Consider the following 115,343-nt stretch of genomic DNA (forward strand, 5'->3'; position numbering starts at 1 on the left):
ACTTTTGGGGGTCAGTTCAATGCGGGAGAGGGGAGAACACCAAGGACGCCTCCAATAAGAAATCCTTATGCCCATAGTCACCGATTGAATTTCTCCTCGGCAATTGGCTCCGCTAGAGTGGGCGGCACTATCAGCGGGCCCCTCACTTTGGCCCGCCAGAAGCCACCGAGGAGACAACATGCTTCGCACCTTCCGCGCCATGGCCGGCATCGCCATGGCCCTGGCCGTAGTCGGCCATGCGCACGCCGACGCCTATCCTTCCAAGCCGATCCAGATGATCGTGCCGCAGGCGCCGGGAGGCACCAACGATATCGTCGCGCGCCTGGTGGCGGCGGACCTGTCGCAGCGGCTTGGCCAGCAGGTGGTGGTGGAAAACCGCCCCGGCGCGGGCGGCAATATCGGCACGCAGACGGCGGCGCGCTCCGCGCCGGACGGCTATACGCTGCTGATGACCATCAGCAGCACGCAGGCCATCAACCCGTCGCTCTACCGTTCGATTCCGTTCGATCCGGTCAAGGACTTCGAACCGATCGCCACCGTCGCCACCGTGCCCAACGTGCTGGTGGTCAACCCGGCCTTTCCTGCAAAATCGATGGCCGAGCTGATCTCGATGGCCAAGGCCAAGCCTGACTACTACCGTTTTGCCTCAGCGGGCAACGGCACGCTGAACCACCTGTTGGGCGAAATGCTGAACAGCATGGCCGGCATCAAGCTTGAACACGTGCCCTATAAGGGCGTGGCCCCGGCGCTCAACGACGTGCTGGGCAACCAGGTGCCGATGGCGTTTGCGAGCCTGCCGTCCGTGCTGGCCCATATCAAGGCCGGCAAGGTGCGCGCGCTGGGTGTCAGCTCGGCCAAACGTTCACCGTTCGCCCCGGACATCCCGGCCATCGGCGAGACGGTGCCGGGCTATAGCGGCGACCTGTGGGTGGGCCTGTTCGCGGTGCGCGGCACGCCAAAGGACGTCACGCAGAAGCTGGCCACCACGCTGCAGGCGGCGCTGGCCGACAAGCCGCTGCGCGACAAGCTTGCCGCGCAGGGCGCCGAGGTGCTGACCACCACGCCGCAGCAATTTTCCACCATGCTGCGCGGCGACATCGACAAGTGGGCGAAGATCGTCAAGCAGTCGGGCGCGCAGGTCGACTGATCTCTGGTCTGCGCCGGCCGGGGGGGCCGGAACGCTCCGTCCCCGCGCCTCAATGTATTACCCATGTCCGCGTATGATCGCGGACTAGCCTTTTCGACCTTGTCGCTTTTCCCGAACGCCGCCCCCGATTCACCATGCCTGACCACACCCTGCTGTCCGCCCTGCTGATCTTTGGACTCGGGGGATTGCTCGGCGCGGTGGGCGGGCTGTTCGGCATCGGCGGCGGCCTGATCGCCATCCCGGCGCTAGGCCTGCTCTACGGGATGGACCAGCAGCTTGCCCAGGGCACCTCGCTGGTGATGATCGCGCCGAACGTGCTGATTGGATTCTGGCAATACCGCAAGCGCGCCGATATCGATCTGCGGACGGCCATCGTGCTCGGGCTATCGGCCGTGCTGGCCACGTACTTCTCGGCAAGACTCGCCACGTCGATCGATGCGGTGCTGCTGCGCCGGATCTTCGCGGTGTTCATGATCGGCCTGGCGCTGTACTTCCTGTGGCGTCTGCTGCCAGGCCGCTCCGCCACCCAGCAGCATGCGCGCGTGTCTGCATCGTGGATTCCTGCCGTCGGCGTGGTCGGCGGCGCATTCTCCGGATTCTTCAGCGTCGGCGGCGGCGTGGTGGCGGCCCCCGCGCTGGTCGGCCTGTTCGGCATGCGGCAGGCCGCCGCGCAGGGCCTGGCACTCGCGCTCGTCACGCCTGGCGCCGTGGTCGCGCTGTTCACATATGCCAACGCCGGACATGTCGACTGGTACAGCGGCATTCCGCTTTCCCTTGGCGGAATGCTGACGATCTCATGGGGCGTGGCCCTGGCCCACCGCATGCCGGAACGCAAGCTGCGCGCGGCGTTTGCGCTGTGCCTGATTGCGACGGCGGCAGTGATGCTGGTGCGGGGGTGAGCCTAAGGGGCTTGTTTCAATCGACACGGGTCATTGAAAAGCTCCCTATAGACCGGCAGGTCGCCAAATCGCGCCGTTTCAATGGTGACCGATTTCTTCCACCACGCGAGATGACTCGAGTGAATCGCGATTGCCGAATGGTTGCGAAGGCGTCTTGAGGGGTATCGAATACCAATTGCTCCCGTCTCGTCGAAGAGTGCCGACATGACATGGTGCATTTCCAGGCCAAAGTACTTGCACCACCTATGGTCTGGATCCGACAGTTGATCATAGATTCCAAGTCTGGCGGCCGTCTGCCCACCAATCTCAAAGAGTTTCAGATCTGCTTCCAGTCGCAGGTTCACCAGCAGTCCGTCCTCGGCCCCGTTGTTGAACTTGAAGAATCCTGGGTATCTCTGAACCTTCTCGCAGAATCGCCCCTCCCAGATCGCGGTATGAATATCCTCTGCGACGTAGAGCCAGTAGAACGGAAAGCGCCCAATAGCGTGTCTGCTACTTGCTGGCGGACCCCAGCGGTAGGTTTGCGTTACGAATTCCGGAATTGCGCTGGCGGCACTCCATGCTGCCCTGCTCAGCAGCGTCCCGCGCCTGAGTGTGCATACGCTCGACGCCATCACATCCATGACCAATGAACGCGGTGGCATCTGCTCGGCGACATTTGCCGGCATCTCGGAAGATATCGATGACATCATCGAAGCTCCCCTCAACAACCCGCACGCATCATCCGCGACGGAAGCAGATCAAGCGCTTCCATGACCACCGCCTGACGCTCGGCGTCAGGCAGGCGCAAGTATTCCATTTGCCAGATGGAAACCGACCAACGTGTGCGGAGCAGCCTGCCGCACAACACTTCTGCCGGCGTGAGGTCACTCAACTCCTCATAGGCGATCATCCAGAAGTATGGATCTTCTCCCAACGGTTCCTCGCGGAGCGCCTTGATGACGGGCGCGATGAGCGCTGGCGCTGGCTGCACGAACTGCCAGGTCGGAATAATGGTCGGCCTTCCGGCAGCATCGTAGCGTTCGGCGTAGAAGCGCCCCTCCTCGACGGCAAGGAGCAACTCCGAAGACGTCAGCGCCACCAGCCGCTGCGCGGCAACCTCTTCCGGGGTCAGATGGTCGATCGGCAGCCGGTCGGGCCCGAGTGCATCGAACATTGACTCCTGGGACTCCGGGTGACGGACATCACGCCGGCCGCTGCGTGCATTGGATTCCTGCAATGGTTGCGCACCCGCCAACGGGTCGAGATACATGCTGAACCTCCGGTGTTGTCATGAGAGGAGGCCAGCTTAGGTGCTGGCATCCAGCCGCTCAATCACTGCAACACCGAAAGTGCAATCCGACAAAGATCCACAGCATTGTGTGGCTTGCAGCCATCACCCCTGCTTTCGAAACACCAGACTGAAATTATTCGCTGGCATCGGAATCGGCTCATCACACGTCAGGCCCTGCGCGGCGCCGAGTGCGATCACGGCCTCCATGTCGCGCACGCCCCACTCCGAATCGGCCGAGCGTAACTGCCTGTCGAACGCTTCGTTGCTCGGGGCCGTGTGTGCACCGTCACGCCGGTACGGCCCGTAGAGGTAGAGCACGCCGCCCGGCGCCAGGCGCTTTCCCGCGCCGGAGAACAGTGCCTCGGCGGCGGCCCATGGGGCGATGTGGATCATGTTGATGCAGACGATGGCATCGACCGCGCCGATGTCCCATGGCTCGTGGCAGACGTCGATGGCCAGTGGGGCCAGGACGTTGGCAACCTTCGCATGGTCGGTCCAGGCGACGATCGATTCGCGGTGGGTCGCGTCCGGGTCGCTCGGCTGCCACTTCACGCCCGGGAGCGCCGCCGCAAAATGCACTGCATGCTGGCCGGTGCCGCTGGCGATCTCCAGTACCGTGCCCGATCTCGGCAGAACGTTGCGCAGGACAGCCAGGATCGGCTCGCGGTTGCGTTCGGTGGCGGGCGCCATGCGGCGCGCGGTCGGTTCAGCGGTCATGGGGTCTCCAGTGGGTCTGCCGCCCGGTCTCGCGCCGGGCGCACAGCCCACAGGTTAGCAGGCGCGGCCCGCTGCGTGGTCAGACGCGTTTGCCGAGATGAATCGCGGTCGGCGTGGCGGTCAGGTAGCCCACCGCCGCGCCGAACCGGTCCTTGTAGTTGGCGCGTACCAGCGGGTCGAGCTGTGCCTTGACCTTGTCGTGCAGGCCCGCCTCCCAGTCGCCCGGATGCTGGAAGTTGCTCATGACGTAGGTCCAGCCGTTGATCTCGTCCACCGCGTGCAGCCCGGTGGACTCCGCGCCGGCCGGGCACGACAGCACGCGCGAAAGCTGCTTCGTGTCGACGTTGTAGGCCCACAGGAAGTTGTTGACGTGCGTATTGCTGTCTTCGCCGATAAACAGCGTGCGCAGCTTTTCGGAGAACTTGAGGTTGTCCGGCGTGGCCACCTTGTCGGGGTTGGCGAAGTTGCCGAGCGCATCCTGCGCCTTCTTCGCGCCGCCGCCGAGATCCTCGGAAATCAGCGCGGGCACCGGCGCCATGTCGACGGGCACCCATTCGCTGTCGATGTGCGCACCGGCGTGGTCCGCCTGGCCGCCGCGCAGGTTCAGTTCGTACACGGCGCCCGAGTACGGGCCTTCCACGCGGATATCGCCGGCATTTGCAGCGTTGCCAGCCAGCATGCTCGATTCAATGCGCGAGATGGCCGAGTAGGCCTTGCGGTCGGCGATGTTGACCGTGGTGCCTTCCATCTTGGTGAAGCCCAGGCTGCCGCCCACGTACGCGGCGTAGCGATGCGTCTCCAGGAACGCGGCCGCCTTTTCCTGCCCCGGCAGCACCTTTACCCAGTTCGGCTTGCCGTCGATCAGGATACGCGTATAGCCTGCGTCGCCCGGGTCCTTGGTCTTGACGTCCATGATGTCTGTGACCTTGATCCCGCCATCGACGAGCTTGCGGATCTCGTCGCTCGTCGCGCTGCCCAGCGCAATCCACGACAGCGTGGCGGCGCCCGGGCCCGTGCCGGACGTCTGGTGCCACTTGGCCACGTAGAGCTTGCCCGCCGACAGGTCGCGCGGACGGTCGGCGATGAACATGAACAGCCCGCCGTTGGTGGCGTCGTCGCCCATCAGCACGGTGCGCTCGTCCGGCATCACCTGAACGAGTTCGTGCGAGATGCGGCCCACGCAATAGTGCTTGCGGATCGAGCCGGTGCCGTCGGCATGCACGGTGATCTCGGGCAGATGGCCGTAGTGGTACGGATTGGCGCGATCGGCATCGCCATAGAGGTTCTGGCTGAAGCCGCGCAGGCGCTTGTCCGTGGCCGCCTTGGTCGCGTCGGGCTCATATTCCTCGCTCGACAGGTGGGTGTTCCATGGCGACAGGCTCGCGCCGCACGTGATCCACAGCCCGTTCACAGCCGATGTATCCACGTTGTGATAGCGCACCGGCGTGAGCTTGCCGGTCTTCGGGTCCTGATCGAGCGTGATGACGGCGATCGGCGACGGCAGCATGCCGTACATGTCGCCGTTGGCCTGGTTACGCGTGGTGTACTCGAACTGGACCACGGCGAACACCGTGTTGCCCTTCACGCCCGGCACGCGGGCACCGTGCAGCGTCAGCAGCGAGCTGCCATCCGGGCAGTCCGAGAAAAACTGGCGCGTCTTGCCTGGTACCGACGTGTCCATGATCGGACGGTTCCGGATGTCGTAGTAGCCGCCCGCCAGTACCTTGTTGCCCTTGCCATCGGGCAGCATGTCGCCCGTCACGAAGAACGGCTGGTAGGCCAGCGCATATTCCTGGGCAGTGTCATCGCTGTACGACACCTTGATCGACGATCCAACCGTCGTGGTGGCCATGGCCGCCGCGTTGTCGAGCGTCGGGGCCGGCATGCCCGTGAACGCCGCCGAGGCAAACGTGGCGCCCGCCTTGCGCCGTGGCGCGGCCGCGAATGCGGCTTCCATCGCGGTCATCCCACCGGCCAGGCTTGCGGCGGCGGCGCCGAGCGGCAGCATCGGGGCTCCACCAAGGATTTTCAGGGCACGGCGACGGGCTACGACGGGCTGGTCGGACATGATTGTTGTGTGTGTGGGAATTGGGATGGGTTCGACAAGTTCGAGTGGGCGATCGGACCGCAAGCAACGCGTGGCGCGCAAAAAAGCGGACAGAACGCCCCGCGGCCGATCATAAGCCGGCGGCGTGACAGATTTTTGACGGTCAGCAGACTGTCATGTGACTGGAGATGGCTGGCGCTTCAGGGCCGCGCCGCCGGCTGCGCTACACTCGCCATCCTGCACTGATATCGAACGCCTTTCTCCGTCTTGCCTACCTTTACGCTTGCCTCCCCCGTCCACGCCGAGATCGAGATCCGCAAAAGCCGCTTTATCGCGCTGGCTGTGCCGGTGGCCGACCGTGACGCGGCCATGGGAGTGATTCAGGAACTACGCACGCAGCACCCGGCCGCCACTCATGTGTGCTGGGCGCTGCTGGCCGGCGGCCAGTCGGGGATGTCCGACGATGGAGAGCCGTCTGGGACGGCGGGCCGGCCGATTCTGGAAGTCCTGAGGCACCATGACCTCGACGGTGTGCTGGCCGCGGTGGTGCGGTACTTCGGCGGTGTCAAGCTTGGCGCGGGCGGGCTGGTCCGGGCTTATACCGACGCCATCGCGGCCGCGCTCAAGGATGCCGAGCGCATCGAGCGCATTGCCTACACCACGCTGGCCATCGAAATCGACTACGCCGACGAATCGCGCGTGCGGCGCTGGCTGGAGTTGTCGGCGGCGGAAGGCTGCACTCTGGCCGATACGCAATATGGCGCCCTGGCCACGCTGGTGATCCGCCTGCCCGCCACATTGCGCGATGGCGCGATTGCTACGCTGCGCGATGCCACCCATGGCCGTGCGCGCTTTCCCGAGCAGGAGAACGGCGCATGACGAGCGATTCCGAAGACGCCGAGTACACGGCACGCGTGCTGCCCGGCAACGCGCAGTTCTCCGCACCAGCCTCGCTGACCCTGCTGGAAGCCGCGCTGCTCGACGGCGTGGTCCTGCCCAGTTCCTGCCGCAACGGCACCTGCCGCGCCTGCATGAGCCTCCTGCACTCGGGCAGCGTGCGTTACCGGATCGAATGGCCGGGCCTGAGCCTTGATGAGAAGGACGATGGCTATATCCTGCCGTGCGTGGCCTGCCCGACCAGCGATGTCGTATTCGAACCAATCGGACCGAATCGCGCAGGCTGACTGACGGCAATCGACATCCCACGCAACCCGCGCAGAGTAGGGAAACAATAATCCCGCAAAGTTCCAACAACAAAGGCGAAAAAGCGAACTCCCGACTATTACCCACGCATCCGCAAGAAATCAGCGTAAGACACCAGCTTGCGTTTTTCCTTGGCAAGCGCCTTTCGTTTTGACGCCGGGCGGGTTGGTTGGCTGCGTTCAAACTTGGCGGCTGCGCGTGCGTCCTCCCGCACGTAGGTCCGCGCGGTCTTGGCTTCCGCCTTCAGGCGTTCAGCCTCTAGTCGCGTAGCAATGCGTTCCTCTCGGGCAACCTCTTTTGCAGCCGACAGGATCTCGGCTTTTAGTAGGTCACGCCTTTTCTTGGCCGCGGCACGGGCAGCCTGCAGTTGCTCTTTCCTCTGCCGCAGCAAGTCTTTCATGCTGACTGGAGCAGGCCTCGCCTCTGGCGGCACGCTCAGGCGCAAAGCCCTGCTCGCTGAAACTTTGTCAGTTAGCAGCGTGCGCCGCTTGTCCTGTTTCGCATCACTCACGATGAGTCACCTCACGCCGACAAGCACACAAGTGCCAGCCCATGCGCGCCACCAGTTGAAATCAACAAATTCATCGCATGAACCTTACCATAGGGCTCCATTTTGTGAGCGGCGTTGGCGGCCTGATGGATTTCCGAGTTCGGCCAGTTTGAGACGTTCGACACGACCGCCTGGATCGTTGACGATCGGCGGGTTGGCATTGACGGCAATTTCCTCGGCAGGCAATATGTTCTTATGAACTACGACGCGCTCAGTTCCAAGATGTGCACCATGACCGCCAATGGCGAGTCGTGGGAATCGTGACGTTCATACACCGTACACAGACTTCCTCAACGGCCCCGCCAGTCATGACGGGGCCGTGTCTATTCAGCCGCTCCGAATTGCGTTGGCGCGAATTGGAGTGAACGCATGCATTACAGAGTACGTGTTTCCGTTCTTGATGACGTTGCTGACGTGTCGAATTGGCCGCTCGATCCGAGGAGCACAGCATGCTGACGATACGAAAAGCGAACTGCGATGACGTGTTCGATGCATGGGATATTCGTAAAACGTCGGTGCATGCTGCATGCGCTGAGCACTATCCCAAAGCAGCCCTTTCGGCGTGGGTTGACGGCACGCCGACCGACAAATGGGCCGGCGTTGTCGAATCTGACTTCTATGTTGCCGTCGATCATGGATCGATCGTCGGAACAGGGATGCTTACATTCGCAAGCGGGCAAGTCGACGCGATCTTCGTCCGACCGTCTCATATGGGGCGCGGCATTGGACGCAAAATGCTGGATTTTCTTGAAGTGTTGGCCGCTGATCACGGCCTTGCCGCAATGCGCCTCGATGCAACGCTCAACGCGGCACCGTTCTATCGTCGTTGTGGTTGGTCGGGCGATTCGGTTTCGACGTACCGTACCTCGTGTGGACTGGAGTTGCCTTGCGTGCCGATGACGAAGCGTGTCGCCGTCGGCGGGTAGGTTGCCCCTCGGCCGACGACTGCCGCCCGCATGGGAGTCAGTGAGGTTCGATTTTGAACGACCGCTGTCGGGCGAATCGAAGGTCCCTTATGGGTCCGATAAGCGACCTTGGGTACCTTCTGGCCTCCGGGCTCAAAGCCAAAAGCGCCGATGAGGGCGGGCCCGCGAAGTGGCCGCCAAAGGAGGACGGCGCCTGGTTGCGCAGGAAACCTAGCGTCCCAGCTTGAAGCGCTTGAGGGCGATGCTGCAGCAAAGGCACGGATTGTGCGATTCCTTCATACGCACTCGCATATGGAGCAAGTCGAGCCGGACCACGACCTATCGGTACTATCCGAGACTCCGGCCGTCCTCACCGATTTGCTCGGTCTCATCCAGGCCAACGACAAGAATCACTATGAGGCGATGATGAAGATCATCTAGCGTTGAGTGGGACCACCGGTTACGCCGTCGTCGGTGGCGCACCCCCACCGAAGCCTTCAGGTCCGACTCGACGCCACCTCATCACCCGGCGCCAACACAAACTTCAGGTCATGCCGGCCCGCGAAGGGCATCCTCCCTGCAGCCAACGGACGCACGGTGATGAGCTTGCGATTAAGGCCGCGCAGATTTCTTCATCCAGTGGACTGGCATTAGCCTGAGCTTGAGGCCTTTGACAACATCGGGACGGAGCATCGGATGCAGCGAAGCGTACGGCCATCAGACAAACGTCGTCGCGATATCCGCCAGTGATGGTAGCGCGCCGAGAGCTATACATAACAACCATCCGCTTACGCCCGAGCCCGCGAATCGCGCTGCGCGATGGAAAAATAGAACGCGGCCAGCCACCCGCCGTTTCTTTTACCGAATAACGTAACGCTATTTGTACATTTTTATGCTAATTCGTTGCGTTTTGTAGCTGAAAACGGTACAATTTTCCTAGTTCTAGGGGTAAAATCGATGCCAAAAGTAAGCCGTGACGATCGCCTTGCGGCGCAAGTCCGGGCATTCATCGAAAAATGTGGTGCAGTATCGGCTGCCGCTACTGCACTGGGGGTCAGCAAGACACTGCTGTGGCGTTTTGACCGCAGCGGCTGCGCCATAGGCCGTACTCGTGCTTTGTTGGCAGACGCCTTGGCAAAACATGAAAAAGAAACGGCTTCTGTTGAAAGTGAAACACGAGCAACGCCGCCTGTCGGGCTGCCACCAAACGTGCCGGTTGAGGAGCTCCTTGCTATGCGCGCTTTGTTCCAGAACGTGCTCAACGTGATTGACGCCTATGTCGCGAACCCATCGGGCAACCCTGCGATGGGTGGATTGGCGCGCTCGTTTGTAGGCGGCAATGTTACGCAGTCCGACACTTTGCCGATGATGGGTGGACAGCATGGCCAATCCTAATATTCGCGGCGACCGCCAGGCGCTCAAAAGAACAATGGACGCAATCATCGAAGCAAGCCGCGCTAGTAAGCAAGAATCAAGGCCTTCGCCGCAGTCCTCCCTCTTCGCGCCGGTGCCAAGTGAGCTGCCCAACGGCATCTCGGAATTGGTCTTCGACGTCCCCGCTCACAAGAGACTGAGCGACCTAGTGCTATCTGCGAACCTCAAGGAGAGCATTGAGGAGTTTATCTATGAGTTCTCCCACGCGTCCTTGTTGCGCGAGCATTCGGTCGAGCCTCGTCATACGCTTCTGTTGATAGGTCCACCCGGAAACGGGAAAACGAGCCTGGCAGAGGTGATCGCTTCCGAGCTTTCGCTGCCGCTTCTGTCCGTCAGGTATGACGCGATCGTCGACAGCTTCCTAGGAGAAACAGCAAATCGTTTCCGTCGGCTCATCGACTATGTGGCCGCGAACCCAAGCGTACTTTTCTTCGATGAGTTTGACGCAGTCGGCAAGGACCGAGGCGATTCACAGGAAACCGGGGAGATCAAGCGTGTAGTAAGTTCTCTTCTCGTCCAACTGGACCGTTTACCAAGCCATTCCGTTGTAATATGCGCAACGAATCACCCTGAATTGTTGGACAAAGCTGTTTGGCGACGCTTTGAAGTTCGGGTGGAGGTACCTTTGCCAGGACCTAGCGAGCTTAAAGAGTGGTTTCAGAAATTTGAACGCTCACTAGGCGCTAGCGCTGGAATCGATGCCCAAGAGTTTGCAGACTGCATGGCGGGCGAAAGTATGTCTGAAGTTGAGGCATTCACGCTCGACGTTCGCCGTCGGCTTATTCTTTCACGCGGCAAGTTGACTCCGGCTAGCGCAGCCCGGGAAATCCTGGGGCGCTGGCAAAGGCGTTTACGGAAGGACTTGCAGAGCGGGAATTATGGTTCAGAGATATCCGGTGGTAAGGCTCCAGAGGGAGCAGAAACCGGGAAAACGAATGCCAGGCCGCGTGCCAGGAGGAATCTTCGCGCGGAAAAAGACGCCGGCGGAGCAAAATAAGCGTCACGGGGAAGCGTTCGAGTTCATCGAGCAGACGACCGAACGCATCAAGAGTGGCATCGATGTTTCCAGCGATCCTCGGGCTGTAACACCGGACCGAGCACTGGTGATCGAGCTCCGCGGTCGCGTCGAAGAATTCGAGGCCGCCGCTAAAACGCTTGGCTTCGAATGGCTGAGTAGCGAGTACGACGATTCGCCTCCGGATGATGACGTCGAAGATGACGACGACTCCGATGAGCCAGTAGGCGCGACGTATCTATACCTCACCATGCCTACGGTGAAGGGACTCGATAACCTTCTGTCGCGTTGGAAAGCTTTCAAGGCTGACACTCCACCGGGGCCTGATGATAAAGCGTGGTGGTCGCTTTTTGGCCATCTCCACGATATCCGCACTTGGTCCGCCAAGGACCGAATCGACCCCTCTATTGCAAGGTACGTGGAGCTTATGTTGTCGGGCGCCCCCGACACGCCGGTTGTTATGGAAGTCGACCTTTGGTATCGCGACGAAGCCGAAAAGCGTGACGAGGCGCTCGCGACGCTTCTGGAACTGCTAGAGGAAGTCGACGGCGAGCTTCTTGATTTCTGCTCCGTTCACGAAATCAACTACCAAGCGGCACTCGTACGCGTACCAGCAAGCGTGGCGCGTCGCCTGGTGGACAGAGACGGCGCACTCGCGGACGCGAACGCGATCATGACCATCCGTCCGCAGTCGCTATATCAGGCGGGAGCGACAGACGGGTCGACACCCCAGATGCCCGCGATGCAACCCTGGCAGCCAGGGAATGAGCCCCACATTGCGGCCATCCTTGACGGCTACCCAGTTCAAGGCCACGCCGCCCTCGGCACGCGCGTCGCCGTGCACGAGGTGGACATCACGGGACAAGACGTACCAGTGTCCGCGCGGCGGCACGGTACTGCGATGGCTTCGCTTGTTGTCCATGGCGACTTGCATGACCCGCAACCACCGCTAGCCAACGCCGTTGTCGTCGTTCCCGTGCTGACCGCCGCGACCGCCGGAGCTGTCGAGACGACGCCACCAGGCAAGCTTCCCATCGGGATGATTTATCGTGCGGTGAAGTCGTTGGTTGCTGGTCTGCAAGGCAACCCTGCTGGCCACCCTGATGTCGTGCTCATCAACCACTCCATCTGCGACAAGTACGCGCCGTTCGTTAGAAGGCCGACACCCTGGGCGGTTCTGCTCGACTATTTGAGCCACGAACACAAGCTTCTCTTTGTGATCAGCGCCGGAAACATCGAAAGCTCCTTCCCGCTTCCGCACTTTGCCACAAAGAATGACTTCGACAATGCGCCTCAAGCAGTCCGTGAAGCTGCCATTCTCGAGGCAATCGAACAAGCCAAGGGCTTACGATCCGTTCTGAGCCCTGCCGAGTCGATCAATGCCATAACCGTCGGGGCGCTTCACGGCGATGGCGCTGCTGCACCGCCAGTGGGCACGATTGATCCCTACCCGAATGCCCCGATGACGAACATCTGTTCAGCACTCGGGTTCGGTGTACGTCGGGGCATCAAGCCCGACCTCGTCGAATTCGGGGGGCGTCAGGCAGTTATTGTCTCGCAGGAACCGAATAGCGTTGCGATTCGGGGGATCCAGTCGGTGCATATGGGGCAAATGGTAGCGGCACCCGATCCCGCCGGTGGAAATCTGCAAAAAGTGGCTCTGACCACTGGAACGAGCAACGCCGCAGCACTCGTCACCCGTGCGGGGATTGTCATTGCGCAGGCTGTGAAGGAGGTTTATGCGGCCGACCGCCTTAACTGGCTCAAGCTTCCCACTCGGGCAGTCATTCTGAAGGCTCTGCTTGCGCACGGTGCGCGCTGGGGTGCAATTGGCCAGCTGCTGGAGGACGTCTATCCTCCAAGCGACTCGAAAAAGCACCACCGTCGTCGTGAAACGATCACCAAGTTCCTCGGGTACGGTCGCCCCCAGCCCAAGTTAGTGATTTCGGGAGACAAGAGTCGAATCACCCTATTGGGGGCCGACACCATTGTCCACGACGCTCTCCACGAGTATCGGGTCCCTATGCCCACGGCAATGATTGGCACAAACGATGTCCGTCGGATTGTCATCACGCTCGCCTGGTCCACCCCAATCAGCGTCACCTCGGACACCTATCGGGGCGTCGGTCTCCGGATCGTCAGCAAAAAGGGAAATCATAAATTTTGGGACGGTGTTGACCGGACACTTCAACCGAATGGAAAAAGCGCAGAACGCGGTACGCTGACCCATCTGGTATTAGAAGGCAAAAAAAAGGTCAAGACTTTCGTAGACGACGACGGTTTCTTCGTCGGCGTGCAGGCATACGCAAATAGAAATCAGCACAAGACTGCACAGGTACCCTACGCTCTGGCAATTACTCTCGAAATGGGCCAGTCACAGCGGTCCGCAACCCTCTACGCAGAAGTACGGGCAAAGATACAACAGCGCGTGCGCCCCCGTGGTCGTACTCGCACATGAACGTAATCATGACGCACACAGTGTTCGATTCAGCGCTGTCACTCGGAAGTCGGGACGACAACGCCATTGCGGAATACCTAATGTCCATCGAGGACACCGAAGGTGCGAAGCGCATTCTCGCGCAGTCGCCAGGCGGCCAGGGCCTCGGATTTGGAGGCGGGGCCTATAGACATTCGGGCCTTACGCTCGGCTTCATCGGGCGTCCGACCTCGGAAGATGTAAAGCTTGAGATCCGCCCCGCGAGCATGGTGAAGGCCGACCATGAGCTTGCGAGTCAGCGCATCAAAATCTCGCTCGACAAGTTCTACGTGCATGAGTACCCCGGCATGGGCGAGCACACTATCCTGTGCGAGTTCGCCGGCAAGAACCAGGTCGAAGGCGACGTCGAAGAGTTGCGCTTCGCGCTGCGAACGAAGGTTCGCGACAAGGCGAGTGCGAGCATCTCGGGGCATCCGATTTTCTTGGGTGTCACAGTCGGTCAGAACGGCGTTGCATTCGAAGGTCGCACGGTCAATGTCGCAAGCAGTTTGGACGATACTGTGCTGGCCGCCTTGGATAGCGCCGCGTTCAAAAGCGGCCTTTCGCTGATGGCGACCGCACAGCCTGCCCTCAAGCCGTTTGCCGGCCTGGCGGCATCTGTAGTGAAGTCCACCATGGACCGCAAGAAGAATGCGCAAGTCCACACCTTCCACCTGGGGCTGGATTTTGGCGGGAACGCGAGTTCCGTCCAATTGCGGGAAGGATCGTACGTGGTCGTTCAGTCGGACAATCATAGTTGGGACTGGAGCCACTACGAGTGGGACCGCAACACGCTGAGCCTGCAGACGAAGAACGGTAAGCAGCCTAACGCGAACTATATGGTGTTTGGCGTCTCGAAATTCGAGACACCAGCGCCGGCCAAGAAATCGCGTTAAGGCGCTCGGGTAGGCTGCATAAATACGGACGGCGGGAAGGCTAACCGCCGTCCGAGAATTGCGAGCGTCGAACTCTTGCAGCAAGCCCAGGACAGGACCAGCCATCGCGACGGTTGAGAGCTTCCGGGTGACAACCTCCGTAAGCAAGGTCCGACTTCATGGTCAGCCGTTATGCCTACCGCGTCCACGTCTGTTTGACGCGAACGAAGTGGAAAGCTCGGCCCCAGGTGAACGGGTGCCAGCAATGTGTAGGGCTGCCGTTTGGCTCTGCGAACAACGGTGGCCGGACTGACCTTGAGGATGGTGGCAAGGTCTTAGGCGTCGAGGTAGATGGTCGTAACCGTCCGACGGTCAGCGTTCTTGACGAGGGGGATATTTTCAGGCGGCGTTCGAGCGGATCTGCTCAGCCATGGCCCATGGCAGCAGTTCGCTAACGCGATTGACGGGGTGGTCGGCGATGCGAGCAATGACGTGTCGCAGGTAGGCCTCGGGATCGAGACTGTTCAGTTTTGCTGTGGCGACCAGCGAATAGATAGCGGCGCCGCGTTCGCCGCCACTGTCGGAGCCGAAGTGCAAGAAGTTCTTGCGACCGAGAGCAACGGCCCGCAACGCTCGCTCCGCGGCGTTGTTGTCGATCTCGACGCGACCATCACCGGCATACAGTGTTAGGGCCGCCCACTGATTCAATGCGTAACTAATGGCCTTCGCGGTATCGCTTTTGTGCGATACCTTGCTGAGGGTCGATCGTAGCCAAATCTCGAAGGCTTCCAGCAATGGAAGTGCCCGTTCCTGTCGGACGCGCATTCGCGCGTCGGGAGGCTTCCCGCGGATCTCGGCCTCAATCGCGTAAAGCTCACCGATCCGGTGCAGCGCTTCCGTGTTGACGTCGCTCCTGCGTGCCAGGTACGTAAGCGCCCGGTGAACCCTTCTTGAAGGGAAGCAGGAGAGCAAGGAGCATCGTGTCCATCTAAATTCTTGGTGGACACGTGAACACTATCGAAGAGAGCGCACCAGCGCGACGCCGACGTCGGCACAGCCCCGAGTTCAAGGCCAAAGCGGTCCGGGATTGCATGCATCCGGGTGTTTCGATTGCGGCAGTAGCACTTCACCATCGCGTGAACGCGAATCTGCTGCGGCGCTGGGTCGCTGAACATCAAGTGTTGGATAGCGCGGGCGAAGCCCGCGCATTGATGACAGTACCCCAAGCCGAGTTCATCCCGCTGCAGATCAGCGAGCCCACGCCGACGCCGGCGATACCGGATATACAGATTGAAGTGCGACGCGGTGCAGCGACGATCAGTATTCGTTGGCCGGGATCGGCCGCAGCTTGGTCATGCAAGCATTGCGACAACCGGACGCTACATCGAGACAAACCTTCAGATGAAGCGCGATGCCCTCGAAACGTTCTGGCGGCATGCTGGGATCGAGCCTGCTCGTGCGAGATCATGGAAACCGAAACCCGACCTTCTCGCGTTTCTGAGTTCGCTGTGAGCGATAAGATTTATGTGGTGACGCGGAGCGTCCGAAGTCCACGTACGAAGCGTCGACCGATCGATGCTCAGCATAAAACCGTACTCGGGATACTGGGCAAGACATCCAGCCTCTCGTACGTCGCCGTCTTTGTAGATGGAGTTGTAGCCTGCGAACGCGTCAGCTTGCAGGATTCCCTTGAAGCCCTTCAAGTGAGCTTGCGGTTATTCGCCTGACCGACTCGGGCTGTACGCAAACCAGACGGCCGGCGCGTCCGTCGAGCCAGCGGGCCTGTCATCACGTACATAGGTCCAGAGTCGGCCAGTCTTGGTCTTGCCATTGCCGGGTTCAAGTACTGGTACCGGTGTGTCGTCGGCGTGACTGAGGTAAAAGCTTTCCATGAGTCAAGAGCGTTTAACGACACATGGGGGAGCACCAAGACCTCGGACAATAAAGACCGAAAAGCCGCGCCAGCAAAGGAAATCCAGTAGGATTCCCGGCGTTTTTCTGAGCTTTATTGCTGGGACGTAGCGACCTTTGTTGTTTCCCGACAAGCGCACAGTTTCAGTCGTGGCGGCCGTTCACCGAGAAGAATCGCAGCGCAATCTTGAGCGCGTCCGGCCCGGCCGGATCGGCAAACGCCTGCCCCGGCGCACCGCCGCTCCACGCATGCCGCAGCCCCTCCACCCTGACCAGCCGCAGGAACGGCCGCACGCCGCATTGCCAGTCGAACACGTCCACTGCACGCCGCGCGCCGCGCCGCACGCGCTTCGGCGGCAATGCAGCGGGCGCGGGCATGCCCGGCGGCACAAGGTCTAGCCACAGCGCGGCAGCCGCCGTGGCGTTGTCATAGGAGACGACCGCGTCTTCGTCGCCATGCAGCAGCAGCAGGGGCGGAGGCCGGCGGCCGGCCAGCAGTTGCCTGGCGCCACTGGCATCGGGCGCGCGTTCGCCACGCATTGCGCGTGGCGCCTGTGACGCGTTGGTGGCACTGTACGGCGCCGCACCCGAATGCGACCCCACGGCGGCGAAACGATCGGGATAGCGCAGCGCCAGCATCATCGCCATGGCGCCGCCCGCGGACAATCCGAACGCGCAGACCCGGTCGGCGGCAATTGCATAGCGCCGGCATACATGGTCGATCATCGACATCAGCAGTGCCGCCTCCGATGCGCCGCGTGCGCCGGGGCGGAACCAGTTCCAGCAGCGTTGGGGATTGGCCTGCACGGACTGCTCGGGCATCAGCACTACCCAGCGCGCATCACGCGCCACGGTGGCCACGCGTGCGCACGCGGCAAAGCTGGCGGCGTCCTGCCCGCAGCCGTGCAGCAGCACCAGCAGCGGCGCAGGACGTGCCGCGCTGACGCCAGGCGGCACGAACACCCGGTAACGGCGCCGCGCCATGTCGCCGATGCCAAGGCTCAAGCCCCACAGGCCTTCCTCCCAGATACCGCCGCCCTTGCTGACAGGCGTGGGCACAGGGGTGACGACCCCCGTGAGAGCCTGACGCGCGGCCTTGCCAACCGCTCGCCCCATGGCCTTGCTGACGGCCTGGCCTTGCTGCCTTGCCGCGCGCAGCACCGGGCTGGTCATCGTTTGCGTGAGCGTGCGCTGCAACCGGCGCGCGCTCCGCGCCGCCTGCTTGCCCAGCGTTGCCAACAGCCTGGTACCGCCCGCGCGCCGCTTCATCCCGCATCGCCCTTTCATCTCCGGTGCCGCGAGGCCAAGCCATCGCCGCGAAACGCGCACCAGTATGGGGGGCGAATATGTCAGGATTTCACGTCGAAACCCATTACAACGCGCCGCGCAGCGCCAGGTCGACACCGAGCAGCAGCAAGCCGCAGAAGAACAGGCGGCGGAAGCGTTCGGCGCTGATGCGGTGGCGCAGCCACTGGCCGAAGAACATGCCGCCCAGCGCGGGGGCCAACGCCAGCGCCGAAGCGCCCAGTACCGGCGTGTGCAGCAGCGCCCCGTTCAGCGCCAGGCTGATTGCCAGCGCGATGGTCGACACGGTGAACGACAGCCCCAGTGCCTGGACCATGCTTTCCTTGTCGAGCCCAAGTCCCTGCAGGTAAGGCACCGCGGGGATCACGAACACGCCCGTCACGGCCGTGATGGCGCCCGTCACCAACCCGGCCAGTGGCGCCAGCCATGCTTCCGCACGCGGCGGCACATGCAGCCTGACGGCGGTCAGGCCGAGGATGGCGTAGAGCACCAGCGCCACGCCGAGCGCGTTGGTGGCGTGGCCCATGACGCGGGCCGGCACCAACGCCGCGCATAGCCACGTGCCTACGCAAATCGACACGAGCATCGGCCAGAGCCTGTCCAGCAACTGCCCGAAGCGTGGGCCGCTGAACAACTGCACGACGTTGGTGACCATCGACGGCGCCACCAGCAGTGCCGCCGCCTGCGCTGGCGGCATGACCAGGCCAAGCAGCCCCACTGCCACCGTCGGCAGCCCCAAACCGACCACCCCTTTCACGAAACCGGCCAGCAGGAACGTCAGGCCGATAAATGCGATCTCGTGCCCGGCATTGAAAGACGACATTTGCGAATGCTCCCGAAGTTCACGGCTGCGCCGCGTCGTGCACGGCACGGCTATCGGCAGGCGCTTCGTCGCGCTCGTGCAAGCCATAGTCGCGCAGCACCTGTGCCACGCGCAGCCGATAGTTGGCGAAAACGCCGCCACGGCCAGCCGCCTGCGCCTTGCGGTGATCGAGCGTATTTCGCCACGCAATGACAGCAGCTTCATCGCGGAAGAACGACAGCGACAGCAGCTTGCCCGGCGTGGTCAGGCTCTGGAAACGCTCGACCGAGATGAACCCGTCGATGGTCTCCAGTGTGGATTTGAGATGCGCGGCGATATCGAGATAGGTTTCCTGCCGCCCGGGTGCGGGCTCGACTTCGAAGATCACGGCAATCATTGTGGGGGCTCCGTTCTGTGTTCAGGAATCAGTGGATGGGTTGGAAGTTCGGGATGCGGGCGTTGACCGATGGCCGGTAGCTGAGGCTACCGAGCAGCCGGTCCGGGCGAACGTCGCGCGCCAGCAGCGCTTGCACCGTGCCCGCGGCCAGCACCCGTGCCAGCGCATCGCCGGGGCAGCCGTGCCGGCCGGCGCCAAAGGTCCAGGGGCGCGCCTGCACGGCTGCGGTGGAATCATGCGCCGCGGCCGCCAGCAATACCAGCACGGCATCGCCAGCGCTGACTGCCTGGCCGCACAGCGTGGCATCGGCCGCCATGAACCGGCGCGTGTTCTGCACGGGCGGGTCGATCCTCGCAACCAGGTCGACGCTGGCGTCGATATCAGCATCGCGCGAGCCAGACCGCCCCAGATACACGAGCGTATTGCCGATCAGTCCGGCGGTGGCTTCGCATGCCTGAATCATCAGGCCGATGGCATTGGCGGTCAGCGCGGCCGGATCGATGTCAGCCTCACCGGCAGCCTGCGCGAGGCGCTGCAGCAGGCCGTCGCCATCCGTCGCATGGTCGCCAGCCCATTGCGTGAGCCACCGGGCCGCCGCCACGCCGGCCTCGACGTCCGCAGGCGATGCCAGCGGCGACATCGCCGCGGCAAACGTGGCGACGAAACCTGCTACGCGCGTGGACACGTGCCCATCGGCATCGCGCTCGAGCGGCAGGCCCAACAGATCGGCCAGCGTCAGCACCGGCAGCGTGAACATCCAGCGGTTGGCCTCGTGACTGTCGTCGCGCTCCACGCGCGGCAACGCCGCCGCCAGCGTTTGCGCTCGGACGCGGACGTCGGCCAGGTCCAGCGCCGCCATCTGCCGCAACACAATCGCCTTCAGCGGCGCGTGAGCCGCGCCATCGTTCATGCGGATCAGCCGCCCGAACAGGTCGCCCGCAGCGGACCCTGCCAGCGCCGGCGGCACGGGCTGCGCTGCCGGACGCACGCGGCCATCGGGATGATCAAGAACTTCGCCCACGGCTGCCGCGCTGGCGGCCACCCACAGCTTCAGTGAGGCGTCGAAGTGGAACGGGCGCGAGCGCGCAAGCGCGCGGTAGTACGGATAGGGGTCGGAATGCGTAACGGCGGAAATCGGGTCGGCGGGGGCGATGGCTTCCATGGCGTGGCAGTTGCGTATCGATGCAACCCAGTATGGAACACGCATCGCACCGGATGTTTCACGGCGACACGAAATGTCGAATGCGCTACTTGGCGGCTAACTTGGTACCAGCCCTTTCTGCGCCAGCCACTCCGCATTGAACAGCCGCGCAAAGTACAGCCCACCACGGTCGCACAGCAGCGTCACGATGGTATGGCCGGGCCCGAGGTCGCGCGCCACCTCGACGGCGGCCGCCACGTTGATGCCCGTGGACCCGCCTACATACAGGCCTTCCTCACGCAGCAGCCGGTAGACCATCGTCACGCAGCGCTGATCGTCGACCCGGACCGCGTCGTCGATAGGCGTGTCCGCGAGATTGGCGGTAATGCGGCTGGAACCGATGCCTTCGGTAATCGAGTTGCCCTCGGACTTCAGTTGCCCGGTCTTGACGAAGTTGTACAGGCTGCTGCCATGCGGATCGGCCAGCACGGTCCTGACCGCCGGGTTCTGTTCCTTGAGGAACCGTGCAACGCCGGCAAGCGTGCCGCCCGTGCCGGTGGCGCAGACAAACGCATCCACCTTGCCTTCGGTATCGCGCCAGATCTCTGGGCCGGTGGTCTCGTAGTGCGCCTGCCGGTTGACGATGTTGTCGAACTGGTTGGCCCAGATCGCATTGTCCAGTTCCTGCGCCAGGCGGCCGGCTACCTTCTGGTAGTTGTTCGGGTCCGCGTACGGCACGGCCGGCACGGGACGCACGTCCGCGCCCAGCACGCGCAGCAGGTCCATCTTCTCCTTCGACTGCGTTTCCGGAATCACGATCACGCAGCGGTAACCGCGTGCGGCGCAGATATGGGCCAGGCCGATCCCGGTGTTGCCGGCCGTGCCTTCCACCACGGTGCCGCCGGGCTTCAGCGTGCCGCGCCGCTCGGCATCGGCAATGATGTACAGCGCGGCACGGTCCTTGACGGAGCCGCCGGGGTTCAGGAATTCGGCCTTGCCAAGAATCTCGCAACCGGTTTCCGCACTGAGTTTTTCAAGCCGGATCAACGGCGTGTTGCCAACCGTTCCGATGAAGCCGTTTCGCGTTGCCATCGCTCCTCCTGCACAGCCCAGCGATCCATGCCTACAGCTTAGGCCGTCACCAGATTCAGTGCTTCTGCGCCGTCATGGTGCACGGTGACGGCGTGCATCGAAGCCCGGAAGCATCCGCTGCAGCACATCTTTGGCTGCCGGGGCTCGCGCTGATACGCATGCGTCACCGCGCAGCCACAGGCACGGGAAATGCAGCAGTCACTCTCCAGTCAACGCGCGCACCAAAACCCAGCGCGCCGGGAGGGAGGCCATGATGAAGAGACTGCTTACCAGAATCGTCATGATCGGCGCGCTCGCCGTCGTGGCACTGAACCTGGGCGCGCATGACGGTGTGGCGTGGGCCGACGAGCCCGCAGCCGCTACCGCCGCCGCCCCAGCCACAACCCCTGCTGCGCCACCTGCCGCTGCGGCGCCTGCACCGGCTCCCACGGCCCCGTTCGACACCGACGCCAAGAACCTGAACAGTGGCGACACCGCATGGATGCTGACATCCACGGCGTTGGTGCTGTTCATGACGATTCCCGGGCTGGCGCTGTTCTATGGCGGCATGGTGCGCAAAAAGAACGTGCTGGCCACGCTGATGCAGTGTTTCGCCATCACGTGCCTGGTCACCATCCTGTGGGTAGTGGCCGGCTACAGCCTGGCCTTCACCGGCGGCAGCGCGTTTATCGGCGGCACGTCACGCATCCTGCTGCACGGCATGCGCTACGTGAAGGGCGACACCGCCACCACGCTCACGGTCAGTCATCTGGCGCCGACCATTCCGGAATCGGTCTACATGATGTACCAGCTGACGTTTGCGATCATCACGCCCGCGCTGATCTGCGGCGCGTTCGCCGAACGCATGAAGTTCTCGGCGATGCTCGTGTTCATGGCGCTGTGGTCGCTGCTGGTCTATGCGCCGATCGCGCATATGGTGTGGGAGCCGAGCGGCTGGCTGGCGGCGGCCGGCATCCTGGACTTCGCGGGCGGCACCGTGGTGCATATCAATGCCGGCATTGCCGGACTGGTTTGCGCGCTGGTGCTGGGCAAGCGCGTCGGCTTCGGCAAGGAGCCGATGGTGCCGCACAACCTCACGCTCACGCTGATCGGCGCTTCGATGCTGTGGGTGGGCTGGTTTGGCTTTAACGCCGGTTCCGCCGTGGCGGCCGATGGCCGCGCGGGATTCGCGATGGCGGTCACCCAGATCGCTACCGCTGCCGCCGCGCTGGGATGGATGTTTGCCGAGTGGATCACCAAGGGCAAGCCTTCGGTGCTGGGCATTGCTTCCGGCGCGGTGGCGGGCCTGGTGGCCATTACGCCGGCCTCCGGGTTCGTCGGTGTTGGCGGATCGCTGGTGATTGGCGTGGCCGCCGGCGTGCTCTGCTTCTGGGCGGCCACGGGCCTCAAGCATATGCTCGGCTATGACGACTCCCTCGACGCGTTCGGCGTGCATTGCATCGGCGGCATCATCGGCGCCGTGCTGACCGGCGTATTCGCGGTCAAGGAGATCGGCGGGGCAGACGGCAACGTGGTGCTGCAACTCAAGGGCGTGGCCACCACGCTGGTCTACAGCGGCGTGGCCAGCTTCATCCTGCTCAAGCTGATCGACGTCACGATGGGCCTGCGTGTCAGCAGCGACGAAGAGCGCGAAGGGCTGGACCTGGTACTGCACGGCGAGCGCGTGGACGACACTTTCAGCGGCACGCTGATCACCCCGCAGGAAGTCGTGCGCGAGGCGACCATGACCGCAACCACGCTGTCCCACAGGAAGGCCGACTAGCCCACTGCTGCGCAACGACGCTAGACAAGGTCCGCGCGCAGCACGTGCTTCATCCTGTCATTCGGCCCGGGGCATATCCGGGCCGTGCAACCTGCCTGCGTGCCTTATGTGCCTTGCGTTCCTTACACCGGCCAGGCGCGGTCAAGGATGGCTGCGTGGGTAACGCCATCGGGCAGCATCCCGAACACGCGGCCCCATTGCGCGTCGAAACGGCTGGCGATAAAGGCATCGGCAACCTCGGCGGGCGCATGCTCGCCCAGCAGGCGTGCCTGCACCAGCAGGACCAGTTGCTGGGCATGGCGCCGCGCCAGCCATTCGGTGGCATCGCCTTGGGCGTGCAGGCCGTTCACGAGCGACGTCATCGCTTCACGCAGGCGCGAATCCTGCTGGCAGAACGGCTTCATGTCTTCCAGCAGCGCCTGCATGGCCTGCGGCTCGCGGCTGATCGCACGCATCATGTCCAGCGCCATCACGTTGCCCGATCCTTCCCAGATGGAGATCACCGGCGTCTCGCGATACAGGCGGCCCATCGGGCCCTCATCCATGTAGCCGTTGCCGCCAAAGACTTCCATGGCCTCGCCGGACAACTCGACGCTGCGCTTGGCCAGCCAGAACTTGGCCGCGGGCGTGACGATGCGCTTGTAGGCGCGCTGCAGCGGGTCTTCGTCGGCGAGGGAAAATGCCTCGGTCAGCCGCATCATCAGCAGCGTGGCGGCCTCGGATTCCAGCGCCATGTCGGCCAGCACATTGCGCATCAGCGGCTGCTCCACCAGCGTCTTGCCGAACGCGCGGCGGTGCCGCGTGTGGTGCATCGCCTGCACCAGGCACTGGCGGATCAGCCCGGTGCTGCCCATCACGCAGTTCAGGCGCGTGAACGTGGCCATTTCGATAATGGTGGGGATGCCGCGTCCTTCCTCGCCGATCATGCGGCCCCAGGCGCCGTGGAATTCCACCTCGCTGCTGGAGTTGGAACGGTTGCCCACCTTTTCCTTGAGCCGCTGGATGTGTACCGCGTTCTTGCTGCCATCGGGGCGATAGCGAGGCACGAAGAAGCATGCCGGGCCGCTTTCGGTGCGGGCCACCACCAGATGCGCGTCGCACATCGGCGCGGAGAAAAACCATTTGTGGCCGGTGATCAGGTATTCGCCGCCACGCCCCTCGCCGCGCAGCGGTTCGGCGCGCGTGGTATTGGCGCGTACGTCGGAGCCGCCCTGCTTCTCGGTCATGCCCATGCCGACCAGGATGGAATCCTTCTGTTCGAGCGGGATATCCCGTGCGTCGTAGGTCTGGGAATAGAGCTTCGGCTGGAGCGCCGCGAACAGTTCCGGTTCGCGCTGCAGCACCGGAATGCACGCGAACGTCATCGAGTTCGGACACTGGGAGCCGGCCTCGATTTGTCCGTGCATCGAGAATCCCGCGGCGTACGCGGCCCATGCACCGGGGCGCGGATCAGAGAACGGCTGCGACACCAAACCCTGCTCGCGCGCCATGCGCATGATGTTGTGCCAGCTCGGATGAAACTCGACGCGATCGATGCGGCGGCCCTGGCGGTCGAACGTATGCAGCTCGGGCTTGAAGTGATTGGCTTCCTCGGCCATGCGGATCGTGTCGGCGCTGCCGAGGCGCGCGCCGTAGCTGGCCAGCCCCGCCTCGTGCTCCGCTGCACCGGCGCGTCGCACCGCCTCCTGCAGCGGGAGGTCGGTGGTGTAGACGTTATACTCCTGCAGTTCCGTCACCACGTTGGTGACGTCGTGCGTGCTCCATTCCATGGGCATGTCTCCGTTGCGCCGGCTCGGCAGTCAAGCCGGTCTTGTCGACAACCAGTATAAGAATCCGTCCGTCGCAAGGTGTTCGGGTTTTCAGACATGAAGGCAGCGCGCCCTACCGCCCCCAACCCCTCGGACCAGCCGCCCGCGCGGCGCCGCAAGCCAGCGCAGTCGCGGGCACGCGCAACGGCCGATGCCATCCGCGATGCGTTCTTCCAGCTACTGGCGGAAAAGCCCTATGACAGGATCTCCATCCGGCAGGTGATCGGATTGGCCGGCGTGGGCATCGGCAGCTTCTACGAGTACTTTTCCTGCAAGGATGCGATGGCGGCCGTCTGCATCCATCTGCGCGTCAAGGCAATCGCCGCAGCGATGCGTGCCAGCATCGATGCCCACCGTTCCGAACCGCTGACCGACCGTGTCGATGCGCTGATCGACGCGCAACTGGCCGCGCCACTGGCGGAACCCGAACACTGGGCCGCGCTGTTCGTGGTCGAGCGCAAGGTATCGGGCATCGAGGCATTCCGGAACATGTACGCGGAGTTCGTGCAGCTCTGGATGGAGGCGCTGTCCGGCGGGGGCGACTGGCCCGTGCAGGCCGCGCTGGAATCCACGGCCTTTGCCGCCCATGCGATGACATACAGCCTGGTTTCGCAGACGCTGATGACCGCGTCTCGCCCGGTCGACCCTGCGGCACTGCGACGCATGGTTGGCAATGCGGTGCACGGCTACCTGTCGATCCACGCGCCGCTGGCCGCGCCGCCTGTACCGCCTCGACGCGAACCGTCCTGAGGGCGTGATTTAGCGCAACTTGCAAGCGGATAGCCGCAGATTCGGACCGGACAGGAATACCCCTTCTGGTAAGCTCGGCCGCTGCACTTTCTTGCCGTGGAGCGTCATGACCAGGCTTCGCCTCTGGCTGTTCATGTTCGGTGTGGTGGCGCTGGGCGTTTGCGGCCCGGTCGCACTCACGGCATGGGTATCCCACGAGTTCGCCGAGCAGCAGTACCGCCAGCGCGTGGAGCAATTCACGACGCTTGCGCTGGCGCGCGCCGAACTGGTGGCCCGCGATGCCATCGATGCCGCCCGGCAGGCTGCACAGTTCCAGGGGCAACCGTGCAGCGACGCCCATCTGGCCGCAATGCGCGAGGCCGATCTCCAGCACCGATACACGCGGCAGATCGTCTATCTGGATGGCCGGCACGCATGCTCGTCGTCCGCTGTGCCGGATGCGCTGCGCAGGGTAGCGGACAACGCCGGCACATGGATCGATCTGCCCTTGCTGGAAGTGGCATACCGCGCCGACGCACCCGAAGTGCCGTTTGCTTCGTTGCAGTTCCGCGTGGGCCATCACATCACCGTTGTCGACCCGCAATTCCTTGCCGACATCATCCCGCTCGATGACTCCACCCGGCTCGGCATGATCGACACGCGCACCGGCAGCGTCCTGGCGGCATGGGCCGACACCAACCCCTCCATTCTGACCCGGGCCTGGCGGCTGCAGGGCGAGCAAGGCAACCTCGACAGGCAGTTCGACGTCAAGACGTCGCCCGTGATGCCAATTGCGGTGGTGGCCTACGAGCCGTTCGGCGAGATCTCCGAGGCGTGGCGCCAGCTGCTTTACACCACGATGCCAGTTGCGGTCGGCATCAGCGCACTGGCCACGTGGCTGCTGCTGCGCTGGGGCCGGCGATTCCATGGCCCCGAATACGTGCTGCGGGACGCAATCCGGCGCAAGGAATTCTTCGCGGTCTACCAGCCCGTCATGTCGCTGGCGGACGGGCGGTGCATCGGCGCGGAAGCGCTGATCCGCTGGCGCCTTCCCGATGGCAAGGTGGTCATGCCGGACCGCTTCGTGCCAATGGCGGAAACTGTCGGCGTCATGCATGCCATTACGCAATGCATGCTCGAGAACATCATCGAAGACCTTGGCGGCCAGCTGGCATCCGACCGCGCGCTTCATGTCTCGGTCAATCTGGCCCCAGACGATTTCCGCTCACGCGAGACCTTGCAGTCAATCAACGCGTTGCTGGCGCGCACGGGCATCGACGCCCGCCAGATCTGGATCGAAGTCACCGAACGCGGCTTTGTCGACGATGCCGAGTGCCGCGAGACCATTGCCGCGTTCCGCGAGGCTGGCCACCCGATCTACATCGACGACTTCGGCACCGGCTATTCCAGCCTGGCCTATCTGCACGACCTGGACATTGACGGGCTCAAGATCGACAAGGCATTCGTCGAATCGATGACGACCGAGGCGCCGACGAAGAACGTAGGCCCGCATATCATCGAGATGGCCAAGGCGCTTGGCGTGCGCATGGTGGCCGAAGGCATAGAAACCGAGCCCCAGCGCCTGGCGCTGCGGCAGCAAGGTGTGCAGTACGGCCAGGGCTGGCTGTTCGGGAAGCCGATGGCGATCAAGGATTTTCTTACGTTCTGGCGCGATAATCGGACCGCTACGCAGGCCGCGCCATACACCGCCCCGCCGTCCTCGGCTACGATGACTTCATGAGCCGCCCCCGCCTTCCAACGCATTGCAATCCAATGACTGCCGCTTCAGGATTTATCACCACTCCCGCGCCGCCGAGCCGGCGCCCGCATCTTTCGTGGATACGCAGCGCGCTGTGCGCATGGATGATCGGCAGCGCGGCCGCCGCCTGGGCGCAGCCGCTCTGGTTTGCCGACGGGCACCCCACGCAGGCGGCGCAGCAGGCCGTAGCGGCGCTGGCCAACGCCGGTGCGGACGGCCTGGATGCGCAGGACTACGACGCCGAAGCACTAAAGCAGGCAATCGGGCAGGCAACCGGGCAGGCAACCTCGCAGACAAACGGCAGTGCGGCGCTGCCGCCGGAATCCGTGGACCGGCTCGACAATGCGCTGACCACCGCGATGCGCCAGTACCTGTCCGATCTGCACAAGGGTCGCGTCGATCCACGCAAGGTCCATGCAAACTTCACCTTGCCAGACGAAAAATCGTTCGATTCCGACAGCTATCTGCGCGCAGCCGTTGCGGCAAACCGTCTGCCTGCGGCAATTCACGACGCCGCGCCGGACTTCCCGCTCTACGCCACGCTGCGCGATGCGCTGGCGCGTTATCACGCGCTGGCTGCGCAGCCGTTCTGGAATAAACCGCTTCCGGCGCCGCCCGGCGGCAAGCTCAACAGCGGCCAGCCATACGACGCGCTGCCGCAGCTCGCGCAGCGGCTGGAAGCGCTGGGCGACCTGCCATCGGGCACGCCAGTCCCGAAGCATTACGGCGGCGCGCTGCTGACGGCGGTCCAGTCGTTCCAGAAACGGCACGGACTGGAACCGGATGGCGTTATCGGCATGGGAACGCTCACGCAACTGAACACCACGCCTGCGGCGCGCGTGCAGCAGATCGCCCTGACGATGGAACGCCTGCGCTGGACGCCGCTGACGGAAGGGCCGCGCGTCATCGTCGTCAACATTCCGGAGTTCATGCTGCACGCCTACGAGTATGTGGACGGCAAGCTGGACATCAAGCTGGAGATGAAGGTCATTGTCGGCAAGGCGCTTGACACGCGTACGCCGCTGTTCCGCGAGGACATGCGCTATATCGAGTTCAGCCCCTACTGGAACGTGCCGCCGTCGATCGCGCGCGGCGAAGTGGTGCCGCGGCTGCGGCGCGACCCTGGCTATTTCACGCAGCAAGGGTTCGAGTTCGTCTCCGGCAACCAGGCGATCACCGCGCTGACCCCTGCCAATCTCGACGCGGTCATGAACGGCCAGATGCGCATCCGGCAGCGGCCGGGCCCGCAAAATGCGCTCGGAGACATCAAGTTCGTGTTTCCGAACAACCAGAACATCTACCTGCACCACACGCCTACCCCGCAATTGTTCCAGCGTGACCGCCGCGACTTCAGCCATGGGTGCATCCGCGTGGAGGAGCCGGTGGCGCTGGCGAAGTTCGTGCTGCAGGACATGCCTGACTGGACCGAGGACCGCATCCGGCAGGCAATGAGCAAGGGCAAGTCCAATACCGTCGCGCTGAAGCAGCCGCTGCCGGTGGTGCTGGCCTACGGCACCGCCATCGCCCGCGCAGACGGGCGTGTATATTTCCTGCCAGATATCTACGGACAGGACAAACTGCTGGAGCAGGCGCTGCGGCAGCGCACCACGCCCGCTTCCGCACACACTAGCCAGTTCTTGCAGGCAAAGCCATGACCCAGTCGCGCACACCCGCCGCCCGCCGCCGCTTCCTGCATCATGCGGGTGGCCTGATACTCGGCACCGGATTCACGGCGCTCGCGCCCGGTGTTGCGCTTGCCGATATGCCGGAGGCACGCTCGCTGTCCTTTTCCCACACCCATACGGGTGAAAAGCTTGCGCTGGTCTATGCAATGGGTGATCAGGTGCTGCCCCAGGCACAACAGGCTCTCAACCATTTCCTGCGGGACCATTACTCCGGCGACGTCGGCGCGATCGACCCGAAGTTGTTTGACCTGCTGTTCGCGCTGCGCCAGTCACTTGGCGCGGAGGGCCCGTTCCACGTCATCTCGGGTTACCGCAGTCCGGCCACCAACGCGCGCCTGCGCAAGACACGCGGCGGCGGCGTGGCCAGCCACAGCCTGCACATGGACGGCATGGCAATCGACATCCGCCTGCCCGGCGTGCAGCTGGGTGATCTTCGCGACGCAGCGGTGTCACTGCAAGATGGAGGCGTCGGGTTCTACCAGCATGAAGATTTCGTACACGTCGATACCGGGCGTGTGCGGCAGTGGGGGTAGCGCTGGCCGGACCCTCGGCGGGCAGGTTCAATCTCATCATCCGGCGATGATGGCCGTTATCGGCCGTGGTCGTATGGCGCTGGCCACAGCGGGATTGATACACTGCGGGAAAACCCTATCAGGGAATCCACCAAGGATTGCCAACAGGCTCATCCACCGCTGACCGCGCTTTACCAGCGCTCCGAACATGTCCACACAACTCGACACCAGCTACCTGCCCTACGGCGCAACGCTCACCAAGACCCCGCCGCGCGACGGCAACCAGTCGTCCTGGTGGGGCAGCTACTGGGCCGGCGGCTGGGACCTGTACCTCGACAACGCCCGCGCCATTGCGCAGGCGTACATGCCCCCGCAGCAGGACCGCTGACTACAGAATGCCCCTGGCATGCAGGTCCGCGATGTCGTCGGGCCCGAGATCGAGATAGTCACGCAGCACCTCGTCCGTATGCTGGCCCAGCGCTGGCGGCGCATACCGTACGGTGGGGGGTGTTTCCGACAGCCGCAAGGGACTGGCCGTGGTGCTGATCCGGTTAACGGCATCGGACTGCGGACGCCCGGCTGAACCGTAGCGATCTTGTTCGACGCGCAGCGCGCGATGCTGGACATGCGCATCGGCAAACGCCTGCCCGATATCGTTGATCGGGCCGCATGGCACTGACGCAGCCTCCAGCAGACGAATCCACTCGCTCGTCGGCTTCTTGCGTGTGACCTCGTTCATCATCGGGATCAGCGTCCGCCGATGGGTGACGCGGGCCGTGTTGGTGGCATACCGATCGTCGCGAGCCCAATCGACATCGGCAACCTCACAGAAGCGCGCGAACTGGCCGTCATTGCCGATAGCCAGCAGCATGTCGCCGTCATGCGTCGGGAAATCCTGATACGGCACGACGCTTGGGTGCGTGTTCCCCTGGCGCGTCGGGACGACGCCAGCGTTCAGGTACCCCGCCCCCTGGTTTGCCAGCACCGCCATGGCAACGTCGAGCAGGGCGATATCGATATGCTGCCCGCGCCCTGTATAGTGCCGCGCCTCGATCGCGCCAAGGATGGCGGTGGTGGCGTACATCCCCGTGAACACGTCGATCACCGCAACACCCACGCGCACCGGGCCGGCACCCGGTTCGCCATCCGCCTGGCCGGTGATGCTCATCAGGCCGCTCATGGCCTGGATCAGCAGGTCATAGCCAGGCCGCGCCGCATACGGGCCGGTCTGGCCGAATCCCGTCACGGAGCAGTAGATCAGGCGTGGATTCAGCGCACTGAGCGAATCGTAGTCGAGTCCATAGCGCTTGAGCCCGCCGGTCTTGTAGTTCTCGATGACCACGTCGCTTTTCATTGCCAGCTCGCGGATCAGCTTCTGCCCTTCCGGCGTGGCGATGTCGATCGTCACCGAGCGCTTGTTGCGATTGCAGGCGGCGAAGTAGCTGGCCTGGCTCGTCGGGCCGTCTTCGCCGCCAAGGTACGGAGGCCCCCAGCGCCGGGTATCGTCACCCTCGCCCGGCTTCTCTACCTTGATCACATCGGCACCCATATCGGCAAGGTTCTGCGTGCACCAGGGCCCCGCCAGCACGCGCGAAAGGTCCAGCACGCGGATATGGCTCAATGCACCGGTCTGCCGGGACGGCGGTGGCAGGCCGGTTGTCGAATCAGTCGAATCGATTGGTGTCGTCATGGTGACTCGGGAGGTGGTCAGGCAATCTCCGCCCAGCCATGGCTGAGCACGACCTTGTCGCGCTCCTGCACGCTGGCCCGCAATTGGTATTGATTGGATTGGACCGGATCGCGCCAGATCTCGGTAACGAGCGTTTCGCCCGGAAAGACCGGCGCGGCAAAGCGGATATCGAACGCCCGCAGCCGTGACGAATCACCTCCGGCGCATTGCCGCAGCAGCGCGTGGGCGACGAGTCCGTAGCTGGCAAGGCCATGCAGGATCGGACGCTCGAAGCCCGCCGCCTGCGCGACGGCCGGGTCTGCGTGCAGCGGATTGAAGTCACCCATCAACCGATACAGCAATGCGGCTTCAGGCCGCGTGGGCTGTGTATCGACGAAATCGGGTGGTCTGTCCTCCGGTGTGGGCCGCAGTGCGGGCAGCGGCTCATCGCTCGGCTGTCCGCCGTCCGCCTGGCTGAAGCCGCCATCGCCGCGCAGGAACGACACCTGTTGCACGGTTGCCAGCAGATCGCCCTGTGTGGTTTCCAGCGTTCGCTCGGTGACCATGATGGCGCCCTTGCCGGCGCCCTTGTCGGTCAGGTGCGTGATGCGGTTATGGCCGACCACTTCCGCCTCGGCAGGCAACGGGCGATGCAGCCGCAGCCGCTGCTCGCCGTGCAGCAGCCTGACCCAGTCGATGCCGGTATCCGCTTCGCGCGCCCAGAAGCCGGGATAGCCAAGCACCACTGCCTGCGACGGCAGCGCACGCAACCCGCCAGGCGCGCCTTCGAAAACGAAAGGCAAGGCCGATGCATTCATCGGATCGTTGCCAAGGCCCAGGCTCAGCGCGTACAGCATGGTGTCGCGTGCGGTGTAGCGCTGGCGGACCGGCGCGAATGCGCGGTTACGCAGATGCTGGTAGCTGATCGGCATGATTCACTCGCACTCAGGCCGGCGCAAAGACCGGAACGGGCGACCCGCCATCGGTCTCGGCAAACCTTACCTTCACCCGTTGGCCAATCCGCACGCTATCCAGATCGGTGTCGACGATATGGGTCATCATCGTCACGCCTTCGTCCAGCTTCACATAAGCGATGCAGTACGGATTGGGGCCCGCGCGGCGCGTGATGCTGTACGAATAGATCTCGCCTTGCCCGCTGGCGGTCTTCCATTCCGTGTCACCCATGCAGAACGGGCAAAGCGTGCGCGGATACCAGTGCGGCTTGCCGCAGGACTTGCAGTGCCGCACGAGCAGTTGCCCCTCGCGCGCGGCCTGCCAGAAGGCGGTGTTGTCGGGCAGCTCGTCGGGAGCCTTGTAGAGCGTGGGGACGTAAGGGGTCGTCATCGATTTCTCCCTGTTATTCGCGTTCGAGGATCAGGGTGGCAGAACCGTGGCGCGAGCCCATGTAGCCGCCGGTGCCCTGGGCCAGTGCCAGGTCGCAGTTCCTGACCTGCACCGCGGGGTGGGCTTCGCCACGCAACTGGCGCACCGCTTCGATCACCTTGGTGATGCCGCCACGGTTGGCCGGATGGTTGTTGCAGAGGCCGCCGCCATCGGTGTTGAACGGCAGCCTGCCAACGCCGGAGATCAGGTTGCCGTCCATCACGAACTTGCCGCCTTCGCCCTTCTTGCAGAAGCCCAGGTCTTCCAGCTGCATGAGCACGGTGATCGTGAAGCTGTCGTAGATCGACGCGTACTTGATATCCGCCGGCGTGACGCCGGCCTCGGCAAAGGCCGCGGCGCCGGAGAACCGCGCGGCCGACCATGACAGGTCCACCTGTCCGCCGAGCAGGCCCTTCACGTGCTCGCCCGCGCCAAGGACCTTGATCCTGGGGCGATTGAGCTTCGCCGCGATTTCCGGGCGTGCCACGACGAGCGCGCCGCCGCCGTCCGATACCACGCAGCAATCGAGCCTGTGCAGCGGGTCCGAGATCATTGGCGAGTTCACCACGTCTTCCACGGTCACCACATCGCGCAGCATCGCGTTCGGGTTGTGCTGGGCATGATGGGATGCGGCCACCTTGACCCATGCGAGCTGTTCCGGCGTGGTGCCGAACTCATACATGTGCCGCTGGGCAACCATCGCGTACAGGTTCACCGTCACCGGGCTGAACGGCGCCTCGAACGGCTGGTCCGGCAGGTTCGCGCCCCAGTTGCGTGCCTGCGTGCCGCTGGACCCTTCCGAGCGCGGCCGTCCGGCCAGCGTGATCAGCGCCACGTTGCACTTGCCGGCCGCGATGGCCTGCGCGGCATGCGAGACGTGCGCGATATAGGACGATCCGCCCATCTCGCTCGAATCCACATGGCGCACGTTCAGGCCCAGGTAGTCCACCATGTTCACCATGCCGAGGCCAGGCGCGTCGCCAGCGCAGAAGTAGCCGTCGACATCGGCCAGCGACAGACCCGCATCCTCGAGCGCACCGCGGGCGCTTTCCGCATGAAGCTGGGCGACGGTCTTGTCCGGCGCCTTGCGGGTGGGGTGCTCGTACGCCCCGACGATATATGCCTTGCTATTGATGGTCATCGACATTCATCCGTTATCGTGTCTTGTCAGGCCGCCATGGCTTCGCCGTAGCGTTCCAGGTGAAGGTCGGTGTCGCCAAGCAGCACATCGACCATGGTCAGCGCCTTGAAGTAGTCGCCAACCTCGAGTTCATCGGTCATGCCCATGCCGCCATGCAACTGCACGGCCTGCTGGCCGACGAAGCGGGCGGCCTTGGCCGTGACGACCTTCGCGGCGGACACCTTGCGGCGGCGCTCGGCCACGTCGGTGGCATCGAGCCCCTGCGCGGCCACGTAGGCCATCGACAGCGCCAGCTCCTTCTGCAGCAGCATGTCCGCCACGCGATGCTGGAGCGCCTGGAATGACGCGAGCGGCTTGCCGAATTGCTTGCGCGTGGCAAGGTATTCGGCGGTGATCTCGATCAGCCGTTCGATGGCTCCTGCAGTTGCGGCGCATTGCGCGGCAATACCGTGATCAAGGCCGAGTTCGATCGCGTCGGGGCCGTTCGTCGTCACCAGCGTTGCGGGCACGTTGACCAGCGCAAGGTCGGCACCCGCCAGCCGATCCATGGTCGGATAGCCCGACACCGTCAATCCGGGCGCATCGCGATGCACCAGGAACAACGCCAGCGCGCCATCGAGCTTCGCCGAGACGAGATACATGTCGGCCGCCGCGCCGTGCCAGACGACCGACTTCGCGCCGTTCAGCACGTAGCCATTGGGCCCCGCATGCCGTGCCAGCGCCTGCGCCGCTTCCGGGCGATAGCGCGTGCCCGGTTCCAGGTAGGCCAGCGCGAATATCCTTTCGCCGCTTGCAAGCGCAGGCAGCCATTCGGCCTGCAGCGCAACCGGTGCATGCTGCGCGAGGATCGCCGCCGAAATGACCCCGCTGGGGATCACTGGCTCCTGCACGAGCGCACGCCCGAGTTCCCGCTGCACGACGACCTGGCTGGCCGGGCCGTGGCCAAACCCGCCATGTTCCGCCGGCACACCGAGACCGAGCACACCCATCTCTGCCAGCGACGACCAGATGGTCCGGTCGAAGCTGCCATGCTCGCGCGCGTTCCGGCGGCGGCGCTCGAAGGTGTACTCGGATCCGACAAAACGGCGCAGGCTATCGGCCAGCATCCGCTGCTCTTCGCTATACGTAAAATCCATGCCAGTCGTCGCCTCCCCTAGAAGCCGATGATCATCTTCGAGATGATGTTCTTCTGAACTTCGGTCGAACCACCGTAGATCGTGGTCTTGCGCATGTCATAGTAGGTGGAGGCAGCCGGTGCCGCCCAGTCCGGACCGCTCACCGGCTGGGGCGCGCCCAGCTCCATCCAGTCGGTCGAGTACGGCCAGCCGTTGGGGCCGGCCACTTCCATCTGGAGCATGGCGATATCCTGCTGCAGCTCCGAGCCCCGGATCTTGACGATCGACGCTTCAGGGCCTGGCGTGCCGGCAGCCTGCGTGGCCACGCGGAGCAGCAGCATCTCAAGGGCCATCAGGTCCATCTCCAGGCGAGCGATCTTGTCGCGCATGCGCACGTCGTCGATCAGCCGGTGTCCGCGTCCATCGGCGGTCTCGGCAGCGTATTGGCGCAACTGGCGCAATTCGCGATAGCAATGGCCGATGCCGGCGATGCCGGTGCGCTCGTGGCCAAGCAGATACTTCGCGTACGTCCAGCCCTTGTTCTCTTCGCCAAGCAGGTTCCCCGCAGGAACCTCGACATCCTCGAACCAGGTTTCGTTGACGTCGTGACCGCCATCTAGCGTCTTGATCGGCCGGACGGTCACGCCGGGGGACTTCATGTCGATCAGCAGCATCGAGATGCCTTCCTGCGCCTTGGCCTCCGGATCGGTACGCACCAGGCAGAAAATCCAGTCGGCGAAGTGAGCCATCGTCGTCCACGTCTTCTGGCCGTTGACGATGTATTTGTCGCCCTTTCGCACGGCGCTGGTTCTCAGCGAGGCGAGATCGGACCCGGAGCCAGGTTCGGAATAGCCCTGGCACCAGAAATCTTCCACGGTGGGGATGCGCGGCAGGAAGCGTTCCTTGTGCTCGGCGCTCGCGTACTTCATCAACACCGGCCCGATCATCGTGAGCCCGAACGGCAGCATGCGCGGCGCACCGGCCCGCAGCGTTTCGATCTCGAAAATCAGGCGCTGCAGCGCGTTCCAGCCCGTTCCGCCCCATTCCTTCGGCCAGGTCGGCGCGCCCCATCCATGTGCATGCAGGATGCGATGCCAGCGCACGTAGTCGTCCTTCTCCACGCGCCGGTGGCCCAGCACCTTGTCGCGGATGTCGTGCGGCAGGTTGGCCTGGACGAAAGCACTGACTTCCTCTCGGAAGGCGTCCTCTTCCTTGGTGAAACGCAGGTCCATGAATCTGTCTCCGGTCAGTACGAAAGATTCTATGGGCGCGAGCAGCCAGCCGGTTCGAGTTTGCCGAATCCGCCCTTTGACAACGCGAAATATGTGGTTTGTCCGCGGTTTCATAACATCGAAGCCGCCCCTTGCAATTTGCGAATGGCGCCGGCCGTGCTTTGCCGCCATGCTGACCGCCATCCCCCGCTACACACAGGACGGCCAGACTCGTGACAACCCGGATCCATCACTTGCTAGACCATTGGCTGACCGAGGCGCCCGATCAACCATTCCTCCATTTACCGGACGGCCGCAGCCTGAGCTTTGCCGACCTTGGCGCACTGACCGGCACGGCGGAGGTGGAGTTGCGATCTCTTGGCGTGAGGCCCGGCGACCGCGTCATGGTTGTGGCGGAAAACTGTCCCGAGCACGCCGCGCTGATCCTGGCCTGCAGCCGTGTCGGGGCATGGTCGTGCGGTGTCAACGCGCGCATGGCGCCCGGCGAAATCGACGCGTTCGCGGCCAAGGCAGATGCCCGGGTGGTCTATTTCACCGCCTCAGCGTCGCGCGCCGCAACCGCGCATGCGCGCCGCTTCGACGCCGTGCCTTCGGCGCTCGGTGGCATGGAACGCGGGAGAGTCCGCGACGATGCCGAACCGGAAGCGCAGCCACTGCAGGACCAGGTTGCCGCACTGATCTTTACCTCGGGCACCACCGGCGAGCCGAAAGGCGTGATGCTCACGCATGACGCCCTGATCCACTTTGCCCGCGTGACCTGCGCTGCCCGCGCGCTGAGCCCGGCTGACCGAAGCTATGCGTTCGTGCCGATGACCCACATATTCGGGCTCGGCACGGTGTTGCTGAGCTCGCTGCTGGCCGGCGCCCAACTGGTCATGCGTCCGCAGTTCGATCCCGCAGATCTGCTGGACGCGCTTGCACATTGCGGCGTGTCGCAACTGCAGGGGCCGCCGACGCTGTTTTCCCGGCTGCTTGCCCATCTGCAGCAGCAGGGCATTGCCGAACCCACGGCACCGGCGCTGCGCTACCTCTACACCGGTGCGGGCCCGCTGGACCTTTCGCTCAAGCAGCGCGTGGAGTCCACCTTCGGCCTGACGCTGCATCACGGGTATGGACTGTCCGAGTACGCGGGCTCGGTCCATGTGACACGCCTGGGCGAGCAGCGCCCGGATACCAGCGCGGGCTATGCGGTAGCCGAGGCCGAGGTACAGGTGACCGATCCCGTCACGGGGAGCCCGTTGCCATTGGGCGAGCGCGGGGAGCTTTGGCTGCGCGGCCGGGGCCTGATGCCAGGCTACTTCCGCGATCCGGCCGCCACTGCCGCGGCGATGCGCGAGGGCGGCTGGTATGCCAGCGGCGATCTTGGCGAGTTGCACGCCGACGGCGCGCTGTTTGTGGTGGGCCGCCTCAAGGAAATGATCATCCGCTCGGGCTTCAACGTGTATCCGGCGGAGGTGGAAACGGCGCTCAACACCCACCCGAGCATCCAGCGATCGGCCGTGGTCGGCCGCCGCGAGGCCGACGGCAACGAGGAGATCATCGCCTTCGTGGAACTGCGCCCCGGCGCCGCGCTCGATCTCGCCGCGTTGCACGGGCATCTGCACAGCCGCCTTGCACCCTACAAGCGCCCCGCGCACATTCTGGCGCTGCCCGAGCTGCCTACGAATAACAACGGCAAGATCCTCAAGCGCGAGCTGCAGGAGCGTGCCGCATCGATGTAGTCCTAAGGAGACTCAGCATGCATTCGTGTTCCTCTGCCATGCGCAGGCGGCTTCTGGCTGCCGGGCTGCTTGGCGCCGTCGCGCACCCGTTCTCCGCGCTCGCCGCCGATACCTGGCCCACCAAGCCGGTACGAATGATCGTGCCGTTTCCGCCTGGCGGCCCGGTGGACACCACCGCGCGCATCTTCGGCCAGAAGCTCGGTGACATGTGGAAGGTTCCAGTCATCATCGACAACCGCCCCGGCGCCGGCGGCGTGATCGGGGCCACGGTCGCGGCCAAGGAGCCCGCCGATGGCTACAGCCTGTTTGTCGGCGCCATCCATCACTCGGTCAATCCATCGCTGATGGGCAAGTTGCCCTATGACATCGAGAAGGATTTCGCGCCGGTCAGCTTCGCGACGATGTATCCGATCTTCGTGGTGGTGCACCCGTCCGTGCCCGCCAATAACATCAAGGACTTCATCGCATTCGCGAAGAAGAGCGACAAGCCGCTGGCGTTCGGCTCCTCCGGCAATGGCGGTGGCACCCACCTGGCGGGCGAGCTGTTCAACATGGAAGCAGGCACGAAGCTGCAGCACATCCCCTACAAGGGCAGCGCCCCGGCCATGAGCGATCTGCTGGGCGGGCAGGTGCAAGTGATGTTCAGCGATGCGCCTACCGCGCTGCAGCACATCAAGTCCGGCCGCATCAAGGTGCTTGGCGTTGCCAGCCGCCAACGCTCGAGCATCCTGCCCGACGTGCCAACCGTTGCCGAATCCGGCCTGCCCGGCTACGAGGCGTATTCATGGTCCGCGCTGTTCGCGCCGGCCCATACGCCACAGCCCGTCCTCAACAAGCTCAATGCCGATTTCAACGTCGCCATGAACGACCCGGCCGTGCGGCAGCGCATGGTGGCGGCTGGCGCCGATGCGGACCCGGGCACGCAGGAGCAGATGCGCCAGCGGCTGCACAGCGAAATCGAGAAATGGAAGAAGGTCATCCAGACAGCCGGCATTACTGCCGGCTGACGTGACAGGCGGCGCGCCGGTTCGACGCGCCACGGGCGCCGTCATTCGGAAGAGGAAGCGGGCCACCGGAACAGCGGTGGCTCCTTCTCCGTGAAGCGGCGCACGGCCTCGCGGTGATAGCCGGTGGTGAACGCAATGCCCTGCCCCAGCGATTCCAGTTCCAGCATCGCGTGCAAATCGCTGCCGAGCGACTGGTTCAACGCACGCTTGGCCATGCCAAACGCGACCGGGCTGGCGCCGGCCAGCCCACGGGCGAGCTGGTCCGCGCGTGCGTGAAGCTTCTGCTCCGGCACGATCTCGAACACGGCGCCGATCTGACGCGCCTCCTCCGCGCCAATCTCGCGCGCGCTGAACACCAGGTCCCTGGCCCGCGCCATGCCCACCACGCGCGGAAGCGTGTACAGCGCGCCGCAATCCGGCACAAGCCCGACCTTCATGAACGGCATGCAGAAGCGAGCGCGCGGCGACGCCACGATGAAATCGGCAAGCAGCGCCATGCTGAAGCCCGCCCCGTATGCCACGCCATCGACCGCAGCAACGACGGGACGGTCCAGGTCGGCGAGCATGCCGATCCAGCCATGCATGTCGTCCATGCGATTGCGCCCGGCCTCGGACTCGGTAACGTTCATCGCACGGATATCGCCGCCGGAGCAAAAGTCGGTGCCCGCGCCGCGCAGCACCACGGCACGCACGGCACGATCGGCGCGAATCTGCTGCACCGCTTCGCGCAGTGCGTCGCGCATGGGTACGTTCAGCGCGTTCTTCTGCTTTGGACGGTTGAGCGTCAGTGTGGCAATGCCGTCCGCAATCGCTACCAGCAAGGTGTCCTCTTCTGCCATGCAGTTTCTCCTTTCCTGTTCACCGGAACACTTTGGCCGATCTGGGAGGGCCCGGCTATTTGCATGTTTTGAATCCGGCATTCACGTAAGGTGAAGTACCCCCGTAGTTGCGCGAATGGATCGAATGCTTGCGTTGGAGCGATAATCTATGGCTACTCTGGGGACAATGTCATGCGCTTCGATCTGGTTGATCTGAATCTCTTCACGCATATCGCGGAAGCCAGCAGCCTGACCCGCGGTGCAGAACGGTGCCACCTGTCCTTGCCGGCGGCGAGCACACGCATCAAGAACCTGGAGGAACAGGTTGGCGTCAAGCTGCTGAGCCGCAGCAGTCAGGGCGTCAAGGTCACGCCTGCCGGGGCCACGCTGCTTTCGCACGCGCGCCGCGTGCTGCGCCAGATCGAGCAGTTGAGCGGGGACCTGCAGGAGTACTCGTCCGGCATCAAGGGCCATGTTCGCGTGTTCGCCAACACCACGGCGATGAGCGAGTTCCTGCCAGGCGTGCTGCGCACGTACCTCGTCAATCACCCCGATGTCACGGTTGATATCCGGGAGCGCCTGAGTCCAGACATCGTCAGGGCCGTGCAGGAAGGCATGGTCGACATCGGCATTGCCGCCAGCGGTGTGAACATGGAAGGTCTGGAGGTGATGCCCTATCGGCTGGACCGGCTCGTGCTCGCGACCGCGCTTAGCCATCCGTTTGCCCAGAAGAGCCGCGTGCGCTTTGTCGATACGCTCGACCACGATTTCATTGGGTTGCCCGAGGAAAGTGCGATCCACAACTTCCTGAAGCGGGCCGCCGCCGATCTGCAGCGCACGCTGCGCTGGCGCATCCAGGTGAGCAATTTCGAGACCGCCGCGCGCATGATCGAGGCCAATGTCGGCATCGGCGTGCTGCCCGAGAGCACCGCGCGGCGGCTAGCCCAAACGATGGCGCTCAAGATCGTGCAGATCGAGGATGACTGGGCCGAGCGCAAGCTGCAGATTTGCGTCGCGGACCTGGACGCGCTGCCGGTGTTCGCGCGCAAGCTGGTTGAACTGCTGGTTGAGGATGGCATAGGGAACCCCGTCTAAGGGCTCCCGGCTGCAGCCACAAAGAAAGCGCGCTAGACCAACTCGGCGATCATGCCGCGCAACCGGTGCTTGTGGAGCTTGCCGCTTGCGGTGGTCGGAACGGCGGGTACGCGCACGATGCGCGTCGGACGCTTGTATGGCGAGAGCCGTTCCGCGAGGTAGGCGTGAAGCTGTGCCGCGTCGAACGCTTCACCTTCGCGGAGTTCGACGAACGCGATGATCTCTTCATCGCCGTCTTCGGCCGGATTGCCGACCACGGCAGACAGCCGCACCGACGGATGCGAGTTGATGACCGACTCGACCTCGATTGGATAGACGCTGAAGCCCGAGCGGATGATCAGGTCGCGTGTCCGGCCAACAATGAACAGCGCGCCATCGGGACCGATACGCCCGATATCGCCGGTATTGAGCCAGCCGTCCGGGCGCAGCGCTTCCGCCGTCTGATCGGGCGCGTGATAGTAGCCGCGCATGACGCCCGGCCCTCTCACCCACAGTTCTCCGGGGCTGCCCTCCGGCACCGGCTCGCCGGCCGGGCCCACCACGCGCAGTTCCGCGCCCTCGACAATTTCGCCGGCCGAGCAGTCGCTGCGGGGCCTGTCCATGCGCGTGATGAACAACGAGCCCGCGTATTCGGTCATGCCATAGCCATGGTGCAGCGGCTGGCCGAATACGCTCTCGACGTTGCGCTTGAGCGTGAGATCCAACGGCCCGCCACCGGTATAGAGATAGCGCAGCCGCTTCGCATGGAGCGTGGCGGCGCCGCTCTTGTTCAGGTGAGCCAGTATGCGGCTGAACATGGCCGGCACGCCTTGCAGGATCGAAATCGCGTCGCGTTGCAGCGCGGCGCAGGCATCGGCGACGTTGAACCGGGCAACCAGGTACAGGCTGCCGCCCGCCTGGAAGGTGGCGAGCAGCAGCGTGGCCAGGCCAAAGATGTGCGACATCGGCATCACGGCGAATGCGCAATCGTCCGGTCCCATCTGCCGGGATTCGGCCGTGACACGCGCATAGTGCAGCAGCCCGCGATGCGTGACCATCACGCCCTTGGGCTGGCCCGTGGTGCCCGATGTGTAGATCAGCGCGGCCACGTCGCGTGCAAGGTCGTGCGGCTCGCGCTCGCTGCCCGCATCGACGTCGGCGGCCATCAGCGGCCCCAGCCCCGATGGCGCTATCTCGCGAGCACGGTAGCGCAGACCGTGGCGCAACGCGTCAGGCGAGGCCGCATGGGTGAAGAGCATCAGCCGGGGCCTGCAATGCGCGCGAATCTCCTCGATCTCGCGCGAAGTGAGGCGAGCATTCGTCACAACGGGCCACGCGCCGATTTCCGACAACGCAAAGATCAGCGTGATCAGGGCCAGGCAGTTCTCAGCGGCGATCAGCACGCGGTCGCCGGCGCCAACGCCTTGCTCCTCGAGATAGCGCCGGGCAAGCCCGACGTTCTCCCAGAGCTGCGCATAGCTCACGGTGCGCTCGCCCTCGTAGACCGCCACGTTGTGCGGGGTGATAGCCGCCCAGTGGCGTGGAATATCGCTGATCCGATGCGCGATCGGTTGGTCCTGCGGCATCTGGCTCAAATCCTCATGGAGAGTGGAACACGGCCCAGTCGGGCTACACGTCGCAGTCTATGGGCTGCAAAGCAGCCGCGCAATTCGTCGTCGAGAAAGCGGTAAATCGTCGCTGCGTATCCCGGGAGAACGATCGGACAGCCAGACTATTCGACGATCATTCGACCTCGATATTTGCCGTCTTGACGACGTTGCCCCAGAGTGCAAGTTCCTTCTTGATGCGATCCTGCAAGGGCGCCGGACCGGTTATGTCGAGGTCATAGCCCACATCCACCATCCGTTCCCGGAAAGCAGGGTCCTGCCCCACCGTCTGCTGCGCCTTGACCAGCCGCTCCGTCACATCGGCAGGCATGCCCGGCGGGCCTACCAGGCCATACCATCCAGTCAGGTCGTATTGCTTGAGCCCGGACTCCACCAGCGTCGGCACATTGGGCAGCGCGGGATTGCGTGTCTTCGACGTGACGGCCAGCGCGCGCACCTTGCCGCCCCGGATATGACCGATGGCCGTCCCGGTGATGTCGAACATGAAGGTCACCTTGCCACTGATGACATCGGCCATCGCAGGCGCATTGCCCTTGTACGGCACGTGCAGCATCTTGACGCCTGTCATCTGTGCCAGCAGCTCGGCCGACAGATGGTTCGATGCACCCACGCCCGCCGAGCCAAAGCTCACCTCATCGGGGTGCTTGCGCGCATACGAGACCAGCTCATCCACGTTTCTGGCCGGGAAATCCTTGTTGATCAGCAGGACGTTGGTGTAGTTGGTGATCAGGCCAACGTAGGTGAAGTCCTGTGCCGGCTTGAAGTTGACGGACTTCTGCACCAGCGGCGTCATCGTCATGGTCGGGCTGGCCGCGAAGTAGAGCGTGTAGCCGTCGGGCTTCGAGCTGATGGTCATGCCGGCTGCAATCGCGCCGCTGGCACCCGCGCGATTGTCGACGATCACCGGTTGCTTGAGCACGCGCCCAAGATAGTCAGCATAGATGCGCGCAGCGGTATCGACCGGCCCGCCCGGCGCATAGCCGATCAACAATCTGATCGGACGGGACGGGTAGGCATCGGCGAAGGCCGGTCCGTGGGCAAACGCAAGCAGCACAGCGGCAAGAATGATTCGTAGCATTGTCTCCACCTATTTCTGCGTCGGGTCTTTTGTAGGTCTTTTGTAGCCCACCACCTTTCTCGGGTTGCCTTGCGGTGAGTTGATGCAGACTTTGCGATATGCCCGCCAAGCAGGCAATTTGCATTTGTTTAAGGTGGGCTTTGCTGATGCGATAGCGGCGATGGCCGAAGAGTCCCCCGCCCCCTCAAAATCTGGCAAATGTGCGTGATGCGACATTCGCGCGGTCTCCCGCAACGACGGGATCAGGAGATAAAGTCTGGAAAGACTGAAATCGGGAGCATGTATGCAGCGGCCAAAGATTCTCACCTATGTCGACGAAGGCGCTTCCGACTGGACCGCGTACCTGATGCGGACTATCGGACACCAGTTGCACGCCGGCGCGTACGAAATCCGGGCAGTGATGGCCGAAGATATTCGCTCCGACGAGACCCTCTTTGACGAAGCAAAGCTGTTTGTCATGCCGGGAGGTGCAGACCTTCCCTACTGCGCCTTGCTGAATGGCGAACCGAATGCCCGTATCCGGCGCTTTGTGGAACAAGGCGGCAACTACCTTGGCATCTGCGCGGGCGCCTACTACGCATGTCGCGAGATTGCATTCCATGCTGGCACGCGGGGCGCGATCTGCGGCCCACGCGAACTGGCCTTTGTCGATGCCGTGGCCGTTGGCTCGCTGCCGGAACTCACCGGCGGAAAGCTCTATGACGGCACGCCGCGCACGGCTGCCGCGGTCCAGCTTAGAACCACGGAGCGCCTCACCGACGCGCCAATCTCGCTCTATACGCACTACCACGGCGGCTGCCGCTTCGACTTCGACGGCGTGCCGCCAGCCGATACGCAGGTTCTGGCGGTGTACACAGACCTGGACGAAGCGACGCCCGCCATCGTCAGCGCAAACGTGGGCCAAGGTCGCGCGGTGCTTTCCGGTGTTCATCTTGAGATCTCCGAGATGGAATTCGCGGAGGTCTTGAGCGGGCACAGCGACAGGTCAAAGCACCTTCATGTCTGCGAGCGGCTGGCGACTACCAGCGATACGCGCCTTGCAGTGTTTCGGCGCCTGCTGGCGCACGCGGGGCTGGAACTGAACCAGGTTGACCGGGCGTAGTGCGGCGCCCAGCGGCACCCGCTGACCTCGGGGAATAAAGTGCTTTCCGAAAGCCCCGTAACTCATTGATTCTTCGTCGTCGGCAGCCCGGCATGATTCGATAAACCGCTTTCGAGAGACGAACGGCCTCGCACGGCAAAGTGCTTTCTAAATGTATCCAGAACCACGAAAAACGAACTAGACGATGAGCCTATGGAGCCATATTTTGAGCGTGTCCGACCTTAGGGCAATCGTCACCACCCCAATTGCCGCTATTTCCCTCGGGCAAGAACTTGCGTCAGACGGGTGAGCTCAGCGTCAGTGCATGGGAGTTTCCGCCGTAACTCTTCCTTTGACCGGCTCGGTATGCCGGCCTCGTGCATTAGCTCGTTCCGGGTTGGTGGTCTTGCCATGCCACGCTGTTGGAGTCTAAAAGATGCGGCAATCACCGCGGTTCGGTAAGCTTCATCCCGGAGTGTCCAGTCCACCACTCTTCCAGGGGGATTCCGCCTTCTTCCATATTTTTTATTATGGGCGTCGCCGACTTCTTTCAGCCATGCCGCATCCTCCCGAAACAGTCGTCTATAAAGCTGTTTTCTTTTCCGAATTGCCATAGACCACGGTTGAGGAGCAACAGCTTGAAGCGTAGCATTCCACTCATGTCGCAAGCGCATTAATTCGTCATGAGACGTCGCGGGCTTCAGTGTGTCGTCTCGTGCCCAATAGCGCGCGGTATAGACGGAGACCCCAAGTCGTTGTGCTATTTCAATGAACTTCATTCCACTGGCCTTAAGCGCCTTTGCCTTCATCTTCCATGCATCTCCGTATCTTGTCACTCTGACAACGTCAGCAAGGGAAATCTCTCTGTTTGCCCACGATTTTGATACAAGTCCACAGAACCCGCACTCACACCGCAATGCCACTAAGGTTTTATCCTTCTGGAAAGACAGAGAGTACCTGGCCGGCATGCCCCTTCCATGTTCCGCGTAGGGGTTCGGGCAATAATAGAACGTGCGACCACTCCGTTTCTTTCTAGGAGAAATTGCATCCGGGTCCACATTGAACTTCACCGTGAAGAATATGTGCAATAGCTCCCGAATCATCGGGTTCCAGAGGGGCCGTGCCCCCATAAAGACGGTTCGAATCCACGCCACCCCTGGCGAATAATAGTTCTGTCTAATATCAATTCTGCTTAGGACATTTCCCCAGAAGCGCTCAAATTCCTCGAACACACGCTCATAGTTCACTTCACCTGCCGCCCAAAGCCCCGCCTGTACGGCTGCATCCCTATAATTCGGATGATGGGGTCTTTTGTCCAACCTTACTCCATTCAGAAATCCGACCAATCGCTCTCTTAAGAGCCTTTCTTCCGGACTTTCCCGAGAAATTTCCCTATATGTACCCACCTCCATTGGGATAAATGTCTCAGCTGGAATGATGTTGATTCTTCTCAAATCCGCGTACTCAAGACAGGCGCTGACAAGGTCGACCTTGTGAATGTGACATTTCCAAACACACGGCAGTTGGTGAGCCCGCCTCCAATATGCTTCGCCGCAAGTATTCCTGTCAGAATTTACGCAGTCAGGGCACCACCGCAAAAGTGCTGGCGGATTGAACGAAGGAAATAAGCACGCCTTCCTAGAAGCGAAGCTGGCACAAACAACTGCTGAATTTAGTATGTTTCCGTATTTCTCATCCGGCATATATGCACAGACTGCTGGATACATTGTGTGGTTGTAGAATATCTCCTCCTTGCTCAATCCGATAGAGAAACTAGTTCGGTCGGAAAAAATTCCAATTCCGGACGGAAAATATGGTGCAACTCTCCACTCCTTCCCGAACAATTCCTTGAGCAAAATCCGGTAGGGCACGGTACTGTTCGAGACAAAATGCCGCATGCAAACGCTAAACAGCAATTCATCCTCGTAGGGGCGCTCGATGTATACAGTCATTATGTATTACTCACCACGCCGGCTATTAAGAGACCGTTGGTCCGTTTCCATTTCTTCGGCGATTTTCTGCTCAATATTCCCTCGGCTCTTTGACTTTGCGTCGCCTTCCTCGTTCAAGTATTCTCGAACAAGAAATGAAACATCACATCCGGCATGGTCAAGCATAAGCGACTTTATTTTCCTGACCACTTGGTCCTGTGGTTTTCCCAGCGATATCAAGATTCCCACAGCATCGTTAAGCACTTGACTGGTCGCTCTATGTTTTGCCTTTTCTTCGACACGCACTCGTGCCAATGTTCGCGCAACTTCGGCACTGACGTTGGCGCACATTGTTTCAATAGTAGCGCTGCCGTTTACAACATCGTCCAGGCGGTTGTCTCGGATTGCATCAACTAGGGGCTTGACTAGTTGGAAGCGCTCGTCGGCTACCGATGAAATTAAACTCGCATTGATGGATTTCATACCCTTTTCAATAGCGATAGCCTGAGATAGCTCAAAGAGTCTGCTGGAGATACAGGGGTTCTTTTGCGATTTTTCGCGCAATGGGCCTTCAATCTCCTTTCTGCTCGCCACCTCTTCGGTCCATTGATATCGGACGATTTCAGACATGTATAGGTCCCATTCCTCTTCCGACATGCAAGGGCCGAGAAGGCGAATACCGGCATCCGTGGCTCTGCGCTTCGAATGCATATTGTCTGGATATAGGTTAATTGCACTAGGAAGCCCAATCTGCATAGTCGGCACTTCAATCCTATTTGCAAATGTCATGAAGAAATCAATATTGTTGTATCGCTGCTTTGCATCCAGAAGCACATTCTGAATTTCGTCAATAACTAGGATGCCCGTATACAATGACTCCAGGACTTCGCCAACAATATTCATCCTTGCTGCTAATGACGACCTTTGCGTAATTCGCTTCTCGAGGTCTGGAGCATCAAGTAGTCTTCCGACTTTCTTCAAAATCCAATGCATCAGCTCGGACAAGCTCCCATTTGGTGGGCACTCGACTTTCAACCAAACCAATTGAGTGATTCCATAATCCGGGTGCCTGATTACTTGAGGCAGAAATGACAAGCACCGATTAACTGCAGACGACTTTCCAATTCCCGATGGCCCTAGTAAACCGAGAGTGGCAGAATGGGTCGGCACAACATCCATTAGCGGAATAAACCGCCCGGTATTTTGTGCGAGCGAGTATCGCCTTTGGACTATTTCCCGGCGCTTGGCCACCGGATTGCGCGATTCATAACCGCGCCAGATAGCTGCGTACATGTCACGCATAACGCCAAAATGCCACGGCATCGACTCCACCAAGAGCCTCAGTTTCGACAATGATTTAAGCCTATGGCTCGCCGATTTCAATCGGTCAATTTCGCTGATTACAGGATAGTTCGAAAAATCCTCCACAGGTTCATCGCCGCAATAATATGGCGGAAGTGCCTCGATTAGAGGGTTCCCTTCATGCTCAGGGAAAGTCGAGCGCCTGTAGTCTGCGATGACATAAAGTTGCTCTGCCTTATTCTCTTCTAGGGTATTTTCAGATTGCTTCATCTAAGAACTCTTCGTGTTCTGGTTCTGCCGATTTTTCTTGAGCGCCTTTAGCGCCGCGACTGAAACGCTCTCGAGTGCCCCTTCCCTGCTTGAGGCCCTAGTTGGAGCATCAATGCGCCCGGCATGGCCCGCAACTTCAACTCCCACACTCGCCATATGTCTAATGGCGTCCGTAAGCGCTCGTTCATCCAGCCTGGCTTCCCGAATTCCATCCGTCGAAAGCCTTTTTATCCCCTGCTCCTCCATAGCCTCTGTTCGTTTCTTACTGGCTTGCTCGATGATGGCGTCTGCCTTGTCTCGAAGCTTCATCTTCAACGGCTCGAATTTATCGAATCCGTTGTTTAGGTTTTTTGTGGCTGCTAGACGATATTGGGCAATGTCTGACATTGAAACCCCGAAGTCGATTTGCATGCCCGTCTCGCGGAGACTTGCCTTCTCAAAACTGCCATCCCCATAGAGAACGTACATCTTGCTCGGATTATTGGGGTCATAAGCAATTTCAGTTTCGAAGTTCTTGTGCCTAGCTCGGGCGAACCACTCCTCGCGTACGGCACGTGGCGTTTCATAGCACCGCCTCGCGAAATTGATGCCCTCCTCAGTAACAGTTGCCCTAGCTCTGGGATAAACACACGAGCGCATTTCGTCCAAACTTCCGGTCTGCAATATTCCGCTGTACTCCGACGTTCCGAACTTCCACAGTTCTACAGGCGTTGGACTCAGTTCAGCTTCCACCATCTTCGGAATCTGAGACTTCATTCGTAGAGGGCGGTTGTTATATTCAATAACGCTTATCAAGAAAACGGCCGTAAACTCGTGAAGCGTCAACACTGAATCTAGCCGATAATCAGGACCGCCGCGCTCATTGAAATCCGATTCAACATGCCCGGGGACGAAATCGCCCCATATAGCGTTTAGCAAGTTGAATCTCGATTCAACGATTGACTTCCAGTCTGGCCGAAATGCTTTTGTGTTTTTTACATTTATGAGTAATCGCTGGACAATTTTCTCCCACGCTCTAATGCTTACAAACTCCGAACCGTGGTCGGCTCGAATTGTTCGTGGCAGATGATGAGAAGGCCACCAATCCTCGTAGGCTTCGACTCCAAACTCTTGGCACAAGGCGACCTTCGGCGTAATGACGCTCTCCATTGCCAGTGCTGCACCCTCAATTGAAGGAGGAGATAGGCTTACAGAAATCCCCACAATTAGGCGTGAAAATGTGTCAGATACTATATATATAGTTGGCCGCCCAATTATCTTCGTCCTATCAAACGCGGAGACGAGATATACATCTCCAATCGTCGCATCAATTTGAAACTCCGCTCCAGGTCCGTACGCCGTCGTTTTCCCAACGAAGGGTCTATGCTTCAGGGCAAAGGTACGCTCCCCCAGTTTTTTGCGTATCTTTTTCGTGAAGGGCCGTGTCGACTCTATGTGGTGACGAAGCTGGTCAATTGTGAAACGCTCTGTTACCTCCCAATCACGACAATGATGTTGGTTGATGTAATCCAGGCCCTGCTGCAGGGTTCTCTTTTTTCCACCCAGGACATAACACGCCGCAACCTCCAGTATTTCGCGATTTGAGTCGTTGACTGGCGTCCCGATTCCAGCTCTTACAATTCGCTTTCGGCCCGTTTTATTGGTAGGGTTTCTTTTCTTTCCCTTTCCACCACATTTGTATCTATCATCCTCTAAAGCGCTGACTGTCATTCCCCTCGCAAGGAATCGCCTTGTATGGAATGAGATAGTCGGAACGGATACCCCTACCTTTGCAGCTTGTTCTGCAATTTTTTTCCCGCGCTTGCTTGCCACAAGGATTTCGAAGAGATTGTCTTCTTCAACGAGTGGCGCAATCCACCGCATGCGCTCCAGTGCATAGGCGCTAGGGTCCGCTTGGGGTTTCCTGGCAGACGGGTCCTCAAGGATGAACTCCAATGCATCGTCACCCTGGTATTCCGAACTGAAACGCAATTGAAACGTTTCAGTGCTGTGCGGCTCTGGCCACTCACTGCCGGAGGTAGGAATCGTGAAGGTGTAGTTCGATTGCCGACCAGTCCAGACAATGCGGTGTAGTTCTCTCTCCGCCCCCTTCCGGAGTCTGAACAGCATTCCTGAGACGAGTTGCGGAAGAATGTTCATTGCCATTGCGCGTTTACGAAAAGAACGCAATCTTTTGTAATATCACCCGCGTTAATATCTGTTTCCAGAACCCGCTCAGCCAGCAAACGTCGAATTGCTGCAAGGGCGGTCCCGAGCGGCTGCCCGAATTCTGTGTCTGTGTGGTTCGCTAATTCCCTCAGGCCAATCTCTCGTCCTGCAACTTCGCTCAGTAGAAAATCATAAAGTGGATTGACGCCAAGTTCGAAGGGCCGCTCGTACTGTTTCCGCCGTGCGTCGTATATCCATTGGAGATTCTGAAAGCGCTGCGTTTTGAGTTCGGAAGCGAGCGCGACTCGCGTTGGAATGCCACGCAAGCGCCAGAACTCCTCTGCAATAGCAAGCTTCTCTCTCGTTCTCGGGTTTTCGTAGTCCTCGTCTTCCTTCACAGCAACGACTTCCACTCCCTCCTTCGTTACGAGGAAAAGGTCTGCCGTTTGAGGAATTGCGAATCGATACTTCCTGTTCATCGGGTGCTTTACACCGAGCGAGGCAGCAATGCCGAGCGTGAGTGTCACGGGAAGCATTGGATACTGTTCCCGTATATCCAACACGTTCATGTCAAACCAAGCGGCAAGGTATGCTGCATATTCGTTATCCGACAGGAGATGGTGCGTCCGGAAACCAGTACGTGAGGATGAGGTCCGATGGGAAACGCCCTTTGATGAAAGGTCGTCAATTTGAATGAATGGACGATACGTCGGGCCCTCGCCTTGTCCTCGCCCCTCTAACAAGAATCTCTCAAACTTTTTGGGCGTCATTTCGAACCGAGGCACTTTTGCCTTTGAAGCCTTAGTGGCTACTCGTCTCCTTGGTGCCCCTAACGCCTGAACTGCGGCCTCGGCCTTCGCAAGCCTGTTACGCACTTTCTGCAACTGCATAGCTTCGTGCTTCTCCTGTCGCCCTGCGCTCCGCACGAGTGCCACCCTCGCACGCACGGCGATAAATAGAGCAATTCCGGTTATGCCAGAGCGCCGTCGATTTGGGCGCGACTGCCCGAGGGCGCTTCAGCAGTGACGCTGTGGGCCCGCCTGGGAAGCCGGAATTGAATTTCGAATTGGATTGCCTGCGCTTGGCGGAAAGTCAGCGAAGACAGCTGACGTGGTCAAAGGCGTTCCATGTAGCCATGACTGCAGCAAAGCGCAAACGCTTCAGAGAATGGGCTATGAGCGCATATTCGATGTGCTTCCCTTGTTCGAGGGCGAACATATGCTGCCCCCTCCACTATTTTGAGTTGACAAGGAGGGAGCGGCCAGAGCACACTACAAAGTCGCGGGTGTGTAGCTCTCTGCTCACGCTCAAGGGCAACTGAGGTTCCAGCCTCAGTTGCCCACCCTCTTACATTGCGGCGTTACGCCGCTCGGGTGCTTTGGTTCACCATCGTGAACTTTCAATGTGGCCCTATCTTGCTATCGTCCTTTCCAACTTCGCTGTGCCAGAACCGCCGCCGCTCATACGACGCCAGCAGTATTCGACTCGTATAGCGTAAAATGCAGCAAAGTGTATAATTAATTGCTGAAAATTCCTTCTGTGCCCGCCGAGCTTCGGCTTTTTTGCGGGCAAACAGCAGGAAATTTTAGCACGCCATTTTTCCGTCACGCAACGGAAACGCATCTTTTCGCTCGTGCGGTCGTCCAAGCCCGCCTTCCTCGTAAGCCTTTACCTTCCAGCACATACCTAACGAAGCAGTCTTGACGAGGATTCGGCGTACGCCGTCGGCCTCGCTCGAATGTCGCTGGTCATCACACTCAGCCAACAGAGCGAACAGCCTCTCGCAGGCCCCGGCGCTGGCCAACCCATACCAGTCGTCTACGATGCAGGCGCAATCGGCCAGCATGGGAGCAACCTGAATCAAGTCGCAGTCAAGCAAGACGGGATGCTCCGGATGCCGCCGCAAGAGGTCGTCGTCCAGCCACTCCCTGCGAGGTCGGCTTGGCCTTTTTCGAGCTCGCAGGCCCCGACCAGAGCGCCAGGTCGCACCTACAACGTGGGTTCGAACGGACGCCGGCAGCATCTGCAATGCAGCTCGGTAGCCAAGGAGCGGTATCCACCAGCTATGGAGTACGACTTCAGTTTGAGGGCATGCATCGATGACGGCCTCCAAGAGGCCATTGTTCTCGAACAATACGTGCCCTGCTGCACGCAAGCGGGGACGTTCGCTTCCACGAAACGTCACCATGTTCGGATGCAGTACGCCGTCGTACGCCAGGTACAGGGTTGGATTGGTTCCCATAGCTACTCCTCTTGGGAACAGACCACAGCTGCCCCTCAAAGCCCCAACGGCTCTGAAGTTAGGTCTAAAATAATTCGACGAAGCCAACGCTGGTCGGAACCGTCTGCTCACATTCCATGAGATGAACTCCATGGGGTGCGCAGAAGCGCGGGTGCAATAACCATGCTCGCCGCGGATTCGACTCCATTGCCTAGAGGGGTTTCACATTGGCCCACACGAGTACACCGTGGTCGCGGCTAGCCGCACGCACCGCGCGGGGAATCCTTGCGCGCAAGGGCGTATCGTTTGATGAAGTCGCCGCGAAAATCTCCACCATGGGCATCCCCGAGTCGTTTAGGGGAGCAGCAAGCAGAATCCAGCGGGGTACCTATAGCCTCGCGTACTTTCTTGCGCTGCTTCGAGCAGTGGGAGCGGAATGTCCGGCCCAGTGGACCAACTTTGTCGACTCCGATGAGTCGTGGGAAGCTGCTGCTAGCCATGTTCTTCTCCACGAAATCAGTGCTCAGGGACTTAGCATTGAACAGCTATCCCATCGCCTCGAGGCATTCGGCACACCAATCAGTCCGGAGCGGCTCACCGCTCAAGTCACAAGCGGTGAGTTTCCATTTACGCTGATGCTACAAACCGCTCTGGTTGCACAAATTCCCGAGTTCATCCGATTCGTAGACCAAAGTGACCTTGCTGAAGCTGCCGGCCTGTCGTCCGCTTCGTTCACCACCAAAACCGACGGTGAACAGCGAAGACGTGTCCACCTACGGCCCTAGATACTCCACCAGGCGCCCGCTAGCAGAACGAGGGACATCTCCAGAGTGCAGTCGCATGTGGTCAACATGGGGATGTAAGGCTTGATGTGGTTCTGCGTGTGGAGCCTTACGTGGTGCGTTCATCGACGCACCTCCATCGTACGTCGGCTCGATAAGAAATCAAGCTCTTTTTACACCATCCGAAGCGACGTCGAGCTCGAGTATCGCGTAGAACGGGTGAAGTTCTTTGGCAACGTCAAAAGAGACACAGACACTCTGCGTGATGTCTTCGATTCCTCCTCGTAGCTTCTCATCGAATGCTGCGAACTGCGACACCAGGAGTTGCCCGGCGTCCGGTTCGCCAGGCTCGGCAAGTATCACAAACAATGGGCCACCTCTGGCGACAGCGACGCGCTGTCTTACATAGACGCGAACGAGCGGTGGCGTAGCCCAGAGCTTTCTTGTTGTGGAGAACCGACCTACGGCATGGGTGTCTCCACGGTATGTCCTCAGGAAGCGCCAATCCGTGACAACAATAGGGTGTCGTCCAAAGCGGTGGTCATCACGAGCGGCAATTTTTTCAGCGGCATTCCAGAGCTTGGTCGCGCTAACGTCCCGATGGACATACCGATTCATGGTGCTCGGCATGATTTTCATGGCAGCATCTCCTACATGAAGGATTTGCGCTAGCGGACTAGCCGTGGCTGCGGCAGCCAGCCTCGCTCAGGCGAATGCGCTTTAGCAATTGAATGGTGATGCGGTTGCCGGCTCGTGATACTGATTTTCGTGGCACGGCCGTATAGGATAAGTGGCGAGTCGCAGTCCCATTCGTAGTGATGCATGTAAGGGCACTACGTGAGCTACTGCTCAAGGAGCAGATTCAGATGCATCAGCCCAGTACTCAGCGCTGACGTTTTTTGCCTGCTTTACGTCATTGAGCTTCTTCCACATTTCCCAGGTGTGCATCCCATCGTCATCGAAGCCTGGACTGCCCTCCAAGATGTAGCGTCTTCCGCTAAGAGTCGTACCGGTTCTGGAAGAGGCATCATATGACGCAATGGCAGAGCTTACTCGGCCCGACCCACCATTCATGTTCTGCCCGACGAAATGACGCTCACCGCGCTCCGTCTCGTACACCCTCCACCGTCGAAGGTATATCTCGGGTTGCTCTGAAACATCCATAACACGCCAGATTGGCATTGCTGTCCCCTAGTCGCCAGCGCGGCGAGAATCCCTTGCCATGCGACGTCTGACGTACCTGTCCAACGACCACCATTGGTGCGATGAAAGCTTGAACCTTTCTCGGCAGAAGTGGCGAGCGCTTGCATGGCGCAGACGTGCCGTCTTCACGATGTCACTCGCAAGAAGGCATGGCAAACAGGGTTGGGAGATTGGCTGCCGCGATGTCTAGTTCTGTTTGTCTAGGGCAACCAAGTGGGCTCCGTAGGAAGGAGCTTGCTGCAGTGTAGTCGCTGTGGGCGAAGATTCAAGGCGAGCTTCGATGGGAGGATTCACCATCGACAGTTCTCGCCTCGAAGACTTTAGGTGCAACGGACCTCGTTGCGTCGTGTCACTCCTCAGCGATGAGGAAGCGATTCGGATTCTTGCCAAGCCACGCGGGAGCCCGGCCGCGACCCGACCATGTCTTACCAGTCTTGGGGTCGCGATACTTGGGCGGCAGCGGCTCCTTTGCTGCAGCCGCGCCACCAGAGGTACTTCCAGCGGGACGGCCCCGGCGGCGCTTCTCTTGGATGTCTTCAACCGAAAGACCGTAGTCAGCCATCAGGCCACGGATTTTCTCGATAACACCCGCCACCTCGTTCGCGCGTACTTCAGCGAGTTGGGCCTCGAGAGCCTCCTTTTGCGCCATCAGTTGCTTGTAGGTTGCCATGTTTCTCCTTGTGGCGATATTTCTGAGACAACAGTGGTTATACGCCACTTACACTGCATTAGGCAATGCCGATACATCTTTCCGGGCCAATCCTCGCATACTGATACCCCACCTCAGGAAAATGGACGGCGTTGAGAGGTATATTGCAGAATCTAGAATCTGCTGAATTTACTTAGATTGCCGAAATGTCCGATTCGCTCCAACAGACATCCGTCCTGAAGTACTGGCGAGCTATTGAACTGTTCTCGCCTCAAAGCATTCCTGCAGTGGAGCCCAACGACAGGGCATTCCCGTCGTTCGACATTACTCAGGACGACACCACACTGCCATGGGAGCCAGAGCATCGACTTCGCGGCCGTAAGCTTGGCTACAACAAGGTCTGGCGGTATCGACTATTCGTCAGCGTCTACCCTCTGGATACTGTAAGGGCGATTCTGGAGACTGCCTGCGGCAAGGACCCGGAAGCGGTCGACGAGCGGGCAGATGGCGAGACAGCGATGTTCTCCATCTCTGTGGCTGATGACGGTCGTCCTCTTTTCGACACGCTGGTGCTTTCCAACTGCGCATGGGCACTCGGACGCACCGTAACCATCGGTACGCAGGCAAAGGATTGGCTCGAAGGTGCCTCGCGATTCCAATCGTCATTTGAGCAATACACGCGAAAGCAGCTAGGCATTCTGTCCGACGACCCTGCCAGAGGCACCTTCGGAGAACGGGAAGTGGAAATTGGTCGCTCCCTATCCGCGCCCGACCTCTTTGAACTGGCCAACTGGGTGACGGCGTCTCTGGGACTCCAATCCATCATCACGGCGCCGACCGTAATTCGAGCGCAAAGCTATCAGCTTGCCAAGTGGAAGTCGCACGAGGCTGATGACGCTGACTTTTTGAATAGCTTCTTCGTCGACGACCTGGACCGCGTCGCCGAAGCGCTGAAAGCTGGCGACAGTGGTATGGCATTGCGCGACTACCTGACTACCGGTGAGTCTGAGAAGCGAATTCGCAGGACAGATGTTCGACAGAGTCTCGACGACGTTTTCGAAGCGCTCTCGCCAGACAGGTTTCCTGCTGGACGCTGGCCCGCCGAGGGACACCACCCGCTCGTCTACAGTCAGCAGTTCGCCGTTAATTCAATCTGGAAATCGCTGACGCCAAAGGGCGGACTATTTGGAGTGAACGGGCCACCGGGAACCGGCAAGACGACGATGTTGCGTGACATCGTTGCTGCAGTGGTCGTGGCTCGTGCCAAGGCTCTTGCAAATCTCTCGTCGCCTTCGGAAGGATTCGGTGCGCGCACTGGATGGAAAAGCGGTAAGTGGAACCGCTCGATTTCGATTCCCGCAAGTACGTGGACGGGGTTCGAAATCGTCGCTGCGTCGTCGAATAACGGTGCAGTCGAGAACATTACGCTCGAAATTCCGGGCGCCAAAGCGATAGATGCGAGCTGGCATGACCAAGTCGACTACTTCACCCGCTTCGGAACGCAGGCTATTCAGCAACCCGCATGGGGCTTGCTTGCGGCCAAGCTGGGCAACAAGACCAATCGGGGAGAATTCCTTTCGAACTTTTGGCACGGCCAGGAGCTACCGTTCGAGGCCGCGATTCCTCCAGAGAACGACATCAAGGTCAAGAAGACAGGCTTCCAGGCTTGGCTAAGTGCAGTCGTGGCAACGCCTGTAGATTGGAGTTCCGCCGTCAAGGAGTTTGAGCAGACCTTGGCGCAGGAGAAGGCCGAGCGCTCGAAGTTATCCCAGGTGTATCGCCGCATCAAGGCGCTACGGGGCGAACGCGCAGAAATCGTCCGCATTGACAACGAATCCGTTGCCCTAATGGATAGCCTGCCTTCTTATGGCCGGCGTCATCAGGCAGCCTTGTCCGCAGCCACCGCCCAAGCAACCCAAACCGAGGGACAGCGCATCGCATACAAGCGTCACCAGGAGAACCGTCCAGGTTTATGGGAGATTCTCCGTTCCCTCGGGAGAACCTATCGGGAATGGCGAGCAATGGAACACGGTCTCCGAAAGGTTGTGTTTGACTCTGAAGACCGTCTTCGCCAGGCTCAGAACGAAGCCGCGGCAACGAAGCAAGAAGAGATTGAAGCTCGCAAGCAGCTTCAATCCCTTGCCCAAGAGCGCAAAGACAGGGAGGCAGCTGCCGGCCGACTCAGCGCTGAGCTTCAACAGGACAGGAGAGCCCTCGAGCATAGCTTCCCCGACGATGAGGCATGGGCAAGCGACGAAGAAGCGCGGGAACTGTCTGCACCATGGGCCACTAAAGCCTGGAACCATGCACGCGCCAAGGTCTTCCTAGCTGCATTGAACTTGCACAAGGCGTTTATCACCGCAAACGCGGATACGATTCGGAAGAATCTCCACGGCCTGGCTGATATTCTGGACGGCAGCGCGCCACAGACCGCACCCAAGGAAGCGACGTTGGCGGCGTGGCAGACGCTATTCCTTGTAGTCCCTGTTGTTTCCAGCACCTTCGCATCGTTCTCGAGATTGTTCTCGCATCTCGGGAAAGAGAATATTGGTTGGTTGCTCATCGACGAAGCCGGCCAAGCAGTGCCGCAGGCCGCTGCGGGCGCAATCTGGCGTTCTCGACGGGTAGTTGTGGTTGGAGACCCGCTGCAACTGGAACCCGTCGTCTCCATCCCGTACACCGCTCAGCATGCACTACGTATGCACTACGGCACGTCGGAGACCTGGCTGCCGGGCAACACATCCGCCCAGAAACTAGCCGACCGCGCGACACCTTTCGGCACAACCGTCGCTCAAGCAGACGAACATCTCTGGGTCGGTTCACCGCTTCGGGTCCACCGCCGCTGCGACCGGGAGATGTTTGACGTCGCAAATAAGATTGCATACGACGGTCTGATGGTATTCGGGACTCAGCAGCGGAAGGAGTCCTGTCTACCACCCACATCATGGCACGATGTGGTCTCGCACGAGGCCGAGAAGCACTGGATTCCATCCGAGGGCGAGGCTGTTCTCTCCCTTGTGCATAGCATACGAAGAAGCGGCCATGAAGCGGACATCTTCCTCATCTCACCGTTCAGAACGGTCGTGGACGGCCTCAGGCGGTTGGCGCGCCAGCATACATTGGACGGAATCAAGGTCGGAACCATTCACACCGTACAAGGGAAGGAAGCAGACGTCGTAGTGCTTGTGCTTGGCGGAAATCCCAAGAGACCCGGCGCTAAGACGTGGGCGGCAGAGAAGCCAAACCTTCTGAACGTCGCTGCGACCCGCGCCAAACGCCGCCTGTATGTGGTCGGCAACAAGTCGGAGTGGGCGCAGCAAAAGTACTTTAACTATTGCGCCACTCGCATTTCTACACACATCGGCTTTTGATGCCTACAACAGGAATCGCGGAGTAAGGTGGCCTGTTAAGACACGGCGGCGTTGCTTGCAATTGTGGCGCCGCGGTAAGGGACGCGAGCTTCGCTTCGCCCTGGGTGACACCTAGGATGTTGGTCCTCGTGCCCGCTGGTACTAACAGAAGGTGTACCAAATGGAAGCGGAAGGTGCCGTCGTGGTCGAGCCTGCCACGGAAGTCGAATGGGACTACCAGGAGATGGTAGGAAAAAAGCGCGCGGACTTAGCGCCAGGGCCGCTTGTGAGATGGAGGCCAGTATCCCGGGATACTGTGGCGACTCTTCCGCAACTACTATTCGGTGGGGCGCATCATGCTGAAGGTCACCGTAGAGGTCGTCGGTCAAAGCGGCGCCGGCAGGTGCCTACCCGCGCCACGCATCATCCATCTTTGACTTTGTCGCCCGTGCGCTCGGAGTCGGGTTGACCGGGGCCGAGGAACTCCTACCTCGTCCCGAGCCCCTCAGTGTTCCTATCTACCGTTCAGGGAATACCGACTACGTTCGCCCGGGCGAAATACCTGAGCCGGCAGCGACGCTCTTCCGCAAACGCATTGAGTATTCAGGGTGCCCCGTCATTGAAGAAGACCCCACGCCGATGGACTGCGCTTACGCGTCCGACTGGCATGACTTTTTGACCGGCCGGCGATAGCGCTGGAGAACGCGCTGCACCCGAAATCGTCGACCGCGGATTCATTCATGTTCTCCAGCAGCCTGGGGCAAGCCGTGAGACACTGGAGTTGAGTCGTTCGTCGAGCCTCTCACCCTAGTCGCCTGCGCGTACCAGTAGCACTCCTCTGAACCGGAGGTGAAACGCTCGATAGCGCGAGGCCAAATGTCAGATTGTCAATATCTTCTTGCGAAATGCGCAACTCTTTCGCGAGCATGCTACGAGTGACGCCTTCATTTCGAAGGGCATCGAAGACCTTCCGCAATATTTGTGAGGACTCAGCCCGCATGGGGTGCGGTTCCTTGGTTCGATAGCCGTTCTTCGCAATCTGAATGCAGAGGTTTCGATACGCCCACTCAGAGAAAAGTCCTAACTGATTCATCCTATACGCTAGGGCTGCTAGCGACACGCCCCAAACCTGCTTGAACTGCATCAGCTTTTCCACGGTCACTACACCTATCCCGTGGCCACGAACATTGGCCGGGGGCATAAGAAAGGCGGACGCGAATGCGTTCGCCTCGCGTTCCATGTCCGGCTTATGCTCCTCACCATGTAGCATGCTATGCCGGTCGCGCACCAGGTGGCCCAGTTCATGAGCGGCGTCAAACCGGCTATGCTCTCCAGACTTAAATGTGTTGAGAAAGACGAAAGGGGTCTCGCGATGCCATACGCTGAACGCATCGACCTCCCTCGCTTCTATGGCGAGGGAGTAGACCCGGATGCCCTTTGCTTCCAGCAAATGAATTAGGTTGCCGACGGGGGCCTCCCCCAGACCCCATATTCTGCGAAGGGTTGCGGCGGCGTCCTCGGGAGAGAGGTCGCTGAGGTCAGGAAGGTCCGCTTCGGGAAGACGGAATCGCTCTTCAATCCAGTCGTTCAACAAGAACGCCGTGACGCCGGCACCCAAGGCAACGTTTCGCAACATTGCTGACATCTTCGACATCGAGCGAAAGCTGGCAGTATCTGGCTCGATGAATGGCAGGTCGACACCGGCGAAGAAGTCGACGGGGAACCGGAGAAGTGCTCCAATTTCGGCTAGCTTTTCTGGCTCCGGTGTGTACTCATTAGATTCGTACCCCTGGATTGAGCGCACCTGGAGGCCGAGTTCCTCTGCAAGGCGCGCCTTTGTCCAACCGCGCCGCATGCGTGCGAAAGTCAGCCTCTTCGGGTTGAAAAACATCTCACTTCCAATTTACTAAGTACCCGTGCGGCGTTCGACAGGTACGTCAATGGGTTCTGTCGGAGCATCGCGCAGACCGCCCACCTCACCGTCAGGTCGGATGGCACCCAAAATGAGTCGTTCATGCCAGTCTGCAATCTGCTTCTTCTCGAAGCGAGATGGCAGAGATAGCTCAACACGAATCTCATCATTTCCGTCTTCACCAAGCGCGACGTGATACAGAAGAACCCACAGTTGGGTCGCTTCTCTCGAGCCGGCCAATGCTGCAGATACGAAGCCCGCGTCGAAAAGCTTAAGTTGCTCTTGGTTATTCGCAACAGCCTGCTTGAGCACGGCTCCCTTCACCGCTTGGTTCGTCGGGTGGCCATTGACTCGGCCAGTATCCACGTCACCCGTCATCACAACGATTGCCATGGCCCGGTCAGGAGAAACAATAAAGGGACAGTTGCGCAGGTTCTCCAGGCTCCATCCGCGACTCGTCAGCATCGAACGAATCGCGAACACTGCGCCGTGGTAGTGATACGTACCTGCAGCAGTCGTAGCGTGAAACGGAGTTGCTTCAACGCGCTGCCGGTATCCGTGCTCACTCACCTCCGTGAACAGCGCCTGGTCAAGAGTGGTGTCCAGCTCTGCGAGTCGAGCCGCGACGAGCGTAGGGTCAGACACGATACGGCAGGTAGTCTGATTAGGCAACTCGGGAAAGCCAGGCAACGTTTGCGTCAAGGGCGCCTCCAAGGGCTGTTAGCTTCCGATTATGGTACCACGTATTGAGGTTATAAAACCGGAAGTAGTGTGTTGCCTATTGCTTCCCCGACTCTCTCCCCAGGAGCCCGCTGCCGAACATTCGCCGCCCGGTCTTCCAATTTTCCGTCCGACAATTATACTGTATATTCATACAGTATTTTGTTTGAGACCATGCTCCCAGAACCAGCGAATTGCCCGTTGTGCGGCACGGCCGCGGAGCGGATACGGTCGTCCCAGCTACGCGGGTTCAGGTACACCTGTCCCGCGTGCGGCGCGTTCGGAGTTGAGTCGGCCGCGCTGACCGGCCTGGTTGCACCTGCCTCGACGCGGCAAGACCTGGCCCGGTTGCGGGCGTATGGACATCTGCCGCTCATTCAGCGCGACAAGCGGGGTGTACGGGTCGGCCCTGGCCGAGCGTAGGACATGAGCGCATTCACGTCACGCACTGCGGCCGCGCTGAGGAGAGCTGCGAGAACAGGTCCGCTACGGGGCGTGGGCCAGCGCCGAGCCTCGGGATTGAGGAATAGCATCATGGGCAACAGTCACTTGGCTTCGAAGTGTCATCTTCGGGGAGACAGCTCCGACGAGCCTCCAGTCCTCGGGGCAAACGGCATCCTGGGACGCATCCCCGGACAGTATGTCTCAGCGGCCCTGAGTCTCCTCCCGCCCGCGGCATCAACGCCGGCGTGCCATCAGGAAGTCGAGATGGATGCTGGACCTGCAGGAAGAGTCCGCTTCTTCGCGGAGAAGATGAGAGCCCGGCACCACCGACACTCGCACTATTTCTGGTCGGTGTACCGTGCGGAACCGGTGAGCGTCGTGAATCCGCTCTGATGGCACGTTCCCGATTACGACTCGAAACAGGCATGTCGAATGAACACGGTATCGGAGTCCGCAGCGCTGCGGCGGAGCGACTCTGATTCAATGCCAGGTGCGCAAATAGGTAGCGGCGTCTCGGTGTCACGTACGGCGTCCATGCCCGTATCACCTTCCGGCACAACACGCAGGTAAATGTGGCGCGCCACGATAGCAGCCACGACAACGACGCCGGCGGTAAGGAATGCTCTGCCGAGAAGCCCTGACCAAGTAGTCACGCGATGACAACCATCAATCGTATAAATCGCGGTACATGTCACCGCAGTGATAGTCACGGTAGTACCGCCAGACACCTGCAGCGATACCAACAACGACGAGAACCGGCCATACGGCATTCGCGAGCGGAAATGACGGCTCGCACTGCGCCGTTCTTAGCGTACTAGCCGCCATGCAAGGAATCGTGTTGATAGCTTTGGCGCCCAAAAAAGCGAGGAACGCGAAAAGCCACCATCTGGCGGTTTCCCACGACAAACCGATACTGTAGTTGCTGAACTGAAGGACGACGTCGACGCCTTGGCATATTCGGACTGAGGTTGAGCGGATGTCATCACTCTGCCTCATGTCGTGGCAGCCGGCGCCCCTCAACAGGGTGATGTTGTGGAAACGAGACTATCCCCGACCGGTGACCTCGTTCACCTGGAAGACGCTGGATGTCAGAACGATGCGAGAGTTGCTTGGCACTCTGCGATTCCTGGCTGCCACATCTCTGATTCGCTGCCATCCGTGCATGAAGGAACCGAGCATTGCATGGTTCCTATCCTCGGCGGGGAAGCCTGCAATCGCCAGACCGAAATGGTTCTCCAGAGCTTCGCGACTGACCGCAAAAGTCTGGTAGTACCCGCCGATTAGATACTGGAACTGGACCCCAACGTCGTCATCGACGTCCGCCACCTCAAGCCCAACGGGGTAGACCATAGCCTTCTCCCAGCGCATATCGATGGCGTTAGAACACACGTGATGCTTCAGCTAGTGACGCCTCTGTTCAATGCTAACGTGAGCGAATCCTAACGATGCTCAGTTTCAACGCCCCTAACTCGCCCCTGGTTGAACGTCTTTCGGATACGCAACAACTACGGGAGCGTGCTGCCGCGATTCTTTGGGTGAAGTCCCAGATGGCCAAGCACGGCATTTCGATTGATGACCTGATTGCCGCTGACTGCTTTGCTGCAACCAATTCGATTTTCAACTGCCAAAAAGTCCATCCTGTTCGCTACAGAGATGCAGACGGTCATAGCTGGGATGGCCGTGGTGACCCTCCCGAATGGCTTCAGCGAGCAGTGAATGCTGGCCAGTCGGTCGACCATTTCAGGACCGGGTGATTTGGCCACGGTGCAGAATTCCTCCGCGCTCTAAACGAGACAACCACCCCAGTGGTTTTAGCCCGTTGCAGTCAGTGATGGCTCGCGACCGGCGCAAGTCCGAGACTTCGTTTTGAGGCTAACTGGGCCATCGTCTCCAGACATGTTTTGACCAACAGGCTCCCGCATGCCGGCCAGATGACGTGTTATTGTCATTGAAGTCTCCCTTCAGGTCGTGAAGCGCATTGCGGGCAGTGGCAACGAAGGCGGCATCGAACAACCACAAAGAGCGCCATACCGCATATTTCTGAGCTTGTAGCTTGGAGATGCCGCAAAGGAAAGAAGCCGGCCATTGGGCGGCTTCTTGGTAAGAACGTCGGAACTTCTCCTCTCCGCTCATTGCAAGCACCTCCGCTTGAACCTACCAAGCCGGCAACGCGTCGTATTACCCAGCGCCAGCCAGTGAGGTCTTAAAGGCCTTACATCCGTCCTATACGGACCCGTTGGGCAATCCTACATTAGCGATTCACATATGTGAATTTTGCCTTCCGACCCCGCCCTCCTTAAACCATCATCGGTGTACCGCGCAGCTCAGCGTTCGACTGCCTTCAAGGAGACCATTTTGTCATCCCAACCAATCAGGTTCGCCGTCACCCCTCCCGACCCCAGCATAGCGTCGCTTCGCAACGATGTGAGGGAGTTCCTTCAACAGGCACGAGCTCAGGGCATACATCGCACCTCTACGCACGGCTGGGCGGTTCCTGATGCGTCCTTCAGTGAAGCGCTTGGCGCGCGCGGCTGGCTTGGCATGACATGGCCCAAGCGCTACGGTGGCCACGAACGAACCGCGCTGGAACGTCACGTTGTTACTGAAGAGCTCCTGGCGGCAGGCGCCCCGGTCCGGGCCCATTGGGTGGCAGACCGCCAAAGTGGCCCCTTGCTACTGCGCTTTGGTACTGAGTATCAGCGCGAGACCTTTTTGCCCGAAATGGCCCGAGGCAAGCTGTACTTCTGCATCGGCATGAGCGAGGCCGATTCCGGTTCAGACCTAGCGTCCATCCGAACGAAGGCGGAAAAGGTAGACGGCGGGTGGCTTGTCAATGGCGCGAAGATTTGGACGAGCAATGCGCACCGGGTGCATATGATGATTCTCTTCGCCCGGACGGGGCCGCGTGGCGAAAGTCGGCGAGAAGGCGTCAGTCAATTTCTGGTTGACCTAAAGACGCCTGGCATTACGATTCGTCCCATCCTGAACCTTGCTGGGGAACACGACTTCAATGAAGTCGTGTTCTCGGATGTTTTCGTGCCGGACGCGATGGTCATCGGTACGATTGGCAACGGCTGGCAGCAAGTTACTAGTGAGCTGGCTTATGAACGCAGCGGCCCCGACCGCTGGCTCAGCAGCTTCCACGTTCTCAAGGCCTATCGGAAGGAGGTTGGTCGCCAGCAAGGCGATTCGCCATCCATCGGGCGATTGGTGAGCAAGCTGTGGACGCTGCATCAAATGTCGATGTCTATCGCCAGCATGATGGAGAAAGGCATCACTCCCAGCGTTGAAGCTGCCCTTGTCAAAGACCGTGGCACCCAATTTGAACGCGAAATCCCCGAAATCTTGCGCATGCTGACTACGGACTCAACCCGAGCCGATGCAGATGTGCCGTCAATCTTCAACGACTCGCTTGAGTATTCCTTGTTGCACGCGCCCTCTTACACCATCCGTGGCGGCACGAAGGAAATTCTGCGCGGAATCATTGCTAAAAGCCTGGGGTTGCGATGAACGATATCTCTGAAATGCTCACGGACAGTGCCGCGCGCCTGTTCGACGATGTTTGCACACGCGAAAGCCACGATGAGGCCGAGGCAGGAAACTGGCTGCCAAAAATGTGGGCATCTATTGACGCCGTTGGCCTCACTTCGCTTGACGCCTGTTGCGAAGACGCCTCGTCGGAGCTCGCGATTATGGCCGCAGTGGCCAAGACCGCAGGAGCCTTCACTGTCCCATTGCCTATCGTGGAGAATCTGGCAGCACGACGAATGCTGAGAATTGCCGGTCTGGGTGCGCATGACGGTCCAACTACCATTGCGACGAACTTGCCTCAGAACCGCCTGAAACTCCAGCATGAGGGCAGTCGGTTTGTTCTTAGCGGCCAGCTCAAGCGGGTACCGTGGGGTAGACACTGCACGACGATTGTGGCCACGGCATTGGCAGACGATGGAATTGAGAGAACTGTCCGGCTGACCGGCATGCAGCCCGACCGGCTTGGAAAGAATCTGGCCGGTGAGGCGAGAGACGATTTCCGTTTGGACAATGTCCTGGTCGAAGCGGATGCGGTTGGCCAAGCATCGCGTGACGCAAGACTTCCGACTCCATTCCATGAAGGCGCCCTGCTACGCGGGTTCCAGATTGCCGGTGCCTTGGAGCGTGTTCTGCAAATGAGCGTGCAGTACAGCTGTGAACGCGCACAGTTTGGACGACCGATTGCTAAGTTTCAAGCCATCCAACATCAGATTGCCGAACTGGCGGGCCATGTTGCCTCTGCGCGTGTCGCCGTGGACGCAGCCCTGGTTGTGGCGCAGTCCCACCCTGCAGCGTTTGAAATTGCAGCAGCCAAACTCGCCGCCAGTGAGGCCGCAACAGCTGGGTACGCCATTGCTCATCAAGTCCATGGGGCGATGGGGTTCACGCACGAACACGCGTTGCACCTGAGCACGCGCCGCCTAATGTCCTGGCGGGACGAGTACGGCTCTGAGTTCGAATGGGCAGCGGCCGCCGCAAGTCAACTTAGGAATATCGACAGTGATGCACTCTGGCAGTTCATCACAGCACCGCATGAAGCGGTGGCGAACCGGAAAGGGGACTGACCATATGCTGCGCAAGTTCTTCTCTCCCTCCAGCATTGCTGTCATCGGCGCCACACCCGGCACGGGGCGAATCGGCGGTAAGGTACTGTCTACGCTTCTGGCACAACGCTACGAGGGCAACATTTACCCGGTGAATCCCTCCCACCAGGAGATTGCCGGCCTTAAGACGTATCCTTCCGTAGAAGCAATCGGCCAACAAGTAGATGTCGCTCTCATCGCGATTCCAGCAACGCGAGTCCCTGCGGTCGTGCGCGACTGCGCCAGTCTTGGCATTCCGTATGTCGTCATCTTCAGCTCTGGTTTTGCCGAGGAAGGAGAGGCTGGTCGTCGACTCCAAGCGGAACTCGAGGACATTCGCAAGGAAACCGGCATACGGATTTCCGGACCAAATGCCGAGGGATACTTCAACTCAATAGCGAGCATCGCCGCAACATTCAGCCCAGCGCTCAATATCGAGAGCGGCAAGGGTCGTGCGGGAAAGCGTATCGGTGTGGTATCGCAAAGCGGCGGCCTGGGCTTTGCACTCTATAACCGTGGTCGTCGTGAAGACCTCCTGTTCAGCCACATTGTCAGTGTTGGCAACCAGGTCGACCTTGAGGCTGCAGACTACCTTGAAGAGATGGTGGACGACTCGGCCACTGACGTCATTCTGATGTACGCCGAATCCTTCAAGGACGCGCGCCGCTTCATCGGCATCGCGCAACGTGCGGCAGAGCGCGGCAAGCCAATCGTTATGGCCAAAGTGGGACGCTCGAAAGCGGGTCAACGCGCCGCTGCATCCCACACCGGTGCCATTGCCGGGCCGACGCAAGTCTGCGATGCCGCCCTCGCCAGTGCCGGCATTATCCAGGCCCAAGACCAGGACCAGTTGTTGGACATCGCCGCCGGGCTTTCCCACTATGCGCCTATTACCGGCAATCGCGTGGCAATCATCTCCACTTCTGGAGGTACTGCAGTCTGGCTGTCGGATGCCTGTGAAGCCATGGAATTTGAGCTCCCGGAGGTGGACAGCGAACGCCAGAAGCAAATCGCGGAATTCATCCCGGCATATGGGTCAACCGCCAATCCGGTCGACATCACGGCACAGGGCGTAAATGCCTATGCAAAGTCGCTGGAAGTTCTGGCCGATGCCGACTACCTCGATGCGTTCATCATCGTGTCGTCCTTCGCCCATGAAGCGCGCCTGAGCTCAGAGGGCGCGGAACTGGCTGAGTTAGTCCGACGGGTTGGGAAGCCAGTGCTCTTCTACAGCTACACGGTGCCATCCGAAGCGTCTAGGGCACTGTTGCGAGAGTATGGTATCCACTGCTTTACCACCATGCTCGGGTGCGTTCGTGCGCTCGCAGGCTTGCGAACCTATGGCCTCCTCCAGCAGCGACTGGCCGCTCGCCCGGCACGACAATCACCGCCCGACCTTTCACTCGCAGCAGTCGAGCTCCTGGGCGCCCGTCAGTCAACGCTCTGCGAGTACGAGTCAAAGTCTCTGCTGCGGAACTTCGGAATTCAGTGTCCCGACGAGCTTCTCGCCGACGATGTCGACTCCGGGCTGGCTGCAGCCCACCGCCTTGGGTATCCAGTAGCCCTAAAGGTTCAGTCACCTGACTTACCACACAAATCTGAGGCGGGTGCCATCGCACTGAACATACGCGACGGTGACGCGCTCCGGGTGAACTTTGACCGTCTGCTCACGAATGCACGGACATACGCTCCCGAGGCTGAAATCCGTGGTGTTCTGGTGCAGCACATGGCCCCGGCCGGCGTCGAAATGATTGCCGGCATTGTCAACGATGCTGAATTCGGGCCCTTTGTCATGGTGGGCCTCGGTGGCATCTATGTTGAGGTTCTGCAGGATACGGTGCTCGCCCCAGCTCCGCTAGACAAGCAAGAGGCGCGGCGAATGCTTCGGTCCCTGAAGGGTTGGCCGCTCCTAGCGGGCGTACGCGGCGAACCGCCTCGCGATGTCGAAGCTATGGCAGACCTGCTCGTGCAACTCTCCGACCTCGCCGTTGCCGCCGAAGGCCACCTAGCCGAACTCGATGTCAATCCCATCTTCGTCCATGAGCAAGGCAAGGGCCTGACCATTGTGGATGCTCTCGCCATCAGGAAATGATAATGAGCGAACTTCTTTTCGATGTGTCTGAAGGTGTCGCGACGATTACTCTGAATCGTCCGGATAAGCTGAATGCTTTCACGACCGAAATGTTGAGCGCATGGGGCGACGCACTGCTGGAAGCGCAGAAGCGTGACGACGTCCGAGCCATCGTCCTAACTGGCGCAGGCCGCGCATTCTGTGCCGGCGGCGATGTCGGAAATATCGGCGAGCGCCGCGAAACCGAGAATGCCTACATGCGCAAGATGTCGCTGAGCGACCGGGTGCATCGCATTCCCTTAATCATGGAGACGCTGGACAAGCCGGTAATCGTTGCCGTGAACGGCATCGCAACCGGCGCCGGCATGGACATGGCATTAATGGGGGACATCCGTATCGCCTCGAGCAGTGCGCGCTTTGCCGAGACCTATATCCGCATAGGAATCATGGCAGGCGATGGTGGAGCATGGTACCTGCCCCGCTTGATTGGGATGCCGAAGGCGCTCGAGCTGTTGTGGACCGGCCGGTTTGTGGAAGCTGACGAAGCTGAGCGAATTGGATTGGTCAACCACGTCGTTCCCGAGGCGGAACTCATGCCTAAATCCCTCGAGCTCGCAGAAAAGATTGCGAACGGGCCTCCCCTTGCCATCCGGATGATGAAGCGTGCCGCCTACCAGGCAGCCACGCTTAGTCTGCGCGCTCACCTAGACCAAGTGTCATCGCACATGGCTGCGATTTATTCGACAGAGGACCACAAGGAAGCCTTGACTGCATACAAAGAGAAGCGGCAAGCCGTCTTCGTAGGCCGATAGCTGGGACAAGACAATCATATCCAGGAGACAACGATGCTGAAGAGGTCCTTTGCTGCAATCGCCATGGTGATTCCAATGCTGCTTGTCAAAAACGCGACGGCGGCCGATGCCTATCCCACCAAACCTATCAAGCTGATTGTTCCATACACGGCCGGCGGGTCTACCGACAACATTGCTCGACTGCTGGCTGAGCGACTGCGCCTTGAGCTCAAACAGCCAGTCGTCGTCGAGAATCGTCCCGGAGGTAATAACCTGATTGCGGCGCGGGCACTGTTAGCCAGCCAGCCGGATGGCTACACATTGATGCTTGCCACGAATGGCCTTCTCGCCGTCGCCCCGGCCCTGTATGGAAAGCTGCCGTTTGACCCGGTCAATGGCTTTTCCCACCTAGGCTTTGTCAGCGGATATCCATATGTTGTCGTCACCGGGGCGCACGACACGAAGCGCTCGCTGCAAGACTATATTGTTCGGGCCCGTGAGAAACCGAAGTCCGTCTCGTATATGGTGGTAGGCAACGTCACGGCCATAGCGGGGGCGATGCTTAAGTCGCGGAGCAAGGCAGACCTTTTGGAAGTGCGGTACAAGGGGGGAGCGGACGCCATTTCTGACCTGATTGCTGGCCGAGTGGATTTGGGCCTTATCGCTCCATCCGTCGCATCTCCCTTGATAAAGTCCGGAAAGCTATCCCCGCTCGCTGTGACGACGAAGTCCCGCTTCAACGCCATGCCCGATGTCCAGACGGTCGGGGAGGCAGGCGGCGGCTTAGAGGAATTCCATGTCGATGTATGGAGCGCTCTTGTTGCCCCACCCGGGGTCTCGCCACAAATCGCCAGCCGTGTCGCACAAGCCTTGGGCAACATTACGAAGGACTCTGCCTTCGCTACAGACTTGGCAAAGAATGGTGAATACCCCATTCAAGGAGGACCGACAGACGTCAAAGCGCGAGTGGGCCGTGAAATGCCGAAGTGGAAATCAGTGGTCGAGAGCACTGGAATGTCGTTGATACAGTGAGCAGTCTTAACTCCATTGCTTCCTTCAGCTATGCTAAGGCCGGTCGCAACCAGTTTCAAGGCTCTGTCATGGTGAAGTCCGCCATCCGAATTGTCGAGATTTTCGAGCTGTTCGACCGGCTGCAGCGCCCGCTAACCCTTTCCGAAGTCGCCGATACACTAGGCTATCCCAGGTCGAGCACGATGGCGTTGCTTCAAAGTCTAAAAGCGCTGGACTACATTGCCTTCGATGAGCTGGACAAGCAGTACATGCCAACAGCTCGAGTCGCACTGCTTGGTGGATGGATTCACGGCCGTGTCTTTCAGGATGGTGTGATTGTCGCTTTGATGAATCAGTTGCAGCGCGAAACCGGCGAGACGGTCATGCTGGCACTTCAGAATGGCATGCATGCCCAGTATGTTCACACCGTTCAATCGCAAGAACTGCTCCGCTTCTACTTACGCCCTGGCATGATGCGACCCATGTGCCGCAGCGCGGTCGGGCTCGCATTGCTGGCGCAACAATCTTCTGAGCGAGTCAAGAGGCTAGTCGATAGCGTCAATGAACAGAAAATCGACCCCGAAGGGCCCATTTCTCACGCGAGCCTCGTCCGCAGCCTTGAAAACATCCGAGCACAGGGCTATGCGTACAGCGACAAGGTTACAGCTGACGCCTGCGCGATTGCAATCGTACTGCCTAATAGAGCTGGCCAGCCACCTACGGCCTTAGGAGTCTCCGGTCCAACGCGGCGTCTCGCGAAACAAAGGGAACTCATTTACCGGTTGATGAAGGAACTCGCGACGGAGCACCTTAGCGCACGGTTTCCAATTCGTCGCCCGGTCAAGTGACGACTATTCGGAGAACAAGGGTCCCATGCCACCGCTCGAGCCAAATCGATTGATACGCACCGAGACGCGTCCGCTGGAAGGACTTTCTATGCTGCGCCACGAGGTTGCTGCATTCATCAAGGACCTCCGCCGGGAAGCGTCTTCCTTGTCGTCGCAACAGAACGGAACCCCGGTGACCGCTCTTGAGGAATTGTTATGGCAATATTTACTCAATGTCCATCCACGAACCAGGCTGCTTGCCTTCGCTGCGGCAGTCGATATCTGTCCACGCTTAGCCGTTCAACGCCTTGACGATGCGCATACCATCGCCAGCGATTGCCCGCTACTTCGGGCACTGTTCTGGTCAGCCACGCGTCGGCTCAGGCTTTTTGGCTGGCTCTCGCCGCGATGCACTGAGCAATGACATTACGGGCTCGCGCGAGTGGTAGGCGATACCCATGCTTTCTTCATGCAATTGAGCGTGACTACCGAAAGTCTGCCTTGCCATGCCATCGCATCCAACCTCATGGCGGCTTGAGTCATACCGGCCGAAGGGACCGACGCTATGCTGGATGCCACGTCGTCTTCATCGGAATCGCCGGCAAGCCGCTGAGCGAAAAACTGAGCGTCGCCGCTGCCCTCAAAACATGCGGGGCCAGCTTATGCAACTTCGGGATAGTCAGTCGGATAGCGGGACCAGAGATACTGACCGAACCGAGCACCACTCCTTTTGCCCCTTTAACAGCCACCGAGACGCTGGCTGCATCTGGGCTTCGCTCCCCGCGCGTCACGCAGAAACCTTGCTTGCGGATGGCGTCGTACGGCGCGCCAGGATGGTCCAGCGCAGCGAGAATAACTTTCCCCGCAGCACCTCGCTCCAAGGGAAGCAATTCACCCAGTCGCACATGGCGTCGTAGTCCACGCGGCCCCTCTGCCCGCATAAGGCACGTGCGAACGTTTTCTTCGTAGATGAAGAACGAGGCGCTCTCGCCCGACACGGCTGCAAGTTCCTGGAGTACAGGTTCGATGACAGCATGCACATCGAATTGCGCCTGATAACGCGACCCTATGAAAGCGGCGGCGGGACCGAGCCGCCAGGCGCCGTCCTCGCGCTGCACGAGAAATCTAGCCGCTGCCAGTGTCCTAGCCAAACGCAAGGCCGTCGGCTTTGGCATACCAGTGCGGCGTGCCAAAGCGCTCAGCGAGAGAAAGATTTCGTCGCCAGAGAAGCAGGTTAGCAGCGAAAGTGCCTTGGTTACCGCCTGGACTGTATCGCGCGACGCCACCTCTTTCGCCACTGACTTTTCAGAAGGCTTGGTCCTGGTTGCTGGCAGAGTCACCGCTTCGCTCGTCGCCGAAGCGACAGCGCTGCGAGGGTCCACCGATTTCCTTGAAACGCTTGGACTCCTGCTGGCATTCGCAACCACGTCTTTAGCCTCTATTAGGCCACCATCCCGGCCAAAAATTCACCAATTGCGAGCGATGATGTCAACCCAGGCGATTCAATGCCAAATAGGTTGACCAGTCCTCGCACCCCATGCGACTGCTCCCCTTGTATCACGAAATCAGTACCCGCATTATGCAGAGATTCCGGACCTGCGAGTCGCGGCCGAATACCCGTATAACCAGGCTGCAGAGTCCCATCTCGCAGGCCCGGCCAAAAGCGGCGGATGCCTTCATAGAAACGGGGGGCGTTGCTGGCGTCGAAGGTGTAGTCCACTTCCGAGCGCCAATCGATGTCCGGTCCGAACTTGCACTGTCCGCCCAGGTCCAGCGTCACGTGAACACGCAACGCTGCTTCACGGGTCACTGGATAAACCAGATGGGTGAACGGGGACCGGCTTTGCAAGGTGTAGTAGTGACCGATGGCGTAGTACACCTCCGGGACGAGTTCTTTCGGCATCCCCTCGATTGCTCTTGCAACCTCATGTGCATACAGGCCCGCCGAATTGATGACGGTGCGCGCCAGCAGTCGAATAGGTTCGGCTCCTCCAATATCGAGCTCGATACCATTATCCGTCGCTTTGCCTCCGGCAACAGGGCTGTTCAACACCAGATTCGCACCGGCCGCTTCGGCGTCTCCGAGGTAGGAGAGCATCAGGCCATGACTGTCCACGATGCCTGTCGACGGCGAGAACAGTCCGGCAACCGCTTGCACTTCCGGTTCCAGCGCTCTGACGCCTTTGGCATCCAGCATCTGGAGGTCGTTGACATCATTGGCCTGCGCCAGTTTCATGTACTTGTGGAGGCCGTCGACCTCAGACTCGCTGGTCGCCACGATAAGCTTTCCAACGCGCTTATGGCCGATACCTCGCTCGACCGCATACTCGTAGATGGCGTCGCGCCCGCGTCGGCACATCCGCGCCTTCAAGGACCCTGGAGCATATGACAACCCGGCATGCAATACTTCGGAGTTGCGGGCACTGGTCTGGGTGCCAAAGGCATTCTCCGAGTCGAGCAGCAGGACCTCTCTGCCAGCTAGGGACAGTGCGCGCGCAATGGCGATTCCGACCACGCCGGCGCCTATCACGACACAGTCTACGCGTTCCATAGTTTCAAGGTGGTGTTTTGGACGGGATGTCCATGGTCCTAGTGTAAAAGCGCGGCCCTCGCCTCAGGCGGGCACGGATTGCCGGGCCGCCCAGGCTTCTAGCCTCGGATAGACGCGAAGCGCATTCTGGAAGTAAATTTTGTCCCGATTCTCGGCCGATAAGCCGAGCGCTCCGTCGATGTATCGCCGCGTATCATCGAAATTAAAACCGGTTTCCGGGTCGACGCCTTGTACGGCACCGAAAGCCTCCGATGCGAAAAGGATATTTTCCGATGGGACAACTTTGAGAAGCAGGTCTATGCCAGGCTGGTGATAGACGCACGTATCAAAGAAGACATTACGCATCAACTCGGTTAAGGGCGGCCGACCTAGTTGCTGCGCCAAGCCTCGATATCGACCCCAGTGATAGGGGACGGCACCGCCTCCATGCGGGATGATTAATCTGAGGGTCGGAAAATCGATGAAGACGTCCGATAGCAATAGCTGCATGAACGCAGCCGTATCCGCGTTGAGGTAATGCGCCCCAGTGTGGTGGAAGTTTCGGTTGCACGAGCAGCTCACATGAACCATGGCCGGCACATCAAGCTCGACCAGCTTTTCGTACAGTGGGTACCAATATCGGTCCGTTAGCGGGGGGCCGCTCCAATGGCCGTCCGACGGGTCGGGATTCAGATTACATCCGACAAATCCGAGCGACGTCACGCACCTGTCCAACTCCAACACGCAAGCGTCCAACCCGTTGCCCGGCGACTGAGGCAGCTGGCAGACACCGGTGAACTGTGACGGGTACAGCGATGTGACCCGATGAATGAGGTCGTTGCACGCTTGGGACCAGTGAAGGCTTGTGGTCTGGTTGCCCACGTGATGAGCCATCGCGCTCGCCTTCGGCGACAGGATGGTCATGTCGATACCCCGCTCTCGCTGCAGACGAAGTTGGTTCTTCTCCAGACTCTCACGAATTTCATCATCGCTAATCGTGAAGTCAGGCGGCAGCGCGGGCGACCCGGGCTCCAGCAGTTTCGCTGTCTGCCGCTTCCGATAGTCGTCAAGCGACTTCGGCGCAGTGGTGTAGTGCCCGTGGCAGTCGATAATCATGCTCCTCCCCTCCATCGAGTTCACCGCACAACTACTCAGTTCAGGGTGACGTTTGCGCTACGAATCACCTTGCTCCATTGAGCTGTTTCCTGGCGCGCCTGAGCATTCAATTCCTCCGCCGAAGTGACATGCAAGTCGACTCCTTGCGCGTCTAACCGGTCGCGCAAGACCTTGTCGCTCCCGATATTGATGAGCACGTCATTGAGACGCTTCATCACTGGCGCAGGCGTGCCCGCAGTCGAGTAGATGCCATACCAGGTGGTGTACTGGAATCCTGGCAACCCGGAATTGGAGATTACGGGGATGTTCTTCAGGCTTGGCGACGTAGAGGGCGCCGTCACACCGATTGCGCGAATTGCACCCTTCTCAATCATGCCCTTCAAGGATGGGTAGCTGGTGAACAGTGCCTGAACCTCACCGGAGACTAAATCGTTCACGACTTGTGAGGTGCCCTTGTATGGCACGTGCCCAATATCGATTCTCGCTGTTGCCTTGAATTGCTCCATACCCAGATGGGCCAGACCGCCCACGCCAGCTGAGCCAAAGTACACCTTGCCGGGGTTGGCCTTGGCGTATGCAATCAACTCTGCTGCGTTATGAACGGGCAGCTTTGCACTGACCACCAACACGTGAGGGCTGGTCGAGACCATGCCGACCGGCGACAGACGCTTGGCAGCATCCCCGACGCCTTTCGTCAGTAGCGGCTGAATTACGATGTTCCCCGAGGCAGCGAATAGCAGGGTGTAGCCATCCGGGGCTGCCCGGGTCACTGCATTCATGGCAGGCAGACCCGCGCCACCGCCGAGATTGTCCACCACGACGGGCTGCCCAAGCTCCTTGCCCAGTGCGAGTCCAATCTCTCGCGCAACTACGTCAGCAGGCCCGCCCGCCGCAAACGGTACGACAAGCCTGACAGGCTTGTCCGGGTAGGCTGCTGTCGCAGCGAAGGGTTGCTTGCAAAGCAAGGCGGCGCCGATGCCGCATAGCATTGTCCGAACCAGCGTCGATGTACGCATGAGTTTGTCTCCTGTACCAGGGCCGTGACCGCCTCTGATTGGTGTCGATTCTAGGGGTCGCCTAAGCAAACCTGAACTGCGTTCCACCAGGCGAAACGGTCTAGCTGAGTCAGGGGAACAGGGCATGTGCTCGACGCCGCTGATGCAACTCGACGACACAGCAGCGCTGCTTGCGTGGTCGAGTTCGCGCTATATTTCAAAGCTAATGTGCGGACGGCTGAGACTTCAATCTTGGCCCCCTGGGACGCCGTTACACATAGAAGCGACCGCGCCCTTGCGAGTGGGCTGTCTTCCGCTCAATTTGCCGAAACTTTGGCGTCCTTGATGACTCCGCCCCACTTCTGTCGGTCGAGAACCAGAAATTCCCTGAACTTCTCGGGGGAGTCGCCGATGACTTCGATACCATCCTGACTTAGGTGCTGAGCCACCGCTGGCTGCTTCAATGCTTCTCGCGTATCACGAGAGAGCCGGGCCAAAACACTGGCAGGGGTTCCCTTCCGCGCGCAGAGCCCAATCCAAGCGACTGGCTCAAAAGAACTGATACCTTGCTCGGCAAAGGTCGGCACATTCGGTAGTGCCTCCAGCCGTCGAGATGCTGCGACGCCGAGAATGCGCAACTTCCCAGACCTTACGTAAGGCATCGAGCTAACGGGCTGGTCGAAGATTAACGAAACTTGGCCGCCGAGTAAGTCAGCCATGGCCTGCCCGCTCCCTTTATAGGGTACGTGGACCATGTCCACACCCGTGCGGAGCTTGAACATTTCACCGGCAAGATGCCCAGCGGTGCCGTTACCGGACGAGGCAAAATTCAGCTTGCCTGGATGTGCCTTAGCGTACGCCACCAGTTCCTTGACGTTGTGGACGGGCAACGACGCATTAACCAGTGCGATGTATGGCGTGTTCCCAATCAGGGTAACTGGCACGATTTCCGCTGGGTCGAACGGCATGCGCTGCAAGAACGGCTGAATCGACACCAGGCCCGTGGTGCACAGTAGTAACGTGTGACCGTCTGGCGGTGATTTCACCATTATGTCGGCTGCGATAGCGCCGCCGGCACCAGGTCTGCTATCCACAATCACCTGTTGACCAAGCGACTGGGACAGCTTGGGCGCAATGAGTCTCGCGATGATATCTGTCGAGCCGCCAGGAGCAAAACCTACCAGCAGACGAACAGGCTTCGTCGGATACGGCTCAACACAATGCCCCACAAGCGGCGCCGCAAGAACCATGGCCATACCTAGCCTGACGCCATGTCTCAATAAGTTGGTCATCATAGAGGCTCCAGAAAAGCAGCTGTGACTTCAATGAAGTGCACCCAACATCGTCCGTCCGCGACGTTATTCGGAACGTGAAAAAAGAGCAGGCCACCCTGAACGGCCGGCCTGCTTCAAACAGCGCTAACGTGCACCCGCACGAAGCACCCCGCCCCAGGAGAAGTCTTAGACGCGCTCAATAACCATCGCGATGCCTTGTCCGACCCCGATGCACATGGTGCAAAGGGCATATCGGCCACCAGTACGATGCAATTGGTACATGGCCGTGGTCACAAGGCGGGCGCCGCTCATTCCGAGCGGGTGGCCCAGTGCGATGGCGCCGCCGTTGGGGTTGACGCGCTTATCGTCGTCGGCAATTCCCAGTTCGCGCAGTACTGCCAGACCTTGCGCGGCGAAAGCTTCATTGAGTTCGATGACATCGATTTGGTCGAGCGTCATGCCGAGCTGCCTCATCAGCTTCTGGGTAGCCGGTGCCGGGCCGATACCCATCACACGCGGGGCCACACCGGCCGTGGCCATGCCGACGATGCGAGCGCGCGGTGTCAGGCCGTGTGTCTTGATAGCATCTTCATTGGCGAGCAGCAGCGCGCAAGCTCCGTCGTTCACGCCCGAAGCATTGCCGGCGGTCACGGTGCCGTCGGGGCGGACCACGCCGCGCAGCTTGGCCAGCGTTTCCAAGGTAGTGGCACGAGGATGCTCGTCGCGCTCGACCACGATAGCTTCGCCCTTCTTCTGCGGAATGGTGACCGCCGTGATTTCCTGCCCCAGCGTGCCGTCGGCTTGTGCGCGCGAAGCCTTCTCCTGGCTTCGCAGGGCCATCAGGTCCTGGTCCTCACGGTTGATTTTGTAGTCAGTGGCAACGTTCTCTGCCGTTTCCGGCATCGAGTCCACACCATAGGCCGCGCGCATTGCAGGGTTAATGAAGCGCCAGCCGATGGTTGTGTCGAAGATTTGAGCGTCACGTGCGAAAGCGCTGCTGGCCTTGCCCATGACAAACGGGGCGCGGCTCATGCTCTCAACGCCGCCGGCAATCATGAGCGAAGTCTCGCCCGACTTGATAGCTCTGGCCGCGATGCCAGTTGCGTCCATTCCCGAACCGCAGAGGCGGTTGACAGTGGAACCCGGCACAGACTGGGGAAGCCCGGCGAGCAGCAGCGACATGCGCGCAACATTCCGGTTGTCTTCACCTGCGTGGTTGGCATTACCGTAAATCACGTCATCGACCGCCGTCCAGTCCAACTGGGGATTGCGTGCCATCAGCGCCTTCAGTGGCACAGCCCCAAGGTCGTCCGCGCGCACGGCGGACAAGCTGCCGGCGTAGCGGCCGATAGGGGTACGAATGGCATCACAGATAAATGCTTCAGTCATGTTAGCGTCCACGAGTAAGTGAATTTGAGAATAGGGGCGGGTCGATTGCTTTACCCCAGGTAATTGGAATCGATGCGGCCATCTGCGGATTTGGTCACGACCGCGTCAGACTGTCGTGCTCCCGGGAAACGGCTTGCCCTCCGACAGACCGCCAAGTGGAGTACCTTCCACGGTCCTTCGAGTTCAGTTGGCTGCTCCATCTCTGCGAAGTGTTCCCCCAGGATGACCCCCGCCTCGATGGCAGAGGCAAGTATCAAAACTCTGCGACACGGCACGGCTTCCTCCGCCCACGTCTGGTAAAGCCCACGTAGGACTCGCCTGTATTGAGTATCACAACGCGTTGCATTGCGCGCTTCGCGGTGGGCTAGCGTCGTGACAGCCCGCACCTGCTCAAGAAGGGCGAAGTACTGCCGGTTCTTGGATGACTGCCCCTGCGGCATATGTCGAGTCACACCTTCGTCGAATGTGGCGGCTCCAGCGCAGTGCCGCCTGTGTCGACCACGTCGGTACGTGACCGGCGCCACGACCATTGACCGGGACGACCACTCTGGTCAATCAGCGAGCAACGCGCTCAAGTCCGCAGCCTTGAAGGCTGGCCCGACTACCTGCTTCAGTCGGGACATCTTCTCGTTGAGTGCATCGAGGCCTACGCGCCGAGCCCAGAACACCGGACCGCCCTGCCAACGCGGAAATCCATAGCCATTTGCAAGAACGACATCGACATCGCTCGCTCGGGTCGTCACACCTTCAGAAAGCAAATGGGCAGCTTCATTGACCATACTCAGCAAGACTCGCTCGACAATGTCTTCGTCCTTGAGCGTTTGAGCAGCCAGACCCTTCTGGCTCCGTGCCTCATCAATGAGTTGGTGAACGACCTGGTCTACCGATTTTCGGCCGCCAGTCTCATAGGCGTAGTACCCAGCCCCAGACTTCCGTCCAAGCCGACCCATATCGCAAAGCCGGTCGGGAATCGAGACGTACCGCGCCTCGGGGTCACGCAGATGAGCTCGGGCCTGTCGCATGCGCCATGCAATGTCGAGCCCCGACATGTCCGCCACTCCAAAGGGCCCCATTGCGAAGCCGAACTTTTCGAGCGCCGAGTCAATCTGGTTCGGGTAGGCACCGTCCTCCAACATCAGTTCGCATTGGTAGCGGTACGCCGCATAGATGCGGTTGCCGATGAAGCCAAAAGCGTTCCCTGTCAAGACGGGCATCTTGCGAAGGCGCTTGGCGACCGCAACGCCCGTGGCAATTGCTCGCTTCGAACTGCTCCTTCCGCGCACGACTTCGACCAACTTCATGACGTTGGCAGGGCTGAAAAAATGAAGCCCAATAACATCAGCAGGTCGGGACGTGGAGGCGGCAATCGCGTCCACGTCCAGGTAGGAAGTGTTTGAGGCCAGAATCGCACCTGGCTTCGCAAAGTGGTCTACCTGTGTGAAAACCTCTTGCTTGACGGCGAGGTCCTCAAACACCGCTTCGATTACAAGGTCGGCTTGCCCGAGTACCGCCCATTCCAGGCTCGACTCAAGCGCGGCCGTTCTCTTGTCAGCTTCGGCCTTTGCCAACTTTCCCTTGGACACTTGCGCTTCGTAGTGACCCTTGATTCGCTCTGTGCCACGGTTCAGCGCTTGCGCGTCCCGCTCGACCAGGACCACGCGAAAACCGCCGTCCAGGGCGGCGATTGCAATCCCAGAACCCATGGTTCCAGCACCAATCACGGCTACCAGACTGATTTCAGCGGGGTCGACACCGCGTAGCTCCGGATGCTTCAGCGCTTCACGTTCGGAGAAGAAAAGATGACGAAGTGCGAAAGCGTCGTTGGACATGCGCAGCTCAGTAAACACCGCGCGCTCCTTGGTCAGAGCGTCATCGACTGGCAGCGTTGCACTGAATTTGACTGCTTCAATTGCTGCTGCGACCTGAGGACGGCCCTTGCCTTGGCGCAGAGCGGCTGCTTCGGCGGCGGCAATCTCGGCGGTATCTGCCTCTGTTACCGGCATATCACGCAGCCTGCGCTTTCCGCCCATGTTGGCAGCGAAGCGGACAGCGCACTCCAGCAGGTCGCCATCCGCAATCGCATCTAGCACGCCGACCTTCAGCGCACCGGACGCAGGAACACGCTTCCCGCTACAGACCCATTCAATTGCTGCCGGAATTCCAATCAACCTCGGCAGGCGCTGCGTACCACCTGCACCCGGAATCATGCCAAGTGTTACCTCCGGAAGTCCCACTACGAGATTTTGGCTGCCCACCCTGGCGTCACATCCGAGTGCCAGCTCAAAGCCCCCGCCTAGCGCGGCGCCATGCAATGCGGCCACGACTGGCTTCTCGCATGTCTCGATAGCAGCGATGACCGCCGGCAGTTCAGGCCGCTCCAGTGGCTGGCCGAACTCACGAAGGTCCGAGCCCGCGATAAAGGTGTTGCCGGCACCTATCAGTACTCCGGCTACGAGGGACGGCACCGATGAAAGCGTCTCAATCGCTTCGAGTACGCCTTGGCGCACAGCCAGCGAGCCGGCGTTGACCGGGGGATTGTCAATAAAGATGGCCAGAACGTCGCCGATGCGTTCCGTACGGACTTGGGTGCTCATTGATTAGCTCCATTCGACAGTGCAGCAACCAGTTCGGGCACCACGGTGTTCAGGTCTCCCACCAAGCCGTAGTCGGCCACGGCGAAAATGGGAGCATCCGCATCCTTGTTGATGGCCACGATGACCTTAGAATCTTTCATGCCCGCCAGGTGTTGAATCGCGCCGGAGATGCCCACGGCAATGTAGAGCTGGGGCGCGACAATCTTGCCGGTCTGACCGACCTGGTAGTCGTTCGGCACGAAGCCGGCATCCACGGCGGCGCGCGAGGCACCAAGCGCGGCGTTTAACTTGTCGGCCAGCGGCGTCAGCACCTTGGTGTAATTCTCGCCCGAACCCACGCCACGGCCACCCGACACAACGACCTTCGCTGCGGCAAGTTCCGGGCGGTCGCTTTTGGCAACTTCGCGCGAAATAAACTGGGAGACACCCGTGTCGGCTACGGCAGGCACACTCTCGATAACAGCCGAGCCACCCACAGCAGCAGCGGCGTCGAACGCCGTGCCACGAACAGTGATGACCTTTACCTTGTCGGAGGACTTCACGGTGGCAATGGCGTTGCCGGCATAGATGGGGCGCTCGAAGGTATCCGGGGCGTCGACCTTGGTGACTTCGGAAATCTGTGCGACATCCAGCCTGGCGGCCACACGCGGCAGGATGTTCTTGCCATATGGGGTGGCCGGGGCCAGGATGTGCGAGTAGTTGGCGGCGATAGCCAAGGCCTGCTCGGCGATGTTCTCGGCCAGGCCATCACCGAGGTAAGCGGCGTCGGCCAGCAGTACCTTGCTCACGCCGGCGATTTTGGCGGCAGCGGCAGCGGCGGCAGCTGGGTTCGAGCCGGCCACCAGCACGTGGACGTCGCCACCGCATTGGGCGGCAGCCGTCACGGTGTTCAGCGTGGCGGCCTTAATGGATTGGTTGTCGTGTTCGGCAATGACGAGTGCAGTCATGTTCTATTCCCCCGCGCTCAGATAACTTTCGCTTCGTTCTTCAGCTTTTGGACCAGCGTAGCGACGTCCGGCACCATCACGCCAGCGCTGCGCTTCGGCGGCTCGACCACCTTCAGCGTCTGCAGGCGCGGGGTAACATCGACACCCAGGTCTTCCGGTTTCACAGTTTCCAGAGGCTTCTTCTTGGCCTTCATGATGTTCGGGAGCGTGACGTAGCGCGGCTCGTTCAGGCGCAGGTCGGTCGTCACCACAGCCGGCAGGTTTAGCGACAGGGTCTCGAGACCGCCGTCCACTTCACGCGTGACCGAGGCCTTGCCATCGGCCACTACGACCTTCGAAGCGAAGGTGGCTTGCGGCAGGCCGGCCAGCGCGGCCACCATCTGGCCGGTCTGGTTCGAGTCGTCATCAATCGCTTGCTTGCCCAGGATGACGAGCTGCGGCTGCTCCTTGTCGACTAGCGCCTTCAGCAATTTGGCCACGGCCAGCGGCTGCAGGTCTTGATTCGACTCCACCAGGATGCCTCGGTCGGCGCCGATGGCCATCGCGGTACGCAGCGTTTCCTGGCACTGGCTTGCGCCGCACGACACAGCGATGACCTCGGTCACAACGCCAGCCTCTTTGAGGCGCACCGCTTCCTCCATGGCGATTTCGTCGAACGGGTTCATGCTCATCTTGACATTGCCCAGGTCAACGCCTGTACCGTCGGACTTCACACGCACCTTGACGTTGTAGTCCACCACTCGTTTGACCGCGACGAGAGCTTTCATTCAAAACACTCCGAATAGATTCATATCCCACGAGGCCGCTTCAGCCCGGCCGGGTCTCAACGCCCACAGGAGGGGCGAAACATCTGCAGAGCACCTCAGCTAGAAGCGCCGGTTCAAGCCGCATCTTCACCCACAGCGAGGCAATGCAAAACTTCCAATTGAGCAACCAGACATAAGAAAATCTCATGCCTTCGTCGACTGGCGAGCCACCGAGACGCACAACTGATGTGCGATGGAGGGCATGGCGAGGGCCATAGGGGTCGATGAAGCGCTTCCCGGCGGGAAGGCGAAGGGACAAGCGTCGAAAGGCTGCGGCAACACCTTTCGTCGCAAGAGATGGTTGGCGGCTTCCATGAACTTCGGAGCCGCCTTGTAGCGAAAGCATCACCCGTTGAGCTGCTGCTGCGCGACAGTGCTCGGAGCTATTTGGGAACGCTCCTTTTCCGGGGTCAAATGGTTTCGCCTTCTTTCAGGAGTCCAGCCGCGCGAAGGGCCGCTGGCAGCCACTTTGAGGCAGTGTCGCCACGAGCAATTGCTTCCAGGCGCGCAGCTTCGTCAGCAACCTTCTTTGCTGCCAGCTCCAATGCTTCTGCGGCTTTGTGGCGCTCGATGACGACAACGCCATCAGCATCTCCGACCACAAGGTCGCCAGGACGCACGGATACACCGCCTGCGGAGATGGGGTGATTAATCCGCCCCGGAATGTACTTGGTGGGGCCTGCCGGATTAAAGCCCGCGCTGAACACTGGGAAGTTCAATTCCAGCAGTTCGGCTCGGTCACGAACGGCTGCATCGAGGACGACGCCGCCAAGCTTCAAATGCTTACAGGCACTCAGCATCAACGTTCCCATGAGCGCAGCGGTGCCGTCGCCTTTGCCATCGATGACAAGGATGTCGCCCGGCTTCGCCATGGCAATGGCCGCATGAATCATGAGGTTGTCTCCCGGCCGCACTTCCACGGTAAAGGCAGGGCCCGCCAATGCCATACGGTAGTCAACAGGTGCGACCCGGGCATGCATAGTACCGCGTCGCCCGGCGACATCGGCGAGGATGGCCGCTTGGTACGTCTTTGCCTTATCGACAATATCGCTCGAGACACGCTCAAAGGACTGAATGACGTCGGGATGGTTCATATGGTTCGGTGGTTCCAGAAGCTTCCCCCCACTACTTTCCCAAGAAGAGTGAATGCGGGGGGGAAGTAAAGAATTTCGATTGCTGACGACTAAGGTGGTTCGCCCTCGCGCCGTCTCAATGCCGTGCCATCAGCGGACGAGCAAGCTTGCGGCGGCGCTGATGCGCCGGCAGCCATCCTTCAGCGTTTCCATATCGGTGGCGAAGGACAAGCGGAAATGCGAGTTGACACCGTAAGCCGAGCCTTGCAGAACAGCCAGGTTCTGTGATGTCAGGAGCCAGTCGACCCAGTCATCGCTGTTCTGTATGACACCGCCGTCCGGGCGCCGAGCGCCGAACAAACCTGTGCAGGAAGCAAAGACGTAGAACGCGCCTTCCGGTGCGACGCATTCGATGCCTTCCACCTCGCTAAGCGCCGATATCACCGCATTGCGTCGCTGCTCGAAGACTTCGCGATTTGCGTGGACAAAGTCTTGCGGACCATCGAGTGCGGCAATCGCTGCTGCTTGCGCAATGGAATTTGCACCGGAGGTGCTTTGCGATTGCAGCTTAACCATGGCCTTCACTAGCGGAGCAGGGCCGCCTGCGAAGCCGATGCGCCAGCCGGTCATGGCATAAGCCTTCGACACGCCGTTGATTGTCAGCGTGCGCTCCTTCAGCGACGGCACCGCTTGCGCGAACGTCGCAAACGGCTCACTTCCGTACGTGAGGTGTTCGTAGATGTCATCCGTCATCACCCAAACGTGCGGATGCCGCCCCAGGACTTCGCCGAGGGCCACGAGCTCCGCCCTGCTATAAGAAGCGCCGCTCGGATTGTTGGGGGAGTTGAGAAGCAGCCAACGGGTGCGGGGCGTGATAGCGCGCTCCAAGTCTTCCGGTGCCAGTTTGAATCCGCTCTCCGGCTTGCAGTCTACGAAAACAGGCTGCCCACCCGCGAGCAGAACGATATCTGGGTATGACACCCAATACGGTGCCGGCACGATAACTTCATCGCCCTTTTGCACGGTGCAAAGAACCGCATTGAAAATCACCTGCTTGGCGCCGTTGCTGACAATTGTCTCCTGGGAGGAGTACTCGAGCTGGTTCTCACGCAGGAACTTGCGAGATACCGCTTCACGCAACGCCACCGTGCCGCCGACATCTGTGTATCGGGTCTTGCCTTCGGCCATTGCTCTGATTGCGGCTTCACGGATGTGTTCGGGGGTATCGAAGTCCGGCTCGCCGGCTGTTAGGCCGATTACGTCTCGTCCGGACGCTCGGAGTTCCCGGACCCGTTGTCCGGCCATGGAACTCGGTGACGGCTTGATTCGATTAAGTCTGTCTGCAATTTTGACCATGGTCTTTGGCTTGTATGGGAGATTCACTTTCGAGCACATACTTCCCGCAGCAGCAGGCAACGTCTGGCTCAAGACTGAGCGCGAGGCCTTACCTCACGCGTGGCGGATGTCAGCGACAAATTTTTTGGCGCGCGGATGCTCCGGCGAAGCGAAGAACTTGTCGGGCTTGTTGCACTCAAGAATCTCGCCTTTGTCCATGAAGATGACTCGGTCAGCCACTTCCCTGGCGAAATTCATCTCGTGCGTGACACAGACCATCGTCATCCCCTCGCCCGCAAGCTGCTTCATCACTTGCAGCACCTCCCCAATCATTTCTGGGTCTAACGCCGAGGTCGGCTCATCAAATAGCATGACTGGTGGACGCATCGCGAGCGCCCGCGCAATCGCTACACGTTGCTGCTGACCTCCGGACAGTTGAGTGGGATAGGCATCTGCCTTATGCGCGAGTCCGACCTTCTCCAGCAGCGCCATTGCACGGTCGCGCGCTTCGGCTTGCGGAAGCTTCAATACGTCCATTGGCGCCAACATGATGTTTCGAAGCACAGTCATGTGGGGAAACAGGTTGAACTGCTGGAACACGAAGCCAATCTCGCTGCGCAACCGATTGAGGTTGGCACTCTTCTGATGCACATCAGAGCCGTTGACCAGAATCTCACCGTTCTGGATTGCTTCCAGACGATTGATGGTACGAATCAGCGTCGACTTTCCTGAACCGGACGGACCGCACACCACCACCACTTCGCCCTTCCCGATGTTCTCGTTGACATTGTTCAAGGCGTGGTAATCGCCATACCACTTGTTGACATTCTTGAAGTGAATCATTGCGTTACTACTCCTGCCGGAATGGCGCTGGTCTTACGGACGGGCTTTCGATTCTCGAGTCGCTTTACCCCCAGGTTGAGGGAATAGCAGACGATGAAGTAGACGGCGGCGAGAATCAAATAGACCTGGAATGGCTTGTTCAACAACTGGCCGCTAACCTGATAGGCGGCATACGTCAGTTCGTTGACGCTGATGATGTATCCCAGAGACGTGTTCTTAATCAGGTTGATGAACTGATTCAGAATGCTGGGTGTCATGCTTCGCAACGCCTGAGGCAGGACGATGCGCCACAGAGTTAGCCCATACGACATACCGAGAGAGCGAGCTGCCTCTACATGTCCTCGCGGGACGGCCAAGATGCCGGCCCTGATGACCTCGCCCAAGAAAGCTGCCTCATAGACAACGAGCGCACAGATGACTGTCGTCAGGCCAGAAACACTACGGCCGACGAGCACCGGCACAATGAAGTAGGCCCAAAAGATGAGCATCAGCACGGGCAGCCCGCGCACTACCGTAGTGAACCCGGCCGCCGGAAGCGCGAACCATTTGACGGGACTTGTGCGTGCTACAGCGATGAGTACGGATGCCGGGAAGGCGAGAACAAGGCCCGCGATTGCCATGCACAGCGTAAGCGCGAGGCCGCCCAATGGTCCCTCCGGGAATTGGCCCAGCAGAAAAATCAGGCCGTATTCTTGAAGGATGTGAAGGATATCGCTCATCGTGCCCCCTTCGCTGCGGCACCCAAGCGGCTGTGCGCGTAGCTACCCAGCCCCATAATTAGGAATGAAATGCACAGGTAAAAGGCCGATGCAATCGCGAAGGCCTCAAACGTGTGGAAGGTCTCGTTCTCAACCTGCTTTGCCGCATATGTAGCCTCGGACACCCCGATGACCATGGCCAAGCTCGTTGACTTGAAAAGACTCAGGGATTGATTGATGAGGGGAGGGACCGAGACCCGTACCGCCTGGGGCAGGATGACTCGTCTGATGGCTTGTACATATGTCAGCCCCAACGCTCGAGCCGCCTCCATTTGCGTGAGAGGCAGGGAACGAATGCCACTGCGCAAGTCTTCTGACATGTAGGCCGCTGTGTTGAGCGCCAACGCAATCAACGCGAAGAGCAGTTCGCCGTTGTGAGCGTTGATTGCGGACTGCCACGACGCCGGAAGCACCTGGGAGATGCCGAAGTACCAGAAGAAAATCTGGACAAGACCTGGCACGTTTCGGTGGTAGCCAACAAAGGCCTCGCACAGCTTTTCAATTGGTCGAATGGGAGACGAACGCAAGGCGACGATGACTAATGCCAGGGCAAAGCCGCACACCCACGACGACAGGAATAGGAGGATGCTCCGAACCGCGCCCATGATGAACCAATGGACGTATGGCCCCTCGTTGAGGAACGAGAAATCTAGTGATTCCATGACAATACTCGGAAGGCCGGATGGAGCCGTCTCCGCCGTTGACGTCAGGGGCTCCCTCCGAAGGATTACTCGACGGCGGCAAGAGGCGTGAGCTTCTTCTCGCGCTTGATGTTGTAGGGAGTCTGGGGCCCCACCCACTTGTTCCACAGTGCATCCAGCTCGCCATCCTTCTCCATCTGGACGAGAGCGGCATTGACAGCGGCGAGCAGGGCCGGCTCGCCTTTCTTCACCCCCAAGGCGGTGGGCTCCCAGTGCAGTTGTCCATCAGCGAACCGCACCTTCCCTTCGGACTCATTTACGAAGCGAGACCCAGACATTTGAGCAATGGCGAAGGCTTGGCTCTTCCCCTGCTGCAAAGCCAGAAACGCTGTCGGCGCATCTTGATACGTGACCACCTCGGTCGACGTCAGCATGCGTCTGGCGTAGAGCTCCGGCGTCGACCCTTTGACGGTGCTGATTTTGATGTCCTTGGCCTGACTGACATCCTTGATTGGAGAGTTGGCCGGCACTACAAGCTTGATAGGAATTTGGTAGTGGATGTCCGAGAACGCTATCTGCCGTGCGCGTTCTTTGGTGTACCCGAGCGCTGCAGCCACTACGTCCACCCGACCAAGTGCCAGTTCGGGAATGCGTGCCTCCACGCTCAGGGGGCGGTGCTCCAGCTTGACTCCGAGATGCTTCGCGATAGCCGCGCAGGTGTCCACGTCGAAGCCGACAATCTGGCGCGTCTTCGGGTCTTGAAATCCAAGTGGCTGACTCGTCGACAGAGTGCCGCAAATCAGTGTGCCTCGAGCCTTGATATCTGCAAGCCGGTCAGCATAGGCCGAACCGGCCATCGCAAGGCCTATACCGAGGATTGCTGCGTGAAGATGCCGGGGGCGGGGAAGGTGGAACGCCATGGAACAACTCCTTTGTTGCGTTTTCATAATGCCATTATGATTTTTATATGCACGCATCGTGCCACAGCTGTTCCGCAGAGGCTCTAGGGGTTTCCTCTCATCTATAATGCCGTATGAGTCACTTTTATGCGCACCTTTGACTCTTTGTGCGTGTAAGCAGGCACCGTGGATGGGCGCCGTGCACCGGCTTGAGGCGAACAAAGCTCGATGCGCTCGTGAGTGGACCGACCGGCCGGTTCCTGGCCCGCTCGGCTCCAATGGACGCACCTTCCGCGCACGGAAAACGAGCAGGATGGGAAAGGGAGTCTTCTGGCGGGAAGGCCTTGCGGAGCGGCCTTTGGAGAATCAGCGGCTGGTCTGAGGAATCTCAGATGCTATGCAGCAGTGGGAAGCGGGCATGGCCAGCCTGCTCATCGTGTTCGCCCCATTCAAACTGGGGAGAACACGCGGTCGCGTTCGCGGCTCATCGGCGAATAGTCAAGGACAAGGCCGAGCTCTAGTGCAGGACCTTGGTCGCCATGGCAAATGGCGCGATGGAATCGAATCGGAACGGCGGCCACTATAGACCGGGCGTCGCTCTGGCTATAGGCAATGAGACGCTTGGCAATGAGGCGGCCTTGGAAATCACCCTCACACCGTTCAACGTGCGCACCCTCGCCAACTGAGTGGGGCGTCACGTCAGTACGTCTGCGCTGACGTCTATTACACGACGGTCGCGCCCAAGGTCTTCGACAAGCTTTTGGCAGCGTCCAAAAGCGTGGCCTGTGTGGACTTAACATCTGGGTCGAACCGCGCAACAGGACCCGAAATCGTCAAAGCACCCGCCAGCACATTCCCGTGGCGCAACACTGGCGCGGACATCGACGATGTTAGCTCGCGGCCTGCCGTGACCGGATTGACCTTGCTGGCAGAGGTGAACACGCAGTTGTCAGTGGACCATTCGAAAGCGCTTTGTTCCGAGAACACACGCAAGACTTGTGCGGTAGCCGTGTCGTCCATTGGCAGCCGGGTTCCCGGTGCCATACTGGCCTTCAAATGGTGAGGCGAGTCCTTGCGTAACAAGCAGATTCGACTGTCCCCTTCTCTGACATAGAACGACGAGCTCTCCTCTGTCTGTTGCGTGAGCGAATCCAGGACCGGCATCACTTGCTCTGAGAGGTTGAACGTGAGCTCATACCGGCAGCCAAGCTCGTACACGCGCGAGCCAAGTTGATATCGTCCATCCTGACGCTTCACGATGTAGTTCATCGGTTCCAGCGAAAGCATATAGCGCAGGATGACGCTCTTGAAGAGACCGGTCTCAGCCTCGAGGTCGGATAGCGTCAGCGGACCCTCGTGGCGCAGGAAGGCGTCCAAAATGGACAGTGTGCGGCCGACTGCGTTCACCGAACGGTCCACGTCTGTTGTCTTCTGCCTGGCCATGTGGCCTTCTCCTCCAGCTCCGGCGAGCCGGCCAGGGCTCACGCAGCAATTTTCATAAACCGAATATGTTACAGCAACGCCCGAAGCACCTGCCGCCGCTCTAGGATGTCGCGGATGCGCAAGACGGTTCCCTCCGTACATTTTTCATAATATCATTATGAAATCGTCGCGCAGGCCATCCCGTTGGTCGGGCAGCACAATGCCCGGCACTCATCTCATGAGCGCACCAAAGACCGCCACGCCGGGAGCCTTCCCGGCCCTGACCGAGCCACCTGTTCGGCGCTATCTCTATGGACAAACGGCTTCCGTCCTGGGCAGTTGGACTCAAAACATCACGCTTAACTTGCTGCTATGGGAGATGACACATGCAGCGTGGCAGCTTGGGCTTCTGAACTTCCTGCTGCAGGGTCCTTCGCTGCTCGTATCCCCACTTTTCGGCGCCCGACTGAGCCCAACAAGTGCGCGCAGCACGGCATTCCGAATACTCCTCTGCTCCTTGATAGTGGCCGCCATACTGGCTGCGACGCAATTCTTCGGGTTGCTCGGGCCAGCGATTGTCACTGCAGCCGCGCTCGTGTGCGGAATACTGGCGGCAATGGAAATGCCGACCAGGCAGCTCCTACTCACCACGACCCTCGAGGACAAGAGCTCACTCGGAAGCGTTATTGCTCTCAATACACTGGTGTTCAATGTGGGACGCATGATTGGTCCCGTCATCGCGGCATACCTTTTCATGCACGCTGGCGCCAGCAGTGGCTTCGCTCTGAACGTCATTGGACTGACGACGATGCTCGTATGTATTCGCTCGCTGCCAACCGACACGCGCCTCCAATCAGTCGCGGTCAAGAGCGGAGGATTGCGCCACGCCGTTGCCTATGCGCGTGCGGACAATCTTGCACGCCAATGTCTTCCCGCACTCGCCCTGCTGGGCCTTCTGGCTGGTTCATATCAAACACTCATTCCGGTCCTGTCACATCGATTTGGTGACGCGGCGCGATTTACAGGCGTTTTTTTCGGCTGCGCGGGCGCCGGCGCGATGCTGGCTGCGCTGTTGCTGTCCTCACACATCATGAACGCGCGCAGGGCGATGCAAGCCCATGGTGCCGCACAATGGCTCGCTGTCCTCGCGTTAGGCGTGATTTCGCTCGCAAGCACACCCTGGTTCGCAGGAGCCGGCTTTTGCGCGCTTGGCTTGTCACTGACCTTATTTGCAACTACTACCAACTCGACGCTTCAGCGAAACTGCCCTAGCGAACTGCGCGGTGGCATTGTGGGACTGTATGGGATGGCCTACCTCGGCACGATGCCCCTAGGCCATTTGTTGATGGGGAACGTTGCGAACCTGGTGGGCGAGCAAGCCGCCTTCGGTCTCATGTCCGTCAGTCTAGCGCTTAGTCTCGGAGCACTGCGCATATTTGGCCGACCTGCATCGGTGGAGCGCTAGGTAGCAAGAGCGAAGACTGTAAGGTTTGGAGCCGTTTTACCCCGACCCATGCTTGGTGCCAACTTCGAAGGAAGCGTGGCTCAGGGTGTCGCTCAAGGGTGGGCAAATTCTCGCCCTTGCTGATTAACGGCCCGCCAGAATCAAAACCTGCGCTACAACGCATTGGCCGTCTGAACTGCAAATACCCGCTTTCGGCGCTTGCCCTCTTGGATGCGCCAACGCCGTTCAAGAGGTCAAGCCTCTACCATTCACAAGACTTCCCGCGAATGGTAGAGAATCCTCAAGCCGATTAGTCCTGATAGCTCGGGTCAATACGGTTCAACTTACGCAGCATTGCAGGCCACTCCATGAGGCCGAATGGTCGGCGCGTGCCTGGCAAGTAGTTCTTGCGCGTATCCTCAACAATTTCCGAAGGCACGGTCGTCAGTTCCTTTCCGCAAGCCAGCGCGGCAAGCTGCGCCTTGCAAACCTGTTCAAAACGCTGCATTGCGTTGAATGCCTCGGCAGTGGTGCCCGTTGCAACGAGCAGACCATGGTTGCGCAGAACCAGGTAGTTTTCTTGCCCCATGTCGCGCAAGAGCGATGCTTTCTCCCGCTCGTCGAGCACGATGCCCTCAAAGTCGTGATACGCAACACCCGCGAAGCGCATCGAAGTTTGAGTCAGCGGCAGAATGCCACACGCCAGCGAGGATACCGCCATCCCCGCTACAGTATGTGTGTGGGCAACACAACCAACATCCGGTCGCGCCGCGTGAATCGCGCTGTGAATGACGTAGCCAGCGCGATTCACACCATACTTCAGGTCGCCGAAGTCAGGGCTGTAGAGAATCTCCCCGCTCTCATCCACTTTGATGAGCGACGAGGCAGTGATTTCCTCGTACAGCATGCCATACGGATTGATTAGGAACGCATTCTCGCCAGGCACCCGCGCGGAAATGTGGTTAGCGGTCAGGTCGGACAGACCATAGATATCAAACAGTCGGTAGCACGCGGCCAAATCCACACGCGCCTTCCACTCCTCTGCAGAGACTTTGTCTCGAAGCGATGGAAGCTGCAAATTGGATGCACCAGTCATATTGTTCTCCTAGCTATCGTATAGCTTACTTAACAGCGTTTCGTAGAAGCAGCCCATCACGCCAACGGACCAGGTTATCGAGGAAGATTTCCCCGACTTCTGCGTAGTGTCCCGTTGTATGACCAGCCGTATGGGGGGCGATAACTACCGTAGGAAGAGTCCACAACGCCGAATCTGGGCTTAATGGCTCTTTCTCGAATACATCCAGGAAGGCACCACCAAGGTGCCCTCGACGCAGAGCGCCAATTAGGTCGTTCTCGACCACGACTTCGCCGCGAGAAACATTCACCAGAATCGCTCCCGGCGGCAACAAAGCAATGGTGTTCCGGTTCATTAGCCCGCGCGTGGTGGGCGTCAAGGGGCAAGCAAGTACCACAACAGAAGCTTTCGGAAAAACGGTAGCGATATCCGCGAAGCTGACAGTCTGCGCCACCCCCTCTACTGGCTCTCGTGTCCTGCGTACGCCGATGACCTTCATGCCGATAGCACGCAGCAATCTGGCGACCTCCTGGCCGATAGGACCCATGCCGACAACGGCAGCGACTTGCCCTTTCAATTCGTTGGGTGCCCGCTCACCTAATAGTGGCTCCCAGCATTTCCGACGCTGCGCATCGACCAGCAACGGTAGCTTCCGTGCGATAGCTAGCACCCCCAGAAGCGCCATCTGTGCCACTGCGCCGGCGTTTGCACCAGAACCCGTCGTCACCATTACATTTCGCTTTTCCAACTCAGCGAAGATGGGGCGGTCGGCGCCAGCAGAGTGGGTCTGCAACCACGTAAGCCGTGGCGAAGCCCGCATGGCGCCGTAGAACTCGAGGAGCGTAGGCGCCAAATCTGTCTTGCCAGAGTTACCGGTCACATCGCGCGACAAGAATGCAATCTGCGCCTCGCCAGCGGCGCTGCTCTCGAGCGCCAACTTTGGCGTTATGAGCCTGTGCGGACGACTCGCCAGTACCTCGCTGATACGCGAGCCAAACGCTTCGATAGCAGCGCTCGACATCAAAAGCGTCAGTTCTTCTGTCGCCGTACCAATCTTGCCGTGCATACTCAGCGCCTTCCCTCTATGGCCGGAGAAAACCAGCGCAGTAGGAGCACATTAACTTCGTGCGGCCGTTCATACTGCACCCAATGACCGGCACCAGGAATCAAGCACCAATCGCTGCCATAGACATCCGCCGCGAGTCGCTGTGCAGCCTCGTACGGCTCAGCAGTCACGTCGTGTTCGCCCCATACAAGCAGTGTCGGCCCCTGGTAATCCTCCAACGCCGCTGCCAGAAAAGGATGCCGAGAAATCGCCTTGCTTCGAAATCTGGTGGCCTGGCAAGCTCGTTCATGGACTTCCATGGCAAGCGAGTCGATACTCGCATCGTCGTGCAGCATGAGTGCACGCAAGTTGTGCCGCAAAGCGCCCTTTGCTTCCACGGGGTCATCGACCCGCCAGTCACGCATTTCCAGGCTCTGTCGTCGAACGCCGCCGTGTCCAGCCGGGCCTAGCAATGCGAGCCTCTCCACATTGCCGCAGCGAGCTGCGACATTTGCAGCCACGAGACCTCCGAACGAGAAGCCAACCAGCAGGATTGGCTCATCCGAGCCAAAGAGCTCCTCGATACAGGCGCATACCGTCTTTACCAGCCGTTCAAACCGGTCAGTTGCGTGGGCCTCCCCGGGCAAGGCGTCTGAATCGCCAAAGCCGGGCAGGTCCGGCAGCCAGAGCGTATGGGAGCCCAGGAGCGCTTCGATATTCCGCACCCAATGCAACCAACTTCCGTGGCCCCCATGAATGAGTACAAGTGGCGGCCCGCTACCGAACCGCCGCCAAACGACTTCCTGCCCACAGACGTTGACTCTGTGTACTTCGCAGAGCGCTTCAATCCGAGCGATAACCTCGCTCGGGGTAGACGCTGAAGTCGGGAGTCGCTGCTTTGTCACGACCGCAGGACCAGTGCATCAACCGCAACGACGCCTTGCCCTTCCGGGAGCACCATCATCGGGTTAACTTCGGCTTCAGCAATACGGAGCTCGGGCTTCACTGCCAACTGAGACAATGCAGACACTGCCTGGGCCAAGGCTTCCAAGTCACCACGAGGACGACCACGGAGGCCAGACACCGTCTTCAGCGCCTTTACCTCGGCAATCATCTCCCGTGCGGTCTCGACACTCACAGGAGCCAGTCGGATGCTCCGGTCTCGGGCAACTTCTGCCCAGATGCCACCAGCAGCCAGCATGATGATGGAACCTGCTTCAGCATCAATACGATAGCCGACGAGTACTTCGGTGAGCCCCTTTGTCATGGGCTGCACGAGCACCTCTTCGCACCGCTTCTCCGGCGCACGCTCGGCCAGGTTGGTGCGCAGCGTTGCAAGGGCTGTTTCCAGACCAGCATGGTCTTGGATGCCCAAAACAACGCCCCCCACTTCCGTCTTATGGGGAATGTCTTCAGAGCAAACCTTGGCAACAACTGGGTAGCCAAAGCTGAGTTGCTTTGCCGGGCCCTGAAGTGGCATCGTCACGGCTGGGGCATGGGGCACGCCGACAGCATCAAGCACCTCATACGCCTGTGCTTCGCTGAGCGTCCGTACCGGCGCGTCCACGGCTTGGGCGGTAGGTTGCTCGCCGGGCGAGCGACGCGCAAAGAGGGCCGCAATCGCATCAGCGCAAGCCTCAGGCGAGCGGAAGCACGGCACTCCGGCTGCGGTCAGCGAGGCCAAGGCTTCCGGTGCGTCAGGCACCAGCATCGCTGCCAGAGGCTTGGCACTCAATGCACTGTCGAGGATGGGCTTCACGGCCAGTTGAGGTTGGAAGCGAGCGGATGAGCCCACCACCGCGAGGACCAGGTCGAACTCCGGCGCCTGGAACATGATGTCCAGCGCTCCCTTCATGACATTGTAGTTGGTGCCCGCAAGCGTCAGGTCCAGCACGCGACCGGCCGACACTGAGATGCCGGCAGCTTCGAACTTCGCCAGTGTTTCGGCCGAAGCGGGCTCGACCACGACGTCGCGGATACCCAGTTGGTCCACCGCCATGGCCGCGCCACCACCCGTCGTGGTGACCACGCCTACGCGCTTCGGTGCCGAAACACCGGAGAGCGGGATACGCTCAGCCAGCGGGAAGGTCTCAAGCAGCGCTTCGAGAATACCGACGCGGGCGATGCCGAGGTCCTTGAGGAAGGCGTCAGCAATATCGTCTTCACCGGCGAGTGCGCCAGTGTGTGTCGCAGCCATTTCAGCGGCTGCTGCCGAGCGACCCAGCTTGTAAGCGATAACCGGTTTGCCCCGCTTTGCCGCTTCGACGGCGAAGGCGCGCAGTTTGTCTCCGTGCCGCAAACTTTCCAGGAACAGCAAGTACCCACCAATGCCCGGGTCGTCGAGCGTGGCCGCACAGATTTCGCCGACGCAGAGGTCCGATTCGCCACCCACCGAAACCAGACCTGCAAAGCCAACGCCACGCGCCTTGCCGCGAGACACGAGCGAGCCAATCATGCTTCCGCTGTGCGAAGCTACAAACACTCTCCCTTGGGGCAGGTCCGGCTCGGCAAAGGCCGCGTTAGCCGTCAGCACCAGGCCTGCACGCGGATTTACCACACCCAGACTGCTCGGCCCCAGAATGCGCAGACCAGTCTTACGCGAGATGTCCGTCAGAGCCGCTTCCCGTGCAGCACCCTCAGGGCCGGACTCCGAGAAGCCGCTCGCCAGAATCGTCACCACCTTCACGCCGAGACCGGCGCATTCTTGCACTGCCTCGAGCACCGTGTTGGTTGGCGTGAGGATGAAGACATGCTCCGGTACTTCGGGCAGGTCTGCAAGGCTGGGATAGGCAGTCTCGCCCTGCACAGATTGCCGGTTGGGGTTAATCGGATAAATCTTCCCCGCGAAGCCCGCAGCGCGTAGGAACTTGAGCGGTCGGCCGGCCGTCTTGCCTGCATCATCCGATGCGCCGAAGAGTGCCACGCTGCGTGGAGCCAGCAGCGCCTGCGCAAGAGCAGCGTCAGGTTGAATGGTTGCGGTCGTATTCATGATTACTCGATTAATCCAACGTGACTTTGACAGTTTTGAAGACCTTCGCCATGTGGTCGACGTCCTTGTCGATATAGGCCTTGAATTCGGTGGCACTGCTGCCCACGAGCACCCCACCCTGTGCCTGGAGAGCGTCCTTCATCTCCTTCGACGTGGCGGCTTGCGCAACGGCCTTCTGAAGCTTTTCAAGGATTGGCTTCGGCGTGCCCGCCGGAGCGAACAAGCCGCTCCAGGAGTCGACATCGAATCCAGGCAGACCGGCCTCCTCCATGGTGGGCACGTTCGGCAGCGAAGGCAACCTCTTCGGTGCTGCCACAGCAATCGGACGTACCTGGCCACCCTTGAGATACGGCATCGCCGATATAGCCGTCATGAAGGCCATTGACACATTGCCGGCAATCAGGTCGGTCACGACGGCGGATGCACCCTTGTACGGGACATGAATAAGGTTGAGTCCAGCCTGCTGCTTCAGCAACTCACCTGCGTAGTGCTGCGTGCCACCGTTGCCGGTGGAGGCAAACGACAGCTTGCCGGGCTCCTTCTTCGCAAGTGCGATGAGTTCCTTCAGGTTGTGCGCCTGCAGCGTCGGGCTCACCGCCAGAATCACCGGTGCTGACATGACCTGGGAAATCGGCTCAAAGCTCGTCTTGACGTTCCATTTCAGATTCTTGTAGACGAATCCGTTGGAAGCAATCGGTGCTGCCGCGAAAAGCAGGGTGTAGCCATCCGGCTTCGCGGAAGCGACCGCCTCGGATGCGATATTCGAACCCGCCCCCGGCTTGTTTTCCACTACGAAGGACTGTCCCAGCGACGTCGACAGTTGCTTTGCCAAGAGGCGAGCGACTACGTCAGTCGGACCACCGGCCTGGTAGCCAACGAGCAGCCGGACAGGACGGTTCGGATAGTCGGCCGGGGTCTCCGCCGCTGCCGCGCCCCAAGCCAGTGCCAACACAACGGGGGCGACGAATTTGAAAGCGAAATTCAACTTCATTTTTTCAATCCAACGATAGCTTGATAGAACGCGCAAAGGCGGTGCCCTGCGTAACTTCCTTCTTCAGGTAAGCCGAGAACTCCTCAGGGGTACTGCCAACAACAGTCGCCCCCTGTTCCTCGAACGATTTACGTACGTCCGGTTGCTCAAGGATTTTCCGCACTTCCCGACCTAATTTTTCGACGATTTCCTTTGGCGTACCGGCAGGAGCAAACAGTCCATTCCAGGAATCGAGCTCTACCCCTTGCACGCCAGCCTCGGCCATCGTTGGCACGTTCGGCAGTTGAGGAATGCGGCGGTTGGAAGTTACGCCAAGCGGTAGCAGCTTGCCGCTCTTGAAGTAGGGCATCGCACTGAGCACGGTCATGAAATACATGTCCGTTTCGCCGCCCAGCACTGCAGTCACCGCCGGTCCACTTCCTTTGTAGGGAACGTGCAGCAAGTCGATGCTCGCCTTGCTCTTGAACAGTTCACCCGCGATATGAGGCACCGACCCCGGGCCAGACGAGGCGAACGTGTACTTGCCCGGCTCTTTCTTGGCCTTTGCAACGAGTTCCGAAACCGTCTTGACTTGGACCTTCGGATTGATGGCAAGAACAGCCGGAGCTGACATCAGGCGCGAAATCGGCTCAAAGCTCTTTAGCGCGTCGTAACGAATGTTCTTGTAGAGAACGCTGTTCCACGTAAGCTGTGATGCGGCAATCATCAGCGTGTAGCCATCAGCCGGACTCTGCGCAAGCATTTCGGAGGCGACGTTCGACCCAGCACCTGGCTTGTTATCCACGATGAATGACTGCCCCATGGATGCTTGCAGCTTCGCTGCAATGAGCCGAGCTGTCAGGTCAGTGGGCCCTCCCGCCGGATACCCGACAAGAATACGGACAGGTTTGTTGGGATATGAGCTGACGCTGGGTTGTGCCTGGCTTAGCGCTGGCATGAGCGAAGCGGCCATCACCAGCGCTGTAGCGCTGCCGATTTTTGCAAACATATGATGTCTCCAGATGTTCTTGATTTCTGCTTACGTACGCGTCATGCCTTCGGAGGTCGCTGCGAGAAGGTCCGCTCGAACACGCCTTCCGCGATGCGGTTCTTCAGCATTTCGATAGAGCCACCAGCAATCATCCAGCCACGGATACGGCGCAGGCAGTACTCAACGATGGATTCTTGGCTGTACCCCATACCCCCCATGACTTGCAGGGCTTCGTTGGCAACCTCCCAACCGGCCTGGTTGCAAGCGAGCTTGGCCATCGCGGTGCTGTGCGCAGACGGCAGGCCGTGCTCGCCTTCCATTGCAGCGCGATAGAGCATCAGTTGTGCGGACTCCAGCTTCAGGGCCATCTCAGCGAACTTCCACTGGACGCCTTGGAAGTCACAGAGTTCGCGACCGAACTGCTTGCGAATCTTGGCGTGCTCACGAGCGATGTTGAAGCAATGGCGCCCCAGGGCCAGCGAGCGCGACGAGTTGCCCAGACGCTCGACGTTGAAGCCGGAAATTTGACGTTTGAAGCCGCCTTCACCCAAGAGAAGGTTCTCCTTCGGGATGCGACAATCTTCAAAATACAGTTGGCACCATTCTTCGCCGCTCATGAACTTCGACGGCTCGCCAACCTGGAACCCCGGTGCACCACGCTCGACCAGAACCGAACCGATACCGCCGACACCCGGACCGAATCGAACGTAGATGAGGAACAGTTCCGCCTCGGGGCTGTGGGTCGAGAAAATCTTGCTGCCGCTGATGACGTAGTGGTCACCATCCAGCTTCGCGGAAGTCTTGAGCTCCGTCACTGCGGAGCCAGCTTCCGGCTCAGTCATGCCCAGTGCGATGAGTTTCTTGCCTGCCAGGAGGTCCGGCAGGAAGCGGGCCTTCTGTTCCGGCGTGGCATATTCGACGAAGGTGCGGATGGGGCCGAAGTTGCCGGCCTGCACGATATCCGCGCTCTTGGGGCATACCAGCGCGACTTCCTGAATCGCAATGACGGCATGCATCAAGGTGCCACCTTGGCCACCATCCTCTTCAGGGAAGGCAATGCCCAACAGGCCTTGCTCGGCAAGCATCTGCGCGGCGTCCCATGGGTACTGGGCCGAATGTGCACGTTCGAGCGCACCTGCCGCCAGCTTGTCTTGGGCGAAACGGCGCACCGATTCTGCAAACGCCTGGTGCTCTTCGCTGAGTTCAAAGTTCATTGCTGTTCCTCGGGTATGGACTGTTGACAGGTGTCAGCATCGTCCATACCGGGACAGTTGTGAACTTCGCGTTTGGCGCTCAGTTAGTAGAATTTGTCATGCCAAGGTGGTCGCTCGTGGCATCGGGTCATTGCGATTCTTGGCTCAGGGGCTCTCGGCTTGTCCTGTTTCGCGGGCCACGGTGGTGAGCAACCAATCGCGGAACGCGACAATCTTCCGAGACTCTCGTTGCACCTGGGGGCGTACCAGGTAATACGCCTTGCCTCGCCGGTAAGGCAACGCAAACGGCCGTACCAGCCGTCCGGACTCGAGTTCGGGCTTCAGCATGGCCGTTTGTCCGATGGCGATTCCCATGCCGTCCAGCGCCGCTTGCCAGGTCATAACCGAACTGCCAAAGCTCATCCTCTCCGTGCCGCTTGCCACCTCACCCAGACCGGTGAAATTGAGCCACTCGTCCCAATCAGTCCGTCGGTAATGGGATACCAGCAGGCGATGTTGCAGCAACGCCTCCTTCGCTCCGCGCGCACCGCGATGGCTCTTAACGTAGGCAGGCGTACATACGGGCTCTATTTCGTCGTGAAAGAGCAGGTCGCAGCTGACGCGCGGCCAACGGCCGTCTCCGAACTGAATCGCCACGTCAGCCGGGTCGCGGTCAAAGTCAACGTCCGGGATGGCATTGTCGATACGCACCTCGATGGTCGGATGCTGCTTCTGAAAGTCAGGTAGCCGCGGGATGAGCCATTTGGCCGCGAAGGTCGTGTAAGTACGAACGCGTAACGCGCCCTGAGAAGTGCTTCGGAAAATACGTGCGGTCGCGGACGCAATAGCGTCAAATGCGGGCAACACCTCCCGCGCATAGGTCTCGCCGTGCTTGGTCAGCGTCACCCCGTGCCGTTCCCTGCGAAAGAGTTCAACCCCCAAGTACTCTTCCAACACAGCAATTTGCTTACTTACGGCTGATTGGGAAACGTGCAACTCTTGCGCCGCACCGGTCAGATTGCTTGTCCGGGCAACCGCTTCGAAGACCCGCAATGGGTTGAGGGGAGGAATACGCCGGGCCATCGCGTCCTTCGTGACAAGAAATGAGATTTTATTATACCTAGATGCGGGATTGGAAGTGGTCTTCGAGTGACGACGCCGCCTAGAATTCGCCTATATGGCAGCTCACTCCCGAGCGAGCCCCTTGGCTAAGGAAACTTACTTGTGAACAACGAACAGAAGCCGGTAATCCTCGTAACCGGTGCTGATTTGGCACAACAAGCACTCGACCTCCTGCAAGATTTCAATGTGGTCTACGCAGGCAAACAGCCAAGCGAGACCCAAGTCATTGCACTGGCCACCGAGCACAACCCGGTTGCCATCATCGCCCGCTACGGCAAAATCACGGCAGCCATGATGGACGCGGCGCCAGGTCTGAAAATAATCTCGCGCCATGGGAGTGGGGTCGACGTCGTGGACCGTGACGCGGCTGCGGCAAGGGGTATCGAGGTTCGCGCCGCCGTGGGCGCCAACGCCGCCGCCGTTGCTGAGCATGCCTGGGCGCTCATCCTGGGATGCGCCAAATCGGTGGTTCACCTCAATGCCCGGATGCGCGCCGGCCACTGGGACAAGGCGACGCACAAGACAATCGAGCTGAGCGGCCGGACCCTTGGCATCGTAGGACTCGGAGAAATCGGCCGGCGCACTGCTGTCATTGGCCTGGCCATGGGCATGAACGTGCTTGCCTATGACCCGTCCGGGAAGGCGGCTATCGAAGGCGTCAAGCTTGTCTCTCTTGATAAGCTGTACGAAGAATCCGACGTGGTGTCCCTCCATTGCCCCCTCACAGACGGGAATCGTAGGATGATTAACCGTGAAACCCTCAGTCGTTTCAAGGATGGCGCGATTTTCGTCAACACCGCGCGCGGTGGTTTGGTAGATGAAGGCGCCCTTGTGGACGCTTTGAATTCCGGCAAGCTCTATGCCGCAGGCCTGGACAGCTTCGAAGTTGAGCCTTTCGTGGCGAATCATCCGTTCTGCGAGGTTCCGAATCTCATTCTGTCGCCACATGTTGGCGGTGTCAGCGATGCGGCCTATGTGAATCTCGGATTGGCCGCAGCACGCAATGTTCTGAGTGTGGTCCCGGCACCAAGTGCAATCGCTTGAGGACAAGAAGGCCTCAGCTCATGACCAATCAGCCGCCTCGCGCAGAAGCCGCGCCAGAATTCGTGGTTCCAAAGGGAGCCACGGACTGTCATTGTCACGTCTTTGGTCCGTATGGCCTGTTTCCTCTATCCGAGGAACGCACATACACGCCGCCAGAATGTACACCTCAAACGTATCTTCATCTGCTCGATAGCTTGCACATCGAGCGCGGCGTTCTGGTACAGCCCTCTGCGCATGGGTTGGATAATCGCGCGCTTCTCAATGCGCTCGCCATGACTCCTGAATGTCTGCGCGGCGTAGCTGTCGTCGACCCCACAATCGATGAGAGCGAACTTGCAGCGCTGCATGGGAAGGGGGTCAGCGGGCTTCGGTTTAGTCGCCTCCTACACCATGGACAGCAGCGTTACAAGAATGCTGTCGATGTTGCAGAGGTGCACAAGGTCTTGCCAGCCTTGCGCAACCTTGGCATGCACGTGCAGCTTTGGGCAGACATTGACGTACTTGTAGAACTCGAGCCATTAATCCGCAAGGCCGGCGTACCGTTCGTGCTCGACCACATGGGTCGAGTAAACCCGAGTACGGGCGTGAACGACCCGCGCTTTGCGGTCCTTCTACGCCTGCTTGGTGACGGCCTGGTCTGGGTGAAGCTCACCCCGTATCGGGTTTCGAGCAACTATCCATGCTACGAGGATGTTCTGCCTTTTCACGAACGCATGTTGGAGGCTAACGAGGACCGGCTCGTCTGGGGGTCTGATTGGCCGCACGTGAACATGTCGCGGAATCTTCCGGATGCAGGGTATCTGCTGAATCTCCTTAACGCATGGACACCAAGCCGCTCCCAGCTTGAAAAGATTCTCGTCCACAATCCAGCTCGCCTATACGGCTTCTAAACCGCATCACAGATGCTGGCGTGATTCCACGCCTGTCAATGCAATGGCAAAAGGGTTGGCGTAGCTCCTACGCCAACCCTTTGACTCATTCCGCCTTCAGCAGGCCTTGACGCGCTAGCGCTGCGGCACGAGCATCTTCATCGCGCATCACCTTGTCGAATGCCTGTGCGGTCGAGGGCGAGGCGATGGACCCAAGTCCCTGTAGTCGCTTCTTGATATCCGGCTCGGCAAGAGCGCTGTTCAACGCGTTATGAAGCGACTCAAGAACATTTGGCGGTGTCTTCGCCGGCGCCATCAGCCCGGAAAGAGTCACAACCTCGAAGTCCTTCAGACCTAGTTCTCGTAGCGTTGATACTTGCGGCAGGTCAGGGGCGCGCACCTTGCTCGTCACAGCCAAAGCGCGTAGCTTGTTCGCCTTCAGGTTGGGCAGAGAGCTCGGGAGTTGGTCGATAACGGCATCAACCTGTGACCCCAGCAGGTCTGTAATCGCTGGCGCAGAACCCTTGTACGGAACAATGGTAAAGGTCGTATGCAGAGCGGCCTGGAGCTGGACAATGGCCACATGATTCGTGGTTCCGACGCCAGCGTGCCCGATTGCGACCTTCCCCGGGTTACGCTTGGCGAAATCGGCGAAGTCCTGAAACGTCTTGAAGCGACTGTTCGCGGGAACCTCCAGAACCAGCGGGGTAACAGCCATCATCCCGATGGGAGCGAAATCCGCCGGGGTGAACGTCGGCTTGCCTATCATCTTTGGTGTATAGGCATAACTTCCGTTAGCGGTCGCAAGTAGCGTGTAGCCGTCAGAGTTGGCTCGCGCCGCAGCTTCGTGCCCGATGACACCACCAGCACCCACTCGATTGTCGACCACGAAGGACTGTCCAAGCCTCTTCGACATCTCGCTCACTACCGTTCGTGTGGTCACATCAAGATTTCCGCCTGCGGCAAACGGCACAATTACCGTGACGGGCTTCGATGGATATGTTTGCGCTGACGAGCAGGTCGCGATGCAGGTCAGGGCGATTAGAGAAAGATGAGCAGCGACTGAGCGGCGCATGGGATGTGTCTCCGGCTATAAGTTGTTCCCATATTCTGCGCAATCCCATCACAAGCAAACACTTCCAAAAGCTCACCCAGGCATGAGTTTTTCTCAATATCAAGTCGTGCTGGTCGCAAATTGCTTGTCGCATCGTGCCCCGAAGCCCTCCAGCGAACCGCGCTCGATTGGTCTGCTAAGAACGACAGCAACCGAGGGAGGCCAGTCACTGCGGGGAGGAGTTGAGATGGCTAGCATGGCCTGGCGACGCTGGACCTGCTGAAGCGTGAAAGCCTGATTCAGAACGCCGCCGAACTGGCTCCCCATTTCGAGCAAGCCATTCACGGTATCTGCGGCGCAAAGCACGTCGTGGACATCCGCAACTGCGGCCTGGCCGGAGCAATCCAGCTAGCCCCGCGTGACGGTGATGCGACCATCCGCCCGTTTGAGGCTGGTCTCGCACTGTGGAAGAAGGGCTTCTACGTGCGCTTTGGCGGCGACACGCTCCAGTTCGGGCCGGCTTTCAACACAACCACCAGCGAGCTCGACACCATGTTCGACGCCGTTGGTTCTGTCATCGAGACTCTCGCCTGAGGCAATTCCGGCACTGCCCTTTTCCGCAACTACCGTCATTTTCTGGATTCAGTATGAACACCATCCCGCATTTCATTAATGGCGAGCGTGTCGTAGGCGAAGGCTGCTACTCGTCGGTCTACAACCCGTCCACCGGCGAAGTCACCGGCCAGATTGTCCTGGCTGATTCGGCTACCCTGCGACATGCCATCCTGACTGCTAAGGCTGCATTCCCAGCATGGCGCAATACACCCCCGACGAAGCGGGTACAAGTGCTGTTCCGCTTCAAGCAGTTGCTGGAGGAAAACGAAAAGGCCATCGTCGAGCTCATCAGCCAGGAACACGGCAAGACCATCGAAGATGCCGCCGGCGAACTGAAGCGCGGCATCGAAAACGTGGAATACGCGTGCGGCGCTCCCGAGCTACTGAAGGGCGAGTACAACCGAAATGTGGGCCCGAACATTGATGCCTGGAGCGACTTCCAGCCGCTGGGCGTGGTTGCCGGCATCACACCGTTCAACTTCCCGGCGATGGTGCCGCTGTGGATGTACCCTCTCGCCATCGCTTGCGGAAACACCTTCGTCCTGAAGCCGTCCGAGCGTGACCCCAGTTCGACGCTCATGATTGCCGAGCTGTTCCATAAGGCAGGCCTGCCCAAGGGCGTCCTCAATGTGGTCAACGGCGACAAGGAAGCCGTGGATGCGCTGATTGAGCATCCCGACGTCAAGGCTCTGAGCTTTGTCGGGTCAACGCCAATTGCTGAGTACATCTACTCCGAAGGTACGAAGCGCGGCAAGCGTGTACAAGCCCTGGGCGGCGCAAAGAACCATGCCGTCTTCATGCCAGACGCTGACCTGAATAGCGCCGTCAACGCGCTGATGGGCGCGGCATATGGCTCTTGCGGCGAGCGCTGCATGGCCATCTCGGTTGCAGTGTGCGTTGGCGACGAGATTGCCGACGCGCTCATCGAGAAGATTGTCCCCGCAATCCAGGCTCTGAAGATTGGCCCGGGTACTTCATGTGGCCTGGATATGGGGCCTCTGGTCACGTCCGCCGCGCTCAAACGCGTGGCCGGATACATCGCAGCCGGTGAAGCCGCCGGTGCCAAGCTACTGGTCGATGGTCGCGACTTCAAGGTGACCGGCCACGAGAATGGCTACTTCCTGGGTGGCACGCTATTCGACAACGTCAGGACGGACATGACCATCTATAAGGATGAGATTTTCGGGCCGGTATTGTGCATCGTGCGCGTCAAGAGTCTGGAGCAAGCGATGCAGCTCATCAACGCTCACGAGTATGGTAACGGCACGTGCATCTTCACGCGCGATGGCGAGTCGGCTCGCATCTTCTGCGATGAAATCGAAGTGGGCATGGTCGGTGTCAATGTACCGCTGCCGGTGCCCGTGGCCTACCACAGCTTCGGTGGCTGGAAGCGTTCCCTGTTTGGCGACCTTCATGCCTACGGTCCGGATGGCGTGCGTTTCTACACCCGCCGCAAGGCAATCACCCAACGCTGGCCGAAACGCGAGATTATCGAGAAGGTGCAGTTCGCGTTTCCGAGCAACAGCTAGCGCGTAGGAGGCGGAGCTGGGGCCGCAAGGCCCTTGTCTCGCCTCCCCCGGTTGCCCGCGCAAGCACTATACGGCTCGCCGGCTAACGAACTTCTTGACGGAGCTTGTAAGCGGCATCGTTGTGGCCGTGGGACATCCTCATCAGCAGCAAGCCATAGAAGTCATTGTTCTAGCGGTGGTGTCATGGGAACGTCGAGCGCTTACTACCTGGCCAAGGCCAGGTATGGAAGTCACACTGCTCGACCGGCAGAACGCTCCGGCACAAGAAGCGAGTTTCGCAATGCGGGCCAGCTTTCCACATGGAGGAGCGCATCAACCGACCGAGGCTAGCATCGGATGTGGGGTCACTACACGCGCCCGTTTTCGGTGCTCTTCTCTCGGGTATGACGACGTCGTCGATGTCAACAATGGACAATCGATGACATGCTCCAACAAGGCCCCGGGTATTCCGGTTGTCGCCTGCAACCGGAGGTAGAAGCGCGTTACTTGGGACGTCATGTAGTTCCAGAGAGTCGATGACCGCAGCCCTTCGATTTTTGGCAGCAACTCCTCAATGCCCAGCTTCGCACTGCACATCGGAACCATGTATGTGAGGTAGTTCCAGTTTTCACCATTCTCTACTGCAAGCACAATTGGTACAGCCTTCGCGTCCCGCCACATTTCGATGGCTCGCCAGACTTCTGGGTCCTCCATATCCGCGAGCCAGACAATCTGTGTGCCGCCGAGTTGCACCTTAATGGTCATTATCACTGCGTCATCAAACAGTATTGCCTCAAAAAAGATGGCTGAAGGGACATCCAATGCAGGGGCACAATGCGCCTTTGATGCTGCAACTGGGCAACTCAGTGCTGGAGCGGTTCCATGTCCAGGTCCCTCTATGCCCGATTTGTATGCGTGCAGATTTCGTTTCTCCAATGTGCCTACTACCTCCAGGCGATTGTCGAATCCGTTCCTATCAAGACCTCCGGCCTTAATTTGGCTCAAGAAATCTGTGGCCAGTCGATTCATAGCTTCATTTCCCTTCTACTTGTGTTGTGCATTTCCACAGATGTGGACATCTGTGGCATCCAGGCGAGTTGTGGCCGTGCCGCAATCTATCGGGACTCGTCATGAGGCGCCGCCGACCGCCGTCATAGGTATAGCTCGATTGCGGTAGCATGACGCACTCAAAGAACTGGCGATGTAAATGGGAGTTTTATGGACTGCCGCGAAAACTCCCCAGAATGCACGGAGTTCTCGACGTGAGAACGAGCTCCTGGTGTGCGTACCAAATTCGGCATCACCTCATGCCGCGTGCATATGTGTTCGCGCATCGCTCAAAGAACTAGCTGGCGATTGACGATTTCTACTGGGCATATCAGCTGAACACTGACGTGCTCAGTCTGGAGCCATACCTTGTCTTACTCGACCCTCGGCAAGGCATTGGTTCGCCTGAATCTCAACGGCGCATCGAGGCTTGGCTTGCCGAAGTGAACAGTGCGGACGGAGGCTAGCCTTCAGTTTGACGCCACTTCCATCGTGATTCGGAAACTGCGTCAGCCAGGAGATGGTGTTTCTGTTGCAGCATTGACGCAGCGTATTGTGACAACCGGCAATAGTTTGCCTCTTGTCGATTTCTGGGGTTAAGAGGAATAATATCGCCGGTTGTTGCTGGGGCAGTCGAAGGTGGACGGCGATGTGAAGACGGCGAACAATACCCAAAGGCATCGAATCCGGTCGAGATTGATGAGGAGCTAGGGTAGTGCTTGAAGACGCTCCAGGTACACCGGAACCTGGACCAAGCCGCGCACGCTGAGAGGGCGGGTACGGGCGCTCGAACCTTGCGGAATCTCGAGAGTTGTCGCGGCTCGTCGCTGCGCACTATTATCCTGATTGCTCGCACCCTAGACCTCAGAGACGCGTATTCGCGATACCTTTAGCATCAGCCGTAAAGGCCTCCGTCGGAGCCAGCTGCGGCTCAGGTCAGCGTCAAGGGCAGCCTCTATCGTTCCGCAAAAGCGGCGGCGACCATTGCAACCTGCTCAACCTTCCCACGCGACAGCGCCTTGAGCGGGGTAGTGTTGCCCAGCGACGCCTTAGGTGTCGTGAAGAACTGCCATTTGCTCCATCCAGGCAGACTCCCCAGCAACTGCGTGACCTTCGCGAGTGTCTTGCGGTCCACGTCAGCGGCCAGATAAAAGGCCGGATAGTACTGAGCTGCTCCGACGTCGACCGTGAAGATTCGCCCCGAGGCGACAGCCTTGTTGACGGCTTGTCTTGTCATATCCAGGCCTTCCCAGACCTTCGCGGCGGGCAGCAGCTTGCCTGAGTCGACCAGCGCCTGCCGTTCAGGCAAGGAGCGGCACTTGAAATCGAACGGGTCGCTGTTCTCAGCCGTGTGCGATACGGCCGTCTTTCCGCGCTCAGACCTTTTTGACTTCCTGGCGGCGGACGCCTCGCGGCCGAATGTTACCTGCCCGGCGAGGTCAATGACCTGCGAAATGCCGAGCTTGAACAGGCGCCCAAGTTGCTCATCCGGCAGCCCAAGCAGTGCCTTGGCCTTGTCTGGCCCGAGCATGGTCGCAGCGCCAACGGCACTACGCAGCGCCTCTTCGGCCTCAATACTAAGAGGCACCACATGGGCCTTGATGGTAGCGGCCTGGGTCATCATCGGCTCCTCGGGCAGCGTGAAACCCAGCATAAATCGACATTGCAACCACGTCAACTATGTCAACCTAATGCAGCCGAGAGAATGCCTCCAGTAAAAGGAGGTCTTGTCTCGGTAACTACACCATATTGAGGCTCACTGGCAAGCCATCCGAATGGAAAACGGCCAAGAGCATCGTATCGTGCTCTGGCGGGGTACGCCTGAGCTGTGTTTCAGCCCGTGCAAGCTAGGCATAATACATTTCGGAAGAGCTTTATTACCTTGGGAAGCACTTTATTCCCGCTGAAAGTACTTTATTCCCTTGGAAGGACTTTATTCCCCGAGGTCACCCGCCCCCTTCTCCTATACTGCATCCGTCTCTTCATACGGCAGTGAACTATGGAATATGCTCCTGGCATCAGCCAGCTTGCAGGGCTGCTGGCTGATCCTGGCCGGGCGGCCATGCTCTGGGCGCTGATGGATGGCAGCGCGCGGCCGGCGGGCGAACTTGCATTGATCGCCGGGCTGTCCGCGTCGTCGACCAGCGGACACCTGTCCCGCCTCTCCGAGGGCGGCCTGCTGGCCGTGGAAACGCGCGGGCGCAACCGGTACTACCGGCTGGCTACGCCCGAGATTGGTGTTGCGATCGAGGCACTGGCCACCGCGTCGCTGGCCAGCCAGCCGCCGCGCATGCGCGCGGTGCCGGTATCGCGCACCGCACCGCCCGCCCTGAAACAGGCCCGCACGTGCTACGACCACCTGGCCGGGGAACTTGCCGTGGGTCTTTTCGAACGAATGTCGCAGGCAGGCTGGCTCGCGGTAGACGGTACGCGGGTGGACCTGACCGGAGACGGTGCACAGGCGATGGGGCGGCTCGGCATTGACCTGGACGCGGCACGGCGCAAGAGGCGCCAGTTCGCGTGTACGTGCCCGGACTGGAGTGAGCGCAAGCCTCATCTTGGCGGCGCGCTTGGCGCGGCATTACTGCAGGCGATGCTGACGCGCGGCTGGGTCGAACCTACAATCACGTCGCGCGCGTTGCGCGTGACGCCACGCGGGCAACGCGAGATTGGGAAGGTGGCAGCCAATTAGCGCCACGGAGGGACGCACGGAGGACAGCATATGGCAATTGAACTGGACGATGACGCGCAGGACGCCGTAAGCCGGCTGTTCGCGCTGATCAATCTTGGCGACACGCAGCAGACCTCGCGGCATTGCACGCTGTTCGAGGAAGCGATGGAAGACGCCGAGGAAGACGAGGCCGACGCGGAAACGCTGCTCTACCAGATCAAGGAAATCATTGACTGGGAATCGGGCTTCTACGTCGACTGGAAGGATGCCGAATCATTCATCGGCTGCCTGAACCAGTTGTGCGAGCGCATCGACTTCGAGATCGACTGGGGCACCGACGATACCGAGGACGAAGACTTCCTCGAAGGCACCAGTGTGCCCGAGCTGATGGAACTTGCCGCCGACCAGTTGCGCGTGGCGGGCTATACGCTCTGGAATTGGGACACGGGCGGCGACGCCTACGCCGGCTGGATCACGCGCAGCGAGGATGACGACGAGATGCTGGAGATCGCCGATACGCTGGGCTTCGACGTGCGCAGCGGCGACCAGCCGTATTGATGCCGGCGGATTGCCGCGTCCGCCGGTTTGACCGCTTCGAGCGCTTCAGTCCAGCGTGATGACGGTGGGCATGCCATCGTCACCCTGTTCGCCTTGCTCACGTTCGTCACGCTGGTCACGTTCGTCACGTCGGTCACGTTCGGCATCAATGTCGACCCCGGCCACCGACGCCGTCACGCGCGGGACCGGCCGGCGCGTATCGGGCACGCCAAGCGTTTCCTCCAGCGCGTCCAGGAAAGCGCGTACGCTGGCCGGCATCAGCTTGCGCGCCGGCATCAGCACGTACACCTTGAGCGGCGACGACGTATAGCCAGGCAGCACCCGCACCAACTGGCCCTGCACAAGCTGCTCGTGCACGAAGCGTGGCGACAGGCGCGTCACGCCCAGGCCGTCCACCGCTGCCTTGATCCGCACCTCCGCGTTGTGCGTGCAGATGCGCGGCTCCACGTCCATGGCGAACGTTTCCACGCGATCGCGCAGGAATTCCCACCGAACGTCGTCCAGGTTGCCAATTGTCGGCCAGCCCTGCAGATCCTGCGGCGTGCGCGGCAGCCCGCGTTCGCGGATCAGTGACGGCGCCGCATAGAACGCGCGTTCGATCAGCACCACGCGCTTGCTGGCGAACGAGCTGTCATGCAGGCCCGTATCGGTCATCACAAAAGCCAGGTCGTAGCCGTGGCGGATCAGGTCGGGCTGGTCCCAGCTCACATCAATCTGCAGGCGCAGCGACGGATGCAGCTTGAGCAGACGGTTCAGCGTGGGGGAAAGGTGCTGGGAGCCAACCTCATAGGGTGTGGCGATGCGCAGCGTGCCGCTGACTTCCTCGCTGACGGAGGCGGCCTCCGCGCTGATCTCGCGCAGTTCGCCAAACAGCGGCGCAACACGGTCATACAGTTGCTGGCCACGCTGGGTCACGCGCACGCGGCGCGTGGTGCGCTCGAACAGCCGCACGCCAAGCTGTCCTTCCAGCCGGGCCACCGCGGCGCTGGCCGATGACTTCGGGACTTCGGCCAGTTCGGCCCCCTGTGTGAAGCCGCCCCCTTCCACCACACGGCAGAAGATTTCCCAGTCCTTCCAGTCAATCGATTTCATTGCGCACCTTGCTGACACAAACATCGGGAAAACCCCTACCCGATGGAGCGCGATTGTCCCACACTACGAACAATGGTGGAGCCCATGTCCGCAGTGTGGATATTTCATCGGCGTGACAACGCCATATCGCGTGACCACCGCCTCACTCACATGCGCTGGGGAAACAATGTATTGAGAATCGCTCTCATTGTGGGATAGCATTCCTGTCGTCGCCCCTGGTGGGCTCATGTCGGAGAAGTCAATGCGCAAGATTGCCGCTTTTTTGGTTGCCGGAGTGTTCTCGACCGCCTCATTCGCCGGTGCCAACTGCACGAAGCATCCCAAGTCCGAATGGATGCCGGAAGCCGACGCGAAGGCCAAGATCCAGGAGCAGGGCTACACCATCAAGAAGTTCAAGGTCGATGGCAACTGCTATGAAATCTATGGCACGAACAAGGACGGCAAGAAGGCGGAGATCTACTTTGACACCAAGACGCTGGACATCGTCAAATCCGAAATCGGTAGCTGATCATGCCTGCACCTGCGGATCGGGTACATGCCCCTGACACGATTCGCGTCTGGGACGTGGTCGTGCGCTTCACGCACTGGAGCGTGGCGGCCATCGTCCTGTTCGACCTGATCCAGGATTCCGGCGACCGGGTTCATCGCACGCTCGGCTACATCGCCGCGGGACTGGTGCTGTTCCGCATCGTGTGGGGCTTCATCGGCAGCCAGCACGCGCGGTTCAGTACGTGGCTGCCCCGCCCTGCTGCCGTGCGCGACTACAGCAAGGCGCTGGCTGCGGGCCGCGCGCCGCGCTATGTCAGCCATACGCCGCTGGGTGCAGTAGGCATGCTGGCGATGTGGGCGCTGATCCTTTCACTGGCGGTCACGGGCTGGATCTCGCGCCTTGACCCGTTCTGGGGCGAGGACTGGCCGATCGACATCCATCACTGGCTTGCCAACACGTTGCTGGCGGTGGTCATCGTGCACGTGATTGCCGCGATTGGCATGAGCATCAAGGGCAAGGAAAACCTGATTGCCGCGATGATCACCGGCCGCAAGCCGCGCGAGACCCGGCAGTAGAGACACAGGCAACCGCCACTAGCCCCGTGCCGCGCAATGCCGCACCTCACGGGCGAACTGGGCGCAGGCGTGCGTCATCAGGTCTTCGGATCGATACACAAGAAAAACCTGGAAGTCCGGCAGATCGTCAAGAATGGAAAGCCGCACGAGCGCCTCGGGATCGAGCTTGAGCGGCCCGCCGGTTCCTTCGAACACGAAGTTGGACCAGACGCTGATCAGATCGGTTTTCGTTGCCAGTTGCAGGCCAAGCAGGTTCGATCCGCTCTGGACGATGCGCCTGGGCATCTCCAGCCGGTGCAGACGCATCAGGCTGGCCAGCGGGCTGCCGGGGTCGTCCAGCGGGTCGAGCGTGAGCCAGTCGGCATCGAGCAACGCACGCAGCCTGCGCGCCCGCCGCAGCGGATGCCCGGGGCGCACTGCCAATCCCATCCCCACCGAGAACAGCGGCTCCCACTGCATCGCGCCCCCGCCCGGGCCACTGTTGGTGGATATCAGGCCCAGGTCGAGCCGGCCTTCGCGCAATCCCTCCAGAATCTGCTGCGGCCGCAACTCGAACGCGCGCAATGTCACGTTTGGATAGCGCTGCCGGTACGCTGCCATCGCATTCGGCAACGGGCCGCTGGAGGCCACCGCCGTGAAGCCGATATGGAGCTGCCCTTCGGCATGCCCGCGTATCGACTCGATATCCTCCAGCGCATGGCGTAACTCCTGTTCGACGACCGTGGCGCGCCGCACCAGCGCCACGCCGTAGGACGTGAGACTCACGCCGCGCACCGAGCGCGACAGCAGCGTGACGCCAAGTTCCCGCTCAAGCTCGCTGATCGCCTTCGAAAGTGCCGGCTGCGAGATATGCAGGCTCCGCGCGGCCTCATGGATGCTGCCGTGCTGGGCCACAGCCAGCAGCACGCGCAGTTGTTGCAGCTTCATCGATCCTCCTTCGATCACCGATGTACCAATCCGCCCAATGCGCCCTCAATACGCCCGTGCCTGGTGCATGCGCGCGGGACGTGCACCGAAAGCCGTGCACGCCACCTGCCGATTGCGGCAATTGCGGCGCGTAGGTACTAGTCCTGATGGTGCGCACGGACTGATGCTGTCGGTGATTCCATTTCGTTATCAGCATGAAAATATATGATTTTCAGCTGCGCGTGTTTGCCTGAATACTGCATCGCCAGGGGCCAGTCCCCTTGCGATGGATGTCGGCACCGCCGGCTTCCACGATCCCTGCAAACCCAGTTCGTGGAGCCCCCCGACATGAACGACGCAACCTTCACCGCCGGCACGCCGCTCGCCAACCCGCAGCATCCTGCCCAGGTCACGCAGCCCGTGCCGCCCGCACATCCCGTGCGCCAGCGCAGCCAGGTCCGGCTGATTGCAGCGTGCTCGATAGGCAATGCGCTGGAGATGTTCGACTTCACGGTCTACAGCTTCTTCGCGCTGCTGATTGGCAAGCTGTTCTTTCCTTCGGATAGCGCATACGGCTCGCTGCTGCTGGCCGTGGCCACGTTCGGAATCGGATTCGTGATGCGTCCGCTCGGCGGTGTGGTGATCGGCAACTATGCCGACCGCCGCGGACGCAAGGCCGCCATGACGCTGACGATCGGCATGATGGTGGCCGGTACGCTGTGCATCGCACTGGCGCCAACCTACGCCACCGCAGGCGTGCTTGGATCAATGACGATCGTGGCAGGCAGGCTGCTGCAGGGCTTCTCGCTCGGCGGCGAGATTGGCGCGTCGACCGCCATGCTGATGGAAGGCGGCGAGGTCCGTAGCCGTGGCTGGCGCGTGAGCTGGCAGATCGGCAGCCAGGGCATCTCGGCACTGATCGGTGCGGCCACGGGCGCCACGCTGTATGCGGTGCTGCCTGCCTCCGCGCTGGAAAGCTGGGGCTGGCGGGTACCGTTCCTGCTCGGCCTGCTGATCGCGCCGGTGGGGCTGTATATCCGCGCCAATCTCGATGAAACGCACGAGGCCGACGCGCATGCGCCGAGCCCGGTCGGGGAACTGTTCCGCCGCCATGCCGGCAAGGTCGTCAAGGGCATCCTGGCCACCACCGCCGGCACGGCAACGATGTACCTGGTGGTGTTCTTCATGCCGACGTACATGATCCGTGTGCTGCATATGCCGGCATCGCTGTCGTTTCTGTCCGGCTGCGTCACCGGTGTCACGCTGCTCGTGGTGTCGCTCGTCGCGGGCCGGCTGGCGGACCGCCTCACCTATCGCAAGCCGCTGGTCGCAGGGTCCCTGCTGTTCAGCCTGATCGCCGTGTATCCGGCGTTCTGGCTCATGAACACCTATCCGAGCGTGCCGCTGGTGCTGTGCCTTTCCGCGCTGCTCACCGCCAGCATCAACCTTGGCACCACGCCGATGTTCCTGATGATGCTGGAGATGCTGCCGGCGGGCGTGCGCGCCACGGGACTGTCAGTGATCTACAGCGTTGGCGTGACCGTCTTTGGCGGTTCGTCCCAGTTCATCGTCACCTGGCTGCTGGCCAAGACCGGCAACCCGATGGCGCCTGCGTTCTACATGATCGCGTGCTGCGTGCTCGCGCTGGTCGCCGTATTGCGCATCACTGAAACCCGCGAACACTGAAACCATTCACCGGAACTACACCATGACCCGCCAATCGACCCTGACGCCGTTCCAGTTGCTGCCGCACCTGCTGCCCGCCATCGATATCGACATCGACGCCGAGACCTTCGTCAACATCCGCCGCCAGATCCATTCGCAGCCCGAGTTGGGTTTCGAAGTTGGCGCCACCAGCAAGCTCGTGGCCACGCTGCTGGAAAGCTGGGGCTACGAAGTCCATACCGGCATCGGCAAGAGCGGTGTGGTGGGACAGCTCAAGGTGGGCAACGGCCGCCGCTGCCTGGGTATTCGCGCCGACATGGACGCATTGCCGATTGTGGAGGCCACCGGCCTGCCCTATGCAAGCAAGGCGCACGGCCGCATGCACGCGTGCGGGCACGACGGGCACACAGCCATCCTGCTGGCGGCAGCGAAGGCGCTGGCCGACACGCGCAGCTTCGACGGCACGCTCAACCTGATCTTCCAGCCCGACGAGGAAAACCTGTGTGGTGCGCGGGCCATGATCGAGGATGGCCTGTTCGAGCGATTCCCGTGCGATGCGGTATTCGCGCTTCACAACATGCCTGGCGTGGCCGCGGGCTCGTTCCGTGTGCTGGCCGGGCCGGTCAGCCTGTCATCGGACGTGGCCGATGTGACGATCAAGGGCGTGGGCGGGCACGGTGCGATGCCGCATCGCGCGAAAGACCCCATCGCGGCGGCGGCCGCCATCGTCACGGCGCTGCAGACCGTGGTGGCGCGCAACGTGGCGCCCGACGACACCGCAGTGGTTTCGGTTGGCTTCATCCACGCCGGCGCCACCCACAACGTGATTCCCGAGGAAGTGAAGCTTGGCCTGAACGTGCGCGCGGCACGGCCGGAGACACGCGCGCTGGTGGAACAGCGCATTCGCGAGATCGTCGACCTGACCGCACAGGCACATGGCGTCACCGCGCAGATCGACTACCGGCAGTTGACGCCGCCGATGGTCAACGCCGATGCCCCGACCGCGCTGGCGCAATCGGTCTGCGCGGAACTGGTTGGGGAGGCGCGAGTGGTCACGCAGGCGCCGAAGGGACTGAACGGCAGCGAGGATTTCGCGTGGATGCTCAACGCGGTGCCGGGCTGCTACCTGATCCTCGGCAACGGCGAGGGCGAATTCGGAGGC

Annotated in this window: 100 protein-coding genes and 3 pseudogenes (1 of these 103 running past the window's edge); 41 read left to right on the forward strand and 62 right to left on the reverse strand. The window is 60.4% G+C overall.

The window, feature by feature from the left end:
* Window positions 1-178: 178 nt before the first annotated feature.
* Both B552_RS0116495 and B552_RS0116500 read left to right on the forward strand, forming a co-directional pair.
* Window positions 179-1,147, forward strand: coding sequence for a tripartite tricarboxylate transporter substrate binding protein (locus B552_RS0116495; RefSeq protein WP_019450147.1), 969 nt, complete (start codon window positions 179-181; stop codon window positions 1,145-1,147).
* Between the two features lie 134 nt (window positions 1,148-1,281).
* Window positions 1,282-2,046, forward strand: coding sequence for a sulfite exporter TauE/SafE family protein (locus tag B552_RS0116500; protein WP_019450148.1), 765 nt, complete (start codon window positions 1,282-1,284; stop codon window positions 2,044-2,046).
* Window positions 2,047-2,048: 2 nt separating this feature from the next.
* On the opposite strand, the gene B552_RS0116505 is transcribed toward B552_RS0116500, so the two are convergent.
* The 4 genes from B552_RS0116505 to B552_RS0116520 form a co-directional block, all read right to left on the reverse strand.
* Window positions 2,049-2,738, reverse strand: a complete 690-nt coding sequence (locus tag B552_RS0116505) for an RES family NAD+ phosphorylase (RefSeq protein WP_019450149.1) — start codon at window positions 2,736-2,738, stop codon at window positions 2,049-2,051.
* Between the two features lie 11 nt (window positions 2,739-2,749).
* Complete coding sequence (locus B552_RS0116510) at window positions 2,750-3,298, reverse strand: hypothetical protein (RefSeq protein WP_026035735.1); 549 nt, start codon at window positions 3,296-3,298, stop codon at window positions 2,750-2,752.
* 123 nt (window positions 3,299-3,421) lie between these two features.
* Complete coding sequence (locus tag B552_RS0116515) at window positions 3,422-4,036, reverse strand: DUF938 domain-containing protein (protein ID WP_019450151.1); 615 nt, start codon at window positions 4,034-4,036, stop codon at window positions 3,422-3,424.
* A gap of 79 nt (window positions 4,037-4,115) precedes the next feature.
* Window positions 4,116-6,104, reverse strand: coding sequence for an alkaline phosphatase PhoX (locus B552_RS0116520; protein WP_026035736.1), 1,989 nt, complete (start codon window positions 6,102-6,104; stop codon window positions 4,116-4,118).
* Between the two features lie 246 nt (window positions 6,105-6,350).
* On the opposite strand from B552_RS0116520, the gene B552_RS0116525 reads away from it, so the two are divergent.
* Together B552_RS0116525 and B552_RS0116530 are read left to right on the forward strand one after the other, a co-directional pair.
* Complete coding sequence (locus B552_RS0116525; protein ID WP_019450153.1) at window positions 6,351-6,962, forward strand: YigZ family protein; 612 nt, start codon at window positions 6,351-6,353, stop codon at window positions 6,960-6,962.
* Window positions 6,959-7,267 (forward strand): 2Fe-2S iron-sulfur cluster-binding protein, encoded by a 309-nt coding sequence (locus tag B552_RS0116530; protein WP_019450154.1) that lies wholly within the window; start codon window positions 6,959-6,961, stop codon window positions 7,265-7,267. Before B552_RS0116525 ends, B552_RS0116530 begins: the two co-directional genes overlap by 4 nt.
* A 98-nt stretch (window positions 7,268-7,365) precedes the next feature.
* On the opposite strand, the gene B552_RS0116535 is transcribed toward B552_RS0116530, so the two are convergent.
* Both B552_RS0116535 and B552_RS28900 read right to left on the reverse strand, forming a co-directional pair.
* On the reverse strand, window positions 7,366-7,797 hold the full coding sequence (locus B552_RS0116535; RefSeq protein ID WP_026035737.1) for a hypothetical protein: 432 nt from the start codon (window positions 7,795-7,797) through the stop codon (window positions 7,366-7,368).
* A gap of 11 nt (window positions 7,798-7,808) precedes the next feature.
* Window positions 7,809-7,997, reverse strand: coding sequence for a hypothetical protein (locus B552_RS28900; RefSeq protein ID WP_157160271.1), 189 nt, complete (start codon window positions 7,995-7,997; stop codon window positions 7,809-7,811).
* Window positions 7,998-8,285: 288 nt separating this feature from the next.
* On the opposite strand from B552_RS28900, the gene B552_RS0116540 reads away from it, so the two are divergent.
* The 5 genes from B552_RS0116540 (at window position 8,286) to B552_RS27575 (ending at window position 14,562) form a co-directional block, all read left to right on the forward strand.
* A complete protein-coding gene (locus tag B552_RS0116540; RefSeq protein ID WP_019450156.1) occupies window positions 8,286-8,762 on the forward strand; it encodes a GNAT family N-acetyltransferase in 477 nt (158 codons plus the stop codon).
* Between the two features lie 936 nt (window positions 8,763-9,698).
* Window positions 9,699-10,136 carry a hypothetical protein gene (locus B552_RS28905; protein WP_157160272.1) on the forward strand — a complete coding sequence of 146 codons (438 nt, stop codon included), beginning with the start codon at window positions 9,699-9,701 and terminating at the stop codon, window positions 10,134-10,136.
* Complete coding sequence (locus B552_RS27570; protein ID WP_157160273.1) at window positions 10,123-11,172, forward strand: ATP-binding protein; 1,050 nt, start codon at window positions 10,123-10,125, stop codon at window positions 11,170-11,172. The genes B552_RS28905 and B552_RS27570 overlap by 14 nt, the downstream gene beginning before the upstream one ends.
* Window positions 11,111-13,648, forward strand: coding sequence for a S8 family peptidase (locus tag B552_RS0116560; protein WP_019450160.1), 2,538 nt, complete (start codon window positions 11,111-11,113; stop codon window positions 13,646-13,648). Before B552_RS27570 ends, B552_RS0116560 begins: the two co-directional genes overlap by 62 nt.
* Window positions 13,649-13,656: 8 nt before the next feature.
* The gene (locus tag B552_RS27575; RefSeq protein ID WP_051003577.1) at window positions 13,657-14,562 is read left to right on the forward strand and encodes a hypothetical protein; all 906 of its coding nucleotides are present in this window, start codon (window positions 13,657-13,659) and stop codon (window positions 14,560-14,562) included.
* Between the two features lie 378 nt (window positions 14,563-14,940).
* Here B552_RS27575 and B552_RS0116570 read toward each other — a convergent pair.
* A pseudogene (locus tag B552_RS0116570) lies at window positions 14,941-15,474 on the reverse strand (transposase); the annotation flags it as partial.
* A gap of 74 nt (window positions 15,475-15,548) precedes the next feature.
* Between B552_RS0116570 and B552_RS29370 the strand changes: the two are divergent.
* Window positions 15,549-15,716, forward strand: a pseudogene (locus B552_RS29370) (transposase); the annotation flags it as partial.
* 432 nt (window positions 15,717-16,148) lie between these two features.
* Here the strand turns inward: B552_RS29370 and B552_RS28485 are convergent.
* The 6 genes and pseudogenes from B552_RS28485 to B552_RS0116595 form a co-directional block, all read right to left on the reverse strand.
* Window positions 16,149-16,418 (reverse strand): annotated as a pseudogene (locus B552_RS28485) (transposase); the annotation flags it as partial.
* 178 nt (window positions 16,419-16,596) lie between these two features.
* On the reverse strand, window positions 16,597-17,721 hold the full coding sequence (locus tag B552_RS0116575) for a PHB depolymerase family esterase (protein ID WP_019450163.1): 1,125 nt from the start codon (window positions 17,719-17,721) through the stop codon (window positions 16,597-16,599).
* Window positions 17,722-17,824: 103 nt separating this feature from the next.
* Entirely contained in the window at window positions 17,825-18,580 is a 756-nt protein-coding gene (locus B552_RS0116580) for a sulfite exporter TauE/SafE family protein (protein WP_019450164.1), read from the reverse strand.
* Between the two features lie 19 nt (window positions 18,581-18,599).
* A complete protein-coding gene (locus B552_RS0116585) occupies window positions 18,600-18,956 on the reverse strand; it encodes an antibiotic biosynthesis monooxygenase (protein ID WP_019450165.1) in 357 nt (118 codons plus the stop codon).
* A gap of 28 nt (window positions 18,957-18,984) precedes the next feature.
* Entirely contained in the window at window positions 18,985-20,118 is a 1,134-nt protein-coding gene (locus B552_RS0116590; RefSeq protein WP_035879951.1) for a cytochrome P450, read from the reverse strand.
* 96 nt (window positions 20,119-20,214) lie between these two features.
* Window positions 20,215-21,189, reverse strand: coding sequence for a cysteine synthase A (locus B552_RS0116595; protein ID WP_019450167.1), 975 nt, complete (start codon window positions 21,187-21,189; stop codon window positions 20,215-20,217).
* A gap of 253 nt (window positions 21,190-21,442) precedes the next feature.
* Between B552_RS0116595 and B552_RS27580 the strand changes: the two genes are divergently transcribed.
* Window positions 21,443-22,951, forward strand: coding sequence for an ammonium transporter (locus B552_RS27580; protein WP_083860317.1), 1,509 nt, complete (start codon window positions 21,443-21,445; stop codon window positions 22,949-22,951).
* A gap of 122 nt (window positions 22,952-23,073) precedes the next feature.
* On the opposite strand, the gene B552_RS0116605 is transcribed toward B552_RS27580, so the two are convergent.
* Window positions 23,074-24,720 carry an acyl-CoA dehydrogenase family protein gene (locus B552_RS0116605; protein WP_019450169.1) on the reverse strand — a complete coding sequence of 549 codons (1,647 nt, stop codon included), beginning with the start codon at window positions 24,718-24,720 and terminating at the stop codon, window positions 23,074-23,076.
* A gap of 96 nt (window positions 24,721-24,816) precedes the next feature.
* Between B552_RS0116605 and B552_RS0116610 the strand changes: the two genes are divergently transcribed.
* The 5 genes from B552_RS0116610 (at window position 24,817) to B552_RS0116630 (ending at window position 29,832) form a co-directional block, all read left to right on the forward strand.
* Window positions 24,817-25,509: a TetR/AcrR family transcriptional regulator gene (locus B552_RS0116610; protein WP_019450170.1), complete on the forward strand. Its 693-nt coding sequence runs from the start codon at window positions 24,817-24,819 to the stop codon at window positions 25,507-25,509.
* 106 nt (window positions 25,510-25,615) lie between these two features.
* Entirely contained in the window at window positions 25,616-27,229 is a 1,614-nt protein-coding gene (locus B552_RS27585) for an EAL domain-containing protein (protein WP_019450171.1), read from the forward strand.
* Between the two features lie 122 nt (window positions 27,230-27,351).
* Complete coding sequence (locus tag B552_RS0116620) at window positions 27,352-28,902, forward strand: L,D-transpeptidase family protein (protein ID WP_019450172.1); 1,551 nt, start codon at window positions 27,352-27,354, stop codon at window positions 28,900-28,902.
* Entirely contained in the window at window positions 28,899-29,465 is a 567-nt protein-coding gene (locus B552_RS0116625) for a DUF882 domain-containing protein (protein ID WP_019450173.1), read from the forward strand. Before B552_RS0116620 ends, B552_RS0116625 begins: the two co-directional genes overlap by 4 nt.
* Before the next feature lie 187 nt (window positions 29,466-29,652).
* A complete protein-coding gene (locus B552_RS0116630) occupies window positions 29,653-29,832 on the forward strand; it encodes a hypothetical protein (RefSeq protein ID WP_019450174.1) in 180 nt (59 codons plus the stop codon).
* Here the strand turns inward: B552_RS0116630 and B552_RS0116635 are convergent, their stop codons facing one another.
* The 6 genes from B552_RS0116635 to B552_RS0116660 are packed head-to-tail and all read right to left on the reverse strand — an operon-like array spanning window position 29,833 to window position 35,984.
* On the reverse strand, window positions 29,833-31,134 hold the full coding sequence (locus B552_RS0116635) for a CaiB/BaiF CoA-transferase family protein (protein WP_019450175.1): 1,302 nt from the start codon (window positions 31,132-31,134) through the stop codon (window positions 29,833-29,835). It abuts the gene before it with no gap.
* A 17-nt stretch (window positions 31,135-31,151) separates the two neighbouring features.
* Window positions 31,152-32,045, reverse strand: coding sequence for a MaoC family dehydratase (locus tag B552_RS0116640; protein ID WP_019450176.1), 894 nt, complete (start codon window positions 32,043-32,045; stop codon window positions 31,152-31,154).
* A gap of 13 nt (window positions 32,046-32,058) precedes the next feature.
* Window positions 32,059-32,457: an OB-fold domain-containing protein gene (locus tag B552_RS0116645; protein ID WP_019450177.1), complete on the reverse strand. Its 399-nt coding sequence runs from the start codon at window positions 32,455-32,457 to the stop codon at window positions 32,059-32,061.
* Between the two features lie 13 nt (window positions 32,458-32,470).
* Window positions 32,471-33,637 (reverse strand): thiolase domain-containing protein, encoded by a 1,167-nt coding sequence (locus B552_RS0116650; protein ID WP_026035741.1) that lies wholly within the window; start codon window positions 33,635-33,637, stop codon window positions 32,471-32,473.
* Between the two features lie 26 nt (window positions 33,638-33,663).
* Window positions 33,664-34,773: an acyl-CoA dehydrogenase gene (locus tag B552_RS0116655; RefSeq protein ID WP_019450179.1), complete on the reverse strand. Its 1,110-nt coding sequence runs from the start codon at window positions 34,771-34,773 to the stop codon at window positions 33,664-33,666.
* 17 nt (window positions 34,774-34,790) lie between these two features.
* On the reverse strand, window positions 34,791-35,984 hold the full coding sequence (locus B552_RS0116660) for an acyl-CoA dehydrogenase family protein (protein WP_019450180.1): 1,194 nt from the start codon (window positions 35,982-35,984) through the stop codon (window positions 34,791-34,793).
* Between the two features lie 212 nt (window positions 35,985-36,196).
* Between B552_RS0116660 and B552_RS0116665 the strand changes: the two genes are divergently transcribed.
* Window positions 36,197-37,705, forward strand: a complete 1,509-nt coding sequence (locus tag B552_RS0116665) for a class I adenylate-forming enzyme family protein (protein WP_026035742.1) — start codon at window positions 36,197-36,199, stop codon at window positions 37,703-37,705.
* Between the two features lie 17 nt (window positions 37,706-37,722).
* The gene (locus tag B552_RS0116670; RefSeq protein ID WP_026035743.1) at window positions 37,723-38,712 is read left to right on the forward strand and encodes a tripartite tricarboxylate transporter substrate binding protein; all 990 of its coding nucleotides are present in this window, start codon (window positions 37,723-37,725) and stop codon (window positions 38,710-38,712) included.
* A 41-nt stretch (window positions 38,713-38,753) separates the two neighbouring features.
* Here B552_RS0116670 and B552_RS0116675 read toward each other — a convergent pair whose 3' ends face one another.
* A complete protein-coding gene (locus B552_RS0116675; protein WP_019450183.1) occupies window positions 38,754-39,551 on the reverse strand; it encodes an enoyl-CoA hydratase/isomerase family protein in 798 nt (265 codons plus the stop codon).
* A gap of 171 nt (window positions 39,552-39,722) precedes the next feature.
* Between B552_RS0116675 and B552_RS0116680 the strand changes: the two genes are divergently transcribed.
* A complete protein-coding gene (locus B552_RS0116680; protein ID WP_019450184.1) occupies window positions 39,723-40,625 on the forward strand; it encodes a LysR substrate-binding domain-containing protein in 903 nt (300 codons plus the stop codon).
* Between the two features lie 32 nt (window positions 40,626-40,657).
* Here the strand turns inward: B552_RS0116680 and B552_RS0116685 are convergent, their stop codons facing one another.
* The gene (locus B552_RS0116685; RefSeq protein ID WP_019450185.1) at window positions 40,658-42,190 is read right to left on the reverse strand and encodes an AMP-binding protein; all 1,533 of its coding nucleotides are present in this window, start codon (window positions 42,188-42,190) and stop codon (window positions 40,658-40,660) included.
* A gap of 157 nt (window positions 42,191-42,347) precedes the next feature.
* On the reverse strand, window positions 42,348-43,310 hold the full coding sequence (locus tag B552_RS0116690) for a tripartite tricarboxylate transporter substrate binding protein (protein WP_019450186.1): 963 nt from the start codon (window positions 43,308-43,310) through the stop codon (window positions 42,348-42,350).
* A 283-nt stretch (window positions 43,311-43,593) separates the two neighbouring features.
* Here B552_RS0116690 and B552_RS0116695 point away from each other — a divergent pair, with 283 nt between their 5' ends.
* Window positions 43,594-44,412, forward strand: a complete 819-nt coding sequence (locus tag B552_RS0116695) for a BPL-N domain-containing protein (protein ID WP_019450187.1) — start codon at window positions 43,594-43,596, stop codon at window positions 44,410-44,412.
* Window positions 44,413-44,663: 251 nt separating this feature from the next.
* Here B552_RS0116695 and B552_RS28490 read toward each other — a convergent pair whose 3' ends face one another.
* The 5 genes from B552_RS28490 to B552_RS28125 form a co-directional block, all read right to left on the reverse strand.
* Window positions 44,664-46,343: a TnsD family Tn7-like transposition protein gene (locus B552_RS28490; RefSeq protein ID WP_083860305.1), complete on the reverse strand. Its 1,680-nt coding sequence runs from the start codon at window positions 46,341-46,343 to the stop codon at window positions 44,664-44,666.
* A gap of 6 nt (window positions 46,344-46,349) precedes the next feature.
* Window positions 46,350-47,894, reverse strand: coding sequence for an ATP-binding protein (locus tag B552_RS28495; RefSeq protein ID WP_083860306.1), 1,545 nt, complete (start codon window positions 47,892-47,894; stop codon window positions 46,350-46,352).
* Window positions 47,895-50,039 (reverse strand): DDE-type integrase/transposase/recombinase, encoded by a 2,145-nt coding sequence (locus tag B552_RS28500; protein ID WP_083860307.1) that lies wholly within the window; start codon window positions 50,037-50,039, stop codon window positions 47,895-47,897.
* A complete protein-coding gene (locus tag B552_RS28505) occupies window positions 50,030-50,932 on the reverse strand; it encodes a TnsA endonuclease N-terminal domain-containing protein (protein WP_083860308.1) in 903 nt (300 codons plus the stop codon). The genes B552_RS28500 and B552_RS28505 overlap by 10 nt, the downstream gene beginning before the upstream one ends.
* A gap of 695 nt (window positions 50,933-51,627) precedes the next feature.
* Entirely contained in the window at window positions 51,628-52,284 is a 657-nt protein-coding gene (locus B552_RS28125; protein WP_019450192.1) for an HAD domain-containing protein, read from the reverse strand.
* Between the two features lie 206 nt (window positions 52,285-52,490).
* On the opposite strand from B552_RS28125, the gene B552_RS29220 reads away from it, so the two are divergent.
* Window positions 52,491-53,048: a DUF6471 domain-containing protein gene (locus B552_RS29220; RefSeq protein WP_051003578.1), complete on the forward strand. Its 558-nt coding sequence runs from the start codon at window positions 52,491-52,493 to the stop codon at window positions 53,046-53,048.
* A gap of 159 nt (window positions 53,049-53,207) precedes the next feature.
* On the opposite strand, the gene B552_RS0116730 is transcribed toward B552_RS29220, so the two are convergent.
* Both B552_RS0116730 and B552_RS0116735 read right to left on the reverse strand, forming a co-directional pair.
* A complete protein-coding gene (locus B552_RS0116730) occupies window positions 53,208-53,684 on the reverse strand; it encodes a hypothetical protein (RefSeq protein WP_019450194.1) in 477 nt (158 codons plus the stop codon).
* A gap of 913 nt (window positions 53,685-54,597) precedes the next feature.
* The gene (locus B552_RS0116735) at window positions 54,598-54,918 is read right to left on the reverse strand and encodes an H-NS histone family protein (RefSeq protein WP_019450195.1); all 321 of its coding nucleotides are present in this window, start codon (window positions 54,916-54,918) and stop codon (window positions 54,598-54,600) included.
* A 185-nt stretch (window positions 54,919-55,103) separates the two neighbouring features.
* On the opposite strand from B552_RS0116735, the gene B552_RS27605 reads away from it, so the two are divergent.
* Window positions 55,104-58,268: an AAA domain-containing protein gene (locus B552_RS27605; RefSeq protein ID WP_019450196.1), complete on the forward strand. Its 3,165-nt coding sequence runs from the start codon at window positions 55,104-55,106 to the stop codon at window positions 58,266-58,268.
* 781 nt (window positions 58,269-59,049) lie between these two features.
* On the opposite strand, the gene B552_RS0116745 is transcribed toward B552_RS27605, so the two are convergent.
* From B552_RS0116745 to B552_RS0116760, 3 genes are all read right to left on the reverse strand, one after another.
* Window positions 59,050-60,138, reverse strand: coding sequence for an XRE family transcriptional regulator (locus tag B552_RS0116745; protein ID WP_019450197.1), 1,089 nt, complete (start codon window positions 60,136-60,138; stop codon window positions 59,050-59,052).
* 15 nt (window positions 60,139-60,153) lie between these two features.
* Window positions 60,154-60,861 (reverse strand): hypothetical protein, encoded by a 708-nt coding sequence (locus tag B552_RS0116750; RefSeq protein WP_019450198.1) that lies wholly within the window; start codon window positions 60,859-60,861, stop codon window positions 60,154-60,156.
* A gap of 1,506 nt (window positions 60,862-62,367) precedes the next feature.
* The gene (locus tag B552_RS0116760; protein ID WP_157160274.1) at window positions 62,368-62,691 is read right to left on the reverse strand and encodes a DUF1488 family protein; all 324 of its coding nucleotides are present in this window, start codon (window positions 62,689-62,691) and stop codon (window positions 62,368-62,370) included.
* Between the two features lie 77 nt (window positions 62,692-62,768).
* On the opposite strand from B552_RS0116760, the gene B552_RS28525 reads away from it, so the two are divergent.
* From B552_RS28525 to B552_RS28910, 8 genes are all read left to right on the forward strand, one after another.
* Window positions 62,769-63,077, forward strand: coding sequence for an H-NS histone family protein (locus B552_RS28525; protein WP_083860312.1), 309 nt, complete (start codon window positions 62,769-62,771; stop codon window positions 63,075-63,077).
* A gap of 601 nt (window positions 63,078-63,678) precedes the next feature.
* The gene (locus tag B552_RS0116765; protein WP_019450201.1) at window positions 63,679-64,833 is read left to right on the forward strand and encodes an acyl-CoA dehydrogenase family protein; all 1,155 of its coding nucleotides are present in this window, start codon (window positions 63,679-63,681) and stop codon (window positions 64,831-64,833) included.
* Complete coding sequence (locus B552_RS27610) at window positions 64,830-65,918, forward strand: acyl-CoA dehydrogenase family protein (RefSeq protein WP_019450202.1); 1,089 nt, start codon at window positions 64,830-64,832, stop codon at window positions 65,916-65,918. The genes B552_RS0116765 and B552_RS27610 overlap by 4 nt, the downstream gene beginning before the upstream one ends.
* Window positions 65,919-65,922: 4 nt before the next feature.
* Window positions 65,923-68,028: an acetate--CoA ligase family protein gene (locus B552_RS0116775; protein WP_019450203.1), complete on the forward strand. Its 2,106-nt coding sequence runs from the start codon at window positions 65,923-65,925 to the stop codon at window positions 68,026-68,028.
* Between the two features lie 2 nt (window positions 68,029-68,030).
* Window positions 68,031-68,819 (forward strand): enoyl-CoA hydratase-related protein, encoded by a 789-nt coding sequence (locus tag B552_RS0116780; protein ID WP_019450204.1) that lies wholly within the window; start codon window positions 68,031-68,033, stop codon window positions 68,817-68,819.
* A 33-nt stretch (window positions 68,820-68,852) separates the two neighbouring features.
* Complete coding sequence (locus B552_RS27615) at window positions 68,853-69,830, forward strand: tripartite tricarboxylate transporter substrate-binding protein (protein WP_019450205.1); 978 nt, start codon at window positions 68,853-68,855, stop codon at window positions 69,828-69,830.
* 68 nt (window positions 69,831-69,898) lie between these two features.
* Window positions 69,899-70,657, forward strand: a complete 759-nt coding sequence (locus tag B552_RS27620) for an IclR family transcriptional regulator (RefSeq protein ID WP_157160276.1) — start codon at window positions 69,899-69,901, stop codon at window positions 70,655-70,657.
* A 25-nt stretch (window positions 70,658-70,682) separates the two neighbouring features.
* On the forward strand, window positions 70,683-71,060 hold the full coding sequence (locus B552_RS28910; protein WP_157160277.1) for a hypothetical protein: 378 nt from the start codon (window positions 70,683-70,685) through the stop codon (window positions 71,058-71,060).
* Window positions 71,061-71,199: 139 nt separating this feature from the next.
* Here B552_RS28910 and B552_RS0116795 read toward each other — a convergent pair whose 3' ends face one another.
* The 16 genes from B552_RS0116795 to B552_RS0116885 all read right to left on the reverse strand — a co-directional run bounded on the left by B552_RS0116795 (window position 71,200) and on the right by B552_RS0116885 (window position 89,279).
* Window positions 71,200-71,976 carry an IclR family transcriptional regulator gene (locus B552_RS0116795; protein WP_237718232.1) on the reverse strand — a complete coding sequence of 259 codons (777 nt, stop codon included), beginning with the start codon at window positions 71,974-71,976 and terminating at the stop codon, window positions 71,200-71,202.
* 101 nt (window positions 71,977-72,077) lie between these two features.
* A complete protein-coding gene (locus B552_RS0116800) occupies window positions 72,078-73,187 on the reverse strand; it encodes an NAD(P)/FAD-dependent oxidoreductase (protein WP_019450208.1) in 1,110 nt (369 codons plus the stop codon).
* A 63-nt stretch (window positions 73,188-73,250) separates the two neighbouring features.
* Window positions 73,251-74,282, reverse strand: a complete 1,032-nt coding sequence (locus B552_RS0116805) for an amidohydrolase family protein (protein WP_026035747.1) — start codon at window positions 74,280-74,282, stop codon at window positions 73,251-73,253.
* A gap of 35 nt (window positions 74,283-74,317) precedes the next feature.
* Window positions 74,318-75,298, reverse strand: a complete 981-nt coding sequence (locus B552_RS0116810; RefSeq protein ID WP_026035748.1) for a tripartite tricarboxylate transporter substrate binding protein — start codon at window positions 75,296-75,298, stop codon at window positions 74,318-74,320.
* A 296-nt stretch (window positions 75,299-75,594) separates the two neighbouring features.
* Window positions 75,595-76,572: a tripartite tricarboxylate transporter substrate binding protein gene (locus B552_RS0116815; protein ID WP_019450211.1), complete on the reverse strand. Its 978-nt coding sequence runs from the start codon at window positions 76,570-76,572 to the stop codon at window positions 75,595-75,597.
* A 165-nt stretch (window positions 76,573-76,737) separates the two neighbouring features.
* Window positions 76,738-77,940, reverse strand: coding sequence for a 3-oxoadipyl-CoA thiolase (gene pcaF, locus B552_RS0116820; protein WP_019450212.1), 1,203 nt, complete (start codon window positions 77,938-77,940; stop codon window positions 76,738-76,740).
* Between the two features lie 551 nt (window positions 77,941-78,491).
* A complete protein-coding gene (locus tag B552_RS0116830; RefSeq protein WP_019450214.1) occupies window positions 78,492-80,534 on the reverse strand; it encodes a 3-hydroxyacyl-CoA dehydrogenase NAD-binding domain-containing protein in 2,043 nt (680 codons plus the stop codon).
* Window positions 80,531-81,481: an FAD-binding protein gene (locus B552_RS0116835; RefSeq protein ID WP_019450215.1), complete on the reverse strand. Its 951-nt coding sequence runs from the start codon at window positions 81,479-81,481 to the stop codon at window positions 80,531-80,533. Before B552_RS0116835 ends, B552_RS0116830 begins: the two co-directional genes overlap by 4 nt.
* Window positions 81,482-81,498: 17 nt before the next feature.
* A complete protein-coding gene (locus B552_RS0116840; RefSeq protein WP_019450216.1) occupies window positions 81,499-82,248 on the reverse strand; it encodes an electron transfer flavoprotein subunit beta/FixA family protein in 750 nt (249 codons plus the stop codon).
* 449 nt (window positions 82,249-82,697) lie between these two features.
* A complete protein-coding gene (locus B552_RS0116850) occupies window positions 82,698-83,381 on the reverse strand; it encodes a diguanylate cyclase (protein WP_019450218.1) in 684 nt (227 codons plus the stop codon).
* A gap of 129 nt (window positions 83,382-83,510) precedes the next feature.
* A complete protein-coding gene (locus tag B552_RS0116855; RefSeq protein WP_026035749.1) occupies window positions 83,511-84,716 on the reverse strand; it encodes a pyridoxal phosphate-dependent aminotransferase in 1,206 nt (401 codons plus the stop codon).
* Between the two features lie 93 nt (window positions 84,717-84,809).
* Window positions 84,810-85,538, reverse strand: coding sequence for an amino acid ABC transporter ATP-binding protein (locus B552_RS0116860; RefSeq protein ID WP_019450220.1), 729 nt, complete (start codon window positions 85,536-85,538; stop codon window positions 84,810-84,812).
* Window positions 85,535-86,248, reverse strand: a complete 714-nt coding sequence (locus tag B552_RS0116865; protein ID WP_202802750.1) for an amino acid ABC transporter permease — start codon at window positions 86,246-86,248, stop codon at window positions 85,535-85,537. Before B552_RS0116865 ends, B552_RS0116860 begins: the two co-directional genes overlap by 4 nt.
* 5 nt (window positions 86,249-86,253) lie before the next feature.
* Window positions 86,254-86,958, reverse strand: a complete 705-nt coding sequence (locus tag B552_RS0116870) for an amino acid ABC transporter permease (RefSeq protein ID WP_019450222.1) — start codon at window positions 86,956-86,958, stop codon at window positions 86,254-86,256.
* Window positions 86,959-87,023: 65 nt separating this feature from the next.
* Window positions 87,024-87,857 (reverse strand): ABC transporter substrate-binding protein, encoded by an 834-nt coding sequence (locus tag B552_RS0116875; protein ID WP_019450223.1) that lies wholly within the window; start codon window positions 87,855-87,857, stop codon window positions 87,024-87,026.
* A gap of 702 nt (window positions 87,858-88,559) precedes the next feature.
* Window positions 88,560-89,279, reverse strand: coding sequence for an IclR family transcriptional regulator (locus tag B552_RS0116885; RefSeq protein WP_019450225.1), 720 nt, complete (start codon window positions 89,277-89,279; stop codon window positions 88,560-88,562).
* A 217-nt stretch (window positions 89,280-89,496) separates the two neighbouring features.
* Between B552_RS0116885 and B552_RS0116890 the strand changes: the two genes are divergently transcribed.
* Complete coding sequence (locus B552_RS0116890; protein WP_019450226.1) at window positions 89,497-90,723, forward strand: MFS transporter; 1,227 nt, start codon at window positions 89,497-89,499, stop codon at window positions 90,721-90,723.
* Between the two features lie 289 nt (window positions 90,724-91,012).
* Here B552_RS0116890 and B552_RS0116895 read toward each other — a convergent pair whose 3' ends face one another.
* The 8 genes from B552_RS0116895 to gcvA form a co-directional block, all read right to left on the reverse strand.
* A complete protein-coding gene (locus tag B552_RS0116895; protein ID WP_019450227.1) occupies window positions 91,013-91,798 on the reverse strand; it encodes a class II aldolase/adducin family protein in 786 nt (261 codons plus the stop codon).
* Window positions 91,799-91,823: 25 nt separating this feature from the next.
* Entirely contained in the window at window positions 91,824-92,843 is a 1,020-nt protein-coding gene (locus B552_RS0116900; protein ID WP_019450228.1) for a D-2-hydroxyacid dehydrogenase, read from the reverse strand.
* Between the two features lie 2 nt (window positions 92,844-92,845).
* Window positions 92,846-93,727 (reverse strand): alpha/beta fold hydrolase, encoded by an 882-nt coding sequence (locus B552_RS0116905; RefSeq protein WP_035879954.1) that lies wholly within the window; start codon window positions 93,725-93,727, stop codon window positions 92,846-92,848.
* Entirely contained in the window at window positions 93,724-95,811 is a 2,088-nt protein-coding gene (locus tag B552_RS0116910; RefSeq protein WP_019450230.1) for an acetate--CoA ligase family protein, read from the reverse strand. Before B552_RS0116910 ends, B552_RS0116905 begins: the two co-directional genes overlap by 4 nt.
* Before the next feature lie 10 nt (window positions 95,812-95,821).
* Window positions 95,822-96,802 (reverse strand): tripartite tricarboxylate transporter substrate binding protein, encoded by a 981-nt coding sequence (locus tag B552_RS0116915; protein WP_019450231.1) that lies wholly within the window; start codon window positions 96,800-96,802, stop codon window positions 95,822-95,824.
* A 4-nt stretch (window positions 96,803-96,806) separates the two neighbouring features.
* Window positions 96,807-97,790, reverse strand: coding sequence for a tripartite tricarboxylate transporter substrate binding protein (locus B552_RS0116920; RefSeq protein ID WP_019450232.1), 984 nt, complete (start codon window positions 97,788-97,790; stop codon window positions 96,807-96,809).
* A 41-nt stretch (window positions 97,791-97,831) separates the two neighbouring features.
* Entirely contained in the window at window positions 97,832-98,986 is a 1,155-nt protein-coding gene (locus B552_RS0116925; protein WP_019450233.1) for an acyl-CoA dehydrogenase, read from the reverse strand.
* Window positions 98,987-99,130: 144 nt separating this feature from the next.
* Window positions 99,131-100,048, reverse strand: coding sequence for a transcriptional regulator GcvA (gcvA, locus tag B552_RS0116930; protein WP_035879957.1), 918 nt, complete (start codon window positions 100,046-100,048; stop codon window positions 99,131-99,133).
* Between the two features lie 141 nt (window positions 100,049-100,189).
* Here gcvA and B552_RS0116935 point away from each other — a divergent pair, with 141 nt between their 5' ends.
* A complete protein-coding gene (locus B552_RS0116935) occupies window positions 100,190-101,131 on the forward strand; it encodes a hydroxyacid dehydrogenase (RefSeq protein WP_019450235.1) in 942 nt (313 codons plus the stop codon).
* 20 nt (window positions 101,132-101,151) lie between these two features.
* Window positions 101,152-102,021, forward strand: a complete 870-nt coding sequence (locus B552_RS0116940; protein WP_026035752.1) for an amidohydrolase family protein — start codon at window positions 101,152-101,154, stop codon at window positions 102,019-102,021.
* 85 nt (window positions 102,022-102,106) lie between these two features.
* Here the strand turns inward: B552_RS0116940 and B552_RS0116945 are convergent, their stop codons facing one another.
* Window positions 102,107-103,075: a tripartite tricarboxylate transporter substrate binding protein gene (locus B552_RS0116945; protein ID WP_026035753.1), complete on the reverse strand. Its 969-nt coding sequence runs from the start codon at window positions 103,073-103,075 to the stop codon at window positions 102,107-102,109.
* A 348-nt stretch (window positions 103,076-103,423) separates the two neighbouring features.
* On the opposite strand from B552_RS0116945, the gene B552_RS0116950 reads away from it, so the two are divergent.
* Window positions 103,424-103,648: a hypothetical protein gene (locus B552_RS0116950; RefSeq protein WP_019450240.1), complete on the forward strand. Its 225-nt coding sequence runs from the start codon at window positions 103,424-103,426 to the stop codon at window positions 103,646-103,648.
* A 53-nt stretch (window positions 103,649-103,701) separates the two neighbouring features.
* Window positions 103,702-105,198 (forward strand): CoA-acylating methylmalonate-semialdehyde dehydrogenase, encoded by a 1,497-nt coding sequence (locus B552_RS0116955; RefSeq protein ID WP_019450241.1) that lies wholly within the window; start codon window positions 103,702-103,704, stop codon window positions 105,196-105,198.
* A 312-nt stretch (window positions 105,199-105,510) separates the two neighbouring features.
* Here the strand turns inward: B552_RS0116955 and B552_RS0116960 are convergent, their stop codons facing one another.
* The gene (locus B552_RS0116960; protein WP_157160278.1) at window positions 105,511-106,206 is read right to left on the reverse strand and encodes a hypothetical protein; all 696 of its coding nucleotides are present in this window, start codon (window positions 106,204-106,206) and stop codon (window positions 105,511-105,513) included.
* A 973-nt stretch (window positions 106,207-107,179) separates the two neighbouring features.
* Entirely contained in the window at window positions 107,180-107,878 is a 699-nt protein-coding gene (locus B552_RS0116970) for a hypothetical protein (protein WP_019450243.1), read from the reverse strand.
* Between the two features lie 345 nt (window positions 107,879-108,223).
* Here B552_RS0116970 and B552_RS0116975 point away from each other — a divergent pair, with 345 nt between their 5' ends.
* Together B552_RS0116975 and B552_RS0116980 are read left to right on the forward strand one after the other, a co-directional pair.
* The gene (locus B552_RS0116975) at window positions 108,224-108,916 is read left to right on the forward strand and encodes a helix-turn-helix transcriptional regulator (RefSeq protein WP_019450244.1); all 693 of its coding nucleotides are present in this window, start codon (window positions 108,224-108,226) and stop codon (window positions 108,914-108,916) included.
* Window positions 108,917-108,946: 30 nt separating this feature from the next.
* Window positions 108,947-109,453: a hypothetical protein gene (locus B552_RS0116980; RefSeq protein ID WP_019450245.1), complete on the forward strand. Its 507-nt coding sequence runs from the start codon at window positions 108,947-108,949 to the stop codon at window positions 109,451-109,453.
* A 45-nt stretch (window positions 109,454-109,498) separates the two neighbouring features.
* On the opposite strand, the gene B552_RS0116985 is transcribed toward B552_RS0116980, so the two are convergent.
* The gene (locus B552_RS0116985) at window positions 109,499-110,545 is read right to left on the reverse strand and encodes a LysR family transcriptional regulator (RefSeq protein WP_019450246.1); all 1,047 of its coding nucleotides are present in this window, start codon (window positions 110,543-110,545) and stop codon (window positions 109,499-109,501) included.
* A 241-nt stretch (window positions 110,546-110,786) separates the two neighbouring features.
* On the opposite strand from B552_RS0116985, the gene B552_RS0116990 reads away from it, so the two are divergent.
* Together B552_RS0116990 and B552_RS0116995 are read left to right on the forward strand one after the other, a co-directional pair.
* Window positions 110,787-111,053 carry a PepSY domain-containing protein gene (locus B552_RS0116990; protein WP_019450247.1) on the forward strand — a complete coding sequence of 89 codons (267 nt, stop codon included), beginning with the start codon at window positions 110,787-110,789 and terminating at the stop codon, window positions 111,051-111,053.
* A gap of 2 nt (window positions 111,054-111,055) precedes the next feature.
* Window positions 111,056-111,610 carry a cytochrome b/b6 domain-containing protein gene (locus B552_RS0116995; protein WP_019450248.1) on the forward strand — a complete coding sequence of 185 codons (555 nt, stop codon included), beginning with the start codon at window positions 111,056-111,058 and terminating at the stop codon, window positions 111,608-111,610.
* A gap of 18 nt (window positions 111,611-111,628) precedes the next feature.
* Here the strand turns inward: B552_RS0116995 and B552_RS0117000 are convergent, their stop codons facing one another.
* On the reverse strand, window positions 111,629-112,537 hold the full coding sequence (locus tag B552_RS0117000; RefSeq protein WP_019450249.1) for a LysR family transcriptional regulator: 909 nt from the start codon (window positions 112,535-112,537) through the stop codon (window positions 111,629-111,631).
* 327 nt (window positions 112,538-112,864) lie between these two features.
* On the opposite strand from B552_RS0117000, the gene B552_RS0117005 reads away from it, so the two are divergent.
* Window positions 112,865-114,202 (forward strand): MFS transporter, encoded by a 1,338-nt coding sequence (locus B552_RS0117005; RefSeq protein ID WP_019450250.1) that lies wholly within the window; start codon window positions 112,865-112,867, stop codon window positions 114,200-114,202.
* A gap of 22 nt (window positions 114,203-114,224) precedes the next feature.
* Window positions 114,225-115,343: the 5' portion of a M20 aminoacylase family protein gene (locus B552_RS0117010; protein WP_019450251.1), read on the forward strand. Its footprint extends 99 nt past the window's final position; the window shows 1,119 of its 1,218 coding nt (coding positions 1-1,119); it begins with the start codon at window positions 114,225-114,227; its stop codon lies beyond the right edge, outside the window.

The organism is Cupriavidus sp. BIS7, assembly GCF_000292345.1.
GTDB lineage: Bacteria > Pseudomonadota > Gammaproteobacteria > Burkholderiales > Burkholderiaceae > Cupriavidus.

Coding starts and splice junctions, on each gene's coding strand:
- B552_RS0116495 (WP_019450147.1), top strand. CDS start 179: ATGCTTCGCACCTTCCGCGCCATGGCCGGCATCGCCATGGCCCTGGCC.
- B552_RS0116500 (WP_019450148.1), top strand. CDS start 1,282: ATGCCTGACCACACCCTGCTGTCCGCCCTGCTGATCTTTGGACTCGGG.
- B552_RS0116505 (WP_019450149.1), bottom strand. CDS start 2,738: ATGATGTCATCGATATCTTCCGAGATGCCGGCAAATGTCGCCGAGCAG.
- B552_RS0116510 (WP_026035735.1), bottom strand. CDS start 3,298: ATGTATCTCGACCCGTTGGCGGGTGCGCAACCATTGCAGGAATCCAAT.
- B552_RS0116515 (WP_019450151.1), bottom strand. CDS start 4,036: ATGACCGCTGAACCGACCGCGCGCCGCATGGCGCCCGCCACCGAACGC.
- B552_RS0116520 (WP_026035736.1), bottom strand. CDS start 6,104: ATGTCCGACCAGCCCGTCGTAGCCCGTCGCCGTGCCCTGAAAATCCTT.
- B552_RS0116530 (WP_019450154.1), top strand. CDS start 6,959: ATGACGAGCGATTCCGAAGACGCCGAGTACACGGCACGCGTGCTGCCC.
- B552_RS28900 (WP_157160271.1), bottom strand. CDS start 7,997: ATGCCAACCCGCCGATCGTCAACGATCCAGGCGGTCGTGTCGAACGTC.
- B552_RS0116540 (WP_019450156.1), top strand. CDS start 8,286: ATGCTGACGATACGAAAAGCGAACTGCGATGACGTGTTCGATGCATGG.
- B552_RS28905 (WP_157160272.1), top strand. CDS start 9,699: ATGCCAAAAGTAAGCCGTGACGATCGCCTTGCGGCGCAAGTCCGGGCA.
- B552_RS27570 (WP_157160273.1), top strand. CDS start 10,123: ATGGCCAATCCTAATATTCGCGGCGACCGCCAGGCGCTCAAAAGAACA.
- B552_RS0116560 (WP_019450160.1), top strand. CDS start 11,111: ATGCCAGGCCGCGTGCCAGGAGGAATCTTCGCGCGGAAAAAGACGCCG.
- B552_RS27575 (WP_051003577.1), top strand. CDS start 13,657: ATGACGCACACAGTGTTCGATTCAGCGCTGTCACTCGGAAGTCGGGAC.
- B552_RS0116575 (WP_019450163.1), bottom strand. CDS start 17,721: ATGAAGCGGCGCGCGGGCGGTACCAGGCTGTTGGCAACGCTGGGCAAG.
- B552_RS0116580 (WP_019450164.1), bottom strand. CDS start 18,580: ATGTCGTCTTTCAATGCCGGGCACGAGATCGCATTTATCGGCCTGACG.
- B552_RS0116585 (WP_019450165.1), bottom strand. CDS start 18,956: ATGATTGCCGTGATCTTCGAAGTCGAGCCCGCACCCGGGCGGCAGGAA.
- B552_RS0116590 (WP_035879951.1), bottom strand. CDS start 20,118: ATGGAAGCCATCGCCCCCGCCGACCCGATTTCCGCCGTTACGCATTCC.
- B552_RS0116595 (WP_019450167.1), bottom strand. CDS start 21,189: ATGGCAACGCGAAACGGCTTCATCGGAACGGTTGGCAACACGCCGTTG.
- B552_RS27580 (WP_083860317.1), top strand. CDS start 21,443: ATGAAGAGACTGCTTACCAGAATCGTCATGATCGGCGCGCTCGCCGTC.
- B552_RS0116605 (WP_019450169.1), bottom strand. CDS start 24,720: ATGGAATGGAGCACGCACGACGTCACCAACGTGGTGACGGAACTGCAG.
- B552_RS0116610 (WP_019450170.1), top strand. CDS start 24,817: ATGAAGGCAGCGCGCCCTACCGCCCCCAACCCCTCGGACCAGCCGCCC.
- B552_RS27585 (WP_019450171.1), top strand. CDS start 25,616: ATGACCAGGCTTCGCCTCTGGCTGTTCATGTTCGGTGTGGTGGCGCTG.
- B552_RS0116620 (WP_019450172.1), top strand. CDS start 27,352: ATGATCGGCAGCGCGGCCGCCGCCTGGGCGCAGCCGCTCTGGTTTGCC.
- B552_RS0116625 (WP_019450173.1), top strand. CDS start 28,899: ATGACCCAGTCGCGCACACCCGCCGCCCGCCGCCGCTTCCTGCATCAT.
- B552_RS0116630 (WP_019450174.1), top strand. CDS start 29,653: ATGTCCACACAACTCGACACCAGCTACCTGCCCTACGGCGCAACGCTC.
- B552_RS0116635 (WP_019450175.1), bottom strand. CDS start 31,134: ATGACGACACCAATCGATTCGACTGATTCGACAACCGGCCTGCCACCG.
- B552_RS0116640 (WP_019450176.1), bottom strand. CDS start 32,045: ATGCCGATCAGCTACCAGCATCTGCGTAACCGCGCATTCGCGCCGGTC.
- B552_RS0116645 (WP_019450177.1), bottom strand. CDS start 32,457: ATGACGACCCCTTACGTCCCCACGCTCTACAAGGCTCCCGACGAGCTG.
- B552_RS0116650 (WP_026035741.1), bottom strand. CDS start 33,637: ATGACCATCAATAGCAAGGCATATATCGTCGGGGCGTACGAGCACCCC.
- B552_RS0116655 (WP_019450179.1), bottom strand. CDS start 34,773: ATGGATTTTACGTATAGCGAAGAGCAGCGGATGCTGGCCGATAGCCTG.
- B552_RS0116660 (WP_019450180.1), bottom strand. CDS start 35,984: ATGGACCTGCGTTTCACCAAGGAAGAGGACGCCTTCCGAGAGGAAGTC.
- B552_RS0116670 (WP_026035743.1), top strand. CDS start 37,723: ATGCATTCGTGTTCCTCTGCCATGCGCAGGCGGCTTCTGGCTGCCGGG.
- B552_RS0116675 (WP_019450183.1), bottom strand. CDS start 39,551: ATGGCAGAAGAGGACACCTTGCTGGTAGCGATTGCGGACGGCATTGCC.
- B552_RS0116680 (WP_019450184.1), top strand. CDS start 39,723: ATGCGCTTCGATCTGGTTGATCTGAATCTCTTCACGCATATCGCGGAA.
- B552_RS0116685 (WP_019450185.1), bottom strand. CDS start 42,190: ATGCCGCAGGACCAACCGATCGCGCATCGGATCAGCGATATTCCACGC.
- B552_RS0116690 (WP_019450186.1), bottom strand. CDS start 43,310: ATGCTACGAATCATTCTTGCCGCTGTGCTGCTTGCGTTTGCCCACGGA.
- B552_RS0116695 (WP_019450187.1), top strand. CDS start 43,594: ATGCAGCGGCCAAAGATTCTCACCTATGTCGACGAAGGCGCTTCCGAC.
- B552_RS28490 (WP_083860305.1), bottom strand. CDS start 46,343: ATGACTGTATACATCGAGCGCCCCTACGAGGATGAATTGCTGTTTAGC.
- B552_RS28495 (WP_083860306.1), bottom strand. CDS start 47,894: ATGAAGCAATCTGAAAATACCCTAGAAGAGAATAAGGCAGAGCAACTT.
- B552_RS28500 (WP_083860307.1), bottom strand. CDS start 50,039: ATGGCAATGAACATTCTTCCGCAACTCGTCTCAGGAATGCTGTTCAGA.
- B552_RS28505 (WP_083860308.1), bottom strand. CDS start 50,932: ATGCAGTTGCAGAAAGTGCGTAACAGGCTTGCGAAGGCCGAGGCCGCA.
- B552_RS28125 (WP_019450192.1), bottom strand. CDS start 52,284: ATGGGAACCAATCCAACCCTGTACCTGGCGTACGACGGCGTACTGCAT.
- B552_RS0116730 (WP_019450194.1), bottom strand. CDS start 53,684: ATGAAAATCATGCCGAGCACCATGAATCGGTATGTCCATCGGGACGTT.
- B552_RS0116735 (WP_019450195.1), bottom strand. CDS start 54,918: ATGGCAACCTACAAGCAACTGATGGCGCAAAAGGAGGCTCTCGAGGCC.
- B552_RS27605 (WP_019450196.1), top strand. CDS start 55,104: ATGTCCGATTCGCTCCAACAGACATCCGTCCTGAAGTACTGGCGAGCT.
- B552_RS0116745 (WP_019450197.1), bottom strand. CDS start 60,138: ATGTTTTTCAACCCGAAGAGGCTGACTTTCGCACGCATGCGGCGCGGT.
- B552_RS0116760 (WP_157160274.1), bottom strand. CDS start 62,691: ATGCGCTGGGAGAAGGCTATGGTCTACCCCGTTGGGCTTGAGGTGGCG.
- B552_RS28525 (WP_083860312.1), top strand. CDS start 62,769: ATGCTCAGTTTCAACGCCCCTAACTCGCCCCTGGTTGAACGTCTTTCG.
- B552_RS27610 (WP_019450202.1), top strand. CDS start 64,830: ATGAACGATATCTCTGAAATGCTCACGGACAGTGCCGCGCGCCTGTTC.
- B552_RS0116775 (WP_019450203.1), top strand. CDS start 65,923: ATGCTGCGCAAGTTCTTCTCTCCCTCCAGCATTGCTGTCATCGGCGCC.
- B552_RS0116780 (WP_019450204.1), top strand. CDS start 68,031: ATGAGCGAACTTCTTTTCGATGTGTCTGAAGGTGTCGCGACGATTACT.
- B552_RS27615 (WP_019450205.1), top strand. CDS start 68,853: ATGCTGAAGAGGTCCTTTGCTGCAATCGCCATGGTGATTCCAATGCTG.
- B552_RS27620 (WP_157160276.1), top strand. CDS start 69,899: ATGGTGAAGTCCGCCATCCGAATTGTCGAGATTTTCGAGCTGTTCGAC.
- B552_RS28910 (WP_157160277.1), top strand. CDS start 70,683: ATGCCACCGCTCGAGCCAAATCGATTGATACGCACCGAGACGCGTCCG.
- B552_RS0116800 (WP_019450208.1), bottom strand. CDS start 73,187: ATGGAACGCGTAGACTGTGTCGTGATAGGCGCCGGCGTGGTCGGAATC.
- B552_RS0116805 (WP_026035747.1), bottom strand. CDS start 74,282: ATGATTATCGACTGCCACGGGCACTACACCACTGCGCCGAAGTCGCTT.
- B552_RS0116810 (WP_026035748.1), bottom strand. CDS start 75,298: ATGCGTACATCGACGCTGGTTCGGACAATGCTATGCGGCATCGGCGCC.
- B552_RS0116815 (WP_019450211.1), bottom strand. CDS start 76,572: ATGATGACCAACTTATTGAGACATGGCGTCAGGCTAGGTATGGCCATG.
- pcaF (WP_019450212.1), bottom strand. CDS start 77,940: ATGACTGAAGCATTTATCTGTGATGCCATTCGTACCCCTATCGGCCGC.
- B552_RS0116830 (WP_019450214.1), bottom strand. CDS start 80,534: ATGAGCACCCAAGTCCGTACGGAACGCATCGGCGACGTTCTGGCCATC.
- B552_RS0116835 (WP_019450215.1), bottom strand. CDS start 81,481: ATGACTGCACTCGTCATTGCCGAACACGACAACCAATCCATTAAGGCC.
- B552_RS0116840 (WP_019450216.1), bottom strand. CDS start 82,248: ATGAAAGCTCTCGTCGCGGTCAAACGAGTGGTGGACTACAACGTCAAG.
- B552_RS0116850 (WP_019450218.1), bottom strand. CDS start 83,381: ATGAACCATCCCGACGTCATTCAGTCCTTTGAGCGTGTCTCGAGCGAT.
- B552_RS0116855 (WP_026035749.1), bottom strand. CDS start 84,716: ATGGTCAAAATTGCAGACAGACTTAATCGAATCAAGCCGTCACCGAGT.
- B552_RS0116860 (WP_019450220.1), bottom strand. CDS start 85,538: ATGATTCACTTCAAGAATGTCAACAAGTGGTATGGCGATTACCACGCC.
- B552_RS0116870 (WP_019450222.1), bottom strand. CDS start 86,958: ATGGAATCACTAGATTTCTCGTTCCTCAACGAGGGGCCATACGTCCAT.
- B552_RS0116875 (WP_019450223.1), bottom strand. CDS start 87,857: ATGGCGTTCCACCTTCCCCGCCCCCGGCATCTTCACGCAGCAATCCTC.
- B552_RS0116885 (WP_019450225.1), bottom strand. CDS start 89,279: ATGGCCAGGCAGAAGACAACAGACGTGGACCGTTCGGTGAACGCAGTC.
- B552_RS0116890 (WP_019450226.1), top strand. CDS start 89,497: ATGAGCGCACCAAAGACCGCCACGCCGGGAGCCTTCCCGGCCCTGACC.
- B552_RS0116895 (WP_019450227.1), bottom strand. CDS start 91,798: ATGACTGGTGCATCCAATTTGCAGCTTCCATCGCTTCGAGACAAAGTC.
- B552_RS0116900 (WP_019450228.1), bottom strand. CDS start 92,843: ATGCACGGCAAGATTGGTACGGCGACAGAAGAACTGACGCTTTTGATG.
- B552_RS0116910 (WP_019450230.1), bottom strand. CDS start 95,811: ATGAATACGACCGCAACCATTCAACCTGACGCTGCTCTTGCGCAGGCG.
- B552_RS0116915 (WP_019450231.1), bottom strand. CDS start 96,802: ATGAAGTTGAATTTCGCTTTCAAATTCGTCGCCCCCGTTGTGTTGGCA.
- B552_RS0116920 (WP_019450232.1), bottom strand. CDS start 97,790: ATGTTTGCAAAAATCGGCAGCGCTACAGCGCTGGTGATGGCCGCTTCG.
- B552_RS0116925 (WP_019450233.1), bottom strand. CDS start 98,986: ATGAACTTTGAACTCAGCGAAGAGCACCAGGCGTTTGCAGAATCGGTG.
- gcvA (WP_035879957.1), bottom strand. CDS start 100,048: ATGGCCCGGCGTATTCCTCCCCTCAACCCATTGCGGGTCTTCGAAGCG.
- B552_RS0116940 (WP_026035752.1), top strand. CDS start 101,152: ATGACCAATCAGCCGCCTCGCGCAGAAGCCGCGCCAGAATTCGTGGTT.
- B552_RS0116945 (WP_026035753.1), bottom strand. CDS start 103,075: ATGCGCCGCTCAGTCGCTGCTCATCTTTCTCTAATCGCCCTGACCTGC.
- B552_RS0116955 (WP_019450241.1), top strand. CDS start 103,702: ATGAACACCATCCCGCATTTCATTAATGGCGAGCGTGTCGTAGGCGAA.
- B552_RS0116960 (WP_157160278.1), bottom strand. CDS start 106,206: ATGAATCGACTGGCCACAGATTTCTTGAGCCAAATTAAGGCCGGAGGT.
- B552_RS0116970 (WP_019450243.1), bottom strand. CDS start 107,878: ATGCTGGGTTTCACGCTGCCCGAGGAGCCGATGATGACCCAGGCCGCT.
- B552_RS0116975 (WP_019450244.1), top strand. CDS start 108,224: ATGGAATATGCTCCTGGCATCAGCCAGCTTGCAGGGCTGCTGGCTGAT.
- B552_RS0116980 (WP_019450245.1), top strand. CDS start 108,947: ATGGCAATTGAACTGGACGATGACGCGCAGGACGCCGTAAGCCGGCTG.
- B552_RS0116985 (WP_019450246.1), bottom strand. CDS start 110,545: ATGAAATCGATTGACTGGAAGGACTGGGAAATCTTCTGCCGTGTGGTG.
- B552_RS0116990 (WP_019450247.1), top strand. CDS start 110,787: ATGCGCAAGATTGCCGCTTTTTTGGTTGCCGGAGTGTTCTCGACCGCC.
- B552_RS0116995 (WP_019450248.1), top strand. CDS start 111,056: ATGCCTGCACCTGCGGATCGGGTACATGCCCCTGACACGATTCGCGTC.
- B552_RS0117000 (WP_019450249.1), bottom strand. CDS start 112,537: ATGAAGCTGCAACAACTGCGCGTGCTGCTGGCTGTGGCCCAGCACGGC.
- B552_RS0117005 (WP_019450250.1), top strand. CDS start 112,865: ATGAACGACGCAACCTTCACCGCCGGCACGCCGCTCGCCAACCCGCAG.